This window comes from Microcoleus sp. Pol14D4 (genome assembly GCF_036701245.1).
Taxonomy (GTDB): Bacteria; Cyanobacteriota; Cyanobacteriia; order Cyanobacteriales; family Microcoleaceae; genus Microcoleus.
Genome location: NZ_JAUBQM010000002.1, coordinates 124492 through 239834, shown reverse-complemented (window position 1 = coordinate 239834; position 115343 = coordinate 124492). Strand labels below are relative to the sequence as shown.

The window sequence follows — 115343 nt, the reverse complement described above, 5'->3', positions numbered from 1 at the left end:
ATCACTATTCTCTCGCGGTAAAGCTACCAAAATATCGCTATTAATTCTGATATTACCGCCCTCAGAAATACCTGCATCCGTGGTGATTCTACTGCCGCGCCGCAACTGAATGTCTTGCGCTTGCAGGTTAATATTGGCCCCTGTGCCAGAGACAGTCGTGCCATCAATTATGCTTTTATTATCCAGGGCAACTGAGTTAGCTACAACGTTAATATTGCCAGCCCTACCTGTGCCTGAAGATTGAACGTTAACCACTGCACTGTCCCGAAGAATCAATTGATTAGCATTCAAATTCAACGAGCCTGCATTGCCGCTAGCAGTGGAATTTACAGCATTAAACGCCCTACCAGACGAGGCTTCAATTCCACTCCTCAACCCACTGTTACTCCCAATACCTTGCACTGCTAGGCGATCGGCATTAATTGTAATATCTCCTGCATCTGCTATACCCAAAGAAGCTGCAGAAATAACGCCGCCATTCTGCACAGTTAGTTTAGGTGTTGACAGGCGGATATCTCCACCTCTACCAGAACTTGCAGTTTGAGTAACAAAAGAACTTGCTACATAGCCCGCATTCTCCAAAAATCTTGACTCGCCGCTCACTTCTATAGACTCGGAGGCTTTCACAGTTAAATTTCCTCCCGTCCCCCCACTGGTAGAAAATACGACTTGGCCAAAAATAGCACCAGTCGTTAAACTAATTGTGGCTCCATTGGAAACACTCAGCCGCTTAGTGTCGATCGTAATATCCCCACCTTTTCCATTCGCATCAAAAGTATTCGTGCCGAGCCGAGTTTGCCCTAGACCTACAGGAAGACTACCCGATAATTCCACCGATTCACTCGCTTTAATCGCGATATTCCCCGATGCTCCATCACTAAGGCTGAAGCTGGCAAACGCACCGCCATCCCGCAGTATTAACCGTTGCGCTTCAACAGAGATGTTTCCGCCTTGACCAGTGCTTTCGTTCGTTGTTCCGTTATAGAGCGTTGAACTGACGAGTTCGACCGTGTTGGCGCGGATAGCCAGATTTCCGCCATTCCCAGCACCAAAGGTGGGGGCACCGCCCACTACCCCATTGCTCATCAACAGCCGTCCGGCTTCAATGTTAATATCTCCGGCTGCTCCACTGCCAATAGTGCTAGTGAACAGAACGATTTGCGAAATAAAGGGGTTGCCTGTTCCAGATGTCTGAAAATTTTCTGTAAGCTGCTGATAGCCCTCAATTCCCAACCCGATCATTTCTACTGAGTCAGTAGCGCGGATGTTGATATCGCTTCCTCTTCCCTCTCCCAGTGTGGAGGCGAAAATTTGCGACCCCCCCTCTACTCGTAAGTTTTGGGAATTGATGTCAATGCCTCTACCATTTATATTTCCGAGTGTCAGTCCATAAATTCCTGAACCGTTAAGATTAATATTTCCCCCTCGAATATCGACTTTCCCACCTCCTAATCCGCTGGTATTTATAAATGCACCGTTCATTTCAATATTGCCGAAGTTCTGAATATTTCGATAGTTTAAATTCAGACCTAAAGCTGTTGGTTCAAATTGCACTACACCTGGACTCTTGACACTACCTAGAAGAATTTGTCCGGTATAAGCAGTTAGATTTCCTCCTTGCAGTTGAATGTCACCGCCAATTAATGCTAAAGTTTGACCGGGGTCTACGGCCAAACCTAGTTTTTCAAAAGCAGGAATTTCTATGGGTAGTGGCGGTAAGGCTGATGTAGGAGCCTTTGTTTGGGAAGAGTTGACAATTGTGCCGGGATTGTCTCTAAATCTTAAACCTACAGGAATATTAATCGCTAACAATGGCACTGCATTAGAATTAGCTGCACTAAATTCAAATCCATTATCAAAGAGAATTCCGCTACCGGTTGCACCGACAAATGAGCCGCGCAAATCTAACCGAGCGTTGGGGCCAAAGACAATTCCTTTGGGATTAAGTAAAAATAAGTTGGCATTTCCTTGGACTCCCAAGACACCTAAAATATTAGAAGGATTGCCACCCGTAACGCGGGTGAAGATGTTGGTGATGCCGCTGGGATTGGCAAAATAGGCTCCCCGCCCTTGACGGATGTTAAATTCGCGTAAACTGTGAAAGAGGTTAACGCCGCGAGTTGCCCCGCCTTCTATTCTGTCCGATGGTAAGTTATTAATCGTGTCGCCAACTGTGCGCGAACTTTCTGCACCCAAGCTATTATCGGGGATAATTTGGGCGATCGCAGGGCCAGGAAACAGCAGTAAAAATGCAAAAAATAGGGCGGAAGATTGGCGGGGCATCTTTTAATTCCTGTTAATTTAGTATGAGGGAAATAGCGACGGTTTAGCTAAAACCTGAAGAGTACCTATTGAGGTACGCAAACACCCGTAGGTTTCGGACTGCGAAGAGATGCACCACCACCAGAATTATAGGCTACCAGCGTCACTTGTCCTCGATCGTCCATTACCCAACCTTGAGCGGGAATAATTTCTGTTGGCCGAATTTCTATGGGTGCTTTTTCGCCTTCTACTTGCTGACTTCCGCCTACCGCTGGTTCCACCCAAGGAAACGGCGCTGCTGCGCTGCTGAGGGCATCATTAGGACTCGGTGGCACTCCTCCTTTCCCCGTAACAGTAAACTCGTTTCCTGCCCCTTCTATGCAGGGATTAGCAGCAATTAATTGGCTGGGATCGACTACATTTTGCTCTAATTCTACTAACCCTTGAGCGGGATTTACCCCAGTAGTGCTAAACGTTACTGCTCCTTGTAAAGCTGGGCCAGCCTGTTGAGAAATAGCTGCAATATCGCTAGTGGGAAGTAAAGAAGTTGGATTCACTTGTAAAGCTGAAAATTCAGCATCAGGCAGCCATAAACTACTTCTGGTTTGTTCGCGGGTAACTGCTGTAAAACCAAAGATATTCGGGACATTTACTGTCACCTGGCCGCCCATAGCTGTGCGAGCATTAGCTGTAATATCGCTATTCTCTATTGGTAAACCTACCAAAATATCGCTATTAATTCGGATATTTCCACCATCAGAAATACCAGCATCAGTGGTAATTCTGCTACTGTGTCGCAACTGAATGTCTCGCGCCTTGATATTAATATTTCCACCGCCGCCAGAGTCAGTTGTAGCGTCGATACGAGCTTTGTTATCTAAGGCAATTGAGTCTGCAACCACATTAATATTGCCAGCCCTTCCCCTTGCCAACGCCTGAACATTAAGAGTTGCCCCATCCCGGACAATCAATCGATCGACATTCAGATTTACTGAACCCGCATTCCCCGTAGCGCTGGGATTAGTCACGCCACCCGCCGCCAAGCCAACGGAAGCCTGAATTGTACTATTAAATCCACCAGAACTCACAGTACCGATGAGTTCTACGCGACTCGCATCAATCGTAATATTTCCCGCACTTCCTTCGCCTAAAGACGCAGTAGAAATAAATCCTCCATTCCTCAGAGTTAGTACGGGTGTCGAAATGCGGATATCCCCTCCCTGACTGGATGAGTAGGTATCAGCGCCGAGGAAACTAGCAACCTGAGCGCCGTTCGCCAACACCCCTGAGATGCCTGCTATTTCTACTGACTCAGTAGCCCTGATGTTTAAATTACCACCCGGCCCACCATCTCTAAATATTTGGTTGCCAGAAATCCCGCCACTCGCTAAAGTAATCCAGGCTCCATCAGAAACAACCAAGCGCTTCGTATCAATATTAATGTCCCCCGATCTGGCATTATTATTGAGAGTGTTAGTAGCCAATATCGTTGGTATCAAAGTTCCAGGGAGGGTACGCAACACTTCTACGGATTCAGAAGCTTTAATGTTAATATTCCCCGACCCTCCGTTACTAAAGCTAGCGGTAGAAAGAGCGCCATTATCGCGCACTATTAACCGTTCCGCTTCAATATTGATGTCTTCTCCGTTGCCAATACTATTCTGGGTAACAGTAGTATTCACAAAAGAGCCACTGTCGATCGCCGAACTTGCTATCTCCACAGTTCTAGCGCGAATGTTCGTACTTCCCCCTGTTCCTGCTCCGAGCGTGGCGCTAAACGCTATAGCCCCATTATCCATCAGTAGCCGTCCGGTGTTGATTCTCAGATCTCCTCCTGCTCCGGCGTTAGAAGTACCAGCGAAGATCGCAATTGGCTGGTCAAAGGGGCTAAAGGTTCCAGAGGGCAAAACTTCACTTATAAACCCCTGAAACCTCTCCAATCCGATCCCGATGATTTCCACTGAGTCGGTAGCGCGGATGTTCGCATCACCCCCCGCACCCTCTCCCGAGGTTAGGGTTGATATTTGCGCTCCCTCCCGGAGTCGCAATTGTTGAGCGCTGATATCGATGTTTCTGCCATCAATATTTCCTAATGTTATGGCATAAATTCGCCCTCCACTTAGGGTGACATTTCCGCCTCTAATATCTACTTTGCCGCCACCGATTCCGCTAGTGTTAATTAGGGTTCCGTTTGATAAATGAATGTTGCCAAAGTTTTGAATGCTGTCATAGTTTAAATTCAGACCCAGTGGCGTTGATTCAAAGCTAACCAAACCCGGACTCTTGACGCTACCGAGGAGTATTTGTCCGTTACTGGCGGTGGCAATTCCTCCATTGAATTGGATATCTCCCCCTACTAGCGCTAAAGTTTGACCGGGGTCTACTGCTAAACCAAGTTTGTTAGAAACAGGAATTTCTACGGGCAATGGCGGTAAGGTTGGTGTGGGGCCAATTGCTTGGGAAGTGTTGATAATTGTGCCAGAATTTTCTCTAAATCTTAAACCCACAGGAATATTAATCGCTAACAATGGCACTGTATTAGCATCGGTCACACTAAATTCAAAGCCATTATCAAAGAGAACGCCACTACCAGTTGAACCAATAAATGAACCGCGCAAATCTAACCGCGCATTGGGGCCAAAGACAATCCCTTTTGGGTTAATTAAAAATAAGTTACTGTTTCCTAAAACTCCCAGAGTTCCTAAAATATTAGAAGGGTTGCCGCCCGTAACGCGGGTGAAGATGTTGGTGATGCCGCTGGGATTGGCAAAATAGGCTCCCCGCCCTTGACGGATGTTAAATTCGCGTAAACTGTGAAAGAGGTTAACGCCGCGAGTTGCACCGCCTTCTATTCTGTCCGAGGGTAAATTATTAATCGTGTCGCCAACTGTGCGCGAACTTTCTGCACCCAAGCTGCTGTCTGGAATGATTTGGGCGATCGCAGGGAAAGGACACAGCAGTAAGAATGCAAAAAATAGGGCGGAAGATTGGCGGGGCATCTTTTAATTCCTGTTAATTTAGCATGAGGAAAATAGCGAGGGATTAGCTAAAACCTGAAGAGTACCTATTGAGGTACGCAAACACCCGTTGATTTCGGACTGCGAAGAGATGCACCACCATGTGAATTATACGCTAACAGCGTCACTTGTCCTCGATCGTCCATTACCCAACCTTGAGCGGGAATAATTTCTGTTGGTCGGATTTCTGTGGATACTCTTTGACCTTCTATGCGCTGACTTCCACCTACCGCTGTTTCCACCCAATTAAACTGGCTAGAATTGCTGCTGAGAACATCATTAGGACTCGGTGGCACTCCTCCTTTGCCAGTGGCGGTAAATGCGCTATCGGCCCCTTGCGTGCAGGGATTTGCAGCAATTAATGCAGCCGAATCGACCACATTTTGCGGCAGTTCCACTAAACCTTGAGCAGGATTCACCCCAGAAGCACTAAATGTAACACTACCTTGCAAAGCCGGGCCGCTACTTTGGGAAATCGCGGCGATGTCGCTGGTAGGAATTAAAGATGTCGGACTTACTTGCAACGCTGCAAATTCAGCATCTGTTAATCCCAAACTCGCTCGCACCTGTTCGCGAGTGACTGAAGTAAACCCGAAAACATTGGGGACATTAATATTAACGCGACCACCTTGAGCCGATCGCGCATTAGCAGTAATATCGCTATTTTCCTTGGGTAAAGCCACCAGAATATCGCTTTTAAGGTTGATATTGCCACCCTCAGAAATACTTGCATCAGTTGTAATTCTGCTGCCTCGGCGCAACTGGATATCTCGTGCTTCGAGGTTAATATTTGCTCCGGGGCCGGATGCCGTCCTACCGTCAATGCTGCTTTGGTTGTCAAGAGAAATTGAATCTGCTTTCACGTTAATGTTACCAGCCCGTCCCGATCCCAAAGCTTGCAGATTGAGTGTTCCTTCATTGCGAAGAATCAATTCCCCGACATTGAGATTCAACGAACCTCCGTTAGCCGTAGCATTGGGATCTATAATGTCAGAGGCAATCCCAACGGAAGTCTGAATTTGACTGTTAAATTCACCTTGACCCCCATTCCCAATAACTTCTACACGACCCGCATTTATTGTGATGCTTCCCGCTTCTCCGCTGCCTAAAGATGCAGTGCTAATAACTCCCCCACCCCGGAGAGTCAGTACAGGTGTAGAAATGTTGATACTCCCTCCCCGATTAGCAGTATTGGCATCAGCACAGATGAAACTGGGATTCCGACTGCCGTTCGCCAAAACTCCAGAAAAACCCTCGACTGTTACTGACTCAGTGGCCCTAACTGTCAAATTACCTCCGGGCCCCCCAGTTGTATTCAACGGTTGGTTGCCCACAACTGCTCCGCTAGATAAACTAATTCCGCCTCCTTCAGAGATAATCAACCGCTTCGTGTCGATATTAATGTCCCCGGCTTGCCCATTCACACCGCTCGCAGTTGACCCAATTAAACTTGCTACGGGACTGCCCGTGGGAGTCCGAAGCACTTCTACTGATTCCGAAGCTTTAATGTTGATATTCCCCGCTCCTCCTTCACCGCGGGTGAGGCTGATCAGAGCAGCACCATCGCTCACGGTTAAACGTTCTCCCTCAAAGGTGATATTTCCTCCCCTACCCGTACTTCCCAAAAGTGGGCCACTGTGGATTGCAGAAGCGACCATATCTAAAACCCCGGCACGGATGGTAATATTTCCGGCGTTGCCAGCACCTAACGTGGTGGTAGTCAATGCGCTTCCATTGTCTATCAACAGTTTTCCCGTATCAATCGTGATGTTTCCGGCGGCTCCCATGCTATTAGTGCCAGTTATCAGCAGAAGTTGTGGGTCAAAAGGGTCGAAAGAGCCAGATACCGTATAATTACCACCAAACACTCTATAGTTATCTAATCCAATTCCGAGCGTTTCAACTGAGTCGGTAGCGCGGATGTTGATAGCGCCTCCGGCACCACTTCCTGCTGTCAGCGTGGAGATTTGCGCTCCACCTTGGGCCCGAAACTGTTGAGCGTTAATATCGATACCCCTACCATCGATATTTCCCAAAGTCAGTGCATAAATTCGCCCATTATTGAGGTTGACATTTCCACCTCGAATATCGACTTTGCCACCACCAATTCCACTGGTATCGATCAGTGAGCCGTTGGTTATTTCAATATTACCAAAGTTGGAAATATTGTCACAGTTTAAACTTAATCCAAATGGCGTTGAGTCCAATCCAACCATCCCCGGACTAGCGACGCTACCCAGCAAAATTTGTCCGGTAGATGCAGTGAGTGTTCCCTGATTTAATTCAATATCTCCCCCCACTAGGGCGAGAGTTTGTCCTGGCTGAACTCCTAAGCCAATGTTATTGAAAATCGGCGGGATGCCAGCGGGTAATTCGGGTAAAGTCAAGGCTGGTGCTGCTGAAGTGTTAATGATTTTTCCAGGATTTTCTCGAAAGTTTAAACCAATAGGTATATTGACATTTAACAGCGGGATTGATTGGGGATTGCTGCTGGTGAATTGATAGCCATTATCGAAAACTACGCTATCTGCTGAACTTGCTAAAAATGAACCGCGCAAATCTAACCGCGCATTGGGACCGAAGACAATTCCTTTGGGATTAAGTAAAAATAAGTTGGCATTTCCTTGGACTCCCAACACCCCTAAAATATTAGAAGGGTTGCCCCCAGTAACGCGGGTAAAAATATTCGCAATCCCGTTAGGATTGGCAAAATATGCTCCCCGCCCTTCACGGATGTTAAATTCGCGCAAGCTGTGAAAGAGGTTAACGCCGCGAGTTGCACCGCCAGTGATTCTATCAGAGGGTAAGTTGTTGATAGTATCGGGAACTGTCCGCGAACTTTCTGCACCCAAGCTGCTGTCAGGGATGATTTGGGCGATCGCAGGGAAAGGACACAGCAGTAAAAATGCAAAAAATAGGGCGGAAGATTGGCGGGACATCTTTGAAGTCTGGTTCATTTAATTTTAGGAAAATAGCGAGGGGTTAGCTAAAACCTAAAGAGTATCTATCGAGGTACGCAAACACCCGTAGGTTTCGGACTGCGAAGAGATGCACCACCACCAGAATTATAGGCTACCAGCCTGACTTGTCCTCGATCGTCCATTACCCAACCTTGAGCGGGAATAATTTCTGTTGGCCGAACTTCTATGGATGCTCTTTTGCCTTCGACTTGCTGACTTTCACCTACCGCTGGTTCCACCCAATTAAACTGGCTAGAATTGCTGGTGAGGGCATCATTAGGACTCGGTGGCAATCCCCCCCGACCAGTCACAGTAAACTCGTTCTCGGCTCCTTGGATGCAGGGATTTGCAGCAATTAACGCAGCCGGATTGACCACATTTTGTGGCAGTTCCACTAAACCTTGAACGGGATTGACTCCAACAGAACTAAATGTTACCGCCCCTTGCAAAGCCGGGCCGCCGCTTTGGGAAATCGCGGCGATGTCGCTGCTTGGAAGCAGAGATGTAGGACTTACTTGCAACGCTGCAAATTCGGCGTCACTAAGCCCCAACCTGTTTCTGACTTGTTCGCGACTCGCTGCTGTAAAGCCGAAGACATTGGGGACATTGATATTCACGCGGCCGCCGCCTGCTGTGCGGGCGTTGGCTGTGATGTCGCTGTTTTCTTGCGGGAGGGCGACAAGAATGTCGCTGTTGATGTTGATATTGCCGCCGTCAGAAGTGCCTGCATCGGTGGTAATTCGGCTGTTGCGGCGCAATTGGATATCTCGCGCTTGCAGGTTAATATTTGCTCCTGTACCGGATACAGTCGTGCCGTCAATCATCGCTTTGTTATCAAGAGCGATCGAATTGGCGACAACATTGATATTACCAGCGCGTCCGGTTCCTGTAGCCTGCACAGTCACTGTAGCTCCATCTCTGACAATTAGTCGATCGGCATTCAGATTCAACGAACCGGCATTTGCCGTAGCATTAGGATTAGTACCAAATATCTTGCCCACAGAAGCATCAATTGTACTGACAAACAGACCGTTATTTCCGCTGCCGCTGACCTCAATGCGATCGGCATTAACAGTAATATTCCCCCCATCTCCCACCCCCAAAGAGCTCGTAGAAACTACCGCCCCATCCCGCACGGTTAGGCTTGGCGTATCAATGCGAATCTCCCCGCCCGGACTAGAGCTCAAAGTTCCAGAACTCAGCGCACTAGCACTCTGAATTCCGCTGCTCAAAAGTTGAGAAATACCTGAAATTTCTACTGATTCAGTAGCCGTAACTGTTAAATTTCCAGCAGGCCCCCCATCTCTTGAAAACAAAAACCTGCCCACTAAAACACCCGTTCCTACTGTAAACGCAGAACCCCCAGAGAGAGTCAACCGCTTAGTATGGACGTTAATATTCCCTGCCCTGCCGTTTGAGCCGATACTCAACGTGCTGATTCCGGTTGACACAACTGTTGTCGGGCCGCTGTTAGACAATTCTACTGATTCAGCAGCATTAATGTTGATATTCCCCGATGGGCCACTGCTGTAGCTCGTCGTACCGAGAATAGAACCGTCGCGCATAATTAATCTCGCGACATCAACACTAATGCTTCCTCCCGCACCTGTACTTTCTTTAGCTGTCCCGTTGTTAATTCCAGAACCCACCATCTCAAAAGTATTGGCGCGAATGATTAAATTGCCGCCATTTCCACCCCCAAAAGCGATGCCGCTACCTACTACCCCATTGTTGAAGAGCAGGCGGCCGGTGTCGATCGTAATATTCCCCCCCGAACCAGCACCAGCACTAGCATTAAACAGGACGAACAGCGGGTCAAACGGGTCTGTGGTTCCCGATACCAAATATTTAATTGCAACCTGTTGATAGCCCTCAACTCCCAGCCCGCTCATTTCTACTGAATCAGCAGCGCGGAAGTTGATATTACCTCCTGCACCATCTCCTAGAGTCAAAGTAGAAAATTGCGTGCCATTTTCCACCCGCAACTTTTGAGCGCTGATATCGATACCTCTACCGTCAATATTTCCCAGTGTCAGCGCATAAATTCGCGCACCGCTAAGGGCGACATTTCCACCTTTTAACTCTATGCGGCCGCCACCAATTCCGCTGGTGTTGATAAGCGATCCATCGGATATCTGAATATTACCGAAGTTTTGAATATTGTCATAATTTAAAGTTAAATTTCCCTTTTCCCCCGCTGTCAGTGCAAAATTAACTAAACCGGGACTGGCTGCGCTACCGACTAAAATTTGTCCGCCGCTGGCGGTTAAATTACCGCCTTGGAGTTGGATGTCGCCGCCAATCAGTGCTAAAGTTTGACCGGGCTCTACTGCTAAACCAACTCGATCGCTAATTGGGATGGGCACAGCAGAGGCTGGGAGATTTACCTTTCCTACAGCCGCCGATTGATTGACAATTGCACCGGGATTGTCTCTAAATCTTAAACCAACGGGAATATTAACTGTTAACAGCGGGGATGTTTGCGGGTTGGTGCTGCTGAATTCAAAGCCGTTATTAAACACAATACTGTCAGCGGTTGAACCGATAAACGAACCGCGCAAATCTAACCGCGCATTCGGCCCGAATATAATTCCTTTCGGATTAATTAAAAATAAGTTACTATTGCCTAAAACTCCCAGAGTTCCTAAAATATTAGAAGGGTTGCCGCCCGTAACGCGGGTGAAGATGTTGGCAATTCCGCTGGGATTTTCAAAATAAGCTCCCCGCCCTTCACGGATGTTAAATTCGCGCAAGCTGTGAAAGAGGTTAACGCCGCGAGTTGCGCCGCCAGTGATTCTATCTGAGGGTATGTTATTGATAGTATCGGGAACTGTGCGCGAACTTTCCGGGCCCAGGGAATTATCGGGAATAATTTGGGCGAAGGTTTTCGAGGGAAATAGCAACAGGAAAGCAAACAGTAGGGAGTAACTTACGGGGGGGCATGATGCCCACACCACAGTCCAATCTAGTTTTTTTGGAACAGGCATCTTGCCTGTTTTTGAGAAGGGTGAAAATAGTAAATAGTAATGGAAGGGAGGCATAAAAACACTCTTTCCAGGATAAATTTTCTCGGTGTAATCTCATCTCGTTTCTCTAAATATTTTGAATTTGGCTGCTGAGTACAAGTTGCTCGACTGTGATTTTTAGTTCTGGAAAAGTTTTAGAGATAATGCACTCATTACCTCTAAAACTTTGAACTAAATAACTGCCATTTTCCAAAGAGTAAACGAAAACTGTGGGATTTTTTGGATTTCCTAGATAAGCCCTAGAAGCGATCGCTAAATAGTCCACAATCCAATACTCACAAATGCCGAGGCGTTGATACTCATCTAGTTTATCCACATAGTCGTCTTCCCAGTTAGTTGAGGTAACTTCTACTGCTAATTGGATAGGTTCAGTAAGGGCTCCGTAGCCGCGTACATTGCTGTTCCATACTGATGCCTTAACCACGCCAACATCAGGATTTCTGCCTTGTTCTTGTCCTGAAGCTGTTACAGTTCTGAAAACTATATCTTTGTCAACGATATAGTCAAGCCCCAAGCGCCTGATTTCATCGTTAAAGCCAAATACTAGAAATCGTGCCACATTTTTATGAGCTCTGGTTGCTTCCACTTTGACAATCTCTCCATTTACAAGTTCGTAGATGCCCGATCCGTCGGGGTACTTTTCTAGAAACTCTGCAAATGTTAGTTTAGTTTTTGTCTGAACCATAAGACAAGCCCTCTTTTGTTAACTAAGTTATAGAATTTTAGATTTTATATTTTATATCTAATCCGCACTTCATCGGAATTATTTATCTCTCTTCCCTTCCTCTGTATCCTCTGCGTTCTCTGCGGTTTAATCATTCCGAGCTAACCGCAATTGATATTAGATTGAAGTATAGCCGGGAATTAGCTAAACTATATTTAGTTCTCCTAGCGGGGGAATTTCGCTAGGAGACAGGGGTTTCAACCACAGACAGAATTAGCTAGAAAGCAAAGTAATTAATCCGAAAGTATAAGCCTTTTTCCTGCAAAGTTCGATCGCCCGATCGAGCATTTATCAAAGGAATGCCGTAGTCTAAACGCACATTCAACCGATCGCCCATCTGCCAAACCAGCCCCAAACCCGCACCCAGAAGTTTATCCGAGTCAGGATTCGGCTTTTCCTCCGACTGGTTCCACCCTAGCCCAAAATCGATAAACGGAGCGACTTGCAACAACCCTTGGACTTGCGGAACACGCCAAACCGGGATTCGCACTTCTGCAGACGCGATCGCACCGCTATCAGTTAACAGCAAATCTTGGCGGTATCCGCGCACGCTTTGAACGCCGCCGATCCCGATTTGTTCGAGGGAAAGCAGGGGGCGATCGGCTAATTGAATGTCAGAACGCACTATCAGTAAAGTTTCTGGCGCTAGCAGCCGCACGTACTGGGCTTGTCCGCGCCACGCCAGAAAGCGGCTGTCGGGCCCGCTATCGTTCGCAGTCGCGCCGAACAGATTAGTGCCGAGGGAGAATTGCGATCGCGCCGCGAACACTTGGTTGGAACTCCGCTGCACGTATTCTTGAAAAAAACGCACAGCCGAAACCCGGGTTTCGCCGCGATCGTTTGCTCCCGCCGAAAGCGCAAATCGTTCCCCTGACAGGAATGTATCGCTTTCTTGCCGCGAAAAACTCAGTCCCAAAGCCAAAGTGCGATCGGGCTTTTCGACAATCGGCTGGCGGTAAGTTAATTCGTAAGTCCGGGATTTCCCCTCAATTTCAGCAGCATCAAACGGTTCTTCGATGATATTGGTGCTAGCAGCACTCGCAGCGAACCCAATCGTGCCGTTGCGCGCGTTGACGGGGACTGTGTAGCTGCCGTTGAATTCATTGCTGCCGTCGGTGTTAGCATAAGATACCTCTAATCCGTCGCCCAAACCGAGCAAATTTGCTTGATTGATGCGAACACCGCGCCGAAAACTGCCGACGCTGGGCGATCGGTTGTTGTCTGCGAACACTTCACCGTTAAAGCTGTCTGCTTCTTTTACCCGCACTTCTAAACGGCTGTTTTCCGGGCGGCTTCCGGCTTGAAGTTCGGCGGAAATATTGGCAATTAACGGGTCGAGTTGCAGCAGTTGCAAGGCTTCCAGCAACCGAGATCGGTTGAGGGGCCGTCTGGTGGCGCGCTCAAGGCGCGATCGCACGTAATTTGAATTTAAGCGCCTGTTTCCAGTAATCACAATTTCATCTAATCCGCCTTCTACAATCCGAATTTTCACCACACCTCCGTCTCTCGGAAAGGTTTGGTTGGCGGGAATTACAGCGCCGGAATTGATGTATCCGGCTGCTACATATTTTTGAGTGACGGCTGCTTCGGCTGCGATCAGTTCCGCAAAGGTGATTTCGCGACCCGCAAACTGTTGCGTAACTTCTGCGAGTTCGCGATCGCTAAAGGCTGTGTTGCCCTCAAATTCAAAGCCAGCGACCTTAATTGTACCCAGAATTCCTGGTCTAATTTCGCTTTCAACGGGTGTTGGCTGGGTGGGTTGGAGGGGAGACGGCGCAGGGGGTTGCGGCGGCTCAGGAGCTGGTAATTCGGGTTCTCGCGGCAAAATTGGGTTGGGCAGTTGGGCCAGTTTGGAGGCTCGATCGATACCCAAATCAATTTTTTGTGGGTCAATATTTTCTTCTAGTTTTTGATTAGAGTTAAAAAGCTCGGTTTCTTGAGTTTTTGTGCTGAAGGTGCGATCGCCAGAATTGGCCGCTTCCGACTCTAAGTTGGGGATTTCTGCTGGTGGGGATAAGGGTTGAGTTGTCGCCAAAGCCGATCGTTCTGACTCAGCGGGTAACTGCGTTTCCTCGTAAGAGGCTGGTAAGCCTTCACGAAGGCCGATCTCGGTGTCGTTAGGGGCTAAAGCTCGATCGCCTCCGCTGCTGACTGCTGCCAAATCCTCAACATTTGAGGTCAAAATTTCAACGGTGCTAGCGGATGTTTTCGCTGGTTTTCCCAGCCAAACTAACCCAAAAATTCCAGCGAGTAAAAATATTTTTTGTGAGCGACAAGCCATAGGATCTAATTATTATCTCGCTTAAGCGGGGGAAAATATTTTCAGGAAGTGAGCACCCTCAAGTAAAAATCAATCTTAACAGCAAAAAAGGAAACAGCCGTCGCAGCTAACAGTTTCGGCGACGCTACAAACCAAAAGGTCGATCGACGGCTGTTGATTTCCCAAGACTTACGCATCAACCGGGTTCTTATCCGAAAAAATATCGTGTAAGTCGATCGTAAACGGTAAAAAAAACCAATTTTTTTGCTTGCAAAACCTATGCTTTCATGCTAATACGGCTACCAGAATAGCCCTGCACGCCAGGGTAAACCCGAAACCGGGTTGTGTCCGAAAAGACGCGCTACAACTGAGATATGGCACCCTTCTCAATAATCTTTTTAGGAACAGGCAAGATGTGAGTTACAGCCCGCAGAGCCACTAAAAAACCCGGTTTCTTTGATTTTGGTGCATCATACCAAATCAGACTTGAATACCCCCTTTATTATTGAGTCCGCGTCTACCCACCTCCTGTGCGTAGACGCCGTTTCAACCGCCAAGCCTGATAAAGGGGGTTTGTAACTTTGAATTATGCAGAGCGGCCCGCACCAGCCGCAGCACCCATTTGAGCCCCGTCAGTCAAGCCCACCAACTTAGCGCTCAACTCCCACATCCGCTCGCCTTTTTCATCATCGCGGGCCTGGGGAGAAACCTTTTGCACAAAAGACTTACCATCTTTTTTCTGGCGGTTCCCCCAACTCCAATAAGCCCCAGATTGCTTGTATTCTGGATCGGCAACCACCATCGCCAGCCTTTCGCCCGCCAACTCCTGCGACACGTAACCCCCGGTGATATTCTTCTGAAACAGCGGGAACAGCTTCTGAAACAAAGGATAGTGGTTGCGGAACAGCGGCGTATCCGCAACGCATCCCGGATACAGCGAAGTGAAAGTAATCCCCGTGGATTCGTGAAAGCGGCGGTGCAATTCCCGCATCGTCAGCACGTTGCAAACTTTGCTATCTTTGTAAGCCTTGACCGGTTCAAACTTCTTGCCGTCAACCATCGAAATCGGGTCTTTGAAACCCGCTTCAAAACCCTCAAACTTGCCCAAATCCGGGCGCGGCGGAATCTTCCCGCCCAACTCGTCTGGATTGTGAGTCACGGTTCCCAAAATCACGATTCTTGCATCCGAATAATAGGAAGGCTTCATATTTTCCATCATCAGGTTGCACAGCAGGAAATGACCCAGGTGATTGGTAGTCATCGTCAACTCGTAACCCTCCGGGCTCCGCAGCGGTTCCTTAATCAAAGGCATATAAATGGCGGCGTTGCACACCAAAGCGTCCAGAGGCCTGCCGCTGGCCTTAAATGCCCGAGCAAACCTACGCACGCTCTCCAAATCGCCCAAGTCAATCTCCATGATGGAGAAACTGCCTTCAGGTATACCCAACTCTCGGGCGGCGTCTCCGGCTTTTCGCACGTCCCGACAGGCCATGACCACGTGCCATCCCTTGTCTGCGAGAGCTTTCGCGCCGTACAAACCGACGCCGGAGGAAGCGCCGGTAATGATAACCGTGGATTTGTGATTTTGTGCCATCTTGTTAAAAGCGCTTCCGCTATTGATTATTTTCAGGCACTCAAACGCTGAGCTAGCAGCTTGGATGTTTTGAAGTACCCTATGGTTATTAGGATATGGGGAAACGTTCTCGATCTCAACTGGGAGCCTCTCACTTTTGCAGTCAAGGTGGAAATTGGAGGCAGGAGACAGAAGCCAGAAGGCAGGAGGCAGGAGGCAGAAGAAGTGTTTTTACCAATAGGAGATGCTCGTTCTCAACGGGCGATGAAAATTAAATATTGCTCCAACTCCCAGTCCTATTTTGATAAATTAACCATAATTTTTTTAGGGCGGGTTCACCATTATCTATGAGGCACATACTCGGTATTTATTGATAAACCCGCCCCAACCAACTCAACTAAGAAATAGCTGCTGGTTCCGGATAGGTAGGGAAATCGATATAACCTTCAGGTCCAAAAGAATACCAGACGCCGACTTCGGCAGGCGGATTGAGCGGCCAACCATTAGTAAAACGCTCTACTAAGTCAGGATTGCTGATAAAATCCCGACCAAAAGCAATTAAATCCGCAACTTGGCTGCTCAGGGCCGTTTCAGCCTGTTCTTGAGTATATCCGCAGTTGCCGATGAGCGGCCCTGTAAACACATCGCGAAACTCTCCTATCATCATCGGCGTTCCCAATTCATGAAAGCCAAATGCTAGACCGTCCACCAAGTGAAGGTAAGCTAAATTATAGGCATTTAACTGCCCTGCAAAATACAGAAAATCTTCGCGATAACTAGGAGAACCCATATCATTATAAACGCCGTTGGGAGAAAGTCTAACTCCCACTTTGTTGGCAGTAAATACTGTGATAATCGCCTCTACAATTTCCTTAAGAAAACGGTATCGATTTTCAACTGTGCCACCATAGGAATCTTTTCTGTGATTGGTTTTGGTTTGCAGGAACGTGTCAATGAGATAGCCGTTTGCAGCGTGAATTTCTACACCGTCAAAACCTGCCATTTTTGCCCGTTCGGCTGCCTTGCGATAATCTTCTACAACCAGGGAGATTTCATCGGTTTCTAGAGCGCGGGGGGTTTCGTAGGGTTGTTTGCCCACAGGGGTATGAATGCCTTCTCCGTTTATTTTTATGGCAGAGGCTGCAACTGGCAATTGATTGTTTTCATGAAAACTGCTGTGGGAAGCTCGTCCGCAGTGCCAAAGCTGCATGAAAATCGGCGTTTCGCGGGCATGAACCGCAGTCACAATTTGTTTCCAAGCTTGGCCTTGCTCGTCTGAATAAATACCGGGCGTATTGAGCCAACCATTAGCTTGAGTAGAAACGACTGTGGCTTCTGTAATGATTAAACCAGCGGAGGCTCGCTGAGTGTAATACTCTGCCATCAATGCGTTGGGCATCCGCGTTTCACCGGCTCTGGCTCTCGTTAGGGGTGCCATGACTACCCGATTTTTTAAGGGTAAATCTCCGATTTTGAAGGGACTGAGTAGGAGTGGAGAAGTTGTTTGATTGGTCATAATTTTGGTATTTTTTCAACTGAATAATCTGGGAAATCACATATAGCAACCGCCCGTGTTAGGATGCAAGGCGCAAGACATCCAAGGGTGGCCAAAATGTAAGCAATCAAACTCATCAAGATGTTTGCGAATTTGACTTTTTAGCCAAGACTCTTCTTTGTTCAATTTTGTTAAACTCTGGAGAGTATGGCGGTAAATATAATAGTCTACACCCTGCTGTTTGAATCAATTCCTGAATCCGACCACTTTTATCAAATGTGAGATTATCCATCACCACTACCTGTGCTGTGACAAGTGTGGGAAGTAAACTTGTTGCTAGCCCAAGAGATGAGTAAGGAGATGGATAGCTGCGAGGTTTCAATCCCTGATAGGGTTTTAGGTTGTTTTCGGCGCACTTTTTGGGTTACGACCAACAAACCAAAAAATGGTTTCAATCCCTGATAGGGTTTTAGGTTGTTTCCGGCAATCAACCAAAACCCTGTTGAAAGCCTTACTTAGGTTTCAATCCCTGATAGGGTTTTAGGTTGTTTCCGGCTTTAAATGTTTGAGGGTAATTGGGTAAATAAATTTTGGTTTCAATCCCTGATAGGGTTTTAGGTTGTTTCCGGCCGTATCGGGATTAAAAACCGACGAACAAGTCGAAGTTTCAATCCCTGATAGGGTTTTAGGTTGTTTCCGGCTCATTCAGTTCAACCCTCAAGTCACTCAACAAATTCTGTAGTTTCAATCCCTGATAGGGTTTTAGGTTGTTTCCGGCACACCAGCAGCAGTCAAAACACCTTTTTTAGCTTGTTTCAATCCCTGATAGGGTTTTAGGTTGTTTCCGGCAAAATGAGCATCGGCTAAAGCTTCATCTGGAGTAAGTTTCAATCCCTGATAGGGTTTTAGGTTGTTTCCGGCATTTGTTTCCGCCCAGCTCGGCCGCTAGTCCAAGAAGTTGTAGTTTCAATCCCTGATAGGGTTTTAGGTTGTTTCCGGCGTGATTTCTGGTTGCCTGTAATTGGTGAGCCAGGTAGGTTTCAATCCCTGATAGGGTTTTAGGTTGTTTCCGGCACAGCGTCGCGCCTCAAAACAGCAAGCGAAACCCGTTTCAATCCCTGATAGGGTTTTAGGTTGTTTCCGGCGTAATCCTGGGCAAGGGTGGAGCCCAGAGAAGGCAGGGGTTTCAATCCCTGATAGGGTTTTAGGTTGTTTCCGGCTAGTAGCAGTCTTTATCTTCAAAATGCGATCGCCGAGTTTCAATCCCTGATAGGGTTTTAGGTTGTTTCCGGCGAGTTGGCGCTCTTATCGGGGCGTAAACTAATCATGTTTCAATCCCTGATAGGGTTTTAGGTTGTTTCCGGCAAGTCTTTTGGATTGATTTGCCCGTTCAAAAAGGTTTCAATCCCTGATAGGGTTTTAGGTTGTTTCCGGCTTCGGGATCGGTTGCGCCACAACTCAAACAACACGGAGTTTCAATCCCTGATAGGGTTTTAGGTTGTTTCCGGCTTGATTTGCACTCCGATACTTAAATCTTCAGGTTTCAATCCCTGATAGGGTTTTAGGTTGTTTCCGGCCGATCGGTAAACTCCTTAACACAATACCAACAATGGGTTTCAATCCCTGATAGGGTTTTAGGTTGTTTCCGGCTTTCCTTAAGAGCAACTCTCAACTCATTAAGGGTTTCAATCCCTGATAGGGTTTTAGGTTGTTTCCGGCGCTATCCCCTGGGGCGTTTCTGAGTTCTCTGTATATGTTTCAATCCCTGATAGGGTTTTAGGTTGTTTCCGGCCTGCTTTTAGTCAAGGTGGCAACACAATGAGTTATTGGGTTTCAATCCCTGATAGGGTTTTAGGTTGTTTCCGGCATTTACAAGCTTACGAAGTAGCTCAAAGGAATTGGTTTCAATCCCTGATAGGGTTTTAGGTTGTTTCCGGCCTGCTTTCATAGCCCAATCCATAGAAAACTCTATGTTTCAATCCCTGATAGGGTTTTAGGTTGTTTCCGGCCATAACAACCATTAAATCTATAGGCATTCATCAAAGTTTCAATCCCTGATAGGGTTTTAGGTTGTTTCCGGCGAGTCATTTATTCAAACAATATAACTAAAGATAATGTTTCAATCCCTGATAGGGTTTTAGGTTGTTTCCGGCTTTAAGCAAGAAAAAGTCTAGTATGTGGCACTGGGGAGTTTCAATCCCTGATAGGGTTTTAGGTTGTTTCCGGCCCTTAACCCCCGGAATCATCCTGCATTATTATTCCGTTTCAATCCCTGATAGGGTTTTAGGTTGTTTCCGGCTTTCTATCTCTGGCACACTTTACAAAATCGCCAAATTATTGTTTCAATCCCTGATAGGGTTTTAGGTTGTTTCCGGCCTTTTGCAGTTTTGATGTGCATTTTTAATTTGAAAGTTTCAATCCCTGATAGGGTTTTAGGTTGTTTCCGGCGGGATACCGGGATGCCAATCAAGATATGATCCGGTTTCAATCCCTGATAGGGTTTTAGGTTGTTTCCGGCTAGAGCTGGATACTACTGAGTCTGTTGTTAGTGTTTCAATCCCTGATAGGGTTTTAGGTTGTTTCCGGCTTTTTTATCAAGCTGCAACTATTTGTAGTATCTTTGTTTCAATCCCTGATAGGGTTTTAGGTTGTTTCCGGCTTTTAATTATAGCCTTAGTTTGCTTGATGGAAGTTTCAATCCCTGATAGGGTTTTAGGTTGTTTCCGGCTCACGGCTCATCTTTTCACACTCGTTTCGATGAGTTTCAATCCCTGATAGGGTTTTAGGTTGTTTCCGGCGTTTGGGCGAACGGCATAGCCGGATTATCGCCATGTTTCAATCCCTGATAGGGTTTTAGGTTGTTTCCGGCCCTTAGAGCTTCTTTTTTTAATTGCCAATGCTCCACGTTTCAATCCCTGATAGGGTTTTAGGTTGTTTCCGGCTTTTTATTCATCTAGGGGGGGTTCCACACATTTGTTTCAATCCCTGATAGGGTTTTAGGTTGTTTCCGGCGAAATAGTAGAAGTAAAAGAAATTACCTCCCAAGTTTCAATCCCTGATAGGGTTTTAGGTTGTTTCCGGCCTGAGTTAGGGCTTTAAGTTGCCCAAAGCTTTCGTTTCAATCCCTGATAGGGTTTTAGGTTGTTTCCGGCTATTCAGGTAAAATCTAGTGATAAATGTCTTCAGGTTGTTTCAATCCCTGATAGGGTTTTAGGTTGTTTCCGGCGCCTAAATTGGAATCGCTCGCTAAAAGTAAGCGGTTTCAATCCCTGATAGGGTTTTAGGTTGTTTCCGGCCAGGGGTAGCACTGATTCCCTCTGCTGTGCTGGTTTCAATCCCTGATAGGGTTTTAGGTTGTTTCCGGCTCCGATAGAGAATTGCGTGTAGCCGTAGGGCTTGTTTCAATCCCTGATAGGGTTTTAGGTTGTTTCCGGCTCAAGAGCTTGATACAAGTAATCATGATTGCAGATATTGTTTCAATCCCTGATAGGGTTTTAGGTTGTTTCCGGCGTGACATCGCCAAGTGAGCGCAAGTACAACATCAGGTTTCAATCCCTGATAGGGTTTTAGGTTGTTTCCGGCTGACCGGGAAAATTAGGAAGCTACCGCCCCTTTAAGGTTTCAATCCCTGATAGGGTTTTAGGTTGTTTCCGGCTTATCCGCTGGCAATGATGGAAGCCACGCGATCGTTTCAATCCCTGATAGGGTTTTAGGTTGTTTCCGGCCGTACAATTTACCCAGATATCCCAGAGGCGGGGGTTTCAATCCCTGATAGGGTTTTAGGTTGTTTCCGGCTTTTGCGTTGCTGCCTGCAAACTTTTTTTGTGCGGTTTCAATCCCTGATAGGGTTTTAGGTTGTTTCCGGCCTAAACGTCCACTCCGTAAAAGGTGCAGAGCTTTTTGGTTTCAATCCCTGATAGGGTTTTAGGTTGTTTCCGGCTATGATTGAATTTTAAGCTTCAATCTATGGCATCGGTTTCAATCCCTGATAGGGTTTTAGGTTGTTTCCGGCTCTCATTGATTGCAAAATTACGACCAGCGTTGGCTGCGTTTCAATCCCTGATAGGGTTTTAGGTTGTTTCCGGCTTTAGAGAAGCTTTTGGAGGGCGCGGAACGATCGCGTTTCAATCCCTGATAGGGTTTTAGGTTGTTTCCGGCAAACATTCCTGCCGATGCGCTGCTAATTTTGCCAGAGTTTCAATCCCTGATAGGGTTTTAGGTTGTTTCCGGCAAGGAGGTCAGCTTAATTTCTTAGAAGTTAATGGTTTCAATCCCTGATAGGGTTTTAGGTTGTTTCCGGCAATCGATCGCCGTGCGGTTTGATTCCAATGAGTGATCGGTTTCAATCCCTGATAGGGTTTTAGGTTGTTTCCGGCAGTTGCCAGTATCGGACAAAGTTGTCTCTGAGCGGTTTCAATCCCTGATAGGGTTTTAGGTTGTTTCCGGCCCGAGGCATATTTGTTGATGAGTTCACCAGTCCCGTTTCAATCCCTGATAGGGTTTTAGGTTGTTTCCGGCGAATAATTCGTGGATCATAATTGTAAATAAATATGTTTCAATCCCTGATAGGGTTTTAGGTTGTTTCCGGCTCTGTCGATTTCTCCACATCGGTAGAATTACTCGTTTCAATCCCTGATAGGGTTTTAGGTTGTTTCCGGCCATCTTTCCAAACTTCGCGACCCGCTGCAACATGTTTCAATCCCTGATAGGGTTTTAGGTTGTTTCCGGCGGACAATATTCTCCAAGTCTGCATGGAGATTATCGTTTCAATCCCTGATAGGGTTTTAGGTTGTTTCCGGCTTAATTGATTGATAAATTCTGTGATAGTTTCTAGTTTCAATCCCTGATAGGGTTTTAGGTTGTTTCCGGCTTGACGAGGATTTTCCCAGGCAATTTTAGCCTCAGTTTCAATCCCTGATAGGGTTTTAGGTTGTTTCCGGCCGGAGCCGAGTATCTGGAGGAATTCAAAGAGATGGTTTCAATCCCTGATAGGGTTTTAGGTTGTTTCCGGCGACAGCGGGGCGTTAGCGCGCCTCGTTTTCTCTGTTTCAATCCCTGATAGGGTTTTAGGTTGTTTCCGGCATTCCACGAGCGATCGTATTTTTATCGTCGTCTGTTTCAATCCCTGATAGGGTTTTAGGTTGTTTCCGGCGTAGCACCTTAAAATTCAAAGTTAGCCTATGTAATGGTTTCAATCCCTGATAGGGTTTTAGGTTGTTTCCGGCTGCCGGGGTCTGGGAGGCTTGAAATATAAAATTTTCAAGGTTCAGTTGCGTCTGACTGCAATCAATATACCGTTTCAGCGATCGCCCCGTCAAGGGGGCAAAATTCCAATAGACCTCAAACTCTCTCCCACTAAAGCTTTCAGCATTTGCGTCTGACCCGCATGAGGTACAAACCACCGCAAACCCAGTCCTGGTAAAGCTCTGAGCCATTAAAATTCCCCCCTCCGTTCTACACCTACAGCCAGACGCAAAATCAGACCATAAAGATTGTAGTATCGATCGGTGTCCGGCCGCCAATCCGCTCGATCTTGCCCTGACAGCAAGCACACAAATAGTGAAACAGGATGCTGTCTTCTTCCGACTTAATCACCCTATTCAGACGTTGGCGCATCCGGGCGTACTCGGTATCCGTCACGTCGCAATGAAACACCGAATACTGCTTCCATTCCCCATAAGACTTGAGAATATTGTGAATCTTAGTGCGGCGCTTGTCCTCTGATATATCGTAGCAAACCAAAACAAACATAACTTTATTGCCCTCCCTATTTAAGAACCAAAGGCGGATACTTATCAACTTCACCCATCAAATACTTAGCCATCAACCGCCCTTGAATTTCAAAAGCTTCTTGATAACTACACAACTTTTCCATCACTGGATGCTTGAACTTTGACTGTTTCTTTTGTTCGTAAAGTCGCAAAAAATTGTGCAGCGCTTCTTTTGTCAAAGAAACCGCGCCACTCAACGGTTCTGCCGTAAAATCGCTAGGGGAAACTTTCTGCAAATTGATCGCTGTCAACACTACAGCATCAACTACCAAAGGTCGAAATTCTTCCATCAAATCCAGCGCTAAGGAAGGACGCCCATAGCGCTCAAAATGCAAATATCCCAAATACGGATCGAATCCCACAATATTCACCGCACTTTGAACATCGTGCCGCAGCAGAGAATATCCCAAACTTAACAGAGAGTTAACCGGATCTGTAGGCGGACGGCGGCGGCGAACTTCAAAGCTAAATTCCGGCACGCGAATCAGCCGATTGAAGCAGCCAAAATAAGTCGCACTACCCGCCCCCTCTAATCCTCGCAGAGAATTAATATTGGAAGTTTTATCAATAGAGGCGATGACTTGTTTCAATTGGGCGATGGGCTTTTCCAAATCCTGGGGAGAATATTTGCGTTGACATTCTAACAAAGTATTGCGGTAATTTTTGAGCTTTCCCCGTACAAACCCTCTAACTAAATGCACCGCTTGTTCCGATTCCCCAGCCGCTTGCCACTGAGCTTTTCGCACAAAGATATTTTTCGTCATCTCCGGTTCCAACCTCCCCAAATAACGTCCGTTTACTGTCAAAAAACTTAAAGGAATGTGACGTTCCAAAAGTTCCACAACCACAGCCGGCGAAACTGTAGCCCGTCCCAATGCAACAACGCCGTCAATCTTAATTAATGGCACGTCCAACAGATTTTTTTTGTCAGCTTTAACGGTAAGACGTTCGTCTACTTTGCCAATAAAAGCATCTTCTTGAGTAATGTAAACTGTTCCCATTGTGAAATCTCCTATTTGCAGATTAACTTGCTTCTTGATAGCGGTTGACTTTGGCGGCAGCTTGGGGCAGACATTGGGGAAAAAGACTGCATCCCTTACACCGAGAGGTGTAAACTGGTAAAGGGATATTTCCCGATCGCCAAAGAGCACCGACTTTTTCAATAGTTGCGATGGCTTCCTGTCTCAAACCCTCAGAAATCTCGACTAATTGCCGCTGATGCGATTGCGCGTAATACACATATCCAGTCGCAATAGTTTTCCCCGTCATCTCCTCCAAACAAAGCGCTTGGGCGCAAACTTGCAACTCGTCGTTATCCCATTCCCCCTTCCGTCCCCGCTTGTATTCCACCGGATAAATCTCACCCTCAGCCGACTCAATCAAATCCGATTTACCAATCAGCTTGTAGCGCTCGGATTTCAGCCAAATCGCCCGAACCTGCCAAGTTTCATCGCGGTTAATTTCGCCCATCGTGTGAACGCGATCGTGCAAACTCGTGCCTTCAATGGTATACTGATTATCGGTGAATTCTCCAGCGCAAGACATTCGCCAACAGCGGTGAGCGCAATAGGAGTATTGGTTGAGAGTTGCGATCGAAATGTAATCTAAATCGTTCATGTTTTTGATGGTTTGTAGGAGATTGGTAATTGGAATTAATTAGTGATGCCCCAGTCCGCCAGGGGTTGAAACCCCTGTCTCATAGCTAAAGTCGGTTGAAACCGACTGAAGAAGTAATTTAATCATTGACGGGAGCGTCTAAGCCCCAACATGAACTTACCGGTTGAAACCGACTGAAGAAGTAATTTAATCATTGATGAGATTTTGCTCTTATCGGTAACAGTAAGCGCAAAGGTTGAAAGCGACTGAAGAAGTAATTTAATCATTCATACTTGCAGTCCTCTTTAGAGGACTTTAGCTTTGAGGCAGGGGTTTCAACCCTTGCCGGACTATGGGTTTTACGTTCAGTTATCAAGAACTCTTATTAACAACTATTCTTCGAGTCATTCCCATCCCCATCGGAGTTTTCCTCCCCACCCCGCAGTAAACAGCAAAATCAGCCAAAGCATTAATTTGCTTAATCGCTAAAGGCTCCACATCTCCCAAAATCCGATAACTAACCTCCCCAACCATGCCGACAAAATCACTTTGATAGTTAGTCAATCTTTCACTTTTTATATTGACAAATGTCGAAAAAAGTGCATCGAATGACAGATCGGGAATTGCGATCGGGCTGTACTTATTCCACCGACTGAGGAGACTGTTAAAAACGCAGTCTCTAGTAGGAATCACCGAATCAAATTTTCCCTGTCGAAAGGTAGTAGGAGTCGCAAAACTGAAGGCAATTAAACGATTAGTTTCAGAAGCGCGATCGTACAATTGAGAGTAATCGCAAGCATTAGCCCAAGGCTGATCTACTTGGGGCGTTCCGAGAATCTTAGTAATCATCAAATCGGCGGGCCCGAGATGCCACGGCTTCGAGGGATTGAGGTTCAGCCAAAGCTGAGTTAACTTGCCAAATAAAGTGTCATCAAGCAGAGTAATTCGCCACCAACAAAGGGTGTGTTCTGGAATCGGTTCTGTGTGTTCCCATTGCAGGAAATGATGTTTTTTGAAAGGGCATTTTTTAGTTTGCAAAGGGCTGAGGGTGAACGATTTTTGGGCGGTGGCATCGTGGAGGCGATCGCCGAGTTTTTTGTCAACGGAGCTCACGAGGGTGAGGAAGAGGGCGTGCAGGTGTCTTCCGGTGAGGTATCCGGGGGGAATTGGGGCCAGGGGCAGGATGTTGAGGACTAGGCTGTGCGGCATATTGGGTTAATGGTTAAAAGAGGTTTGAATTAGCCGAGAGGTTTTCCCTGGTTTCTCGTTTTCTCATTTCTCATTTCTCGTTCCCAGGTTCTACCTGGGAACGCATTTATAGAGGCTCTGCCTCCTATTAATCGGCCCGAAAGCGGTATTCCATACACGCCGGAATTTTGAGTTTGTCAAACTCGTAATATCGCCCTAGCATTTTGACATTTTGGATGAGGCTAACTGGGGGCATATTAACCACATCGTAGCTAATCACTTGATGGGAAAACATCACATCTAAAGGGTTTAGCAGATAGGGAAAGATGAAGTCGGTTTCTGAGGGCGATCGCTTCACTTCCTTCTGTTCTACAATTTCGACTGCTGCTTTGCTCATCCACTTTCCCAAACGAATCCACTTTGCCAGTTTGAGAGACTTTTCTGAGATTATGAAAAACTCAAATTTGCTTTCCGGCGCAATTTCTTTTGTTCTGCCAAAACTAGGGATATTTTTCTGAGTTTTCTCCATCTCAACGTGATAGTTGTTGTTGGCATATTTCCAAGTGTTAAGAGTAGAGGAGTGAGAAATAGAACGCCCCGGAGTAACATAAATCCCCTGTTGGTTGAGCGCCGTTAAATGCGGCTCGTATTTAGGAACTTGTTCGGGACAGAAATAGCGATAGGAATGTTCTTCAGAAACGGTGGTGGAATAGATTTCGCTATCCACCAAACCGAGGGCGTAACAAAGCGCGTAATTGTGAATTACCGGCTCAGTTTCGTAAAGTCTCCCTATCTCGCGAGTTGCAAAATAAAGGCTATCGTGCAACTCGATTTGACAGCGGTAAATAAAAGCCACGATCTTTACTCCGTAGGTGCAACTGCTTTTTTACCTTTCTTGCCTTTTTCAGAACTCTTTAAGATATGTTTCTGAGCGTAAGCTGTTGATTCTGTATTGGCATGAGTCAGCATTGCTTGCAGTTTAGTTTCATCACTGGAAATCGATTTAACTTCTGCCAAAAGGCTATTAAAAGCTTCGCCGAGAAAATCGCGGTGCGAGATGCACTCTCCATCCATCAGTTCAGAAATTGCTCGATTCGCATGAGTCAAAACATCATCTTCATTGAGAGGATCTGGGGGATTAATTTGGCCAGCAGCACTCATCAAATCGTAGATTTTTTGCGTCCACCGCAGATTGCTAACAATCTCACCATCAGCAAAAATCACTCCGATCAATTCATTGCGAACTCGACCCGTGCGAGTAGTTTGTGCCCCGTAGTGCCGCGTTCGGAGAATGTTGTTAAAAACGTAGAGAAAACCTGTTTCTGTGGGGTCTTTTAGCGTTACAATGCTGGGAAAAAAGACTTGAGGCAAAATGTGGTCTTGACTGTTAATGCGGCTGGTAACTTCCCCCTGACGGCTCATTGTTCCACTTTCAAACGGTGCATTGAGGGTGAAATTGAGGTGAGAATCGTCGAAGGGAGTGATGGAATAAGCAGTGTCTACAACAACCTTGGATTTCTCAGAGCCCGAATCGCCGATCGCAAAACCGTACAAAATACAATCAGGAGTAGTTTTGCTAAAATCGACGTTGTAGTCGCACTTTTCCCAGTCGCCAATTTTGTAATTTCGCAGCAACTCCCGTCCTGTTAAACGTTCTGGTGTAGACTGTTTCCGCTTAAACATTGCTAAACGGCTGATCTGCGTTTTGTCTTCAATTCCAGCACTTACTCTGGCTTTATTCAATTCGCCGTCTGTCTGAAACAGCGGATAAGATTCGGTGACGCGGATGGTGATAAAATGAGCGTATTTTCCCATCGGTTTTGCGGGAATTTCATCGTGGAAAAATTTAGAATCGAGGGTTTTCAGAAATTTCATGGTTGTTTCTCCAGTACAATTTGATTGCAAAAAAGGGGACTATTTAGGCGGATTCTGTTTCTGTTTCTGCGGGAACTTCATCAGGTTCTTCCTGCTTGCGATCCCTGCGTTCTTTGTCGTCTTCCAAGCGATAAAGGTAATCGCAAGTATCCCGAATCAAGTTGAGTTGAGTGCCTGCTAAACGAGCGCGATCGCCTTTTAAACTCCCATCAAAAATCACCTCCACAAAATATTTAGCAAAATCATAAATTGCTTGGCGTTCTTCCTCAGAATTCAAAGCAGGTTTCCACTTCCCATCAACAAAAGCAAGTGTCGGTTTTCCTTCCGCCGCGCGCCGCCGCACGTTATTCATCAGCTTTGATAAACGTCCCCCCACAATATCTGTTAAAGATTCAGTATTGTTGGCTAAAGCTTTGTCAAATTTCAGAATAACGTCAGCAGCTTCGTCAATAGGTTTCAGGACGGCATTAGCTTTCGCATATTGACTTTTTGCCCGATAAAAGCGGCGGTACAGTTCGGTCAGTTCTCGCATTTGATTCACGGTTTTTCCCTCGGGTTCAAAGTAGTAGTAAAAATTTAGGTACAGGCGGATTTTGGCAATGGGTACAGACTCGATTTTGTCTTGTTTCCGCAGCCATTTATTCAGGTAGTGAAAGACATAAAGGGGACTGGTTTCTAAATCGCGTGCTAAATCTGACAATTTCCCCCAGTCGGGATTGCCATCTTTTTTACGGTTGACTTCTAAGTGAATGCAGTAAGCGGCACTTAGAGCATTTAGCGGTGAAAATTTAGGCGGATTTGATGGCGGAGGCAAAATGCCGTCTAAGCGATATTCATCTTGCTTAATCAGAGAACGAATTGCTTGATGTTCGCCATCAATCACAACGGTTTTTTCAAAATCTGCACCGCTAATAAAGGGCGGTACTGGCGACTCGGATGCAACTGTTTTGACATCGAGAATTAGCGGTAAAGCAAAGGCTAACCAAGCCGGCATTACCCAAGATTCCGTATCTGTGGCATCTTTTCCTGGTGGCAATGCTAGGAAGAAAAATGTCAGCGGTTGATTGTCGGGATAGCTGATCTTGAAAGTGCGATCGTCTTCTGGTTGCAAATTCTCCTGAATCAATAATGAATCAACCTGTTGATAATTGTCAAGGGTAAAATTAGCAATTTGTTTGTCAGTAATTAAATGCTTGCGGATATCAGCATCAAATCGCGTTCTGGCAATCCAACTGTAAGCTTTCTGAAAAAAATTGTTGGTTTCGGGAGTAAAGAAGTAAGCTGGGTAAAGATAGAGATAGCGATATTTGCGCCCTTCAAAGTCTCCTCCTGTGGCATTGGTTTGATTCATCAAAATTTGTCTCAACATAATCTCGATCGACCAAATTGAGCAAATCTGACGCTTGGCAGCTTGCGCGTTAAACAAAATTTGGCGGTTGCTGTAAACTTGGGGAGTAAACAAAGTCGCCGCTTCCATTTGTTCCGTCACAGTGTAAGCCGAACTCGACATCGCACAAACATTTTCGCGTCCTCTCCCTGTGATTTTTGCCGCACTGTACCGCGCCAATTCTAGTAAAAAAGGATCGGTTTCGGGTTTGACAACTGCCCCCGTCGGCAAGGAAACAATGCGGCTGACATAAGTCCGCAAATCGTTCCAGCCGTCGGCAATTTCAAACTTTTCGACGAGGGGTTTGATGAGACTGGTGGCATATTCAACCATATCGGTTAAGACGGCACGCACTTCAGTTTCATCTCGTCCTTTATTTCGTTCAAAATACTGTGCAGCTAAGTAATACCAATCCAGAGGAACGCCCCCTGTTTTTTTGAGAGATTGGATTGCTTTTAAAGCCGGGAGTTGGTCGGCTAAACCTAAATGTTCCGCAAGTTTTTGAGTCAAATCTAATTCCGGCGGGCTTTGCCGTTTAGCTTTGGGCAATTCTTTCTGAGAATCACTCAAGCGTTCCTGCCATTTATTCCAAATGCCCCGACACAGGATATCGCCAAATTCTGCTAGCCTGTCTATTCGATAATCTTCGGGAAATTCAAGATTCAATTCACCGGGCAAATCTCCATCTTTTTGGAAACTTACCAAGCTGTCGCTGCGCTTTTTTGCAGAGGATGCTTTGGTGCTGGTAATGAGTTTGCAAGCTGCTTCGATGCTAACTCCCATGAGTTCGATTATATCAAAAAACAGCCAGTAGAATTCACCAAATTTAAAGCCTTTTCCGTCTCGGCTAAATCCGGTTGTTTTGAGTTTCAGTCTGTCGGCACAAAGGTTCTTAATTTTGGCGATAATTTGGTTAGGAATTTCAGCAGTTTCGATGGCCGGTGCATTGGTTTTAGCTAGGTAAACTGCGCCGTCTGGCAAGTAAAGCAGCGGCGTATAAAACTCTTTGGGATGAGCGTCCATCAGAGCATTGTTGATGATATTTGTCAATACTCCGCGATTGTCTGAAAGCGAGTGATAGCTAAATTTAAGTTGTCCGTTGCTGAGGGAAGTCAAAACTTCAGATAAACCGTTAGCTTCTGCATCGCTGGGATGTTTGATAACTGAGGCAAATAAGTCGGAAAGTCTGACTAAATTGGCTATAGTTCCTCTGATTCTACCATCGAGTTTAGGCTGCAATCCGCGAATTTCCAGACCGCGATCGCTATCATATTTGACTCCGGCATTGTTGCTCATCCACACAATATCATCGATGTGATATTCCCAGTCTTCACCTAATAAACTATCTAATCCAAGTTGTTGAATTTTTAGAGCTACATAGTCGCGTCCAAAATTGGGGGCTTCGTCTTTTTTAGGTGGGTCTTTTCGCCAGTCTCGGTTTTGGAATCTTGCTTGATCATTATTTTTTAGCCATCCTGGATAATCGGGAAACTTATCGAAGTCGTGCAGGATGTACGATGCTACGAACAAAGCTATTTCAGTTTCACCGCAGTTGCGTTTAACTGGATTGGTTTCAGGTGTCTCTGTCTTGAGTGTCTTGAGAATTCGGTAAGTTGGGAATAAGCCGTTCAGCAGATGAGAAGTAAAAGATTGATCTTCTTTGCTGTTTTTGACATTTTTGCCTTCGGCACGCCTGTCTTCGGTAAATTGACCGCCTTTAGCTGTGGCTCCAACTAGCTGCTGCATCAAGTTTGGCAAGACGTTTTCGGCGAAGGATGCTAAAAGGCGATCGCCCTGATTTCCTTCTGCTTCTCGAATTGCTTCTTTAAACAGTCGAACTGTCAAAAGTTCGTATTTTGCAGGAGTTTCACTGTCATCATCATCTGGAGAATGCAGCCATTTATAAAGTAGTTCATCTTCATTCATGATTCTGTTTCCTCTGGTTGAGTGGGTTGATATTCCTGAATCGTACCCTGTCGAATAATCCACAATTTCCCAAAAACTTCGGCTTGCTCTAATCCGAGGATTAACGTTTCTATTGCTTCTCTCCACTCTGTAAAATTGGCACGAGATGTTAGCCGAATTACAACAATCCCCGCATACTCAGATGGATTAAACCGCATCCGATTGCCAAATCCGCGATCGGCAGTAACTAAACATCTTTCCTCTTGATGGCAAACATTAATAAGTTCGACATCGGAGGTTGAAGTCAAACCTTCACTTGCGACTGTTTCTACGTCATGCCCTGCCAAACGTAAAAAGGTGATAACGCGAACATCGACATTTTCATCTAGCTTTAGCTTCACGTTGCTGCTTCCTCCTTTTTTCCTAATGGAATTTCGGCATAATAATCTCGCGTTACTTCGGCACCGTAAGCAATACAAGCGAATACATCGTCTCTTTCTATGCTGGGATATGCTTCTAGGATTTCCTCAACAGTCATTCCTCCAGCTAGGTAGTCAAGGATTAGGGAAACCCAAATCCGATGGCCGCGAATGCAAGGTTTTCCAAAACAGATATTTGGATCGATCGAAATTCGGGACAGTAAATTATCTCTAGTCATTGGTCTTCCTCCAGGTTTCGCGCAATTCATTTAAACAAATCCACTGGTCATTCTTCTTAATCTCGATGTACTCCCAGCCATTAGCTGAACTGCGATTTACTTTTTCTGCCAATGGACTCGCTTTATCAAAATCTTGTCCGTCGTAAAGAATGGTTCCTGTCACGGAGATTTTCAGACCATTGATATAGTCACGACCTAACTTTTTTGCCAAATCCCGCTTTAGTCTGACTCGCACGGGCATTCCTCGCTTGGTGATACCTGCATCAAATAGCTGAGTCAGCTTGACATGGGAGTTGTCTGCTTTCTCGTCAGAAATCTGACTGGCAAGTGCCAAATCGAGAGTTAACTGAGTTGGTAGTGTCTCCGGTTTACTCGACTGCTGGGGAACGGCTGTTCGATCGGGCTGTGACGGATTGATATTTAGGCGTTTGGGGAGCCATTCGAGAAACGAAGTCCTTAGCAGTTCAGGCATCTGAGAGATGTCGCTGTCGTTGAGATGAATATCCATAAGAAGTCTGTTGAGGTTGTTCCCATCGTGCCATCCTCTCCTGTGAAATGTCAAGTAGTTGCTATAGCCTTATGATATGCGTGTCGCTATAGCCTTGTGTTGAGCGCAGTAACAAAATCGTGTATCGTATATGTATGGAGAAAGGTCGCAGTTCAGTGCTGCACTGGTAGAAATACCTAACAAATACCTCTCAGGGATTGAAACGCTATCGCCTTCTGATGTCGGGCAAAACCCTTTCTCCTCAATCTTTTCAGCATATCCACCCTTCATCCTGCTGCGGTTTCCAGTGCCAAATCAGCGTCTCCAGCAACAGCGCCGATCGCCCAAATGCTATGGTGTAATTTGCTTTACCATGAAATCCATCGCTCAAACCATAGGCTTGGAAATGCACGGGCAATCCGCATTTGGCACGTAAAGTAGCCCGATCGCGATCGGAGACAAAACACACCAACCCTCGACTAGATAATTTGTCGCTAATCTCATTAGTTCCTCCTGTGACTTCCAAATTTTTGAGAATTTGGACTTTGCCGGATTTAGCAATTTCGCTGAGGTCATCTCGCGAGCAATAAAACTGCCAATCTTCTCGCAATTCCCGATATCCAGTCAATTTCAAATAACACAAAGCTTTCTCAAAGCGGCTGACTGCTAACCCGGCTTTTTTAGCTCGCTCCATAAAGTCGGCGCTTGTCATCAACTCAAAATGAAAGTTAGTGAGCAAACTGGGGAGATTGTAAGTTTTAAACCTTTCTTTCTCAGGCTCATCGGGATTAGTAGTGTCATAAATCCCGCAATCTAACTGGCTGATACCGCGAAAACTTCGAGCCTCCTCAATAATTTTCTTTTTCTCTTTTTCCATACAGCGGAAAAGCTGCGCTCGCATCTGTTTGATCGTAACTCCCAAAGCTTGCTCAATATCGGCTGCAAAATTATCCGCTGCTTCGGGATATTGGGTTTTCATCTGATAATTTTTTTCTAACTCTAAATGCACGCAAGCTGACTGAATTCCGCCCCACCGTTTGGGATACTGTCGAAACTCGTTGACATAGCCGTAATGCTGGCGGATAGCCTCGGACAAACTAATGCGATCGCGCGTTTCGCCATCTTGCAGCGGGTGATTTTTCGCCTCAAACAGCCTCTCTACAATAAAGTTGGGTAGCAAAGCATAAGCTTGATAAATGTCAAAGCCTGGATGTCTCCCCAACCTACCGAAACGCTGAATAAAATTCCCCGCATCCGCCGCTTCAAATACCAAAAAATTAATCCGAAAATCAACTCCCACATCAATTGTCGATGTTCCCAAAAGTAAATCAGCATCTTCAACCGATTTAGACTTTTCTGTCTCACCAGTCAATCCAGTATTTTCTCGGATTTTCAATCCCAGCGGTTCAAAAATCGCCTTGAATTTGGGGACTAAGGTTTTTACAGCGGCAATCGAGTTCAGGATAATTGCACCTTTACTCTCAGGATTATCTTGAAAAAATTTCAAAATCGTTGTTTCGGCATTTTCGACAATCCAGTTATAACTAGAGCGCAGGTTGGGCTCTAATTTTTGCGGAAAACTCAAGTTAATCGGATAACTAATCTGCCGCCAGTTGTCACCTGCTGAAAACTGATAACCTCCCTGCTTGACTGGATTGATGATGCGATACTTTAATCCAGCTTTAGATAAAAACTCCTCCAACAAATCGTTAGGTGTAGCAGAGAGGAATAAAAACTTTTTGCCTGGAACAGTGTGTTTAATTAACAGGATGGCATTGATGACGCTGGCAATTTGGGGAGATGAGAAAATGTGGAATTCGTCAAAAACAAAGAGTTCGTAGCTGTCGTCAATTTTGGCAAATAGGCGATCGGCATTGTCTCCTTGGCCTTTTTGGTTTCGCCGCAAATAGCGGAAGTCGTGGATGTAGTGGAAGATGTCGGGATTGGTCAGTAAAATCTCTGAGTTGTCGGCGCGATCGCACAATCCTGCTAATTTTGAAGAAAGTTTGTTTGTGGTAATAAAATCTTCCAGGATTGCTGCATTCAAACGATAAATTTGTGGGTCTTTTTCCGGTTGAAACAGTGCTTTATAGCCTCTTACCTGTTTTTCCTGATCGCGCGCCAGTTCGTTTGTCGGGTACATGGCTAAAGTGCTCGTGCGATTTGTCATCGCTGCCAGGTAAGCTGCTAAACTTTTACCGTCCCCTGTCATCGCTGTATTAAAGACAACATCAATGGTTGGGTCTTGCAGTGCTTCGTAGGTTTCGACTTGATGCTGCGAGAGCCCGTCCCAGGCCGGAGGTAAGGTAATGCCTGATGGAAGCGTCTGGGCGGGACGTGAGTACACGGGTTTTAGCCGGATAGTGTAGGCTGTCATGGTTATCTGCCTTTAGCTTGATGTAATCTCTACTTATAATAAACCTACAATGACACAGCTTTCCTAAATGTGCAAGTATATTTTAGAAAATGTCGCGAAAAAAAGAAGCACTCACCCTTTCAGTCCCGCCGGAAACCAAAGAGCAGCTAGAAGCGATCGCCCTTCGCCTCGGTATCAAATGGGGCAAAAGTCCCAGTGTATCGGGGTTATTGGTCGCGATCGCCCAGCACAAGTTAGAAGTTGGTGAACCCTTCACCCTCAACTCCACCGAAGTCGCAGCCTTACAGCAAGCTGCTAAACTCCTTGTTGATTCAGGCCATCTTCGAGACGCAGAAGTCCTGGCAGCATTAATGTTAGATCGGGGCAACCTTGATGCTCCCCTGCGTCAATCAATTCTGCAACTGGTTAGTCAACCCAGCGAGGGATGGCGTCCCCGCGTCGATGAGCTCCGGAAGGCTCAACAGCCATTTCACCTCCTCTACCGCAATAACCAAGGAGAGGACTTAGAGTACACCGTGCGATACGCCGAGGTGTCTTTTGAAGAAAAACGCTTTTACCTCAACATCTGGTGCGAAGAGACTGATGACATCAAAAATCCCGACTTTGCCGAACTCATCCACAACCGCTGTCTGCGCTTCGACAACATCAAAGCGATCGTCCCTATAAGTGGACACTGGCGGTGCGAAGGCTTAGATTATCTAGCAGTGTACTTACACTTTCGGGGCGGACTGATCAAAGCCTATGAACGCAGAGTGGACAAGGATATTCAGGATGAAGTCTTAGGAGAGGGAAAAACCAAGGTGCGACAAGTTGTGCGGCGCGTTTCCAATCCCTTTTGGCTGATTCGGGAGGTATTCCGTTACGGCGAAGATTGCGTCATTGTGTCTCCAGACAGCGTGCGCGATCGATTCCAACAAAAACTGATTGCCCTCTGCCGCCAGTACAACCTCGAAATCCGCGATTAGATCAAAAAAAAGCAGCCTGTAAAGGCTGCTTTGACAAATAAACCGTTGTTGAGTTAGAGGAGAAAACTTTAAATCGAATTCAAATTACCGCTGTTTCCACTCCTGCCTGAGTTTCCACTATTTTCATCTACCGCTGACTCACCTTGCCTTCAGAACAAAACTTCAAATCCCGATTAGAATGCTGCTGAAAGTTCGTTGACTACTTGGACTCGGCCTCGGAGCACCGCCCGCAGCAAGCGGTTGACACAGCCTCTGTCTTCGTCATTCAGAGAGTCGTCGAAGGTGGCGGCCATCAAACCGTAGCGATCCGCCAGAGTCAAAACGCCTGTATCGGTTACAGAAGCGAGGATTTCAGAGATAGCGCCGGGAAGGAGTTGTACGGGGTGCATGGCAGTGCGGTTGAATTCGATATATTTATCATCTTCTGGTTTCCTCAAAAGATCGGTGATATTAATGAGGCCGCGAATGTGATTCTATAGGGTGAAAGCAAGTGATCCGAGTAGAGTAAAGTTGTGACTTGGGTCACAGGGGCACAGGTTGCCACAGGCAATTCCATCCCGCGCCGATTTTTGGGTAGGACGTGGGGCTGACGGCATTTCGCTAAAATGATCGTTAATGCCCCAACCAGTTTAATTTTTACCCCAGTACCGAAAATGCTTGATTTTCTCAATCCCATCTTGGGCCGCAAGCCCGATCGCATCAAAGCCAATGTGGAAATCTATACTTGGCAAACCTGTCCCTACTGCATCCGCGCCAAAACTTTGCTGTGGTGGAAAGGCGTAAATTTCACGGAATACAAAATTGATGGCGACGAAGCGGCTAGAAAAGCAATGGCCGATCGCGCTAACGGACGCCGCAGCGTACCCCAAATTTTCATTAATAACCAACACGTAGGCGGCTGCGATGACATTCACAAACTCGATGCCGATGGAGAGTTAGATTCGCTGCTAGCTCAACCAGCAGTTTAAATTAGTGTAGGTTGGGTTTCCTTCCACCTGCTCAACCTACAAATTTACAAATCTTTGGCAAATTTACCTAGATTGTCTTGCCGCCATTTAGCATCCGATCGCCTGTCAGTTTGCAATTCTAAGACGCGAATCCCGCTATTTGGCAGCAAATTTAATTTTTCTTTGAACTGTTCCCAATCTTCAATTACCTCGTGTTCCACGCCATAAGTTGCACACAACTGAGCAAAATTTATCTGCTGCGGAGTGGCAAAAAACTCTTCAAATGGCGGGTCAAATTTGGCAACGGGCAACATTTCAAAAATTCCGCCGCCGTTGTTATTAATTAATATGATTGTCAGATGACCTATAAATTTATTTTTAATTAAAAAACCGTTTGTATCGTGCAAAAGTGTTAAATCGCCTGTTAACAAAATACTGCTTTGATTGCGGTGAGCAACTCCAAAAGCTGTTGATAATGTGCCGTCTATACCGTTAGCGCCTCGATTGAAAAATGGTTTTATTTCTAAGATGTTCGGCTTCCAGAAAAACTCTACATCTCGGACGGGCATACTGTTGGCAATAAATATCGGTGTTGCTGGCGGCAAAATTTGGGAAAGCAGCCAGGAAACTTTGGGCTCGATTATGTTGTTAATTGTTGCTATTTTTTGGTCGATTGTTTGTCTGACTTGGATTTCGGTGTTGCGCCAAAGTTGGAGGTATTCGTTTGAGGGAGAGGTTAGAACCCCCCCTAACCCCCCCTTGCTAAGGGGGGGGACTTGAGTTGATTCCTCCTTGCTAAGGGGGGGGACTTGAGTTGACTCGCCCTTGTTTAGGGGGGGGACTTGAGTTAATATAGTTGCGAGATTAGTTGCGAGATTTTCTACGGAGGTTCGCAGGTGAATTGTTTTGCCGTGTAGCGGATCGAAGTTGTGGTGGCTGGGGTCGATTATGTAGCGTTTGGGTTGGGTTTTGTCTAGCCAGTTTCGCAGTTCTTTGCTTGTGGGTAAGTCTCCGATTTGAATGGCGATTTCTGGGGTTAATTTATCTGCTATTTCGCGGTTTCGCAGGATTAAATCGTAGGTGGAAATTAGATGGGGGTTTAGTTGGGCGTAGTTTCTGAGTGGGGATAGTCCTTCTGCTAAAACTGGCCAGTTTAATGATTTGGAAATTTGGCCGATCGCACTACAGTATTTTTCGGCAAATTGAGGCTGTGCCACGCCTGCAATAATTATCCCTCGACCGCACTTTTGCCATTGTTGCATTGTACTTTCTTCTCCCCCCCTTAACAAGGGGGGGCTGGGGGGGGTAGAGCTTTCTCCTGCGAAAATGGGTTCTAATCCTGCAAAGAAATCTTCGGGATTGAATTGTGTTTCTAAAGCTTCTACAGCTATGTCTGGAACGGGTACAAGCGGGTCGCGAAAGGGGATGTTGAGGTGAACGGGGCCGGGAGTTGGAAATTGCGATCGCTCCCAAGCATACACGATCGTCTGCCGCAGATAGTCTAGCATTCCTCTGGACGCAGAAGGCATCGCTAATTCGGCTTGCCAGTTCGGATAATTGCCGTATATTTTAACTTGGTCGATCGCTTGTCCGGCGTGACATTCCCGCAGTTCTGGAGGTCGATCGGCGGTGAATATTAGCAGGGGAATTCGACTTTCTCTCGCTTCTATTATAGCAGGATAAAAGTTAGCTGCTGCAGTTCCCGATGTACAAATTAGTGCTGTTGGCAAATATGATTTTTTTGCGGTTCCTAATGCAAAAAAGCTGGCTGAACGTTCGTCTAGTATGGGAATAGTTTCTATTTTTTTGTTTTGAGCAAAGGCTATTGTTAGCGGTGCCGATCGCGAACCGGGACAAATCACGGCGGTAGTTAATCCCAACCGCTGCAAAGTTTCTGCTAATACGGAAGCCCAGACGGTATTTGTGTTGCGAAAATCTATTGGCATTGCTAAACCTGAGTAGCTCAACTCTGTATTGTGCTAGGATATTATACTCAAATAATTGTCAGGATACATTTTTATGATTCTTGAGGCGGTTGTGCTGAATGTCAAATCTAGGTGTGAGAGGGATTTTGAGATAGCTTTTAGAGAAGCCTCCAGTCTGATAGCGTCTATAGATCGATATTTATCTCACGAACTTCATCGCTGCACAGAAGTTCAAGGAAAATATCTATTATTGGTGAGATGGGAAAATTTAGAAGCTCATACCATTAGATTTAAGAATTCCGCTGAATATCAAGAGTGGAAAAGAATGCTTCACCATTTTTACGATCCTTTTCCCATAGTAGAACATTTTGAGGAGGTGAAAATTAAACATTAACACAGACTCAATGAATTAGCCAGACAAGTCTACATTCGGCAAAGTAGCTGAATTAGACTAAAGCATTTAAAAGTGGTTGTAATTTGAGCTGAATTTCTGCTAGTTCTTTTTCTGGTTCCGAACCGGCAACAATACCAGCACCAGCATAAAGTATAGCCCGATCGCCATCGATTAAAGCCGATCGAATTCCCACGGCAAATTCGCCGTTGCCGGTGCGATCGATCCAGCCGAGGGGTGCTGCGTACAAAGAGCGATCGCAGCTTTCGCAGCGGCGAATTTGTTCGAGGGCAACATCTCTCGGCACGCCCGCTACCGCTGGGGTTGGATGCAGTTGAGCTAAAATCTTTAATAAATGAATATCAGGGGGAATTTGAGCTGTTATAGGTGTCCACAAGTGCTGAATGTTTGATAGTTGCAGCAGTCTGGGCACTGGGGAAAATTTGGGGGTTATGCCGAGTTTAGATAGGCGATCGACAATAAAGTCAATCACAACTTGATGTTCGCGAATATCCTTCTCACTCTCTAGCAATCCTTGGGCTAATTTCGCATCTCCCGCCTCCGTTTTTCCTCTCGGTGCTGAACCTGCTAAAGCATCTGTTAATAACTGATTGTTGTGAATGCTAATTAAGCGTTCTGGACTAGCACCGATAAAATTTTGTCCTTTGCCGTTACTGGTTGAAAATACATAGCAATCTGGATAGCTGAGGCGCAAGTTGTTTAATGAATCTATTAAACTGAAAGGGGTTTGAGAAATCACATTGATTGCTTGGGATAAAACTATTTTACTAAAATATTTAGATGCGATCAATTCTAAAGCCGACTTGACTGATGTTTTAAATTGACTGGCATCATTGACGGGGATTTGTTTCAAAGATATCGAACTGTCGATCGCAGTTGTTAGTTTATGGTATTTGCGAGATTCAATTTTATCAAAGGTTTGCCAAATATTCTCAGCAATGTTTTTAACGTTTCGATCTTTTTCTATGATGGCATTGGCAACGAGAATGCAGCTATCTTTCTGTCTGGCAATCTGCCATTTGGGTAAAAATATGGTGGCGGGCGGAAAGTAAGAATTAGCAGCAATGTTCTCATCAAAAAAAGCAAAGCTACAAAAAAAGTGAGGTCCGCTAAATGGCAAGCGTTCCGCACCAATGGTAATTGTATTGGCAACTGTTGAACGAATAAAGTTTTGAGCTGCCACAAAGCGATCGGTTCCTGCTACGGTGAGATGGATTGCCGAATCAAGGGCGGCAATTGCAAAACTTTTGCCGGCAATGGGGTCTCTTTTTTCAAAGTAAAAGTGCCGCTGACAAGGTTCGGAAATCTCTTGCAGTACAGCTAGCGGATCGAGGGGATAAATTTCCTGAGAAATACTAACTATTTTTGTGCGATCTTTTTCGGTTAAAGACTGCTGGCAATTTAACAGAAACTGATGCAGTTGATTGCGGTCTTGCAAGAGATTAGCGCGGTGCGGTATTACTGTCATGAAAGCGAGAATAGCAGATTTGTCAGATAGAGTGTGGGTTTGTCCGGCTAAAACCCCTATTTCGATCTAAGCACGGGAGGGCGATCGCAAAACACGACCTTTTGAGTTTCCCTCCCTGTTTGGGCTCTGTTGGGGAAAAAAACCGACCGTCGGGCGATCGAGCGAAACATTTAGACACAAAACTTTAAGATCGATCGGCTAAATTTCGCAAAAGTCGATCGACCCCTGCAGAGGTTTACAGACGGGCTACTTGCGCTGTTTGAGTACCGCCACAGCCTCTGTGTGGATGCCCCCCGCACACTCAACCCGATCGAGAGTAGACTTTGTTCACCAATAAAATTGTAAAATTACTACGCTGCTATCAATTGAATCAAGTTTGTGTAATGACAACAAAGTTAATTGAACGTCCAAATAGTAAATTGTGGCTGGCGGCAATCAAGCCGCCCATGTACAGCGTTGCTGTGATTCCTATTTCAGTAGGAACTGCAATTGCTTTTGCCGAAACTCAAACGATCAATTCGTCAATTTTTTCGACATTTTTAATTTCAGCCATTTTGATTATAGCATGGCTGAATCTCAGCAATGATGTATTTGACTCAGAAACAGGCATCGATAAAAACAAAGCGCATTCTCTAGTTAACTTAACCGGAAATAAAACTTTAATTTTCGGGCTAGCCAATCTGTTTTTAGCAGTTGGAGTGTCTGGAATCTGCGCCATAAGCTGGTGGCAAAAAGACCCAACAGTAATTTTGCTAGTAGTTTTATGCTGTGCTCTCGGCTACACTTATCAAGGGCCTCCGTTTCGTCTTGGCTATCAAGGTTTGGGAGAAATTATTTGCTTTTTCACCTTCGGGCCGCTAGCCTTCGCCGCTGCTTATTACAGTCAAACTCAAACTTGGTCTGCCACTAATTTTGCAGCGTCGGCAATCGTGGGAATTACTACGAGTATCATCTTATTTTGTTCTCACTTTCACCAAGTTGAGGACGATTTGGCGGCGGGTAAAAAATCCCCAATTGTTCGACTCGGTACGAAAAAAGGTGCTCAGTTGTTGCAGTGGTTGTGCGGCAGCGTTTATGGTTTGACTGTGCTATTTGTGGCTTTGGGAATGTTCCCAATTTGGACGTTGTTAATTTTTGGGAGTTTGCCATTTGCGATCGACCTTTGCCGCCATGTCACAGACTATCACGACCAACCGGTAAAGGTCAGCAACTCTAAGTTTATCGCAGTTACGCTGCATTTTTCGAGCGGATTGCTGCTGGCGTTGGGGTTTGTTTTGTAGATCGGGCGATCGAGAATCCGGGTAAATTGGAGGTATGGTTTGCTAAGTTGAGGGAGTTGGTGGAGTTGGCAGAGTTGGGCGACTTCTCAAAATCTTCTTTAATTCAGCAATCCGTACCTCATATTGAATCGTATAATTGTATATGGACAAATTTAATAATTATAACTTTCACTATTTTTTAACTGGCAACAAGAATCAGCCGACACTTTTATTTTTGCATGGATTCACGGGCAGCAGTCAAGACTTTAGCAGGATGATTCCCTTACTTTCTAACAGTTATTGCTGCTTAGCAGTTGACCTTCCCGGCCACGGAAAAACCCAAGTCAACGGCGACGAAAGTTGCTACACTATGTCAAATACTGCCCAAGCATTAATCGAGTTATTAGATGATTTACAAATAGACAAATGTTTGTTGTTGGGCTATTCAATGGGCGGGCGATTGGCACTTTACATGACATTACATTTTCCCGAAAGATTCGAGAAAGTAGTGTTAGAGTCAGCTTCTCCGGGATTGAAGACACAAAAAGAGCGATCGCACCGCCTAGAAGCCGATTTACAGCTAGCACAAAAGCTGGAAAATAGCAACATTAAAGATTTTTTATTCAACTGGTACGATCGCCCTTTATTCAACTCTTTAAAAAATTCTCCTAATTTCGACAAACTCATAGAAACCCGCTTAGCAAACAATCCCTTAGAGTTAGCCAAATCACTCCGCAATATGGGAACCGGCAACCAGCCCTCTCTCTGGGAAAAACTCGCACAAAATAACATCCCTCTCCTCTTGCTAGCAGGAGAATACGATGATAAATTTATAACTATAAATACCGAAATTGCCAAATTGTGTCCGGCCGCTATTCGGGAAATTGTACCAAAAGCTGGCCACAATATCCATTTTGAAAATATCGATAACTTTGTCACAGTTGTGAGAGAATTTTATGATTAACTAAAAAACTCATGCTTCATCAATTCGAGTTTCGCACTTATCAGCGAAAATTTAAGCGCCCACTGCAAACAAGTCACGGCATCTGGGATATTCGATCGGGAATTATTCTTCGACTTGTTGGCGAGAATGGTCGAATAGGTTGGGGAGAAATTGCCCCTTTGAGTTGGTTTGGTTCTGAAACTTTTGACCAAGCTTTAGATTTTTGTCAGCAGTTGCCAGGTAATATTTCATCAGAGATGATTTTTGCTATTTCTGCTGAATTGCCGGCTTGTCAATTTGGCTTTGAGTCAGCACTATCAAACGAGCAAAATTCACCCCCCCCAGCCCCCCCTTGCCAAGGGGGGGAGAAAAGCGAACATTTAACTCACCTTTCCCAAAAGGGAGAGAAGATGCAAAAAAATAGGTTCAGCGGTTTATTGCCAGCAGGTGAAACAGCTTTGCAGGCTTTGCAAGTGCTTTGGTTAGAGGGATATCGCACGTTTAAATGGAAAATTGGTGTTGCTGCAATTGAGGAAGAATTAAATATTTTTCAGCAGCTAATCCAAGCAATGCACAATTTGTGCGATCGCGAAAAACCATTTTTGCGCTTAGATGCTAACGGGGGACTCAGTTACTCGCAGGCTAAAACATGGCTGGAAGCTTGCGACAAGGTAAAAGCAACTCCCGATTTTTCTGCAGAGATTGAATTTTTGGAACAGCCGTTGCCCGTAACACAGTTTCAGGAAATGGTAGAATTGAATGCTATTTATGCAACTCCGATCGCCCTTGATGAATCTGCCGCCAACCTCGATCGCATCCAAGAGTGCTACAGCCAAGGCTGGCGGGGAATTTTCGTCATTAAACCTGCGATTGCTGGTTCCCCATCCCAACTGCGAAAATTTTGTCAAACTCACAATATAGACGCTGTTTTCTCATCAGTATTTGAAACCGAAATCGGCAGACAAGCAGCATTAAATTTAGCAACACAATTGTCTTTAAATAAGAGATCGCTCGGCTTCGGCACAGATTGCTGGTTTGATGACAACCATTCGGTTTTAGATTTTAGATTTTAGATTTTAGATTTTAGATTACTCCCACGACTAAATCAAGCGGGTTAGGTAATTGTTTTGAATCGATAAACTTGGTGAAAGCATCTATGGCAACAAATCTAACAGTAAATATTCTGGATATCGCGGCTAGCTTGCCCGATAATTGGCTGATCGGTTGTGACAGTCGCGAATTTGCCCCAATTGTCGATCGGCTATTTCAAGAAATCACCCAAAATCCCGCACAAAAAACACCCCCAAAAATTTGCCTTGCAGAACCAGAACCCGTGCAATTTCTGGCGAGTTTCACCGCCGCACGCGCCGCCAAATGCTCGATTTTTCTCTGCAATCCCAACTGGGTAAAACAAGAATGGCAACAAGTCTTTGATTTAGTCCAACCAGACATATTTTTAGGACAATACCCGCTTCCAAAAAATCCCCCTATCCCAATCCGCGAAGGCGGACTTCATTTGTCTAACACTGAATTCCATTCGCCGACAAAAAGCGGTTTTGATACAATCATGATTCCCACCGGCGGTTCTTCAGGAAAAATCCGTTTTGCCATCCACACTTGGGAAACACTAACCGCATCAGTACAAGGTTTTCAACAATATTTTCATGTTGACAAAATCAACTCGTTCTGCGTTTTGCCATTATACCACGTCAGCGGTTTAATGCAATTCATGCGTTCCTTTACTACCGGAGGAAAACTGGCCATTCAGCCATTTAAAGAATTAGAAAATGGTAAAAAAAGCAATATCCAACCCGAAGAATTTTTCATTTCTTTAGTTCCCACTCAACTGCAACGGCTGCTGCAAAATCCAGATACAGCTAATTGGCTTGGACGCTTTCGTGCCGTACTTTTGGGCGGTGCTCCCGCTTGGCCGGAACTTTTAGAAAGCGCTAGGAACTATCAAATTAAATTAGCGCCAAGTTATGGCATGACCGAAACTGCCTCGCAAATTGCTACACTAAAACCCGAAGATTTTCTCGCTGGCAATAACAGTTCCGGTAAAATTTTACCTCACGCTAAAATAACTATTCGCAGTGCAAAAGGCGAGATTTTGTGTTATAATAAAATCGGCAATATTGCGGTAAATGCTAAATCTTTGGCGTTGGGTTATTATCCTGAACAATTTGGCGATCGGGAATATTTACAATTAGATGATTTGGGTTTTTTTGATAAAAATAACTACTTAAATATCGTCGGACGCAGCAGCGACAAAATTATCACAGGCGGAGAAAATGTATTTCCGGCGGAAGTTGAAGCCGTTGTGCGATCGACTAATTTAGTTGCGGATATTGCTGTAATTGGCTTGCCAGACAAAGATTGGGGTCAAGTCGTTACGGCTATCTACGTTCCCGCTAATTCCGAAGTTAGTGTCAAAAATCTGCAAGCGGCAATAGAAGATAAGTTGAGCAAGTTTAAGCGGCCGAAATATTGGGTAGTTGTCGAACAATTGCCGCGCAATTCTCAAGGCAAAGTCAATCGAGAACAATTGCAAGAAATTGCGATCAAATATCAATAATTATTAGGCGCAATCAATGCAGAAGGCAGAATTTATCCTGCTTATTTCCGCCTCCTGACAACAGTCAACAGTCAACAGTCAATTGACTAATTACGACAAACCTAATAGCCTTCTCGTCCTCTCTGCTTCTTGTCTTTGAAAATCCACAAACTTCAACATTCGGTAAACTACCTCTATTTGGGGCAACTTAATACCTGCTTGCTGCGCCACCCGTATCGGATTACCAAAAATCGCCTCCACTTCCAGGGGCCGCGATTCATCATAATCGATTTTCATGCTCGTGCGGTAAGGCTTCATTTTCTCAGTGTAGTCGAGCATATGTGGGATAAAGTCATCGGGAATAATGCGATCGCAACTTTTGGCTCCCGCTACCACTTCCCCCATCATTTCCTTGACTAAAATCAGAGTATCAGGATTAGCCATCAGTTCGTCAGTCCTGGCATCCAACACTACAGACAGCCCGTTGTAAGGAATATTCCAAACTAGCTTTTTCCACCTTGATAAGAGCAAATCTTCGCTCATTTTAATAGGAATATTAGCCCGTTTAAAGTCCGCAGCAATTTTGTGCAATCTATCAGTAATACCGATTGCTTTGTAGTCCTGGGCATATTCTCCGAGTGTGATAGTGCCGTAATCTAGGTGGCAGATATGACCGGGCCCAACTTTATAAGAACAGAGAAAACACAGCCCGCCAAGCACTCGGTCTGCACCGACAATTTTAGCTACTTCCGGTTCGGCATTCAATCCGTTTTGCAATACTAAAACCGCGCCGTTATCCTTTAATAAAGGAGGCAATATTTTTGGCAACAAGTGATTTTGAGTGGTTTTCAGCGCTACAATTACTACGTCGCACTGAGGCATTTTGTGCGCGTCGTGGTAGGCGCGGACGTGGGGTAGGGTGAAGTCGCCTTCGGGAGAATCGACAATCAAACCGTGTTTTTTGACCCGATCGTAATCGCTGCGTAGCAAAAAATTGACTTCTAAACCTGCTTGTTGCAGTCTAGCACCGTAGAATCCGCCTAAAGCTCCCGTGCCCACAATGGCATAATTGCGATTTGACATAATATCAAAAAGTCAGGAATAATATCAACTAAACAGAAATTTGACTGTCATACCCTGCTATTATTTAAAGATAGAACTAATCGGAAATCTGAATCTCAAATTTCCTCATCCACTGCATTAAGTCTTCAGATAGCTGTTTTCGAGTTCGGCTAACTACATTTATGCAGACGTGCTTAGTAAGAGCTTTGGCTGCGCTTCTTCCTGCAACCTCGCCAGAAAATACTTGATAGACAATTTCAAATTCATCGCCAGCAACTTGTTTGGGGGTCAATTGAATCGTCAGCCGATCGCCCGCAAACATTGGGCGATAAAAATCTACACTAGCATGAATTATGGGAAAGGCAACCTCGGAATTGCTGAAAAATGCTTTGAGATTGATTCCCGATGCTGCTAGAGATGCCTCGTAAGCTTCGTGGCACATCGCCAAAACGTTAGCAAAGTAAACGACTCCAGCAGCATCGGTATCTTGAAAGCGAACAGTGCGGGTGTAAGTGAAAGGCATTTGAGGTAGTAACGGGCGATCGCAAATTCGATCGCAATTTTACCAACCATCATATCGGTAAACCCGCACTTTGGGAGAAGTTATCACCTAAGTAAGTAGGCGCTAATTTTTTATATTGTAAAATTCGCCCTCCTCACTCCTTCCCCTTCTTTCTTAACCTTTGTTCTTAATCAACATCACGTCTATAATCTTCAGGGCAATATCTTCGGAAAGCCCCAAGGCACTGTAAAGATCGTTCAAAAGTTGTTCTTCTTCTTCTGAAACCTCGCCATCGGCTAAAGCGATATCAGTTGTGACAGCAAAAACAGTTTCTTTAAGTTCGTCGGGAAGCGTTGCCAAAGCTGCATTAAACAGTACCTCAACTCCTTGCCGTTGCAGAATCATCAGCAGGCGATCGAGCATTTTTCTCATCACGTCATCGGGATAACTGCGGAACAGTTGCATCCGAGATAGCGTCATGCTAATCGCTTTACTTTCGCTGTCATTGATGTAACCGTCGGCTGCTACAGCAATTAGCGCGATCGCCGCAAATGCTTCGGCAGGCCCTAACGTTACGTCCGTTTCTTGGCGAGTCTGCGATACTTTATCAAATAAACCCATGATATTTTCCTCATTATTTAGTGGTCGATTTAGGGAGTCAGGATGGGTTCTGGCTCTGGAGGTTTCTTTGGGGATTTTGATAATTATATCAAATTTTGTTAGTTAGTTGTTATCAATAAAATTATGAAAAAATTAAGAATTTTTATTTCGCCCTTGTGTGCTGTAAGGGCGGGTTAATTCCTATCCTGAATTGCCTTCCCATATATCGGCTAAAACCCGCCCTAGAGCGCAGACTATCTATTTGTCAAAAAGGGCTAAATCTGCTTTCAGGAAATCAACAAACTGCCGCGCAGTCCTCCCCGATCGCCCGTTGCGACGAGTTGCCCATTCTTTAGCACGGTGCTCCAAATCCTCAGCAGCGAGTTTGATGCCAGCAAGTTCTGCCAGATGTCGGACAATTGTTAAATAAGTGTTTTGATCTGCCGGTTCAAAAGTTAAAGTTAAGCCAAATCGATCGCTAAAGGAAAGTTTTTCCTGCACCGTATCCCAAGCGTGAACTTCGTCTCCATCGCGGGGGCGAGGCCTGTCGTCAAAAAACTCTCGAATTAAATGCCTGCGGTTAGATGTTGCGTAAACTACCACATTTTGAGAGCGAGCAGTGACATTTCCTTCCAAAACAACTTTCAGAGCTTTAAAAGCATCATCATCTTCTTCAAAGGAAAGGTCGTCTACAAAAATAATAAACTTTTGAGGAACTCCCCGCAACTGCTCGACAATTAGCGGTAAATCTTGCAAATCTGATTTAGATACTTCAATCAAGCGCAGATTGCGAGATCCAAATTCATTTAACAGCGACTTCACCAAAGAAGACTTGCCCGAACCGCGGCTCCCGTACAGCAAAACGTGCAAAGCCGGATAACCTGCCAACAAAAACTCCGTATTTTTCACCAGAGCATCCCGCTGCCAATCGCAGCAAACCAACTCTTTTAAAGTTATGCGATCGGGATGCGAAATACTCGCAAACTGCCCTCTCCGCCACGCAAAAGCGCGATATTCAGCAAACAAACCCGTGCCAAACTGTCGGTAATAAACTGCCAAAGATTCCGCCGCGCTCGACCATTTTTCTAGTTTCCCGTGCAGCGGCAAATCTCCCGGTTCTGCTACAGTTTCTGAATGCCAAATCGGAGGCACTGCGTCAAGTTGACCCGCTACCCGCACCCACTTGCTCAACTGTTCGCTGCTGCATTCGTAAATATTTTGCAGCACTTGTAAATCATGTCTGGCGGCCTCCACCAACGCGGGGGGCAAACTTGCAAAATCTGTTTGCTGTGCTCGCCGTGAAAAGGGGTTTTCGTCTTTGAGAATTTCGGAAATCAGAGAATCTTTCCAGCTCAGATTTTTAGCAGCCTGAACTTTGAACCAGTTCCCGTAAGCTACCTGACATTCCAAACCGCTGACTTCGCTGTGGTGGAGGGCTTGCAGCAAATCCAGAAAAGCTTGACCTGCGGGGCTTTTGAGAACTGACTGATACAGCAGCAGGGAGGCTGCTTGGCGCTGGAGGTAACGGATTTGGGCGATCGCAGCAGAAGTTAGGGCTGACATAATGGCAATTGTATAACAGTTACATATCCTGACTGGCTTTAATAAATTTTCTAACAATTCGTGACACTAATTGCAGGCCGCGCTGTATAAATTTAGATGCAAAGAGTCAATGCAGGAGGATTAAAAATGAATTTAGGTACAGCAGCGGCGATCGGCTACGGCATTTTAACACTGGTTGGCGGCATCATGGGTTATATCAAGGCCAAAAGCCAAGCCTCGCTCATTTCGGGCTTGATTAGCGGTTCGCTGCTAATTTTTGCCGGCACCGCCCAGCTTATGGGACAAAGTTGGGGTTTAACATTAGCAGCAGCCATCTCCGCTGTTTTAGTAATAGTCTTTATTGTGCGCCTGGTTAAAACTCAAAAATTCATGCCGGCAGGAATGCTAATTTTAGCTAGCTTAGCGTCTTTGGGCGCGATCGTTTACGAACTCAGCGGTCAATATCAATAATCAGTTGACTGTTGATTGTTGACTGTTGACTATTAACTGTTTTTAGTGGTCAGTGGTTATTTGTTAATTGTTAGTTGTTCGTTTTAATAACCAATAACCAATAACTACTAACCAATAACCAGTGACCAATAACTAATGACTTATGACCAATAACTAATGACTTATGACTGCATCAATATACTGCTGGACTTCCCTGAGTTGCTGCCGCTGGCATTCGATCCAATCTTTTTCCGCCGCTCGCTGTTGGGCTGTCTCTTGCTGATAACGCGCCTGCTTCTCTAAAAGATTATTGTAGAACTTCATCGCTTTTTCTACTGTTTCAATAGCCAGTTTTATACGCTCTTCAAAAATCTCTAAAATCAACTTATCCATGATCGATCCAAGCACTTTACAAGACTCTTCAAAATCTACCAAACTGATTTCCATCTTGCTTTTATGAACCAAAGTATCTACAGTATCTTTCAGTATTTCTCTAAAACTCTTCATATAAGAATCCGGCAAGTATTTCAGTGGCTCCGTAAACTTCGATAGAATCTCTCCCCCTATTGATTGGAGACGCTCTCTAAATTTCAACTGACTGTTTAGGTCGAAGCATTCAATACAAACTTCAATTTTTTCTATATCAATAGATTGTAATTCTTTAAAAATTAAACTTAGTTCATGTTCCATAATTAAACTCACTCGCTCGATCTGGGCATCAACCTCATTCCGCAACTCTTTGTGCAAATTATCTTTTTCAAAAAAACCAATAGTATCTCTTTGAAATACTTGAGGGCTTTTATCCCACAAAAACCACTGATTTTTTAACTTGGTCGCCTTGTCGCTCCAAGATTTGCGAACTTTAGCAACAGCATCATATTTGCCTTGTTTTCCTAAACTGCGAATTCTCACATCGCATCCGCTTAGTTCGCCCATTTGCTCCCACACATCAACAGCAGATGCTCCAGCAATTCTCGGCTTACTATTCCAGACATCCTCAGCCTGAGATACATCTTTGAAACATACCTGAAGTAAGCTCTTGAGTCTGAGGGCAGATTGCTTAATTTCCTCAATACAAGGTTCCACATCTAAGCTGAGTTGGGTAGCTGACTGTTTAATCTCCACGGATTGATATTCGTTTGCCAACAATCGATCGCTAAATTGGGTAATAGCCTGGAATACCTTGAGATACTCATTCATTTCCTTTCATCCCTCGTTTCCCTAAACAGCATACAATACAGAACATCTGCCTTTTTGAATGCACGCTGAGTCACAACATGGATTATCTATTCACCCCTGCAACTCAGGCTCGACTCAATAGTGGCAACCTCGTACAGCCTGCTGTCAAAACAGGAAAATTGCTCCCTGCTGCTAGAGATCCGGTGACAGGGGAGTTTGTGGAGATCGCAACAATCTTTTATCAATCAACAAGTGGAACTCTATCCGATCGCGGAGTTATAGGATTGCTCGCACAGTTAGCCGGAGGTGGCCCCATACAGCCGCTGGTAGCTCCCGTGTACGTGACATTGGCGCCGTTGCAGGTGGCTCACACTCACCAGGGGTTTCAAAAAATATACAGAATGCTTAACTGTCTGAAAATTAATTTGGCAGTTATGCAAGCGACTGCTGCTGTCATTGGTATTGGCACTGTATCGAACACAGTTTTGTCCGCAGTAAACCTCAACCAAGTATTAAAAATCCGAGAAGAGGCAAAGCACCAGAAGCTAAAAATTAAAGACGGGTTTATCGATCTCAGACACATCCTCAAAGATAGGGGAGTAGAGGTAATCCAGCAGATTTTTAAGGTTGCTCACGACTCTAGTTTTGAAATGCACCGCCAGAAACTGGTTAACGGTTACGATATTTTTTCTAAAGCTATTAAACGCTGTCAGTCAGCCCTAACAGTGCCAGATATTAAACTTCGGAATTACGAAATTAATAGCGGGCGGGATATGCTGTTTGAGGCTTTAAAAATTTATGATAATCCTAGTTTGTTGGAGGGGTTGTGTTCTGCCGGACAGCTCAGGCAAATGGAATGTGTTTGGGCGATCGAGCAGGCGATCGGCGTTACGTTTCACTTGCAGCGCGCCTACGATATGGTGAGCGATCGCCTGCTGGAACTCCAATCAAAAATTCGTCAAAATCTTCTAACTGTTGTTAAAGGATGTCAATCCGAACCACAACTAGATTTTTTATTTCCTGAAGTTACTAGGATTCTCGGTCATGATTTAAGTGTAATAGAATTTTGGCAAAATGAGGTTGATTGGATGCAAACTTTGTCTCCAAAAGAGCAGCATCAGTTAGCTAGTTTAGATAAACTCACCGGCGATAGTTTAAAAAGCAGCGTGTACACTAAATTCGCGGTATTAGCTGCGGAAGCTTCCCTTTATGAAACTTTAAAGCAAAAGTCTCACTTTCTCTCCTTGCGCGACCAGCTAACCTTCGCTTTGTCGCCGGAAATCCGCCGGGGATACCAAGTTTATATCAGCCAACAGGCGATCGCTACTGGCTATCCAGCTTTAGCTGCCTCAAATTGGCAAGAAATATCCGATTTAACTGTGGCTAACCTCTACTACTTTTTTCAAATTCGAGAGGAATCAACTGAAAATTATCCAACTGACGACCAATTAGAAACGCCTTATTGGCACTTTCCCCAAACCTTAAAAAACGAGCTTAATCTTAGCAATTAAATTACCAGTGACTAATGGATACTGTTGACTGTTGACTGACTTATTCAGTCCTGGACACAAGTTTTCAATTGTTACACTATCTGTATTAGTAAAGCGCGCACTTCGCACCCTACAAGTATAGTCTGTGCGTCAAGGAATATTTTTCCTTCTTCCTTCTGATTACCTCAGCCACAACTTAATAGTATTGTCTTTAGAACCGCTAGCAATAGTTTTGCCATCAGGACTAAAAGTCACCACATAAACCTCATCGGAATGTCCAGTCAAAGTATTCAGCAACTCTCCGGTAGCAAAATCCCAAATTTTAATAGTTTTATCCTTGCTCCCGCTCGCAATAAACTTCCCGTCCGGGCTGATAGCAACCGAGACAATATCGTCAGAATGTCCCTTGATAGAGCGAATTAAATCTCCTGTTTCGATATTCCATATCTTTATAGTTTCATCGTAGGAACCGCTAACAATTGTCTTGCCGTCCGGGCTAACCGCAACCGACCTCACCGCGTCGCCGTGTCCCTCAATAGTTTTGAGCAACGCCCCTGTTGCGACATCCACAACTGTAATTTTTTTATCCTTAGAAGCGCTAACCAAACTTTTTCCATCGGGAGTGAAAGCAACAGAATAAACAAAATCTGTATGGTCGGGAAAATTCTGAATCAAACTGCCAGTTGCTGCATCCGAAATCTTCGTGGTTTTGTCTCCGCTGCCGCTAGCTACAAGCTGTCCGTCGGGGCTCAGAGCGACAGACCAAACAGAAGCAGTGTGGTCGAGACTGCGAATCACTTGCCCTGTTTTTAAATCCCACAGCATGACTCGCCAAAAACCTGTTCCAGTCGCGAGTCTCGTACCGTTTGAATCGAAAGCAACCGACCAAATGGTGGAGGAATCTCCTGGAAAAGTGCGGAGCGATTTGCCTGTAGCTAAATCCCAAATTTGGATGGTTTTGTCTTTAGAACCGCTGGCTAACATTAAGCCGTCTGGACTGAAAGCAACAGATCCAACTGCATCTGAATGCTGAGCGAAATTTTTGACTTTGGCGTTCTTCCACCGCAGACCTGCTTGGCACTGTTCCTGTAAGTTTTTAGCAGACGCATAGCTAGTGGAAGTGCTGGCAATAGTTGGTATTTGGCTGATACACTCTTCATAATTGCTGGCTTTATAAAGACTTTCAATTTGATTGAGCTGTTGGGATTCTTGCTGGACTCGCTGCTGCCATTCTTGCCACTTGAGATATCCGTAAATTCCGCCGATCGCAGCTAAGATGGCTGCAATTGTTGCCCCGGCGAGATAAGGATTGAATTTGCGAGTTTCTTTGGGGACAAGCACTGCTGCGCTGCCGATCGAGAAATCGGTTTTTCCGTTCAGATTTACCTGCGAGGATACTGCCGGACTTGCCTGCAATTCGAGTTGAGGGGCGCTGCTGGCTGGTGGCCCACTGGGGTTGCGGTGTCCCTCCAAAACTGTGGAGATCGCCTTGTACAATTTAGCGAATAAAGATTTAGGAACGACTAATTCTTCGATTTTCGCGGCATCTTCGTCGGTAAGCCCTAAAACTTGCTGCAAGCGTTTTAATTCGTCGCGAGTTTCCTGAGAAAAGGGATATTCTTGCTGCATTGCTTCTTGCAGTGATTGTTCGTAGCGTTCGCCTTTTTGCCTGTATTTGCGGTAAGGGTTCAATACCTCATCTTCAATCGCCTCTGCTTCTTCTGGCAGTAATTCCAAACTGACGCGCAGTTCATCTAATATTCTACGACCGACGACTGTAATATCACCCCGGCTGCTGCTGCGCCGATCGACTTCTTCGCGATATATTGTCAGCTTGGGAATCCGTGCCCGCGAGCGATCGCCAATTTTCCTCAAATCTGCTAAAGCTTCCGCCGCCGACTGGTACCTCTCCCGAAAATCGTAGCGCACCATATTGTCCAAAACATCAGCCAGCGCTTGGGAACAGGTGGCTAAATGCCGCCAAACAATTTCGCCTTTATTAGAATTTTTCAAATCCCGCAGTTTCGGCAAATCGTAAGCCGGCAAACCCGTCATTGCTTGGATGCCAATCATTCCCAAAGCGTAGATATCGCTGTTGAGTTGCGGGTTGTATTGAAATTGTTCGATCGGCATATATTCCAGAGTGCCAATCCGCACAGTTACCGGCGCTTGTCTTTGAGCGATGTGAATTTCTTTCACCGAGCCAAAGTCGATTAAAACTAACTTGTTATCTGAATAGCGGCGGATTAAATTTGCCGGTTTAATATCTCGGTGAATTACTCCCTGTCCGTGTACAAACACTAAAATTTCTAACAGTTCCTTCAGCAAAGCAATCATCTTTTCTTCGCTTAGAGGTTTGCCCGGTACAATCTCAGTTGATAGCGAGTGACCGGCAACAAAAGATTCTACTAAGAAAAATTCTTCATTTTCTTCAAAATAAGCGAATAGCTGAGGAATTTGGTCGTGTTGACCGAGCTTTTCTAGAACTTCTGCTTCTTTTTGAAAAAGACGGCGCGTAGTATTAATTAATTTTGGTTCGGTGGTACCGGGACGCAGGTGCTTGACAAAGCACTGCGGTTCTCCCGGACGGCGAATATCTTTGGCAAGATATGTTTGTCCAAATTCTCCTGTTTCTATGACTTCAATGATTTGATAGCGTCCATCTAAAAGTTGGCTCACCATGATAATAACGCAGCCTTTTTTTGGTTGATTTTCGCAAGAAACAGTTGCACTGTTGAGTCAGTTGTATAGCCTTTTTCCGGTAAATTAGGTGTTCCTAGGCATTGACCAAACAGGGCATTGGGCATTGGCAAAACAGGGCATTGGGCGGGAATAGTTGTTTCTTTCGTTCTTCTTTCTTTCCTTCTTCCGACTTCCATCGGACTTCTGCCCTCTGACTTCTTTCCTTCTGACTTCTTTCCTTCTGACTTCTGACTTCTGACTTCTAACTGAGATATTGCACGATTCTCAATTACTTGTTTAGGAACAGGCAAGATGCCTGTTCCACAATAAAACTTATTCTTTGTGGAACGGGCATCTTGCCCGTTCTTGACAATTGTGCAACATCTCAGTTCTGACATACTTTATCTTTTCAACATCTGCAAAGCTTGATATCCCAAAAAGAAAAAACCCAAAGCGCCGAGTACCGCTATCGTGTTCGCAAACACATCGACTGTAAAAAATTCGCCCATTGCAATCTCCTCTGACAACTGATATCTATCCTCGGCTTTTCGGCCGCTGTCTGGGTGAGGGGTCTTACCCCTCGGTGCGGGCGAGCCGAAAGATGCTCACAAATTATAGCAAAAGAGGCGGTCAAAATAACTTTTCGGGCGATCGACTAGCTTTTTGTTTTAATATTTTTTAATATTTAGAGAGACAAATCGTCTACCGAAAATTTCAGGTCTGTTCGCTTTGATATTGTTAACCCTGCTAATTTTTTCTCTCATTGTAAGTAGAGCTTACACTAAGAATTTGCGCCGATCGGTCAAATATGCGCCTCGAACCGACAGAAGTTCCGCCAGGCCCTCACCGGAACCGGCCGCGCAGTTCCCTAAAGTTTCGGTAATCGTACCAGCATACAACGAGGCAGAGAATATCCGGGATTGCGCGATCGCCGTGAGGGAGAGTACACCGCTGTCTGTGGACAACTTAGAAGTTTTAATTGTAGACGATCGCTCGACAGACGACACCAAGGCGATCGGGCAAACCCTGCAACAGCATCTCAACGACCCCGGCTTAAAATATTAGCAGGTCAGCCGCGACCGAGCAACCAATATTGAGCGGGTCAAAACTAGGCCTGCGCCCAAGCTATTCACATAGCAACCGGAGACTTCTTATTATTTATCGATGCCGACGTGCGACTCAAACCAGGGGCGATCGAAACCGCTATTGCAATAGCATAAACTGAGAAAATAGACTTATTCACCTGTATGCCAGCGCTGGGAAAGTGAGTGTTTTGCCGAGTAGTTAGTGCAGCCGATAATCTTCAATCACCTAGCAGTTTGCTACAACTTCACCGCCGTCAACGATCCGACAACAGACAGTGCTTTTGCGGGCGGGCAGTTCATGTTATTTAGGCGATCGGCTTACGAAAAATTTTGCGGTCACAAAGCAGTTGCCGGCGAAATTGTGGAAGATGTGGAATTAGCTAGGCGCATCAAAAGTGCGGGTTTAAAGCTCGGACTTTATTCCGGGTCAAATTTGGCATCCGTGCGGATGTATCGCTCTTGGAGCGCATTGTGGGAAGGCTGGACAAAGAATCTGTATCTCGGCGCTAACCGCAGTTGGGGGTTGATGGTTTACATGGCTGCAATTATGTTCTTTATTTATCCTATGCCGTGGAGAGGATTTTTCATTATTCTGAAACAAATAATTTCCGTCTTCCCTCTTTCTTCTTCTGTCTTCTCTCTTCCTTCTTCCTTCTTCCTTCTTAGTAAAAATCGTAATTTGGCACCATTACAATTTGCGCCGCTTGGGTGCCGAGATTTCTGAATGTCCGACGAGATACTGGTAGTTGGGAGGTTTCGGAGGTGCGTTAGTGGCGGCAATGGCGATCGGTTCTGCGATTAAAACTGAAACCGGTTGGGGATGGACTTGGCGCGGTAGAACTTTGCAAATTAAGAGTTAATTAAGACTTGCATAGGGGCAGGCAAGATGCCCACCCCACAAAAAATTAACTCCTTGTGGAACAGGCATATTGCCTGTTCTTAAAAAGCATCTAAAATGTGATTTATAGAAGACATAAGGCAGAGCTAATCATAACATCCGTTACATCCGTTACAGAATCCGTTGCCGAACTTCCGCGTATACAAAAGCAGGTACGCGCTTGTAAGCAGGAGTACCCGATCGCTTTTCAATCTCCGGGTGAAAAATCACATTCACTTCAGGATAAAACATCAAAGCAGCACCCTCACGAACCGCCCCATAAATCACCTCGACATTTTCCATTTTCCCCACATTGCCCTGCACCGTAACCCGCTGATGTTCTCGAAAACCCGTGCTTTCTGCATCCGCACGATTCATCAAAATGCAGTTGCGGTGCGGCATTCCCCGGTACTTGTCATCAATTTTGTAAACCACAGTATTGTGCTGAGAATAGCTGCGTCCCGTCATCAATGCCACAACAATACCCTGTGTTGATTCCGATCCTCCAAACTCTTTCGCTTCGGGTAACTTCAGCTTAGGTAAAGGCGCGACAAACATCTTCGCTTTCCCAGACTCTGTAGGAAATTTAGGTTCTGTAAAAATGCGACCGCCGATCGTGAATTCCTCTTTTGTTTCATCAATTGTTGCCATCTTTTCATAACCAGGAATGGTTTTAGCAATTAATTGCCGAACGTATTTTGTATCTTGAAGTCTGCGCCAATCAACAGGGAAATCACCGTGAATTCTGCTTGCTAATTCTGTCAAAAAATGTACTTCAGGAATCAAATCAGAATTTGTGAGATGAGTTTCACCCTCATCATTTAAACGCACAAAATTATTTCCTGATTCCACCGTTGTTTTATGGGGATTTTCAAATCGATTCAGTACAGGAATCACAATTGTATTGTATTTTGCCAATCCGCTAAAATGTCCTAAGTTCGGTTTAGTTGCAAGGTAAATAATAGTTTCAACATTGGCTAAAGCGCGTTTTGCCTGATTTGAATCTGGATTTGCCCCGTACAAGTTGCCGCCCAGACAGATCAGCGTATCGACTTTGCCTGCATCTGCTGCTTCAATGAGCGATCGAGTTTCGTAACCCTTAACAGAACTGAGGGGACGATCTAACAGTTTTTCTAAAGCTTGTTGAATTTCTTTTTTTAGCTTCACAGTGACGCCCATAGATCCGAATCCTTGGACGTTTGAGTGTCCTCTGACTGGCATTAATCCCGCCCCTTCTTTGCCGACATTTCCTGTCATTAAGGCAGTGTTGGCAATGCTAAAAACATTATCTACGCCGTTATCGTGTTGGGTAATTCCCATCGCCCAACCGAATACAACCCGCTTTGAAGTGCCGATGATTTTGGCTGCTGCCTCAATTTCTGCTTGGGAAACTCCGCAGGTTTTAGTAATAGATTCCCAATCGGTTTCGCGGGCGTGCTGGACTACTGCTTCCCAGCCTTCTGTATAGGCTTGCAAGTATTTTTCATCCAGCAACCCTTGTTCGATTATAGACTTTTGAATGCCGACAAATAGCGCCGTATCGCTGCCCGGAATTGGTTGCAAGTATAAGGAGGAAATATCGGAACCGGGGATGAGCGACTTGACGGGAAATGCCGGAGAACCAAACTTGACTAATCCGATTTCCATCACCGGATTGATTACAATGATTTTACCGCCTTTGTCGCGAATTTTAATTAATTCGTTCATGAAGCGGGGATGGTTGTAGGCAGAATTCGCACCCGCGAGCACGACGCAATCTGCTTGCTTTAAGTTTTCTAGACTCACTATCGAGGTGCGAGTGGCAAACATTTCGCTTAAGCCAGTTGTCGAGGGAGCGTGGCAGAGATCGGAACAATCTGCTAAGTTATTGGAACCCATCGCTCTCATCATCAATTGCAGCAGAAAAGCCGCTTCGTTGGAAGAGCGGCCGGAACTGTAAGATGCTACTCGTTCCGGGGTTTTGCGAAAAGCAGCTTCGGCAATTTGATAAACTTCTTCCCAAGAAATGCGATCGTAATGAGATGAACCAGCCCGCAAAATCATCGGAAAACTCAGCCTTCCCAACCTATCGGCTTCCATTGAAGTTAATTGCTGAAGTTCTGCAATACTCTTCTTTTCAAAAAATTGAGTTGAGATAGCGGGCTTGATTTCAGCGGAGATTGCTTCGACGCTTTTCATGCAGCGCTGAAGTTTTTCGCCCTCTTCATTTGTAAAACCTCCTTTCTGCCCGCCAGTGCCCCAAGAACAGGACAAACAAGCACTTTTGTGCAGCAAAGTTTTCCAAAGTTTCGGCCCTTCTGGGGACAATGTATGTTCTGCCCAATATTCTATTACGGGCAAACCGCCACCTATCTCTGGTGTTTCCTCGTTTGTCTCGTTGAATGGCGGGATTGGTTGGACATTTTGGGAGTTGACATCCATGCGGTTTACCTTTTGTTGGAATTGCGGATTAATGCGGCGGGCGAACCGCCAAAGGAGTTAAGTTTATTACGGAAATTTTAGCGCAAAGTTAAAGCCAAAAACACCAGTCAACAGATAGATACTTTAATCTAAATTAAACTCTAGGTTAGCCGTCATGAATAGAATTCCTTCTTCATCGGCAGAGAGAGAAATGAATTCCTCACTACAAACAAGGTTTACTTCCTCTTATTTAACGCCTGCTTCCCAAACCCAAGACACAGCAGTCGATCGCCCTCAGCAACATTCGGGTCATTCTGCAAATAATCTCCCAACCACTCGCAACTGCGAGCAATGATATTATTTAGTTCCAAATTCTCCACATGCAACAGAATTACAGTCCTATCCCTACTAGCAAAAGCCAGAGTTTTGCTGTCCGAACTAAAAGTAACGCTCAACACCCGATCGCTCGATTCTAACGTCTTAGATAGCAGCGCCTTCTTGCCGTCAAAATCCCAAAGTTTAACAGTATTTCCCCCACTCGCCGCCGCAATCAACTTGCCGTCGGGACTGAAACTCACGCTTTCTACAGTATCGCTGTGGTCGAGTTTTTCAGTTAAATTTGCTACCTTTCCATCAAACCCCCACAAGTAAACTTTTTTGTCAGCGCAAGCAGCAGCAATAGTCTTACCGTCGGGACTGAAACTAACATTTTTAACGCTGTCCCGGTGGTCGAGAGTTTTCATAATTTTGGCAGACGAACCGTTAAATTGCCACAGGTAAACTCTCTTTTCTCCGGTAATTTCAAAAGCCTTTTTCTTCCCGCTTGCCTTGTCCTCAGCAGCGGTAGCAGTAGCAATAGTTTTGCCGTCGGGACTGAAGCTAACGCTAATTACTGGATTGGTGTGATCGAGTTTTGCAAACAAAGTTGCTTTAGAACCGTTCCAGCGCCAGAGGTACAATTTGCGATCGGCACTTGCAGCGGCAATTATCTTTCCGTCTGGACTAAAAATCACGCTTTTAACAATGCCGCTGTGGCTGAGAGTATCTAACAGTTTGCCGTTTAAACTCCAGACTTTCACTGTTTTGTCATCGCTCGCCGAAGCAACAGTTTTATCATCAGGCGAAATGCTCACCCAGGTAACAGAATCCTTGTGACCTTCTAAAATTTTGAATAAACTGCCGTCATCCCGCCAAAGTCTCACGGTTTTGTCCCCGCTAGCAGAAGCAATTGTTTTGCTATCAGCGCTAAAACTGACTTTGTAAACCCAGTCTCCGTGTCCCGATAAAATCTTATTCAGCGGAGTGCTGTCCGGTTTCCAAATTTTCACTATTTTGTCTTTACTTGCGGAAGCAATAGTGCCGTCCCCGCTGAAACTTACGCCCCTTACGTCGTCTTGATGTCCTCGAAAAGTATTGAGCAAAGTGCCGCTGCGACTCCAAACTTTCACCGTATCGTCTGCACTGCCGGTGACGATTTTTTCGCCATCGCGACTGAAACTCGCGCTGACAACTTCATCGTTGTGTCCTTTGAGAGTTCTGATTTCCTCACCATTTCGGTTCCAAATTTTGGCTGTGGTGTCGGCACTTGCCGAGACGAGTTCTCGACTGTTAGGACTGAACTTAACGCTGTAAACAATTCCAGAATGATTGGTTAATGTTTTGGGATTAATTTTAAATTTCTGGGTTTTACTTTCTCGGTTCCAAAGTTTGACAGTTTTGTCAACACTTGCTGAGGCAATTGTTTGGCCGTCGGGACTGAAACTGACGCCGAGCACCCAGTCTTTGTGTCCGGTTAAGGTTTGCAGCAATTTTTTATTCGCCAGGTTCCAGATTTTGACGGTGTTGTCGTGACTGGCGGAAGCTAGGGTTTTGCCGTCGGGGCTGAAACTGACGCTGGTGACGATATCGCGGTGGCCGGATAAAATGCCGATGGCACTTTTGTCGTTATCAACTTGCCAAATTCTAATTGTGCGATCGGCACAACCAGTAGCGATCGTTTTCCCATCGGGACTAAAACTAACACTCGTGACGCTATCCGGGTGATTGAAAGTTTTTAATAACTTACCTTCTTTGGTCCACAATTTAACAGTTTTGTCAGCACTTGCCGAAGCAACTGAATTGCCGTCGGGACTGACACTCACATCCAAAACAAACTTGCTGTGCTGCTCGAAACGGTTGCGTTCTTGCACCCCGGAAACTGCTTGTCTGAGTCTTTCAGCAATTTGAGTTTTTGTCTCCACAGGCAGCGCTGTACTTTTCAGAGAATCACGGCCGATTTTGATACTATTTCCCAACACTCCTAATTGGTTTTTTTCATTAGAAAGCACTAAAGCTTCCGACGCCGAATTTAGGGCGTCAGTCCGACTTTTTTCTGCTTCTTGCCGCGCGCTTTCTGCTAGTTTCGCTTGCTCGAATGCCATCGCCGAAACACCTCCGAGTACAAGCACTCCTAGAACCGCCGCCCGCAATTGCCATCTCCGAGTTTGGTAAAGTTGAGCTTCCGCTTGGTACTGTTTGTCTCTAGCTTCCGACAGCAAAGCATCTTGCTCTCTGTCTTTGCGAATTTGTTCAATTTCATCTCGGTTAATTTGATTTTGCTTTCGCAGTTCCTCAAATTCTGCCTTTTGATCTAATTCTTGCTGCTGGCGAATGAAGCTAACTAAATAATCGTGAACGAGCTGATAAAGCTCAGCAGGCAGTTCCGTCCATCGAAAAACTAAACCAGAGCTTACTAACAGCTCTAAGACTAAATCTAATTTGTCGGCTTCGGCAAAAGTCGCCAAATTGGAGGCTAATTCAGCGCGGGTTTTTAGGGGACGTATCTCCTCTTCATCTGTTAGAAAATACAAAACTCGGCGGGCCGCTACTTCATTTTCAGGGCCGCAATCTTTGATGACTTCTTCGAGAAACCTTTCTACTAATTTTTGTTGCGGATTGTTGCCGAGTTCCTGATATTGACTTAAAGTTCTAATGTCCTCTTGTTGCAGTTGAGCGCCGACAAGTTGTAGTTCGATCGGGCGGACTTCTCCCAATTCTCCAGCTAGATCTTTGACTAATTCTTCGATCAGATCCGGTTCTAAGTAAAACTGCGCTCGTTCAGTTAAAGTGCGAATTACCGATCGCGCATCGACCAGCGAAAAATTTCCCAAATAAAACAGAATATTTTTGCTGAGAATGTCCTCCAAAATATCATTGTTAACGAATCCTGTCTGGTTTTTGGGTCGGGAAAATTCCAGCAAATAGTGCAGGTAATCTTCCCGCAAACACAGGACGACTTTTAAATATTTTATTTTCAAGCATTCCCGCAAAAAATCAAAAAATATTTGTCTTTCCGCTGGCTCTTTCCACACGAAAAAAAATTCTTCAAATTGGTCAAATATCAGAACAGTCACTAAATGTTCGGAATTTATTTGCAGCTCGTTGAGAATATTTTCGTATTCGATCGCCTGTTGTTGTATGATTAATTCTACTGGCTGTGACTGCTCCGTTCGATCCTCATTATTCCCAGTCGAGCCACCCTGAAACCCCGAAATAAGATTTCCCTTGACTTCGCCTGCTTCTACGGTCAAATCTACCGGAGAAATTTCTGGTACTGCTTCGGAAATTTCCGGATCGAATATTTCAGCTTTCCCAGCAGATAACTGTCTGGTCAATTCCCGCGGCCAGTTGTTATAAACTTGCAGCACTACGGGCAAAACAGTCCGCATTTCTATTTTTTTTTGTTTGAGAGCTGGTACTAATCCTCCCGTGACTATTGAACTTTTGCCAACTCCAGACTGACCGTAAATTACTGTCAGTTTGTCGGGGGTATTGTTCATCCTATATATCAAGCGGTTGAGGTCTTGTTCTCTGCCGGAAGCTGTAATTTCGTCAGCAATAGTAGCAGCGCCGGCAAGAGTTTCGGCGACGGAATTAACCGCTTCTCTGTGCGGCTGCAATTTTCCGGCTCCAATAAAAGCTCGGAACCGATACGTGTGTTCCACCGCTCGATAATCTTGCTTAATTTGAAATGCTTTGAGATATTCTCCCCGCTGAAAATAGAGCGATCGCAGCATTTCTAAAACCCGCAAATACAGTTGCGGGTTGTAGCAAGGTTCGGTTTCTAAGCGAGCAAGCTCTAAATGTGCGATCGCCTCCTGCACCTCACCCAAATGACTCTGAGCCTCTGCTAAAATTAACAGATATAAGCCTAGATGCTGCGACTTTACAGGGGTTCCCTGTCCCGTAGCTTCTAAATTTGAGTTGAGAACGTCTAGAGCGATTAAAGCCCATTCTTTCGCCCCTTTCCAGTTTTTTTGCTCTAAGGCTACTCTAGCCAAAAAGCCGTAATCTTGAGCCAAATTAACTGCTGAATTTTTCATATTTTCATGTAACCTCCGAGCTTTGATAGCTAAATTCCAGAGTGCATCCCAATCTTCTAAATATTGCAATACTTCGCCAAGTTGATTGATGAATATACCAACGGCATCCGGTCGTCCCGCCCGTTCTAAAACATCTATACATTCCTGAAAATAATTTTTCGCCTCCGTCCAGTAAGGACGGTTGCCGCTGCGGTGTTGTTCTGCTTGGAAGCGGTAACAAAGACCGATGTGGAATAGCAGAATTCCCTCTAACAACGGTGCTGGGTGAACGGTAAATAACAAATCGCTAAATTGTGTTTTCGACCCAATAAACGCTACTTGATGCTTCCAAAAACTGAGACTTTTTTGATACAATTCAATAGCCGCAGGGATGCGGTGACAAGCATATTCGTGCCTACCGCGAATAAATTGCAAACTCGCTTCAATAGCTGGTTCTAACCTGATGTTGCAAGTTTGCAAGTCTTGGCTAGCCGACTCTAGTTCACTCAAAGAATTGGCTCCGAGAATGGCAGAATTAGTTAAACGCCAATTGCCACTTTCCAAAATGTTGGAAAAAATGCGATCGGCACTTTTGCCCATGAAATCCACCAAGTCGTCGGGGCCGATCGCAAATTCAACACTTGTCGTCCAAGTTTCGATATCTGTTACTAACCGAATCAGTTTTTTTAATATTTTATCTGTCACCCAAAGCACCACAGGAAAGGGAAAATTATTGCGAAATTCTTCCCTCACGTAGTTGGTAGAAGTCAGTACCCGATCGATCGCGCTTACAGATTCCAATCCAAATACCATTAAAGCTGATGGCTGGCTGCCTGAAAGTTCGGTTTCTATCGTGGTGTAAAGAGTTTTAACAGATGCGGGAAGGACAATTTCTCGAATCTCGATACCAGACTCCTCGCGCAATTGCCTTACAATTTCCTCTCTCATCGCACTGTAATTGCACCGCACCAAAATCAGCGAAAATTGCCCCTGAGACATTCTCAGAGTCCGGGTGAGAGTTTGCAGCGAACTTGTGTTTTGCTGTGCTGCTGTGTCTTGCTGGCAGTGCGAATTAAGCATAATTAATATTGGAAAGATTTTCTCAGGATAGGTGCTGTCAACTGTCGAAAAAATGGAGTTCGGTAACGGATTTCTTAACGGATGTAACGGATGGCAGTTCGGCAACGGATTTTTTAACGGATGTAACGGATGGAACGAATCGACGACCGGGGAAGTGCAATTAAGAACTTCCTCACCGTTTTAGCGGCTGCTCCAAGTTTACTTTTACCCGTTTTTACGTTGGCAAATCACTGCGAAGAACCCTAGGATTAATTTTATTTCTGCTATTGTGGGTGATTTCCAATCACTGGCAACTATCAATTAGTTAAGTTTATTTCGGCCTGCATACTTATTATGTTAGCCGATCGCCATTAAAGCATACCCAAAAAAATACATACTCTGTTATTCGCCTATTCCCAGCAAAATCAACCGGATTTTACTGAAATCTTGATAATTGCTCCAATTCTACCCAGCAAAAGAGTCTTTGTTTGCGGGGCTCCCAGCCATCGCCCAAATCGCCCAAATCCAATTCAGTTATTCGCATATCGCTGAAATCCGGCATTCCTTGCTTGACTGACCCCTTGCCGCACTGAGATAAACTACCGGGGGCGGCTCATCAATTACAGCTTGAAGATTTTTTGTCATAAATTTACTAATCTCCATATCTAAAGTAGCTGCAAAATCAGGTTCATCCCAATCCTCGCTTTCTTCAATGCTGATGGTTGTTGGTTGCCCCATATCAAAATCTAGTTCATCGCCAAAATCCGAAACTTTCTTAATTGGATCTATTTTCTGACCGGTATCGGCGGCCAAAGCTTGAGTTGTATTGGCTATTAGTACGATCGGCAGTGCTACTATGGCACTTATTGTTTGTCGCGCCGTGATTTTCCTCATGGTATCCTCCTGGTATAAACTAAACTTTGGTGCTGCTATACATTCAACATCCGCCGCTACTTTAGAGCGCTGTGAGTCGATTTTAGATTTTAGATTTTAGATTTACTTCATAGATGAATCTGAGAGCTTGAACTAGGGTCTAAAATTGTGGGCTACTTACCTCTGTGGCAGTTCACAAGTATCCGTTTTTGAGCAGAGTCATTAATTAATAGTGGCTTGTTTTTCCACAGGATCTAACCTTATCTGTGACTTTTCGCGGCAAGTTTGCTTAACTGAGCAGATCCGGTCAACTGTTTGCGTTTCTATTTACTACGTGAAAACTCTTAAACAGTCAGGTTTTCCCGTTAAGTAATTCTCCAGCCTTTGCGAGTGTTCATCTCAGACTCAAAGCAAAGTGGGTGAGAAGTTCGATCGCACACCAGTTTTCGCACTCCCGCGCTGCCACCAGCAAGCTGATGTGCCTTACCACAGTCGCCGGATATCTGTCAATACTTATATCTTAACATTTCTACGTTTTTGGATGATTTTCGTTACCAGGCTCTTCCTGGTAACGCCACTCGACGAGGCAGAGCCTCCAGCCAAGTCGAAAGGGGTCCTATTTCGTCAAGCCGTGTTCGAGAGCGAAGCGAACCAACTCAGTACGGCTGTTAGTACCCGTCTTGCTGAACAAACGGCTGACGTACTTTTCCACATTACGCACGCTAGTTTCCAAGCGGCGGGCAATTTCCTTATTCATCAAACCTTGAGCAACCAAATCCAAGACACTTTGTTCTCGCGGAGTCAAATCAATTTTAATCGGCGAAGGGCTTTGGGCGATCGAACTCCGCCCGCTCAGCAAAGACTCAATTCTCGCCATTTGGCTTGTCAAAGCAGCAATATCTGGACTTTCAGGATTTTCGCTTGTCTCCTTAGCAGCCGCACGGCGGGCTAGCAAATTGGTTACTATTGCTACTAATTCGTCGGGATCGAAGGGCTTAGAAAGATAAGCATCGCAGCCTGCTTGATAGCCTTGAATACGATCGCTCGTCATCCCCTTAGCCGTCAAAAACACCACAGGCAAAGCCTTATAGCGAGGATCTTCCCGCACTTGCTTGAGAAATTGATAACCGTCCACCTGGGGCATCATAATATCTGAAATCACCAAATCGGGATTGTACTGCTGCAAGAGTTCCCACCCATCGCGAGCATTACTGGCCACCTCAACCGCAAAATCGCTATCTTCCAAATAAGCTTGTACTGCTTCCCGCAAGCCCGGTTCATCATCTACCAATAATAATCGTGCTGACATAGTTGTTACCTTTACGCTTTACCACTATTTTTTAATTTAGCCGCATTTAAGTCTTATTGTCACTCCATCCCTCGAAGGAAGTTAAAAACTTGTTGTCCAACTCAAGAGCTTTGAGTTAGGTTTTGATCTAAGGATTAAAAAGTGTTTAAATCTTTAATTCAAAACTCGAAACTCAAAACTCAAAATTATTGTTGAACCCTTCCACTTAAACTTTTGAACGATCTGTCAAAATTTCATAACCAGTTTCCGTCACCAACACAGTATGCTCAAACTGAGCAGACATAGCATTGTCAACCGTTACAGCAGTCCACTTGTCAGAAAGCGTCCGAGTGTACTTAGAACCCGCATTCAGAATTGGTTCGATCGCCAATGTCATGCCGGCTCGCAATTTCACGTTCGGCATTTCCCGCGTGCGAAAATTGAAAACCGACGGTTCCTCGTGCAAATTTCGCCCGACACCGTGGCCGGTAAACTCCTCAACGACGCTAAAACCGTTGCTTTTGACATGATCTTCGATCGCGCCAGCCAGATCGAGCAAATAAGCTCCAGCCTTCACTTGTTCGATGCCTTTGTAGAGAGCTTCTTCTGCGACTCGGATTAATTTTGCCGATTCGGGAGTCACTTCCACAACTGCGATCGTAATGCAAGAATCGCCGTGAAAACCTTGATAATATGCCCCAGTATCTACCTTAAGAACATCTCCTGCCCGAATTACTTTTTTGGCGCTGGGGATGCCGTGAACAACTTCGTTATTAATGCTAGAGCAAATCGATCCCGTGAAACCGTGATAGCCTTTAAAGCTGGGAGTTGCACCCATTTCGCGGATGCGTCTTTCGGCATAAGCATCCAAATCAGCAGTAGTCATTCCCGGTTTTACCATTAGGGAAATTTCTTTGAGTACCGTTGCAACGATTTTCCCTGCCTGTCGCATAATTTCGATTTCGCGTTCCGACTTAATTTCAATGCCTCGACGCTGTTTTTTGACTTGTGGTGCTTGAGTTGGACCAGAAAGCAGACTGCTAAAAATATTCATGTATTGATTGGCGGGTAATTTTGTACTTTGACGGCAGGTTGAAGCAAAAAACGGCAAATAATCCAGTTTTTTGTGGAAAAACGAGTGTCTTGTTCCGAACTGTCGATCGCTTGTCCTTTAAGCTAGCTTAATATTTTTCTCACTAATCGGCACGGGATTGGGGGGTCAACAAAGCGGTTTTAACCGCCGAGTCTGTCGGTTCAGGATTTCCGAGCATTCCTGTCAGGTTAGCAATTGTGGCAATTAACTTAGTTATGTCAACGGGTTTAGATAAGTGCACCTGGAAACCCGCTTCCAGCGCTTGCTGGCGTTCTTGCTCTCTCGCGTAGGCCGTCAGGGCGATCGCAGGCATCTTTCCACCCCTGAGCAATTCCATTTCTCTCACGCGCGCGATCAACTCGTAGCCGTCTGCTTCGGGCATTCCAATGTCGCTCAGCAGCAGATCCGGCCAATAATTCTCCAGTGCAGCTAGAGCCCCAGCTACCGATGCCGCCGATCGCACCATAGCTCCTTCGTCCTCGAGTAAAGCAATCAAAAACTCCCGCGTGTCATCGTCATCATCCACCACCAGCAACTGCAAATTAGCCAGAGTGGGAATAGCCTCTGTCCCGTCATTGAGTTCCGACCAAGCATCCCCTGCACCTCCGGTCTTGCTTTGTGCAAGAGGTAAAGCCACCGTAAATTTCGCACCCTCGCCCGGATTATTCTCTGCATGCACCTTACCGCCGTGCTGTTCCACCAAGTGGCGGACGATCGCCAATCCCAGTCCCAAACCCCCGTAAGACCTAGTTGTGCTGCTATCAGCTTGGCGGAAACGATCGAAAACATAAGGCAAAAAATCAGGAGCGATACCAATGCCGCTATCAATTATCTCAATTTGAGCCTCATCGCCAACTGACTCTAACCGCACCTCTACTTTACCCTCTTGGGGACTAAACTTAATCGCATTTGACAGCAAATTCCACACAATTTGCTGCAAGCGATCGAAATCGCCGATCACTTCACCTACATTGGGACTGCACGTTAATTCTATGACTATTGATTTTTCCTCAGTCAGCGGCTGCAAAGAATCTATTGCCAGCTTGATCGCAGATTCCAACCGAATTGGATGCATATTTAAATTTAGTTTCCCCCGCAGAATCCGCGAAACATCTAAAATATCTTCAATGAGTTGCGCTTGAGATTTAGCATTGCGCTCAATTGTTTCTAGGGCTTTCTCAATAGTGTCTTGGTCAAATGTTTTGGTACGAAGCAGCCTAGACCAGCCGAGAATTGCATTTAAAGGAGTGCGGAGTTCGTGAGAGAGAATAGCTAGAAATTCATCCTTCATCTGATTAGCTCTCTCAGCTTCTTGCCGCGCCACTTGTTCCCGGAGTAGTCTGCCGCGTTCTTCCTCTGCTTGCTTGCGGTCGGTGACATCTCTAACCGTCCCCACGTGACCGATCAGTTTTCCCAAATCTGAAAACATTGGTGACGACTGCACGTGAACCCAACGCACAGTTTCGCTACCAGCTAATCGAAACTCGTTAGAATATTCCTGACTTTCTTTAATCCAAGCTAACCAATCTGCTACTACCCGATCGCGATCTTCTGGATGAACTTCCCGCTGCCAAACCTCGGCCAAACTTTCCTCCAAAGTTAACCCGCAAATCGCTTGACAACGCGGGTTGATGTAAGTACAGCGGCCTTCAACGTCAGCCAAGTAAATTCCTAGTGGCGAACAAGCACACAAAGTGCGAAACCGCTCTTCACTTTTACTTAGTTCACTATTAACAGCAGCTAACTGTGTTGCTTGCTGCTTTACCTCGACTGTTTTTTGGAACAATTCCACAAATACCTGCACCTTCGAGGTCAATATTTCCGGTTCTAAGGGTTTGAACAGGTAATCCACCGCACCCAGAGAATAACCTTTAAACACGTGGGTGTCATTACTGCTGAATGCTGTGATAAAAATAATCGGAGTCGCTCGCGATCGATCTCTAGAGCGAATCAAGGTTGCTGTCTCAAATCCATCCATTCCCGGCATCTGCACATCAAGCAAAATTACTGCAAAATCTTCATTAAGCAGGCATCTCAGAGCCTCCGCCCCCGAACTAGCTTGTACTAGATGATAAGAGGGGCTGTTGAGGATAGCTTCGAGAGCTACCAAATTTTCTGGGCGATCGTCAACTAAAAGGACATTTACTCGATGGGGGGACTGCAGATTCATAATTTTTTTAATCTTTCATTCTTAGCAAATTGACTAAACAGGGAGCGATTTTGGAGAGGGGTAAAATCCAGTCTACTTCAACATTTGCGATCGCCGACGCTGGCATGGTCGGGCAGAGAGCTGAAGCCGGTTCCTCCACGAATGTCAATCCTCCCTCAGCTTTAATTTTTGCCAGCCCTTTACTGCCATCCGAATTAGCTCCCGTTAAAATTATGCCAATAACTTTCTCCCCAAAGGCATCCGCAGCAGACTCAAACAGCACATCGATTGAGGGCCGCGCGTAGCAGACAGGAGCCTCAGTTGATAGTGCAAATTTAGGAGTTCCGCGATTGCGGATTGGGGAGTGTGAATTGTGGATTGACTCCACTGCCACGCTCCCCCATTCTGTAAAGTCGTTTTCATACAGGATCAACTCCTCGTCAGAGGGCGATTCTATTAGCAAGTGATAGTCAGCAGGAGCCAAGTAAACTCGTCCAGGTACGATCTCCTCTTTGTCTTGGGCCTCTGTGACTTGGAGAGAGCTTTGCTTTTGTAAAAAATAAGTAAGCCTATTCTGAGAACTCTTATGGCGGTGTTGGACAATAACTACAGGCAAAGGAAAGCTTTGTGGCAAATCTGCCAGCAGAACAGTCAGAGCCTCTAGCCCTCCCAAAGACGTACCCACAACCACTATTTCAAAATTTTTTTTATTTAATTCTCCGGTAGAGTTTATCACTATTTTCAATGGGTTCATAGTATTTTTCATAAGGTGTAAAAGTCAGAGACTCCTGATGTCCTAGTCCTAAAACCCCAAACATTCCCAGGCTCTCATAAAAAAGCTTGTGTACCCGCTCTTGGAGGTGTGAATTGAAATAAATCATCACATTACGGCATAAAATAACATTAAATTCATTAAAAGAATTATCCGTTGCTAGGTTGTGGTGAGCAAAGACAATATTATCTTTAAGTGAAGAGCGAAAAATCGCATTTTCATAGGCAGCAGTGTAATACTCAGAAAACGCTTTCTTGCCCCCCGCTTGGTGGTATAGTTGCGTATATTCTTGCATTTGTTTCAGCGGGAATATCCCTGTTTTGGCTGTTTTCAAAACTAATTCATTCATATCCGTAGCGTAAATCCGACAACGGTCATACAGTCCTTCTTCTTGCAGCAAGATTGCCATAGAATAGACTTCTTCTCCCGTTGAGCATCCAGCGTGCCAAATCCGAATAAAAGGATAAGTACGCAACAGCGGCACCACTTTATTTCTGAAACTAATGTAAAAACTGGGATCGCGAAACATCGCCGTTACATTGACAGAAATGTCTAGCAGTAAACGATCTAAGTAAGCAGGATTGTGAAGTACCTTTTCCTGAAGCGCAGAGACAGTGGTGAGCCGTTCCGAGCGAATAGTGTTCCAAATACGGCGCTTGAGAGAGGCAAAAGCATAATTGCGAAAATCAAATCCGTAATAGCGAAACATTCCCTCTAGTAGGAGTTGAATTTCGATTGTTTCAAGTTCATGGCTTTCGGGCATTTTTAATGACTAATTGGTTATTGGGCATTTTTGACTATTGACTGTTGACTGCTCGCTAATGACAACTGACAATTGCCAACAGTCAACAGTCAACATCCAACTGACTTCATTATCTATAAAGCCAGACACGCAGCAGCGAGAGCAACTGTTCCGTATCAACAGGTTTGGTAATGTAGTCAGACGCACCAGCTTCGATACATTTTTCCCGATCGCCCTTCATAGCTTTCGCAGTCAGAGCAATCATTGGCAACGAAGCAAATTGAGGCATATTACGAATTGCTTGCATAGTTTCGTAACCGTCCATCTCTGGCATCATCACGTCCATCAACACAATATTTATCTCAGGCGTATTTTGCAATTTAGCAATGCCCTCTCTGCCATTTTCAGCATACACAACTTCCATTTTATGGCGCTCCAGCATACTTGTGAGGGCGAAAATATTCCGCATATCGTCGTCAACAATCAAGACTGTTTTGCCCGCCAGCGTCGAATCTGTCTGATACAATTGCTCTAGCATTTGGCGCTTTGGTTCGGGCAGATTTGCTTGCACTCGGTGCAAAAACAAAGCTGTTTCATCTAACAGGCGCTCCGGCGATCGCACATCTTTAACAATGATTGTTTCCGCCATGCGCTTGAGTTGAGTTTCTTCGGATCTTGTCAACTCTTTGCCCGTATAAATAATAAGCGGCAGACTTTTCAAATTAGCCTCTTGCTTGATCTGCTCTATCAGTTCAAAACCAGTCATATCTGGTAGTCCCAAATCGAGTACAACGCAGTCAAAATGCCCCGATTTCAAAATTTCTAGCGCCTCTGCACCACTCCCCACAGCCGTGGTAGAAACATCGTGATTGCCGATTAAATCCACAATACCTAGACGCTGTGTTTCGTCGTCTTCCACAACTAGCAAATTCTTCACTGGTCGCTCCACAAACCCCTTAATATCAGTCAAAGCTTTGCTCAATGCTTCGCGACTGACAGGCTTTTGTAAGTAGGCGATCGCCCCTAACTGCAAACTGCGCTGCCGCCCTTCTTCAACTGATACAATGTGAACCGGAATGTGGCGCGTACTTGGGTCGTGCTTCAAGCGATCGAGCACTGTCCAGCCATCCATCACAGGCAAATTTAGATCCAGCATAATCGCAGTTGGCTTGAACTCTCGCGCCATCGCCAAACCGATATCGCTCCGCAAAGCCACCAAACCTTTAAAACCCTGTTCCTGCGCCATATCCAACAGAATCCGAGCGAAGTTTACATCATCTTCAACAATCAACAGCACGCGATCGTCACTCTCAATATTTTCTCGATCGTCAGAGATTAAAGGTGAGGGGTAAGGCGCGATCGGCAAGTGGAAATTCGGCAAAGGAAGTGCGGCAGGATTAGCAGCGGGTAATTGAGGCGTTTGCTTGCCCGTTCCCGAACCCGTTTCATTCATTATTCGGGATTCTTGGTAAGTTTGTGGCAGATAAAGGGTGAACTTACTACCCTCACCAGGGCGACTTGTCAATTTAATTTCTCCACCTAACAAATTAGCGATTTCTCTACTAATTGACAAACCCAAACCCGTGCCCCCGTATTTGCGGCTAGTGCTACCATCTGCTTGTTGGAAAGCCTCAAAAATAACCCTGTGTTTTTCAGCAGAAATCCCTATCCCGGTATCGCTAACTGAGAAAGCCAAAACAGTAGGGGAACTCCTTAAACTTTCTATCTCTAAACTCCACCCTTCCCGCACTACTTCGACACGCAATTTCACCTCACCTCGCTCTGTAAACTTAAACGCATTAGAGAGGAGATTCTTCAAAACTTGTTGCAGCCGTTTAGCATCAGTATAAAGACCTTTTGGCAACCCAGCCTCAAGATCTATTTTAAAACTCAACTTCTTATCCTGGGCGATTTGGCGGAAAGTCCGATCCAAATGATCTCGCAAGTCCGTAAACAACACTTGCTCAATTTCCACCGACATCGTGCCCGATTCAATCTTAGCGAGATCCAAGATGTCATTAATCAGCCCCAGCAAATCATTTCCCGCCGAGTAAATTGTGCGCGTGTATTCAACTTGCTTCAGAGTCAAATTGCCTTCAGTATTGTCAGAAAGCAATCGAGCCAGAATCAACAGCGAATTTAGCGGAGTTCGCAACTCGTGAGACATATTTGCCAGAAACTCCGACTTATACTTAGAAGTTAGAGCCAACTGTTCTGCTCTTTCTTCCAACAACCCCCTCGCCTGTTCGATATCTCGGTTTTTCCGCTCCACTTCCTTATTTTGCAGCGCTAGCAATTCCGCTTGTTCTTCTAGTTCTTCATTCGTTTGTTGCAACTCTTCCTGCTGACTCTTTAACAGTTCCTCGGATGCGCGGAGTGACTGCGCTTGTTGTTCGAGACGCTTGTTAGTTTCCGTTAGTTCTTTTTGCTGAGTTTGTAACTCTTCTGCCAAAGACTGTGACTGTTTCAGCAACTCTTCCGTCCGCATACTCGCCGCAATTGTATTTAAAACAATGGCGATACTTTCTGTAAGTTGGTCGAGGAATGTCAAGTGTATTTCGCTGAATCGGCGGAACGAAGCTAACTCGATTACTGCTGTCACTTGTCCCTCAAATAATACGGGTAAAACCACCACATTCAGCGGCGTAGATTCTCCCAGTCCCGAACCAATTTTAACGTAGTTTTCCGGCACTTCTGTCAACAGTATCCGTTCTTTTTCCAGGGCGCACTGTCCTACCAAACCTTCGCCTAAATGGAATCTATTTCCTAACTGTTTGCGTTCGCGGTATGCGTAGGTACTTAACAGTTTGAGGAACGGATCGTGTTCGACAGATTCCATCATAAAGAAGACGCCATGTTGAGCAGACACCAGCGGCGTCAATTCAGAGAGAATTAGTTTAGAAACAGTTTCTAAATCCCGCTGACCTTGTAGCATTCGAGTAAACTTAGCAAGGTTTGTTTTCAGCCAATCTTGCTCAGTATTTTTCTGTGTAGTCTCCCGGAGATTGGCGATCATCTGGTTAATGTTGTCCTTAACGATCGCAACTTCTCCTTCCGTGGCGACGGAAATTGACCTCGTTAAATCGCCTCTGGTAACAGCAATTGCCACTTCGGCGATCGCCCGCAACTGAGTTGTCAAATTCGCCGCCAATTCATTCACATTATCCGTCAAATCTCGCCAGGTTCCCGCCGCGCCCGGAACCTTCGCCTGGCCGCCCAATTTCCCTTCAATTCCCACTTCCCGCGCCACGGTAGTAACTTGATCGGCAAACGTCGCCAGCGTATCAATCATCTCGTTAATTGTATCTGCCAGAGTCGCAATTTCTCCCTTAGCTTCCAGCATTAATTTGCGCTTCAAATCGCCATTCGCCACCGCCGTCACAACCTTAGCAATACCCCGCACTTGCGCTGTCAAATTCCCCGCCATCGAGTTTACATTGTCGGTTAAATCTTTCCAAGTTCCCGCAACTCCTTTCACCTCAGCTTGACCGCCCAATTTACCCTCAGTTCCCACCTCCCGCGCCACCCGCGTTACCTCAGAAGCGAAGGAATTAAGCTGATCCACCATCACGTTAATAGTGTCTTTTAACTCCAGAATTTCGCCTTTAACATCGACGGTGATTTTCTTAGACAAATCGCCATTTGCCACCGCTTTCGTCACTTCCGCAATATTCCGCACCTGCGCTGTCAAATTCCCCGCCATCAAGTTAACATTATCGGTTAAATCTTTCCACGTTCCCCCTACACCCCGCACGTAAGCTTGCACACCTAATTTACCTTCCGTTCCCACTTCCCTAGCAACTCTGGTTACTTCAGATGCGAAGGAACTCAACTGATCCACCATGATGTTAATCGTGTTTTTCAGTTCGAGAATTTCGCCTTTTACATCTACTGTAATTTTTTTGGATAAATCGCCATTTGCCACCGCCGTTGTCACTTCGGCAATGTTACGCACTTGGGCTGTTAAATTCCCCGCCATCGAGTTAACTGAATCCGTTAAATCTTTCCAAGTTCCCGCAACTCCTTTAACTTCAGCTTGCACGCCTAATTTCCCTTCCGTTCCCACTTCCCTCGCAACCCTAGTTACTTCCGAAGCGAAGGAATTTAACTGATCCACCATCGTGTTGACGGTGTTTTTTAACTCCAGAATTTCACCCTTAACATCTACAGTAATTTTCTTCGACAAGTCGCCATTTGCCACAGCAGTAGTAACAGCCGCAATATTCCGTACTTGTTCGGTTAAACTACCCGCCATAAAATTAACTGAATCCGTTAAATCCTTCCAAGTTCCTGCTACGCCTCGGACATCCGCTTGACCGCCGAGTTTACCTTCGGAACCCACTTCCCTAGCAACCCTGGTTACTTCAGATGCAAAGGAATTAAGCTGATCCACCATCACGTTAATGGTATTTTTCAGTTCTAAAATTTCGCCTTTAACCTGTACCGTAATTTTTTTAGATAAGTCACCGTTAGCAACAGCAGTCGTCACCTCTGCAATGTTGCGGACTTGTGCTGTTAAATTCCCGGCCATTGAGTTAACTGAATCCGTTAAATCTTTCCAGGTTCCTGCTACTTCTTGCACTTCAGCTTGTACGCCTAATTTCCCTTCCGTTCCCACTTCCCTAGCAACCCTGGTTACTTCAGATGCGAAGGAATTTAACTGGTCTACCATCGTGTTGACGGTATTTTTGAGTTCGAGAATTTCCCCTTTAACATCTACGGTAATTTTCTTAGATAAATCGCCCTTGGCCACAGCGGTTGTCACTTCAGCGATGTTCCGCACTTGTGCTGTCAAACTGCCTGCCATGAAGTTAACGCTATCCGTTAAATCCTTCCAAGTTCCGGCAACTCCTTTAACTTCTGCTTGACCGCCGAGTTTGCCTTCGGAACCCACTTCTCTCGCCACCCGCGTTACTTCAGAAGCGAAGGAATTTAACTGATCCACCATGATGTTAATCGTGTTTTTTAACTCCAGAATTTCACCTTTAACATCTACTGTAATTTTTTTAGATAAGTCACCATTTGCCACAGCCGTCGTCACGTCGGCAATGTTCCGTACTTGTGCGGTAAGATTGCCAGCCATTGAATTAACTGAATCCGTTAAATCTTTCCAGGTTCCTGCAACTCCCCGCACTTCAGCTTGCACCCCTAATTTGCCTTCGGTTCCTACTTCTCTCGCCACCCGCGTTACTTCAGATGCGAAGGAACTCAACTGATCCACCATGATGTTAATCGTGTTTTTCAGTTCGAGAATTTCACCTTTTACATCTACTGTAATTTTTTTGGATAAATCGCCATTTGCCACCGCCGTTGTCACTTCGGCAATGTTACGCACTTGTGCTGTTAAATTCCCTGCCATCGAGTTAACTGAATCCGTTAAATCTTTCCAGGTTCCGGCAACTCCTTTAACTTCAGCTTGCACGCCTAATTTCCCTTCGGTTCCTACTTCCCTAGCCACCCGCGTTACTTCCGACGCAAAGGAACTCAACTGGTCTACCATTGTGTTAACAATTTGCGCTGTTTGGAGGAATTCTCCTTTGAGGGGTCTGTCTTCTATTTCTAAGGCGATAGTTTGCGATAAATCTCCTTTTGCTACGGCCCGAATTACTCTGGCGGTTTCAGAGGTTGGTTGCACTAAATCTGTAATTAGGGTATTGACAGAGTTTACGCTAGCTGCCCATGACCCCTCGGCGCTGCCGATGGTGGCCCGCTGGGCTATTTTGCCTTCTTTACCGACAACTGTGCCGATCCGCTCGAGTTCGGCCGCCATTCTCTCATTGAGATCGATAATGTCGTTAAGTTCGTCAGCAATTTTCCCCGCTAGACCCGTCTGGTCTATGGGCATCCGAACTGAAAAGTCCCCTTTTTTGACTGCTACTAAGGTTCTAAGTAACTGTTTGGCATAGGCATTATTGGAATTGGGGCTTGTTATCTGTGCAGTTGACATGACCGTTACCTTTGACGAGTTTGGAGGGGAAGGGGGGAATATTTTTGAGATTATTGATATTATCCGACTAAAGCAGTGTCTGATTGCTTCTGTCGAAAGATGGATGACAAATAGCTGATAAACAGCTATTTTGTTATTGGTTATTTTATACTGGTTCGCAAGCTCTTCTTGGTAACCAGTTAATTGTCGGGTGTCAGGAACAAGCCCGAAAGCCTGTTCCACCCTGTTCTACAAAGAGTGAATTTTATTGTAGGGCGGGCAGGATGCCAGCGCTACAGATTACCAACTGCGATTATTTCCAATTTTGCCACGAACTATTGAAAATAGAAGTACCCGGAAAGGCGATCGGATTGGCATTTTGTTGCAATCGCAACTGCAACACTTCTAAGTTTGGCTCGCGGGACGGCAATTCGTCCACTAATTCATAAGGTAGAATCCCCTTTTCCAAGGAAAAAGCAGCCGTAACTCCCGCCGCGGCACCTGCAGACCATTCAAAAGAATGCACTCGATAAGCAGCGGCCGCTGTGTGGCTAACAGCAATACTTTTACCCGCCACTAACATATTGTCAATTTTCTGAGGAATCATTGCCCGCAGCGGAATTTGGAAGGGATAAGCTTGCCCTTGAGCTTTGCGAGTGCCTTCCCGTTCGGTATTTCCCGGTGCTTCCGGCGGGCTGTTGGTCATGCAGGGGTGAAAGTCGATCGCATAATGACCGATACCCACAGAATCAGGATAAATCGTAGCGCGCGATCGCGATTTTGTATCCTCAACAGATTGACTTCCCACAGCCAAAGCAGGCGCATTCAAACCACCCACAGCCAACCACAAATTGCGATACTCTTCCTCGGACAAATTTTGGCGGTAAAAATCAGCCGTAAAGTCAGTGCGAGACATATCAACTTCCCACACCGTAAAACCTTGAGGCTGATTGAAACTCGGCCGCCCAATAATGCGCCTGCCCTCCCGCATATAAGGATATTTAGAAAGTCCGTGTACTGTCCCCATCGGCGAATCCAACCCGCTCAAAAAACGATTGTTTGGATTAGGCTTTTTCACTCCATCTCCTAGCTGCGAGTCAGTAGTTCCTGTTACCAGCCAGTAGAAAAATCCTTTGGCATTTTCTTCACCCTTTCGCAAAGTTTCGGTTCGCAAACCGCCCATCCATCCCCCCGGTTGCAGTTGACCGGACTCTTCCAACTGCTCGCGAGAATAAATTAAATTATCCTGGGCAGAACCGGGGCGATAGTCATTGCCCCAAGTCCAGTTTTGCATTGAAATATCCCCCGGATAAATCGGAAATTGCTTCGGGTCAGAAGGTCGCTTTTGATCCGGTCTCATGCTCCTGATTTGGCGGTAGGTGAAAACTAAGGGAAAGCTCGCCAATCTCTGCAATTCGTAGCTGTAGTAAGGAGCGTATTGTTGATAAAAAGACGGCACTTGATGCTGCTGCGGTTCCTTCGTTGCCTGCATCGCAAAGGTGTAGGTAAAACCTTGAGTGCAGTAAGCATCGCCACTTGGGCTGGGGGAGGAAGGTTCAAGAGGGGAACGCGGGTCAATTCCGAGGCGGTAGGGAACATCGGCAAGTCCGATCAATTCGCCTGTTTCAGTGGCATCTACAACGTACCAATCAGCACCTTTAGGTTGAGAATTTGACTGGTTAGGTGGTTTAGGAATAAACCGAATAATAGTTTTGTTAAATCGCGCCGAATTTTCGTAGCGATAGGCATCTTCGATAGTTTGAGAAAGAGTTTCGGTGTTGAGTGGTGGCGTGTTGGCGGCGGGTTTGTGTTGAATGGCGATCGCACTTTTAATTTGTTGGCCCCCAACCGCATTCCCCGGCACAGCAGGAGTAATTGCTAGTTCTTTAATAACCGTATTGGGAAACCATTTCAGCGTGCCTTTGCCTTTTCTAGCTGCATCCTGCAAGATGTTAAATAGAATTTTGTGACCGTCGTAGGGCATGAAACACGAATAGCTAACCCAACAGCCTCCGGGATTTAGCCGGCCGTAATGTTCCTCGATCCGTTCCCGCAATTCGAGGTAGCCGCGGGGGTAAAATAAGAGCGATCGCTGAGTCTCTCTTTCATCGAGTGCGGAAGTTCCCTGGGAGGAAATTTGACCGCCTACCCAGTCAGTAATTTCAGTAAGGCAAACTGTGCGCCCCGCCAGTAAACCTTCGTAAGCGGTAGCAGCGCCTGCGAGCCCGCCGCCTGCTACTAGAATGTCGCAAGTTTCTGCATTGTCTGGATTGCGCGGAGGTGCGGCAAATACTGGCGAAATGCTCCCAATCGCGGAAATGATGCCGAGGGTGAGGCTAAGGATCGATCGACTTTTGAGCAAAAATAGATAGTGTCTAAGTTTCATCAGAGATTGTGGAATTAATTTTGACATAGCGCGAAAAACACTCATGCCATCTAAATGTTTATTTTGCAGTATACTGGTATTTCGCGGTGTTGTCAGGGAAAACTTTTTTAGATAAGAGGCATTAATACCAGCAACAACTATTGAACAGTCGGCTCTACCTTATGCTCAAAATCGTCAAAATTTTTAGATCATTGATTCCTTTTGAGAGTTTAACAATTACCACCAGTTTAACTTTTTCGGAAGTTTTACGCAGGTTGGACGAAGTTGTTACTCCTCCCAAAGTTTTTAGAATAATTATACCCTTTGGCCCGCCACTTCCCAAACCTTATGAAGGAACAATTTCTGGCAAAACATTCAAAATTAATCGCATCATCATCGGTCGAAATTTATTGTTCCCAATTATAGAAGGAGATATACACACTCAACAGTTCGGTTGTTCCATCAAAATTAGGATGACTTTACATAAAATAGTCATAGGACTTCTGATTCTTTGGCTGTGGACAACTGGCAGTATAGGAATGTTTTCTTTATTTGCTTGGTTAGTCGAACCCTCTGTGGGAGCAATATTTTTACCAATTTTAGGAATGTTTATTTTTGGTTGGCTTTTGTGCTTGATTCCATTTAAGATAGAGGCAAAAGCAGCTATAAAATTCTTGTCTATTCTCTTAACATAAAGTAATTGATTACGACCATATTTGAGCTGTATTATTAAAAACAATCGGGCTTCATTTGCAGTAAAAAAAAACTAAACTTTCCGGGATTACCCATGCGTCAAAATCAACTCAAACAAAAAATTAAACAAGGCAAAACAGTCCTCGGTTTATTTATGAACTGCGCTTATCCCGCATTCATGGAAATATGCGGTCACGCTGGATTCGATTTCGCCGTTATCGATATGGAACACGGCCCTCTGAACCCGCTTGCTGCTGAAGATTTGTGTCGCGCCGCCGACTGCACTGGAATTGCACCGATTATTCGCGTCCGCAAAAACGACGGGCCGCAAATTCAACGAGCTCTCGATATCGGCAGTGCAGGCGTTCAAGTACCTCAAATTGAAAGTAAAATTGATGCCGAAACCGCTGTCAAAAGCGCTAAATACAGTCCTCTAGGCACGCGAGGCCTTTCCTTCGCTACGCGGGCTGGACTTTACACCGCCGCAGGTACAAATATCACCGACAAACTCAACGAAGAATCCTTGGTTGTGATTCATGTCGAAGGCAAAGCTGGCATCGACAACCTGGCAGAAATTGTTACTGTCCCAGAGGTGGACGTGATTTTTCTAGGGCCTTACGATCTGTCACAGTCGATCGGCATTCCCGGCCAAGTCCGCGACCCCCGAGTCATCGACATGATGCAGGAGGCAGTGCAAACCATCCGCAAAGCAGGCAAAGCCGCCGGTACTTTTGCTGACAACCCCGAAATCGCCCAGCAGTGGATTGATGCTGGCGTTCAGTACGTCACACTTGGCGTCGATGTTGCCGTTTTCCTGCGGGCCTGTCAGTCGCTGGTGAAAGCAGTCCATCGATTTTAGATTTTAGATTTTAGATTTTAGATTGGGGATTTTGGATTAAAAGAAGAACCAGCCCCCGGATTCATCTTGCAAGCTTTACGATATCTTTGCAATTTTTGTAGTGTCTTTTACGACACATACAAAAATCCTGCGCTACAGTAGAAGCATACACCTCTTCCAGGCAAAATTAGGGAGGGGAGCAAGGCTTCAGGGAGTAAAATCTATGAAAACCGTATTAGAATCCATTCATTTGGATTATGCCTTCATGTTTACTTTCAAAAAAGTAAACTCGATTAAGCTAGAAGGTTTCAAGGAATTTTTTGACGATATGCCTGTAGATCCGTATGTGAAAGGTAAGTATCGTTCTAGAAGATTATCGCGGTTTGCGGTCAACGGAAATGAGTTAGTTAAGTTACCTCACGGCTATTTGTATCAAAGCAAAACATACAATCCGCTAGTGGGTGATATCAGGCGGGAGTTTGCCGAATTGGACGATCGGCTAATCGCCCTCGATAATTTCAAACAGATGATTTTTGCTTTTTTCGATTCCTGCAAAATTCACCCGGAAGCTGAAATCGGCATCCATCAAATCAGGACGACTTGTTCGCCGCACAATTTTGGCAACCCCGCACCGGAAGGCATTCACCAAGACGGTACTGATTTTATCGGCATCTTCTCGGTTGACAGAACTAATATTGTCGGCGGGGAAACGCATTTGTACTTGGCTAAAAAAGAGAAGCCTGTTTTTAATAAAATTCTGCATCCGGGAGAATTGCTGTTAGTTAACGACCACGAGTTTTTCCACTTTACTACGCCGATTAAACCGGAATCTGAAGGAGTGGGAACCAGGGATGTCTTTGTGCTGACTTCTCCGAGTTTGCTTACCGATTGAGGATACAGTCTTGGGCGCATAACCTAATGATGTAGGGTGCGTACTCCGCACCTTACTTCGATTACCGATTACTGCATCCAACAGATCGCCTTTTGGTTGCGCCCCCACCCATCTCGATCGTGGTTAATGCTTGGGAAAATCGATTCCTGAAATTGATATTCCTTCCATCTTCTGCACATATCGTCCTTGAGCCGCTACACACTCGGCCATTTTTTTAGCTTGTATGGGTTGACTCCTTGGATCGGGCGAGGTGCCTCTATACTCCCATGTACCGCGAATGTCACCAGAGAATCCTTTTCCATTGTTTTTTAATACTAGCTCTGTGCCAGTTGCATCAATATAGTATTTCCCATTTTCAACAGACACGCTGCTAATTGTGATAGATTCGACTCCTTTGTAGGGATTTGCAGGGCCATCGACGATCTTGATGCAGATTCTATTGTTTTGATGTGCAATCTCTCTACGGGAGTTATTGAACATTGTTCCTTGAGCGTAGTAAGATCCTGTGGGTAGAATTGTAGATCCTTGTTGATTACTTTGAGCAGATGACAATGATGAGATTGACAGAAGGATAGAACTAACAATTAGTGTTTCTATCGCCAAAAATTTCATTTGCAACAAAACTCCATTAAAATTGTTTTTTCAGATTCTACACGATCGCAGATGCTCTATAAACTTCTCTAGAGTTCTTGCAAAAGTCAAATTCACGCCCCGCAAGTCCCCCCTTAATAAGGGGGGAAACAAGAATAATTTTGCCTCTTTCCCTGATTAAAGAGGAGGGTTGGGGTGGGGTGCTTTGTATTTTGGCAAGAGTTCTAATCATGACTCAAGTCCTGACTACAAACCTTTCGTTAGTAGTCAGGACTTTATTCGTCTTTCTGGCGTTTAGTCAATCATGACTAAAGTCCTGACTACAAACCTGCATATTTTCCTAAAAAACCAGGTTTATGCGTATAGCAACTCACAGATAACTCCTATCGAAACTTCCGTTCTGACTCTTGAATGGGAACATCATTAATGCTAGCTTCACGTCTTCGCATTAACCCATTTTCGGCAAATTCCCACTGTTCATTACCATAGGCGCGATACCAGTAGCCAGAATCATCGTGCCACTCATACTCAAAGCGAACAGAAATCCGATTGTCTGTAAAACTCCACAGTTCTTTCTTTAAACGGTAATCTAATTCCTTTGCCCATTTTCGTCTTAAAACAGCCTTGATTTCTTCCCGTCCGCTGAAGAATTCGGCACGGTTTCGCCACTGAGAATCTTCCGTATAAGCTAAGGCTACTCGTTCTGGATCGCGGGTATTCCAGGCATCTTCAGCAGCTTGAACTTTGGCTTTAGCCGTTTCCAACGTAAAAGGCGGTAGAGGTGGTTTAGTTTCCATCAGCTTTGTTTTTTGTGATTGTAAAAGATCAGGTGCGGGATGCTCGCGCTACAGAGAGAGTTTGGAAAATTTGATATCAATCCTCAGCATCGGGATCGATTCCCATTGCTCGCAGTCGATCGGCTAAATGGGCGAGTTTTCGCTCTGCTTGTTCGGCTCTTTCCCGTTCTTGTTCGGCTCTTTCCCGTTCTTGTTCGACCAGGGCCCGCTCAATTTCAACTTGTTCGGAGCCAGTTAACAGCAAATTTCCCTGGGAATCCCACCACCGCAGCCAAAGCAGTTCTTGATTTTGATAGCTTCCCTGCCACAGTCCCCATTCTACATCTAGTACAGGAATGGGATAGTGACCGCGTTCGTTTGGCTCCATCCTTCGATACCCAAAATCTATTAGGTGATAGACCTCTAAATTGCCAGTTCTCATTTCATAAATGCCGTAGTAAGGAATGCGGATAATTCTCTCGTACACCCAAAACTTACCGGGTTTAGTTGTTGTACCGTCGGCCGCCACAGAAAGCGGAGTACGTGAAGCGAAGCTATCCCGAAGGGAATCGCGCTCTTCCTCTCCATTACCGCTAGCAAATTCTAAAGCAATGAACGGAGCCATGTGTTCCCGCCAAAGTACATAAAAACGGCGAAAACCGTCAAGTGTTGCCGGTACATTCAGCACGTAAAACCAATCCGGTGCTTCTGCACCTCGTTCTGGCGGGTCAGTTTCTCGCCAGTAAATTCCGCAATCTTGCCCGATCGCATATTGTCCGTCTGGATGCAGTCGCTCTACAACCGGCCCGATCGAATCTGTCAGAATTATGCTCTGAGGATGCTCCTGAAAATTTTTCACAAATGTACCGTCTTCGTCTGGCAATTGCGTGTGGTCGGGGAATGCAGGAGGCAGACCTGTAGCAGTTATTATCTCATTCATAGTCTTTTCCGTGCAGCTATTGTTGATTGTACTGCGAAATTTTAGAGCAATCTGATTTGAAATTTTAGCTAATATTAACTAAACCCAGCTAACCACAGCGGAAGCATCAACAGCAACCCGACAGAAGTGATGGCGATGCTGCTAGCTAACAAATCGCGATCGAGCTCGTAGACTTCTGCTAAAATCAGCACGGAAAGAGCTGTGGGCGTTCCCGACATCAACACCAACACGAACCTCGGATCGCCGCTCAATCCGAAATAACTAGCACCCAATCCGATCAGCACCGGCACAATTACCACTTTTAACAGCGACGGGATTAAAGCCAGTTCAAAACTTTCCCATTTCTTAATAGACCTCAGCCGGATGCCAACCAGCAGCAAAGCACTGGCAATTACCACCCAAACAGCAGTCTGCAATCCCGATTCCACTGTTTCGGGCAGGGGGATGTTTCTAGTATAAAAACCAATTAAAAATGCCCACAGAGCAGGAACTGTCAGCACGTCCCGGATCTGAGTCCACCAGTGATTTTTTTGCTCGGAGTTCCCGAAATAGCTAGCAATAAATACACCGAAACAATAAGTTCCAATCACATTGTTAGTGACGCTGTACAAGACAGCCCAGTTGTTGTTAGCGGTGCTGATTATAGACGGGGTGATTGCTAATCCAACAAACCCCGTATTCCCTAACATCGCAGCTAGGAGAAAACTGCCTTGGCTCGATCGCTTCAAGGAATTTATATTTAACAGAAATAAATTTAATAAAGAATTTTTGCCCTGAAAATAGGGCTTTTTGATGTGGGCCGCACTCAGCCTGCGTAATAACACCCAAGTCAGCCAAGCACAACTCGTACTCAGAAATAACACGAATATGGCGATCGCCGGCGTGAATCCCACAGCACCCGAAAAATCGCTTTGACGGGCTAAAACTAGAATTTGCAGCGGTATCCCAATCCAGAAAAGAAAGTGGCTCAGCAGCTTGGGAAAATCAACTGGGATGTACCGAAACAGCAGCAGTCCCAAGCCAGTCCAGATCACCAGAGGGGTATAAGCGTGAAATAAGGTTTCAATCATAAAAATTTAACTTGACAATTTGAAATGCCTTTATCTATTAATAATAATGGTAAAATCCATTTGAAAAATGCGAATAGTCGTTAGCGAAACCCTCGAAGAGGATCGCACTTGCACGCTTTTTCGTCCTAGGGTGTTGGTAGCACTCCAGGCCCAAAAATTTTTGCCCACATTCCCGCATCTTGCAGGACACTATTTTCAGACTCGCAGTCCCAAAAGATTGCAGCTTTTTACCTTCACATTTACCAAACCTCTTGTAATTTGAAAAATGTGCGATCGAGCTATCTTGCCTTTTCCAAACAGATGTCCCACGTTTTCCTGCCGTTTCGAGCGAAGGGAAACAGGGGGAGACTAAAGCTGCTGATGACTTGCACTCATTAATTCAATTTCAAAGCATTAACAGGCACCTCATCCCAAGAACTAACAGTCCGCAAAGTAGCAACCCAGCCCTGCTGTTTTTGCTCTGCCGTCAAATTCTTCTCAAAAGATTCGTGGCAATCCTTCGCTTGGCTTTCATCGCAACAAGCAATGCAAGAATAAAGAATGCCCGACGGATCGATTTGCTCGTTTACCCAAATAATCACGATCTACTCTCTCAATCAAAATCTACTGTTACTTAAATTTTCCTATATTTTTGCCACTTAAGTAGGTCGGTATTAATTAACCGGAGTGCGGCCTTTTAGCTTAACAGGCAAGATGCCTGTTCCACACACAGGCAAGATGCCTGTTCCACAACAGATGAATTTTTTGTGGGGTGGGCTTCTAGCCGGCCCTGAATTACGCCAGATGCCTGTTCCACACACAGGCAAGATGCCTGTTCCACAACAGATGAATTTTTTGTGGGCCGGGCTTCTAGCCGATCCTGAATTACTTCGATGCCAAAGTTGCCAAAGACTCGCCGGCAACCCGGCAAATCCGCCAGTCGGGCATCACATCAGCACCGATACCCTTGTAAAATCCGATCGCCAATTCATTCCAATCCAAAACACTCCATTCCAAACGCCCGCAGCCCCTTTCAACCGTCAACTGCGCTAAATAAACTATCAAAGACTTGCCAATTCCCCGCCCTCGAAACTCAGGGATCACAAACAAATCTTCCAAATAAATTCCCGGCTGAGTCAAAAAAGTAGAATAATTGTAAAAAAACAGCGCCCAGCCCACAACTCGATTTTCGCACTCGGCTAAAATCGCTTCAGCAAAAGGTCGATCGCCAAACAAATGATTCTCCAAATCAACCGCATTGCCAGTCACGGCATGAGATAATTTTTCGTACTCAGCTAAAGCTTTAATCAAATCAAACAGCACCGGCACGTCGGCGCGGGTAGCGGGGCGCAAAATTACCTCAGAAGACATAAATAAGTAAGTAGTACGCGACAATCAAGAATTAAAAATACCACATCAAGACATTTTTAATTTGTAATTTTCAATTAAGTTTTTCCACCTTGAACCAGCATATTTACGGTGGCCTCGGAGTGCCACCCCACAATAATTTTAAAATTTTTCAAAATGCCAACTCAATGTTTTTTAGTTTATTTCAACCAGCCCTTCAATCGTTCCGTCACTTGAGGGCGGCGCAGCTTTCGCATTGCCTTATTTTGAATTTGACGGACTCGTTCGCGGGACAAATTGAACAAACTGCTGACCTCTTCTAAAGTGTAAGGTTCACCGGTCAGCAAACCGTAACGCATAGCAACAATCTCTTTTTCCCGCTCCGTCAAAATACTGTCCAACACCTCCAAAATATCTTGGCGCATCATCATCTCATTCATCTGAGCTTCGGGAGATTGCGTCGCGTTATCTTCGAGAACATCCAAAAGTTCCGAACTTTCTTCTGAGCCGATGCGGTGGTTGAGAGACAAAGATTGCCGGCGTACTTGCTGGAGGTAGCGAAGCTGTTCGCAAGTAACTTGCATTTCTCTAGCAAGTTCAGTTTCAGTTGGATTGCGTTGAAGAGAACGCCTCAAATCTCGATAAACTTTTTTGAGTTTATTTAACTGTTCGACAATGTGAACAGGCAAGCGAATCGTCCGCCCTTGATTGGCAATTGTCCGGGTAATTCCTTGGCGAATCCACCAATAGGCATAAGTAGAAAACTTGTAACCCTTCTCCGGATCGAACTTTTCAGCGGCGCGATTCAAACCCAAAGCTCCTTCTTGAATTAAATCGAGAAAAGGCACGCCCCGATTAAGATAGCGTTTGGCAATCGAAACCACCAAGCGCAAATTCGAGCTGATCATTTTCCGTTTCGCCGACTGACACTGGTGGCGAAGCTGTTGCAGTTGAGTTTCGCTTATCCCCAAAGCCGCTGCGAGTTCAGCTTTTGTCGGCACTCTGTCCAATTCGTGCTGCAAACGCTGTTCTAGTTCATCTAGGGCTACCAATTCTTGAACGCGGCGCGCCAACTCCACCTCTTCGGTGGCAGTCAGTAGAGGATAGCGAGCCATTTCCTTGAACAAAGCTCCCACTGGATCGTCGGCAGACCAGTTGTTGTATGCTGACGACCGAGTTACCGTCGGACGATCGATCTCGGTGTCTTCATCTTGTGCGATCGCGAATGAGGCGTCGGGTGCCACCGCAAAACTGCCTAGGTCAGATTCTGCCATATCGTGCTTGGTGTCGGTGGAATGATTTGAAAAGTATCCCTTAACTTTAACCAATTTAACCGGAAATTTCCGAAATCCATCTAGAAGCTCGTGACATAAATTAGATGGCCCCAATTTTATACCTTTCTATTGAGTTCGAGCCAGTAAAGGAGCTGCCTGCAATAATTGCTGAGTATAAGGGTGCTGCGGATTAGTAAAAATATCCCTAGTCTTACCGATTTCAACAATTTTTCCCGCATTCATTACCGCAATACGATCGCAAAAAAATCTCGCCACCCACAAATCGTGCGTAATGAACAGATAAGTCAAATTAAATTCCTTCTTCAACTCCAACATCAGTTCTAATACTTGAGTCTGCACGCTGGCATCCAGCATACTCACGGGTTCGTCGCAAATTATCAGTTGCGGGCGAGTAATTAAAGCGCGCGCGATCGAAACTCGCTGCTGTTGTCCTCCTGACAATTCCCCCGGATAGCGGCGAAAGAAATCCTCCCCCGGAGTTAAACCCACCCGCTCTAACATTTGGATTACTTGTTTTTTAGCTTCGCTACCATTAGCTAATTTGTGAATAAATAAAGGGTCAGCAATACTTTGCCCGACAGTCATCATCGGATTGAGGCAAGCGTGGGGGTCTTGAAAGATCATTTGCATTTCGCGGCGGTGCTTCCTCACAGCATCGCGGTTCAGGGCAGTTATATCTATTCCTTGAAATTCAACTTTGCCGCCAGTCGCAGTAATTAGCTGCAAAATCGTGCGTGACAAGGTACTTTTGCCGCAGCCGGACTCCCCCACCAGCCCTAGGATTTCTCCCCGTTGTAGCTCTAAACTAACGCCGTCTACGGCTTTAATTACCTGGCGATTCCTGGAAAACAACTGATCTAATAAATTGCTTTCTAAACTGTAGTGTTGCTGCAAATCCGTTACGGTCAAAAGAGGCGAATTTGTTGAGTTTGCAGTAACGGCTTCAGTCCTGATTTCCTCGAATGCTAACCCTTTGTCGGAATCGGCTTGAATGTGCAAAGCTGCTTTGAGGAGCGATCGAGTATATTCGTGCTGCGGCTTTTCAAACACGTTTTGCACCGGCCCTGTTTCTACGACTTTACCGCCGTACATCACCGCAATGCGATCGCAATACTCAGCCACCATCGCCAAATCGTGAGAAATCAACAAAATAGCCGTTCCCCGTTCCTCACAAAGTCTGGTTAATTCCTGCAAAATCTGAGCAGCTACAGTTACGTCCAAACTTGTAGTCGGTTCGTCCGCCACAATTAATTTGGGATCGAGCAAAAGAGCCAAAGCAATTGCTACTCTTTGCCGCATTCCGCCGCTAAATTCGTGGGGAAATTGCGACCAGCGAGACGCGGGAATTTTCACAGCTTCCAGAGTTTCGATCGCCCGTTTCTTAGCTTGCTTGCGATCCAAATTCGGTCTGTGAGCTTGCAAAGTCTCGATGCAATGTTCTCCTACAGTCATCAAAGGATCGAGACGAGTCATCGGATCTTGAAAAATCAATGCTACAGCTTCGCCCCGAAACCGTCTCAGCCGCGAAGCATTCATATCAAACACTGACTCTCCAGCAAAACTAACTCGCCCCTCAATCAGCGTTGAATCCGGCAGCAACCGCATCGCCGCCCTTCCCAAAGTTGACTTACCGCACCCAGACTCCCCAACTAATCCGAGCTTTTCCCCCGGTTTCAGCGTCAGGGAAACCCCGTCAACGGCCCAACCGGATTGGCCCCGCCGCTGAGGATAAGCTACTCGCAGATTGTCAACGGAAAATAGAGAAGAGTCATTAGTCATTAGTCATTAGTCCTTAGTTATTAGTTATTAGTTATTAGTTATTGGTTATTTGTTATTTGTTATTTGTTATATAATCCTCGGTTGTCAGTTGTCACTTATTAATCATTGTGAGTAGTCATTGTTAGTTATTAGTCACTATTTATTGGCAAGAGACTGAAAGTCTGTTAGTCAATGAAAGAATAATTAGCTGCAAACCGAGTTTTCTTGGTGCATAAGCCGCTCCCCCGATTAATAACTAATAACTAATAACTAATGACTAATAACTAATGACTAATGACTAATGACTAAATTTCCCTTCGCTTCAACTCAGCTCTCCGCAGTATGTAAGTAGCGGCACAATCTGCGTGAGGATGGTCTGCTAAAACTTCCGCGAGTTCCAACACATATCCGGCGATATCCGGCCCCAGCTTTTCAGTCAGCACTTGACGTTCCCGAGAGGCGAGTTCTTGCACGCGGGCCTTAGCTTGCCAATTCGGAGAAAACATCTTGTCAATCTCGGTGTGGAATCCCAGACTTTCGAGAATGTCCCACTCGCCGTTATCGCACCAAATGCCCCCGCACAACATACAGCGCTCTATGTAAAAGGGCACTCTGCTGAAAGGAACTTTCGCCCGCGACAGATAGTGACCGTCTTCGGGACACAGCGCTGCTTTGCTGTCGTAGACAGACGGGGTGAATTCTATGCCGAGAGTCCCTGTCGCATCAGGCTTCTCGGATTTGTTGTACCACTGGCTCTGCTCTTTTTGCCAAGCTTCGTATTCTCTGCCTGGAATCCAGATACCGTAACAGTTGGGACACCACTGCACCGACATACGGCCGGCTAAGGTACCGCCTTCTAAATTGGGATGTTTACATTTTGGACATTCCACCGCTTTATTTCTCCTTGCCTTATTAATTCCCTGTTAATTCAATTATTAATTCTGTATCTGGGCGGGCCCTGAAGAACCAGAATTTTTTTGCAGCAGCGCGCCACAGTAGCCAATTAGCGTGTTAAGCCGCGCGATCGCCGCAGTTTGCCTCGCCTTTGCTGTCGCTGGCTGGCGCGACGCTTGCAAAAACGTGACATCTGTCCCCAATAACCGCAGTTGCTTGTGAATTTCCGTCAAATAGGACTGCTCTGGGGGTGTTTCTGAGGCGTCTAACTCATCGCTTTCGGCTCTCATAATTTGGTTTCCGAAAAATTGTTGCACTTTTGTGTATTCGATCGCCAGCGCGGCCCGATCCAGATTATCCTGTGCAGCAGTTCTTTGTAGTTGTTCTAGTGCTTGCTGTAATTTTTGGTAGCACTGGCGGCGGTCTTCGGACAATATCATGATTTTGTAAAGAAATTTGTATTTATAATCAAAGTAGATACTTACTTAAGTTTGCTCATCTGGAGGGAAGCCGTGCGTTTTTGGAGCAATTCCCTGTTTTGTGAGAACTTTTTTCGATTTTCTGCCCTAACTCTACCCTTCTGGCTGCTGCTTTCTGTTGAGCGTTGCCGGTAAATGCCGAGCCCCCGCTACCTCAACTGCTACCGCCAAAATATGCTTATTTTACCGGATCGACAGACTGCGGCGGCAGTGGTGTCACTATATTTTCCTACCTGCGAGGGGGGGCGACTCGGAAGTAGATAGGTATAGTTAACAGAAAAATCGACTATTTTTTTGAATTGCAAATTGTGGCATTCAATTAGTTTAGTATAGCTAAACACATAATTTCCGCAATTCAACCGGAAACCGGCTTTTAACCATTTGTATTTCTAAGTTTTAAAGGTGTACCCCATGAACGCGAACACTCTGACTCCCTCTCCTTCGATCGATCCTGCTGTAGTTCCCGATTGGCTGCAAGAATGCCTGAATAGTCGATCGCAGCCTGATGGGGGCCCTAACCCGAATTGTTCGGCTGACGACAGCTTAATTTGTCGGGCCTTTGAATTTGCCCGCGACTTGCACGAAGGACAATACCGCAAATCGGGAGAACCTTACATTTGCCATCCGGTAGCTGTCGCTGGAATACTCAGGTATATGGGCGGCAACAACGTCATGATTGCCGCCGGCTTCCTCCACGACATTGTTGAAGATACAGATATTACTCTCGAAGAAATAGAACAGCGGTTCGGCGCGGAAGTGCGACAGTTGGTTGAAGGTGTCACCAAGCTTTCTAAGTTTAATTTTTCCAGCAAAACAGAGCGCCTTGCGGAAAATTTCCGCCGAATGTTCCTAGCAATGGCTAAAGATATTCGCGTCATTGTGGTCAAACTCGCAGATCGGCTGCACAACATGAGAACTTTGGAGCATTTGTCCGAAGAAAAGCAGCGCAGTATTGCCTTAGAAACCCGAGATATTTTTGCTCCCCTGGCGAACCGTTTGGGTATCGGCCGCTTTAAGTGGGAATTGGAAGATTTAGCGTTTAAATACCTGGAACCCGAAGCTTACCGCGAAATTCAGGAATTGGTGGCCGAGAAGCGGGCCGATCGAGAAACTCAACTCGCAGAAGTCACAGATTGTTTGCGAGAAAGGCTTGACAATTTAGGCATTAAATGCTATGAAGTTAGCGGCCGTCCTAAACATTTGTACGGGATTTACTCGAAGATGCAGCGCCGCCAAAAAGGGTTTAAGCAAGTGTACGATATTGCGGCGGTGCGGATCATAGTAGAAACCAATGATGACTGTTATCGGGCTTTGGCGATCGTCCACGATTCTTTCCGCCCGATTCCCGGCCGCTTTAAAGATTATATCGGTTTACCAAAAGCCAACCGCTACCAATCTTTGCACACCGGAGTAATCGGAACCAGCGGCCGCCCCATCGAAGTGCAAATCCGCACCGTAGCAATGCACCACATTGCAGAATACGGCATTGCTGCCCACTGGAAATACAAAGAAACTGGCGGTTCTAACACAACAGTTACCGGCGACGACGAGAAATTTACTTGGCTGCGACAACTCCTCGAATGGCAAAGCGACCTCAAAGACGATCGCGAATATTTACAAAGTATTAAGGACAACTTATTCGACGAAGATATTTACGTTTTTACTCCTAACGGAGACGTGATTGCTCTCAATAGCGGATCGACTCCCGTAGATTTTGCTTACCGCATTCACACAGAAATTGGCAATCACTGCACCGGTGCGAGAGTCAACGGGCGAATGGTAACACTAGATAAGGTTTTAAAGAACGGCGATATTGTAGAAATCTTGACCCAAAAAAATGGTCATCCGAGTTCCGACTGGTTGAATTTTGTCAAGACAAACGGAGCTAAAAACCGAATTCGCCAGTGGTTGAAGCGATCGCACCGAGATGAAAATCTCGCTCGCGGCCGGGAATTGCTGGAAAAAGAATTAGGTAAAAATGGCTTGGAATCTTTGCTAAAATCTGAGCCCATGCAATCGGTGGCTCAGCGCTGCAACTACCACAGCGTCGAAGATTTAATCGCCGGTTTGGGCTACGGCGAAGTCACCCTAAATCTCGTAGTAAATCGACTGCGAGATTTAGTAAAAGTGCAGCAAAAAATTGAAGCTGCTCCCGCAGGAGGGCAGGAAGTGCCCCAGCTAATACCTGCATCGACGACACCGAAACCATTACCGAGTTCGTCTCCGAGCAAATCGCCGATCGCAGGTGTAGAGGGATTGCTCTACCATTTATCCGGCTGTTGCTGTCCGATTCCTGGGGAAGCAATTATTGGAGTTGTGACTCGCACTCGCGGAATTTCGATTCACCGGCAAGGATGTTCAAATGTTGAGAGCGTACCTGGGGATCGGTTGGTTCCTGTGAGTTGGAATTCCAGCAACCGCAATGAATCTCGACCCAACACTTATCCGGTTAACATTCAAATTGAAGCCCTCGATCGAGTGGGAGTTCTCAATGATGTTTTATCGCATTTGAAGGACAACCAAGTAAACGTCCGCAGCGCTCAAGTCAAAACATATCCAGGATTGCCCGCATTAATTGACTTGTGCATGGATATCCAGGATAAACAACAGTTCGAGCGCACTTGTATGCAAATTAAAAAGATGAGCGATATTTTGAATTTGCGCCGGCTCAGTGAAGGGACTTAAGAGGAAAGCCTAAGTGTATTGTAGGGTGCGCGCCGCGCACCTTATCCCACGTTCCTAATTGTTGAATCTAAAATCTTAATTTGCAGCTTGGCAAATTAACTTGACGTGGGAATATACTAACATTGAAACCCTTTATTTTGGCGGACTTACTGGCTTTGACTCGCCCAGCTTTTGCTGCAAAAAGTCCTGGGCTACTTCTCCAGCTTCTTGCTGTTTCTTATCAACTTGATAATTGAGCCGTCGCATATCCTCCTCGGAGATTTTGCCGCCCAGTTCTGCGAGGACTGGACGCAATTCCGGGTATTTTTCCAAAATTTGCGATCGCACAACCGGAACTGCTTCGTAGGGCGGGAAATAGTTCTTGTCATCCTTGAGAACTACTAAACCTAAACTTTGAATCAAACCGTCCGTCGTATTACCAGCAATCACATCTACTTCTTTTTGTTGCAGCGCTTGATAAAGCAATCCTAACAGCAACTCCTTCGGTTCTTCTCGAAACTTAATCCCGTAAGTTTTAGCTAATCCGGGAAATCCATCTTCTCTCTCCTTAAATTCTGGGCCGAAACCAGCCCGGAGGTTAGGTGAAGCTTTCCCAAGTTGCGAAAGAGTTTGTAAATTGAGTTTTTTGGCATCGTCTCCCCGGACAATAATCGCAAAACTGTTATTAAATCCCAGCGGTTCCGTCCACTCAGCTTTAAACTGTTTGGGATATTCTTGCTTGAGGTAATCGAGGACTTTTTTGGGGTCAGAAATCGGTTTCTGTTTGAGCAGGTTGGCGTAAGCAGTACCTGTGTATTCGACGTACAAATCGATTTTACCTGCTGTTAGGGATTGATGGCAAAGCGAACCTCCGAGATTCAGTTCTCGTTCTACTTTGATATCTGTTTTAGCTTCGATATGGCGTGCTAAAATTTCTGCGAGGATGACTTGTTCGGTAAAATCTTTCGAGCAGATGACAACTTGCTTTTGGGGTTTAGAGGTACATCCTGCTACTGCAAGCAAGCAAAGCAGCCAGCAGGAATAGAAAAAAAAATCGTTCTTAGAGATTTTCATGACTTAACTCACATTAAAAATCTACACTTAATACCTTATACGTTATAACATAAAGCCCAGATCGCAGACTTCTTCAATAAGTCTGCACTTTAACACCGATCGCAATTTACCCAAGTTCCGTTTTCCTGTTGTAACATTTATTGATAGACATGGAGCAATAAATATGGTAATCAGAGTCAGCGATATTATCCACCAGCAGCGACAATTTTTTGCGACTGGGAAAACTAAGGATGTGGATTTTCGGATCGAACAACTCAAGAATCTCAAAAGTGCGATCGCTTCCTATCAATCACGGATTGTGGATGCTGTCAAGGCTGATTTGAACAGGCCGGAGTACGAGGCTTATTTTGAAATTGCTGCGATAGCAGAAGTTAATTATGCCATCAAAAATGTCAAATCGTGGGCCAAGCCGAAAAAAGTGCCTACTTCGATCGATCAATTCCCAGCATCGGCCCGCATTTACCCAGAACCTTTGGGGGTAGTTTTAATCATCGGGCCTTGGAATTACCCATTTCAGCTAATGATATCACCTTTGGTCGGGGCGATCGCCGCCGGCAACTGCGCCATCCTCAAACCTTCTGAAATCGCCTCGCACACGTCGGAAGTTGTCGCCGATATGATTACCAAAACCTTCGATCCCGCCTACGTAGCAGCCGTCGAAGGAGGAGTCGAAATCAGCCAACAATTATTAGCGGAAAAATTCGACCACATCTTCTTTACAGGCGGCACAAAAATCGGTAAAATAGTCATGGAAGCTGCTGCTAAACACCTGACACCTGTCACATTAGAATTGGGTGGCAAAAGTCCTTGCATTGTAGACTCAGATATTCAAGTTGAATACACTGCTAAACGCATTGCCTGGGGCAAATTCATCAATGCCGGTCAAACTTGTGTCGCTCCAGATTACCTGTTAGTTGATAAAAAAGTTAAACCAGATTTGATTGAGGCAATTAAAACAGCAATTCACGGATTTTACGGCGACGACCCGCAAAAAAGTCCCGACTATTCCCGAATAATAAATCAGCAGCAATTGGAACGTTTGAGTGCGTTTATTAAAGATGGAGAAATTGTCGTCGGCGGGAAAGTTACGCCGGAAGATAGATATATTGCACCGACGGTTATAGATAATATTTCCTGGGATTCGCCGGTGATGCAGGATGAGATTTTCGGACCGATTTTGCCAGTTTTGGAGTATGAAAATTTTGGGGAGGCGATCGCCAAAATCAACGCCCGTCCTAAACCATTAGCTTTGTATTTGTTCTCGAAGGATAAAGAAAAACAAGAGCGAGTTTTGCGGGAAACTTCTTCTGGGGGAGTTTCCATAAATGATACTGTCATGCAATTCGGGGTGACAGCTTTGCCGTTTGGAGGAGTTGGTGAAAGCGGGATAGGGAGTTATCACGGCAAAGCGAGTTTTAATACTTTTTCTCATTACAAAAGCGTGCTGCAAAAGTCATTTTGGCTTGACTTGAAATGGCGTTATGCTCCTTATAAGGGTAAGTTGGATTTGATTAAAAAGGCGATCGGTTGAGCGATCGCACTTGCAGGGGCGGGTTCACCAACATTTACAATATCAGCAAGATAGCCAAATCAACCCGCCCCTTCCTGATATTATCGGTCAAGCGATTGCACCGAGAACGATTATTTCCATAAAATTTAAATGATTGCTCATCTGTTTTTTGAACGATTTCCATCACAATCTCTACGTCACTCCTAAAAAACCGTTGCCGTCCAAAATAATCCACATTAGAAATGTTTATAATATCTTTTAGCATCCGATCGCTAACAAGCAATTTATGGAACCTTTAGCAAAAGAACGCTGTGCCGCCTGCCGCCCAAACTCTCCCCGCCTCACAGCTTACGAAATTGTCCAGCTAAAACCTCAAATTCCCGACTGGAATTTAATCGAAAAAAATGGCATTCCCCAAATAGAACGCACCTACGAATTCCCGGATTTCAAAAGTGCGATCGCCTTTACAAACAGCGTCGGCGAAGCAGCAGAAACCGAAGGACATCACCCCGCACTGTTAACCGAGTGGGGAAAAGTTACCGTTACTTGGTGGACTCACGCGATTTCTGGACTGCACCGCAATGACTTTATTATGGCCGCGAAAACCGATGCGATCGCCAATCAATTCTCAAAATAAAATCAGACTTATAGCTCGATCGTAGTCTAAGAACTCACAGCTCCGGGTACCAGCGGAGAAAGCCGTTGATTCCCATTCAACAACTCCAGATTCAGTCGGTAGCCGACATTCCGTACAGTTTGAATCAGGCTCGGCTGTCGCGGGTCGATTTCGATTTTTTTACGCAGAGAGAGTACGTGAGTGTCGATCGTCCGGGGGTTATCAATCGCATCTGGCCACGCCCTCCGCAGCAAATCCGAGCGCGACAGCGGCACTCCTCCAGCTTGAGCGAGCACGTACAGCAGGCTAAATTCCTGCGGAGTCAGCTCAATATGTTCCTCGTACAACCTGACTCGGCGCTGCACCAAATCAATTTTCAGCAGCCCGCACTCCAGCGTCGCCGGCGGTATCATCGTGCGGTTGCGGCGCATCAGAGCTTCCACCCTCGCCATAAATTCTTGCATCCCAAAGGGTTTAGTCAGGTAATCGTCTGCCCCCGCCTTCAAACCTTCAACAATATCCGATTCCGAATTCCGCGCCGACAGCATCAAAATCAGCGACTGCTGCTGCTGTTGCAGCCAGTTGCAAAATTCCAAACCGTCCCCATCCGGCAATTGGGCATCCAGAATGACTAGGGTTGGCTGGCGGCTGAAAAATATTTCCCTAGCGTGACTGATATCCGCTGACTGGTGCACCCAGTGACCGACTTGCTGTAGATGCCAGCCCAAGAGCGATCGCAGGTGCGGATTCCCTTCAACAATTGAAATACTTGCAGATTCCACAGAGGCGAGCTTCCCATATCACTAATTGCTACAAGGTTAACAGAGCTTTTGTCAAGCTTTTGTAACCATCGCTACTCAAGCATGAGCTGCATTTAAAGCAGCGGACATACCTAGGGTAGAAATTTTAAAGATTGGGTTAATTTGGCAGGGTCAGCCTGCAGAAAGGTTAAATCATTCTGGCGATGAGCTTACAATGAAAATAAGACAGTGTAAAGCCGATCGACCCCATGCCCCAACCGCCTGCTAAAAGCGATCCCCCCGACCCAGCCCCCACTCTCAGGAGGTTGACAAATCGCGCAAGTGAAACTAGAATTCCTCCAACCGTTCGCTCGGTAGCCGGAACACTCAGCCACTTTGACCGTCAAATTCAGCCACATCCCGACTCCATTAAACGCACAGCGAATAATCTAGGTGCGCGCAAAAAGTCGAGCAACTGCATTGCAACGAGTGAAATTTTTTATGGAGGGTAGCCTGTTGAGCAGGGTAAAAACTTTTATTTAGAAATAGCCTCAAGCTGAGCCACTCAGCATCAATCGAGGCCATTCCTAAATCCCGCCGTCATTATACAAACCACAAAGGATTTCAAGCTCATACCATGCTACAAGACACCCAAACAATCCGGCACTACCAAAAACTCACCGACGCCCTCGTCGAAATGTGGAATAGAGGTTATCGCTTCGATGACCTGCGGCTTTACTTAGACGGCTATTTAGCAGCCCTGCGGCATTCCAACGGTCTGGAACCCTATCTGATTCACAGACTAGAGGAAGAAGCAGCGCGTTACATACACGACCCCTCCAATTTTGCAATGCCACAGACACAGACACAGGCTGAATCAGACTACTATTAAATAGCAAATTCGGTTTGATAAACCCTTGATGATTTGGGAATTGGGAATTGGGAATTGGGAATTGGGAATTGGGAATTGGGAATTGGGAATTTTAACTGGTTCCCTGGCTCGGCCTGGGAACCGATGTCCAGAGGCTCTGCCTCGCTTTCGGAGCCTAAAAATTCGAGGTCTAGCCGACCGCAGTGCGTTCCCCGGCTCTGCCTGGACATAAGTAATTAAGTAAATTAACTTAATTCAACGTAAAACCCTATTGCTGTTATTTCCCCGACTTCTTTAAGAAGTCGGGGATATGTTTTTTCTGTCTAATTTAAGAAGCCAAAGCCACTTCTACAACTTCTTGCAATTCGCCCTTTTGATACATCTCGATCATAATATCCGAGCCACCAATAAACTCGCCGTTGATATAAACTTGGGGAATTGTCGGCCAATTGGAATACTCTTTAACGCCTTGACGAATTTCCTGGTCTGCCAAAACATCAACAGTTTCGTAAGGTACTCCCAAAGTATTGAGAATTTGCACCACAGTATTAGAGAAACCACACTGGGGCATTAACTTATTGCCCTTCATAAACACCATGATTTTGTTTTGCTTAACCAACTCGTCAATTCTTTCATGTGCTGTTGTACTCATGGTAGCTCCTAATATTGTTTGAAAATTTTTAAACGTTGACTGAGGCAGAAACCGGGTTTTTTACGAAAATCTCTCGTTACAGCCATAGATTCCGGTTGAAAAACCCGGTTTCTTTGCTTTTTGTGCGTAAGTGTAGTAGTTGTCTCTCAACCCACTATTGACAAAAGCACAAATTTGTGATACCCACTAGGAAGTCAACCATTAAGCAACTTGATTTTTAGCTTCCCATTCTGCGGGAGTTAAGGTTTCCAAGCCCAAAGCGTGGATGGCTTCACTAGCCATTGCCTGTTTGAGAGCGCCGTAGACCAGTTGGTGCTGCTGTACTCGGCTTTTTCCTTCAAAGGCTGCAGAGACGACTCTCGCCTGGTAGTGGTCACCGCCGCCGGTCAAATCCTCAACTTGTATTTTAGCGTCGGGCAACCCTGCCTTAATCATTTCTGCTACTTGAGATGGTGTAACCATTGGTTTCTGTGATAAACGGCTGTAATTTAGATTTTAGTGGAACTATTTTTTCGATGAGCTCGGTTGACTGCTGGCAGGCCGGGGAAAGGGCGAATCCACAAAACCCAATTCCAGTAACTGCTGGTAAGCTTTCTTGCCCAAGTCGCGAGTTGGCTGCTGCGATCGAATAATCTGAATTAACAGGGGCACAGCCAGTTCCGGTTTATTTTGTGCCCGGTGTACCAACGCCAGCCGGTAGGTAGCTTCGTCGCGCATTTGGGCTGTTTCTACAGCTTTGGTGCGGTGGCTTTCGGCCAAGCGGATGTCAATTCCGGCAAAACTGCTACCCAGTTGTTGATAGAAGTTGGACAGTTGATTAAAAATTTGGCGGGATTCTTGGAGTTTTTGAGTAGCTAGTGCGTAATTTTGATTGGAAATAGCACTGCTGGCTTCTGTCATCAAACGCTGGCCTCCTTGGACGCTCAGCAGGCTGCTGTCTTGCGTCAGAGGGCGAAGATTGTTGGGGTCTGTGGGGTCGTCGGCGGGTTCGACTTGCGGTTGGTTCTCTGGCCCAGAAGGTTGTTGTGCTTGGACTTGGAGCGGTTGCAACAGGGTAAAAGCTGCGATCGCCCCGATCGTAATCCGGGCAGTGGAGCGAAGCCAGCAAACAGTTCCAGAGTATACCATGAAATTACATTGCGCCTGTGCGCTTTAAAAAAATATTTAGCTTGAGCCGATCTTACCATTGGCGATCGCAACCGGCTAAGTGTAAACCAAATTTGTTGAAATGTCAAAGGGTGCGATCGGGCAAAAGGCTCTTTAGGAAAAATTAAAGTAGAGACTTGACAGAACGTTCTCAGTATGAGAACATAGAGGTGTCGTTTAAAAAACGGTACTGGAATGAGACTAAAGTCCACAAGAAATCTTCTGAGTGCGATCGAAGCCTACGGTGATGTCCCAAGTGCGATCGCAGCCTGGTGCAAGGTCATGGAAGACAACGATTGGAAATCGCTAGAAGAGATCCGACAGGGGTATTCTAAATCGGTCGATCAAGTCTATGGATATACTATTTTTAATATTAAAGGTAAACATTATAGATTAATTGTACAAATTAACTATAGCACCGGATATGTACTTTTTAAGAAGTTTTTAACCCATGCCGAATATAGCAAAATTAACTGGAATGATGAAGATGAAGTTAAGCAAAAAATAGGTTGATATTCCCCTAAATACATCGGGAAATCCTTAGCGATTCCCTGATGTGTTCAATAACAAATCAAAAACATTAACTCCAATGGTTAAAAGCATGACACCGAGAAACAAACACCCACCTCGGAGAAACTTCAGGACAATATTCTTCCTGCTTTCTTCTTCCTTTTGTTGTCATAAAGAATTGAATGAACTATGAACATCACAATTGAAAAAATAGCTTACGGTCAACTGCTGGCGAAATCGCAGCCTAAGCCCATCCTGAACGAAGAAGATTACGATCTTGCCCTCGCAGAATTAGGATCTCTGATTTCCCAAGAAGAATTAACACTAGAAGAAGAAACTTTACTGAGTCTCTGGGGGCTGTTGATCGAAGAATACGAATCAAAATATTACCCAATTCCAGAAGCGACTCCCCAGGATGTTCTATTGCATCTCATGGAAGTTCGCGAACTCAAACAAGCCGATTTAGTGGGGGTGATTGGTTCCAAAGGAGTAGTCTCTGAGGTGGTTAATGGGAAACGGGCGATTAGCAAGGCGCAAGCTAAGGCGCTGGGAGAATTTTTTAATGTTAATCCTAGCGTGTTTATTTGAGCGTGTTTATCTGAAAAACTTGCTGATCTCGAAAAAGACTCGGCGGTTGAAACCGCTAGCAACGCGATCGCACAAACTAAGTCCGACGCAGACTGATGGAAAAGCTACCGCTGTTAGTTACAGCTTCAAACCCCGCATGGTAGAAACATCCCTAATAGTTTATAAATATGTTTGGTTAAACTGCATCAAAATCAAACAGGAACATTTCTGATGGTACAACCAAGCAAACCAACCTCCGAGACTCTCCAAAATTATCAAGGTATCGGAGTTCCCGAAGAAAGTCTGGCAGTGATTTTGCAGCGTGGCGGCGACGAATTGCTGCTGTCAAAAGCGGACGATCGCTTTACAGTCCGCCCCTCATCAACAGCATCAGCCTCAAACGATTGGGCTGCAACAACTGCGGCAAAACTTAACCGCCGCATCGGCCAAAGCAATCTCGATGAATATCTCGTTGCGCCCTCTAACCTAGAAGCAGCAATGCAAGCAGCCCGCGCCAGCGATGCCGTAGCTTTTGCCAGCCACGTCTATTGCCCCGCGAACAATCCGAGTACATTCTTTTATTTAACCGACCAAATTACGATTCAATTTGCCGAACAAGTAGACGAACAATCGCGAAAGGCGATCGCCAATGCAGCAGCTTTAAAAATAGTCCGGCCAGTTGAAGGAATTCCCAACACGTTCGTCTGCGAAGTCACAAAACAAGCAACAGAAAACCCGGTCAAAATTGCCAACCGCCTGACAAGATATCCAGAAGTTCTGGTAGCGGAACCCAACATTTTAGTAGAGACGCAGCAGCATTACACGCCCCGCGATCCGCTTTATCCCAAACAGTGGTATCTCAACAACAAAGGCGGCAACCAACTTGTCGGCGGTGCTCAAATTTATGCAGAACCAGCTTGGGACATGACTCGCGGAGTTCGAGCGATCGTAATTGCCATTGCCGACGATTCAGTTGACATCACCCACCCAGATTTTCAAGGCCAAGGCAAAATCGTCTCACCCATCGATTTCAAAGACGGCGACACTTCCCCGATGCCAGTCGCAGACTCAGACAACCACGGCACAAGTTGTGCAGGCGTCGCTGTTGCTGAAGAAAACGGCAAAGGCATTGTCGGCGTCGCCCCCGGATGCGCCCTGATGCCCATCCGTACCACGGGTTTTCTCGATGACGATTCTGTCGAAAAAATGTTTAATTGGGCGATCGAAAAAGGGGCCGCCGTCATTTCTTGCAGTTGGGGGCCTTCAGCAGTTTACTATCCCCTTTCCCTGCGCCAGAGTGCGGTCATCACCAAAGCAGCAACCCAAGGGCGGGGCGGCAGAGGCTGCGTTATTCTGTTCGCGGCGGGGAATGCCAACCGCCCAGTCAACGGTACTGTTAACGAAAAAGGCTGGCCCAACAACATCCTGGGCGGTCAAACTAGATGGCTGGCAGGATTTGCCGTTCACCCAGACGTAATTGCCGTCAGCGCTTCCACTTCCCTCAACAAAAAAGCAGCCTACAGCAATTGGGGCAGCAGCATCTCGGTTTGCGCCCCCAGCAACAACGCACCGCCGGGAACTTGGTTGCCAGAAACCGGATTTATCGGCACGCCGCCGGAGGTGACGCAGTATTTGCCCGGTTTGGGGGTGTTTACTGCCGATCGAGTCGGAGTTGCCGGCTACGATTCGGGGGACTACACGAATACCTTTGGTGGCACTTCCAGCGCCACTCCTGTAGTCGCTGGGGTTGCAGGGTTGATACTTTCGGCTAACCCCCGTTTGACGGCGCGGGAAGTGCGGGGAATTCTCGAACAAACTGCTGAAAAAATTGTCGATCCCGATCCCGATCCCCAGTTGGGCAATCGCATGGGAAATTACGATCCTAACAACGGCCGCAGCGATTGGTTTGGTTACGGGAAAGTGAATGCTTTTAAAGCTGTGCAAGCTGCGGTGAGAAAGGGCGGCGGCAATCCGAATATCGGGGGTGCGGTGTTCAGCGATATTTCTGGACATTGGGCACAGAAGTTTATTGAAGCTTTGGCTGCGGCGAATATAATTAGCGGTTTTCCTGACGGTTCTTTTAGGCCTGATGACAGTTTAAACCGCGCTCAATATGCGGCGCTGTTGGTGAGTGCGTTTAGTCCGATTCCGAGGGTGCCGGCTACAAATTTTATTGATGTTTCTGCTACTTTTTGGGCGAGAAGTGCGATCGAACGGGCAAATCGGGGGGGTTTTTTGGCGGGGTTTCCGGGGTTGAAGTTCGGCCCGAATCAGAATTTAACTAAGGCTGACGCGATCGTGTCTTTGGTTAACGGTTTGGAACTTAAGGGCGGCAATCCTGATTCTTTGAAAGTTTATATCGATCGTTCTCAAATTCCTAATTATGCTTTGAGTGCGATCGCCACAGCAACTGCTTTGAAGATTGTGGTTAATTATCCTTCCCGCGATTGGCTTTCGCCGCAGCGGGATATCACCCGCGGTGAGATTTCGGTTTTGATTTACCAGACTTTGGTGGCGGTTAATCGGGCAAAGGCGATCGATTCTCCTTACATTGTGTAGCTAAGAACAGTAAAACTGGTTCGAGCGTTCGGACTTCAGTCCTCATAAAATCCGAGGACTGAAGCCGCTATAATTCGCGGCGAGTCAAAGCACTTTGTGCGTAAGTCCTGACGAAGCGATCGCTCTTGCGATGATAGCTTTACATATCGAGTTACTTTCCCGGAAATCCAGGGTTTCAGACTGCGAATTAAAAACTTTCCGGACTATTGCAATAAGATGAGTTACAGCGGCGGAATATGAGCCAAAACTGCGCGTAGTGAATCAGAGATATTCGGTAAGCCGATTGTCAAGGTGAATGAATTTTTGTAAAGGTTTGCGCCAATCGCGAACATTACTGTGGAACAGACCTATATAATAACCAAATTACCCGTCAAGCTAAGACTTTTGATCGAAATCATTAATTAATAGAGTCTTTTCACTCATTTTCAAAATAGCCAAAAGTTTTGCGTTCGGATCTTCAAGGTGCCTCTTTTGACTGAACCTACCTTGTAAAAAGGAAAAACTCAAATGCCAAAAAGATCGTTGGAACTCTTCGGCGATGGTCGCGTATACGAAATCAAAGACGACCTAGCTATTAAAGTCACGGAAACTAATGGGCAAGTAAAAGCATTAATTGATGCTTTAAGCTTCAGTGTGGCTAAAACATATCATATTCATCCTCCAGACGAACAGCCTCCTGATGTTGTAGAAGCAAGAGGTTCAAAGCATATCAATCAAGAAGGTTTCAAGCTTCTCACTACCTTTGAAGGATGTGAACTCACTGCTTATGATGATGGCGGTGGAGTTTGGACAATTGGTTACGGACACACGGGCGATGATGTTTATCCAGAACTGACTATTAGCCAAACGCAAGCAGAAGAATTGCTGAGGGAAGATTTAGAAAAGTTTGAATCCTACGTTGAGGATGCCGTTGAAGTTGAGATCGATGACAACCAGTTTTCTGCACTGGTTTGCTTCTGTTTCAACGTGGGCCCAGGAACAGAAGGTTTTGGAGGTTCAACTCTTCTGAAGCTATTGAACAACGGGGATTATCAAGGAGCAGCCAATCAGTTTCCTGTGTGGAATAAAGTCAATGGTGAACCCTGGCCAGGGCTGACACGCAGGCGCTTGGCCGAGCAAGCTCTGTTTTTAGGAATGCCTGAAGTTCGGGTTCTCACACTTACCGAGCCAATAATGCAAGGTGAGGATGTGCGTCAAGTGCAAGAAGCCCTGATCGCGGCAGGAATAAATGTTTCAGCAGATGGCGTTTTTGGTAAAGATGCCGATCGCGCTGTGCGACAGTTTCAACAGCAAAAAGGGCTAACGGCGGATGGTGTTGTCGGTGTCCACACACGCAAAAAATTGGGACTATAAAATCGATTGTGTAACCAATTAGACTGACACAATCAAGTAATTTTCACAAGCTCTGTGGAGGGAAGGTGCGGTGTGCATCGCCTACGGATAGAGTTTATGAATCTAGGACTGACCAAATTCAAATTGATTGGATAAAACCATGAGTAACTCAAGCGACATCCTATTTAATCAACCTGTAATTATCGAAGCCTGTGAAGAATTTGTCCAACGGGATATGTTGGAAGTTAGAGGCAGTTTCCCGGGATTGCTCCAAGATGCCCCCATGTCTTCGACTGCGGTGGTCAATGGCTTATCTCAACAGTTGATTTATCAACTACAACTGATGATGCCAGATGCCTTTGTCAGTTTTGATGACCTTAATGTAGACTTGCTGGAGGCAGCTTTTCCCTACGTACAAACCCCGGCAAAAGAGGCACTTCAGAGAGCCATTCAAGATCGAGGTCAAACGATGCAGGTGAACTCTGCTTACCGCACGATCGCCCAGCAAATGTTATTGTATAACGATCGCTTCAACAACTCTAATCCTGTAGCGCCACCAGGCACCAGCAATCACCAAACAGGGCTAGCGATCGACATTGAAGATGCCAGAGGCTGGGAATCTTATTTGATGGAATATGGCTGGCATCCATTACCGGGCGATCCGCCTCACTTCGACTACATAGGCGACGGGACGATCGATCTTCGCAGTAACTCAATACTCGCATTTCAGCAGCTTTGGAATCAGAACAACCCGGATGCAAAGATTAGCGAGGATGGCGGCTTTGGCCCCCAAACCGAGGATGCACTCAATCGCTCGCCTGCTCAAGGGTTTGCTAAAGCGCCGTGGGATGACAAGCCCAGAACGTTGCGCTTGGCGATGCCCAGAATGGAAGGCTCAGATGTAATCAAGCTTCAGGAAGGCTTGAAAAAGGCTGGCGTTGTAGTTGGGGTTGATGGTGAATTTGGGCCGGCAACAGATACAGCCGTCAAGGAATTTCAGCAGAAAAAAGGTTTGAAACCCGACGGAATTGTGGCTCTCAAAACCCGCGAACAAATGGCTTGAGGTGTTAGCGCGATCGAGTTGACCAAACCTGCAACAGAACTTCCTCCGCCTTCGGTGGAAGTTCCGTTTATAGCTCAGCTTGCGGGTTTGGGCAGGGTTTGCTTCCAAGTGTCACAAATTCCAGTAGCGGTATAATTGGCAATCTTTTTGACAATTAAAGTAGCCAAGAGAGTAGCAATAGCAGGAGCAAGTCCCAGTCCAGAAATTAGAACAGGAGCTAACATCCCAGCAGCTTTAGTGTAATTCTGGCCGATGGCTTCATCCAGGATTTTCTGAGTCTGCGGATCGTTTCCCAGGGGTTTGCACATCAGATCGTAAACTAAGGGATTTACGCGATCGAACAGCCGCTGGCCAGCTTCTAGGAGCTTGGGATCGATCGATGCTCTAGCCGCCACATTCACATCAATAGAATCCAGCGAAGCTGAGTCTATTCCTCTGGTTCCAAGTCCAGCCGCATCATCCCCTATGGCTTGAGCGCGATCGCCAATTTGTGCTGCTAGCTGATCCTCATCAAGTTCCCACAAACTTTCTACAAGAACTTCAATTTCTGCCATGATTACTTGTCTCCCGACTATGGTTAACTAGAATATTGCTGATTATCCTTTGCTTGCGAAGCTGATGAGTAAAAACCCGTCAATATAGCTTAACGAATGCCTAGCTACACATCGGCAATCTTAACCATTCTTTAAAAAAGTGCGATCGTCCCATCAAACTGCTGCTAAGTATGTAACATTTAAATCGTCAGAAAGTTACTATCGAACCGGAAATAAAGCAAACACAGTTAAATTTGTTGAATAACTCAAGCAAATCAATCCCACTGGTTATGATAGCTTTACATTTTCTCACACTGTAAAGTTACTTAACGCGCAGCAAAGATTTTATTGCCAGTGGGTATACTAAGACTGAACCGTATAGAAATACAAAGATTTTTATCAGTTTAAGTAAAAGAATTCTCCTTAAGCAAACAGAAGTAAAAGCTCCCGAAAACCCGATCAATTCCCGAGTTCATGACTAACAACAACACAGTCAAAACAATTTTAATTCTGGCAGCCAATCCTACCAATACCGTTCCCCTGCGATTGGAGCAAGAAGTACGGGAAATTGAGGAAGGATTGCGGCGGGCAAATAAGCGAGATCAGTATAAATTAGAACAAAAATGGGCCGTGCGTTCCCGTGACTTTTACCGAGCTATTTTAGATTATCAACCCAACATAGTCCACTTTTGCGGACATGGTGCTGGAGCAGATGGAATTGTCCTAGAAGACGATACCGGAAAAATGGCGCTGGTGCAGACAAACGCCCTCGCCAGTATGTTTAAATTGTTTGCCAAAAAAGGTGTAGGTTGTGTAATTCTCAATGCTTGTTATTCCGAAGTACAGGCCGAGGCAATTAGCCAATACGTTAATTATGTCATTGGCATGAATCGAGCCGTGGGAGATCGAGCAGCCCTTGCCTTTGCTGTAGGGTTTTATGATGCGATCGCTGCTGGATATACGCTCGAAGAATCCTACGAGTTAGGTTGTTCGCAGATGATGAGTTTCCGAGAGCAGGAAACACCTGTTTTCAAGAAAAAGAATTTAATTGATTCTCCGATTGCTCAGGGTGTAATTGCTGTTGAAGATGTGATTCCGCCCAATCCTTACCAAGGATTATCTGCCTTTGGGCAAGAAGATGCCGACTTCTTTTTCGGACAGGAAAAATTTGTCAGTAATTTAGTAGAAGTAACGCACAAACAACCTTTGGTAGCAGTGGTTGGGCCAAGCGGCAGCGGTAAATCTTCTGTGGTATATGCGGGATTAATTCCCCAATTGCGAAAAGAGGGAAACTGGTTAATTGAATCTTTCCGTCCGGGCAAAGAACCGTTTGTGCAGTTAGCTTTTGCCTTAGTGCGACAATTAGAACCCGAAGCAGGTGAAACTCAACAACTGCGGGAAACAATGGGGCTAGCCGGTGATTTGCGAAACGGTAGAATCACTTTGCAGCAACTCGTTTCTCGCATTTTAGATCGCAACCCAGGTAAACGGTTGTTGTTAGTTGCAGACCAATTTGAGGAACTGTACACTTTTTCTCAGCTAAAAAAAGAACAGGAACATTTCGCTGATGGTTTACTAACGGCTATTGCACAAGAAAATATTACATTAGTTTTGGCTTTACGGGCTGACTTTTACGGTTATGCGCTTTCTTATCGTCCGTTGCGGGATGCGTTGCAGGAGTATACACCGCAGTTACTCAGTTCTATGAAATGGGAGGAATTACAGGCAGCAATTGAATTACCTGCCCAAAAGCTGGAAGTAGAATTTGAGGCACAATTAACCCAACGCATTCTTGATGATGTCGAGGAAGAACCGGGAAATTTGCCATTATTAGAATTTGCCGTAACTCGGTTATGGGAAAAGCAAATAAACCGAGAATTAACTCACCAAGCTTATGAGAAAATTGGCGGGGTAAAAAAAGCAATTGCCAATCATGCCGAACAGGTTTATCAAAAACTGAGTGAAACCGAGAAAAAACAGACACAGCGAATATTTGTGCAATTAGTGCGTCCGGGGGAAGGAACGGAGGATACCAGGCGCGTTGCTAGCCGTGCAGAAGTAGGGGAAGATAACTGGAATTTGGTCAGTTATTTAGCTGGATATCAAGCGCGTTTGGTAGTGACGGGACGGCAAGAACAGGAAGATACCGTAGAATTGGTGCATGAAACCCTAATTCGGCAATGGGGAAATCTCCGCGAGTGGATAAATGCTAACCGTCAGTTTCGGACTTGGCAAGAACGGCTGAAGGTGGCGTTACGCGAGTGGAAAAATAACAACCATGACTCTGGGGCAATGTTGCGGGGTGTGCCGTTGACTGTGGCGGAAGATTGGTTGCGTCAACGTGCCGATGAAATGACGCAGGAGGAGCGAGATTTTATTCAGTTTAGTGTTAAAGAACGGGATAGAGAAAGACAAAAGGAGCAACGCAGGCGGCGGCTGACAATTATTGGGCTAAGTGGCTTTTCGGCGATCGCTTTGGGTTTAGCAGGACTAGCTGGTGTTGGTTGGTGGCGTGCTGCTATCAATCAAATTAATTCTCTGGCTCAATATTCCGACGGGCTGTTAAATTTCGATGGCTCAAAAGCGCTCAAAACCAGTTTAAAAGCCGTTGTACAAATGCGACGTACACCTTGGGTAGACACTGATACCCGCACCTATGTAGAGCTGTCATTATTAAACACAGTTGCCAATGTAGCAGCACCAAATACTTTGGGCAGCCATACAGGCAAGGTTAATGCTGTCAGTTTCAGCCCCAATGGTAAGCTGCTGGCTACTGCCAGTGATGACAGGACAGTGAGACTTTGGGATGCCTCCACCGGCAAGCAAATTCAAATCCTCACTGGACATACAGACGTGGTTAATGCGGTCAGTTTCAGCCCCAATAGCAAGCTGCTGGCTACTGTCAGTAATGACAAGACAGTGAGACTTTGGGATACTTCCACCGGCAAGCAACTTAAAACCCTCAGCAGACATACAAGCGAGGTTTATCTTGTCAGTTTCAGCCCCAATGGCAAGCTGCTGGCTACTGGCGGTGATGGCGGCACCGTGAAACTGTGGGATACCTCCACCGGCAAGCAAATTCAAACCCTCAGCGATAAAGACGGAGTTAACGATTTCAGTTTCAGCCCCAATTGCAAGCTGCTGGCTACTGCCAGTTATGGCAACACTGTGAAACTATGGGATACCTCTACTGGCAAGCAAATTAAAACTCTCAGCGGTCATACAGACTGGGTTTGGACTGTCAGTTTTAGCCCCGATGGCAAGCTGCTGGCTACTGGCAGTAATGACAAGACAGTGAGACTTTGGGATACCTCCACCGGCAAACAAATTAAAACTCTCAGCGGGCATACAGACTCGGTTAGGCGGGTTAGTTTCAGCCCCGATGGCAAGCTGCTGGCTACTGCCAGTGATGACAAGACAGTGAAATTGTGGGATACCTCCACCGACAAAGAAATTAAAACTCTCAGCGGGCATACAGGCGCGGTTATAGATTTCGGTTTTAGCCCCGATGGCAAGTTGCTAGCCACTGGCAGTAATGACAAGACAGTGAAACTGTGGGATACCTCCACCGGCAAACAAATCAAAACCCTCAGCGGGCATACAGACTCGGTTATGGGTGTCAGTTTTAGCCCCGATGGCAAGTTGCTGGCGACTCGCAGCGATGACAAGACAGTGAAATTGTGGGATATCACCGGCAAGCAAATTAAAACCCTCAGCGGGCATAAAGACAGAGTTTGGGATGTCAGTTTTAGCCCCAATAGCAAGTTGCTGGTCACTGGCAGCGATGACAACACCGTGAAACTGTGGGATACCTCCACCAACAAAGAAATTAAAACCCTCAGCGGACATAAAAACAAAGTTAATGCGGTCAGTTTCAGCCCCGATGACAAGCTGCTGGCTACTGCCAGTGATGACAAGACAGTGAAACTGTGGGATACCTCCACCGGCAAACAAATTAAAACCCTCAGCGGCCTTACAGGCAAGGTTTTGGGGGTCAGTTTCAGCCCCGATGGCAAGCTGCTGGTCACTGGCAGTGATAACGAGACTGTGAAACTGTGGGATACCTCCACCGGTAAGGAAATTAAAACTCTCAGCGGACATACAGACTTGTTTAGGGGTGTCAGTTTTAGCCCCGATGGCAAGCTGCTGGCAACTCGCAGTAGTGACAAGACAGTGAAACTGTGGGATACCTCCACTGGTAAAGAAACTAAAACTCTCAGCGGACATACAGACTCGGTTAGGCGTGTCAGTTTCAGCCCCAATGGCAAGCTGCTGGCCACTGGCAGTCTTGACGGGACAGTGAAACTGTGGGATACCTCCACTGGCAAAGAAATTAAAACTCTCAGCGGGCTTACAGACTTAGTTAGCGGTGTCAGTTTTAGCCCCGATGGCAAGTTGCTGGCGACTCGCAGCGATGACAAGACAGTGAAATTGTGGGATACCTCCACTGGTAAGGAAATTAAAACCCTCAGCGGTCATACAGGCATAGTTTTTGCGGTCAGTTTCAGCCCTGATGGCAAGCTGCTGGCTACTGGCAGTTTTGACAAGACAGTGAAACTGTGGGATACCTCCACTGGCAAAGAAATTAAAACTCTCAGCGGGCTTACAGCCACGGTTTGGCGGGTCAGTTTCAGCCCCGATGGCAAGCTGCTGGTCACTGGCAGTCTGGACAGTAAAGTGAAACTGTGGCAGTTAGATTTTAATTATTCACTCAAGGAAGGATGCAATTTCATAGACAATTACCTCATACCTAATCCTTATGACGCAGATGCCCTGGAAATAAAACAAGATTTATGTAAAAAGCTTTGATAATTTTAGATGGAGAACTGCATAAAAACCCCGATTCACTCCTAGATAAAAATAAAACCTTTCCCAAACCCCTTACCCACCAACAACCATGACTAACCAAACCCCCAATTTCCACGCCCTCCTCATCGGTATCAATTTCTACTTCCCCCACCGTTTACCAGAAGGTAACTACTACAAAAACTTGCGGGGATGCGTGCGGGATATTAACAACGTCGAAACTTATTTAAAAGACACCTTCAACCTCACACCAGACCAAATTATCAAACTCACCGCGACTGCTTCCGACAATCCCAACCAACCCCAAGAACCGCCAGAACTCTTACCCACCTATGAAAATATCGTCGCCAAATTCAAAGAACTAACCGCCAAAGCCCAACCTCAAGACCGAGTATATATTCACTACTCCGGTCACGGCGGACGGGCGAAAACAATTTTTGAAGATGTCAAGGGTTCTATGGGTTTAGATGAAGCCTTAGTTCCCACCGATATCGGTCAACCTAATTCCCGCTATTTACGCGACTTAGAATTTGCTAAACTTCTCGAAGAAATGGTGGAAAAAGAGTTAGTTGTAACTCTGGTACTTGATAGCTGTCATTCCGGTGGCGCAACCAGAGAAATGGAAACAGAAGAATTGAGTGTACGCGGTGGCGGTTTTATTGACAAAACTTCCCGACCAACTGATAGTTTAGTTGCACCACTGCAAGAATTAGCACAAAATTGGGAAAGTTTAACCGAACATAGCCGCAATATTACCGTTGTCAGTGGTTTATTACCAGAACCAAAAGGTTATACTTTAATAGCAGCTTGTCGCGATAATGAATTGGCTTTTGAAGGAGTTTTTGAAGGAACGGAACGCAACGGCGCTTTAAGTTATTTTTTACTAAAAGCTTTGCGACAATTTGGCACTGATTTTACTGTAGAAGACCTATTTAATCGCATTTATAATCTAGTTCACAATAAGTTTGCCCGACAAACACCTATGTTGATTGGTGAGACAAATCGCAATTTCTTTAGCGTTCAATCCGTCTCCTTTACCTCTGGCGTATCCCCTATGCGTAACGTACCTGTTCCCCGCGCTATCCGCACCGTACCAGTGATGCAAGTAGATGTTCCCCAAAACCAAGTGCAATTGCAAATCGGTGAAGCTAGCAGTATTAAAGAAGGAGCAGAATTTGATATTTTTAAATTCAGAACGAAGGATTTTGAAGATGACAACCACCGCATTGCCACAGTTAAAGTAGTAGAATTGGGAGCATCTGACTGTTGGGCAGAACCAATAGAACTACACAACGAATTTAGAACCAGAGAACTCTATCCTAAATTAAAAGAAGGAATAATTGAAATAGGTTCACCTGCTGTTTATTTAACTCCAGGGTTAAAACAAATTCGCAAAGTTCGGGTTATTTTGCCTGACCCGCTACCGCAATCTTCGCGTGTAAATGTACAATTAATTCCAGACATCCTCAAGCAAACAAAAGTGCCAGGTCATCTCTGGATAGAATTCTGTTCAGAGGAAGAAAAAGATGAGAATGTCGATTATTTTGTTTCTCTAAATTCAGCAGGCGAATATTTGATTTTAGATGCTCAAAAGCAACCGATCAAAAATCTGCTGTTTCCCATTAATATCGATGAACCTGAAGCCACCAAAAAGTTAATTAATCGCTTAATCCATGTTGGCAGATATGAAACTATTTTGGATTTGGATAATGAAGATGCTTTTGCTACTTTAAATGGCAAACTTAAAGTTGAAGTGGTTAAATCAGTCAAACGGCAACCTGTAGTTTTGAATGCTGATGGTAAAGTACCTGTATTGGAAGAAAAGGAAAAAGGCGTTGATTTAATAATCCGTAATGAATCTAATCGAACTTTAAATATTGTTGCCTTAAACTTTGATGCTGATTTTAGCATTTCCCAATTCTATCCCGACGGTGCTAGTTATGAGGTGGTAGAACCAGGACAAAACATAAGAAGAGAACTCAAACTCTCATTGCCACAAAATTATGAGGAAGCAGGAAATGTAATTAAAGTATTTGCAACAGTAAATGGAACCAATTTTCAATTCTTGGAATTGCCAGCGTTAGACCAATCTCGCAAAGGGTTTGGTAATCAAGAACCTACCAATGCGTTGGAACAATTATTGGCGGCGGTTGTGGATGAAGATAACCCTCAGCGAAAGATTACAGTTGTCACTAATGCGAGTGAAGAATGGACGACGGAAAAAGTGGAAGTGGTGGTGAAAAAAATTTAGTGCGCCCATCTTGCTGGCTGGCTGTTTTTGCCTAAGTCCTATTTCAATATGCTTGGGTTAAGACAGTCCGATCGGCTTTCAGGATGTGAAAAATAGATACTGGAATTGCTCTCATGTCGAGCAATGACAGGCTTTCGCTAAGCCAAACGTATTGCGTTATAGACCCGCATTGCTATGCCCCGTGAGGGTTGCGATACTCTCGACGCAGTTTCGGCTCAGTTATCTAACCACTGGAGCGATCGATGTTAAACTGTATTAAAGTTGAAAAGAGGTCAATGATGTTCTGACGAGTCCTGATAGACATACCGTTGATGAGTGCATAAGATAGCAGAAGTAGAACCTATCTAAATTATTGAAGGCATTTACTCAGGAAAAATCCGATTGAGGATAAATTTCCTGCATAACAGAATAGACATTTCAAAAGTTGTATTAACACTTTACCCGAAAAGAAGGTACCAGAAATGACAGAAGAATCGACCCAGGAAAATACCGACAAGAACTCAAATTGTCAACCGAATAAAAATTTTCATGAAGCTGGTGAAAACCCGGCTTCTGAATCTGGTACTGTCCCCCCGAAAGTTCACGACACACCGACACCGACACCGACACCGACACCGACACCGACACCGACACCGACACCGACACCGACACCGACACCGACACCGAAATGGAAACCATCACCTAATGAGGCATCTGGGCCCGGGAGTGATATTTTTCCCGGGCCTTTTCCTACTCCTCATTCTCCTCATCCGTCTCCTACTCCTACTCGTCCGTAACCGGAAAAAATTAATTACATAAATATTCTTGACTAGGCGAGATTTTCAGGTATATTTTATGTAATTAATTCTGTCCAAATACTTACTCTTAATAATCATTAATCTTTTATTTATTTGTGGTGGAGCTAATCAGAACACATCTGTTTATCCTTTTGTCTCACTGTCGGGTTGGTTCTGAGATAATCGCTGATCCAGTTGCACCCTAATGCCATCAGCCGATCGACATCCCAAGTCCACAGTTTGATGGTCTTGTCCTCGCTAGCAGAAGCCAATGTTAAGCCATCGGGACTAAATGCGAGGCTGAGGACCAGACTGCTATGCCCGGTGAGGGTTTTGAGCTCTTTTCCGGCTTGCAGATTCCACAGTTTGATTGTCTTGTCATAGCTACCAGAAGCCAATGTTAAGCCGTCGGGACTTATGGCGACGCTATTGACCGAACTGCTATGCCCAGTGAGGGTTTTGATTTCTGTTTGGGTTTGCAGGTTCCACAGTTTGATGGTGTTGTCATCGCTAGCAGAAGCCAATGTTAAGCCATCGGGACTTATGGCGACGCTATTGACCGAACTGCTATGCCCAGTGAGGGTTTTGATTTCTGTTTGGGTTTGCAGGTT

The 115343-nt window shown here is 45.5% G+C and carries 84 protein-coding genes, 1 pseudogene and 1 CRISPR repeat array (1 of these 86 running past the window's edge); of the genes and pseudogenes, 28 read left to right on the top strand and 57 right to left on the bottom strand.

From position 1 onward, the window contains the following. The 20 genes from QUA33_RS02180 to cas3 all read right to left on the bottom strand — a co-directional run. A protein-coding gene (locus tag QUA33_RS02180) for an S-layer family protein (RefSeq protein ID WP_333146105.1) crosses the window boundary here: on the bottom strand, nt 1–2283 show its 5' portion. 609 nt of this gene lie to the left of the window's left edge; 2283 of the gene's 2892 nt are visible here — the first part of the coding sequence; the start codon lies at nt 2281–2283; its stop codon lies off the left edge, out of view. Between the two features lie 65 nt (nt 2284–2348). Then, nucleotides 2349–5261 carry an S-layer family protein gene (locus tag QUA33_RS02175; protein WP_333146103.1) on the bottom strand — a complete coding sequence of 971 codons (2913 nt, stop codon included), beginning with the start codon at nt 5259–5261 and terminating at the stop codon, nt 2349–2351. Nucleotides 5262–5326: 65 nt separating this feature from the next. Further along, nucleotides 5327–8218 (bottom strand): two-partner secretion domain-containing protein, encoded by a 2892-nt coding sequence (locus tag QUA33_RS02170; protein ID WP_333146139.1) that lies wholly within the window; start codon nt 8216–8218, stop codon nt 5327–5329. Between the two features lie 65 nt (nt 8219–8283). Continuing rightward, nucleotides 8284–11226 carry an S-layer family protein gene (locus tag QUA33_RS02165; RefSeq protein WP_333146101.1) on the bottom strand — a complete coding sequence of 981 codons (2943 nt, stop codon included), beginning with the start codon at nt 11224–11226 and terminating at the stop codon, nt 8284–8286. A gap of 106 nt (nt 11227–11332) precedes the next feature. Beyond that, the gene (locus QUA33_RS02160; RefSeq protein WP_333146099.1) at nt 11333–11950 is read right to left on the bottom strand and encodes a Uma2 family endonuclease; all 618 of its coding nucleotides are present in this window, start codon (nt 11948–11950) and stop codon (nt 11333–11335) included. 256 nt (nt 11951–12206) lie between these two features. Beyond that, complete coding sequence (locus tag QUA33_RS02155; RefSeq protein WP_333146097.1) at nt 12207–14270, bottom strand: ShlB/FhaC/HecB family hemolysin secretion/activation protein; 2064 nt, start codon at nt 14268–14270, stop codon at nt 12207–12209. A 565-nt stretch (nt 14271–14835) separates the two neighbouring features. Next, a complete protein-coding gene (locus tag QUA33_RS02150; protein WP_333099251.1) occupies nt 14836–15843 on the bottom strand; it encodes a protochlorophyllide reductase in 1008 nt (335 codons plus the stop codon). A gap of 376 nt (nt 15844–16219) precedes the next feature. Then, on the bottom strand, nt 16220–17338 hold the full coding sequence (locus QUA33_RS02145) for an alkene reductase (RefSeq protein ID WP_333099250.1): 1119 nt from the start codon (nt 17336–17338) through the stop codon (nt 16220–16222). Nucleotides 17339–17453: 115 nt separating this feature from the next. Further along, nucleotides 17454–17612: a transposase gene (locus QUA33_RS28175; protein ID WP_445243209.1), complete on the bottom strand. Its 159-nt coding sequence runs from the start codon at nt 17610–17612 to the stop codon at nt 17454–17456. 80 nt (nt 17613–17692) lie between these two features. Then, a CRISPR array of direct repeats spans nt 17693–22542; the repeat unit is 37 nt; unit sequence GTTTCAATCCCTGATAGGGTTTTAGGTTGTTTCCGGC. Between the two features lie 253 nt (nt 22543–22795). Beyond that, on the bottom strand, nt 22796–23068 hold the full coding sequence (cas2, locus tag QUA33_RS02135; protein WP_333100192.1) for a CRISPR-associated endonuclease Cas2: 273 nt from the start codon (nt 23066–23068) through the stop codon (nt 22796–22798). A 16-nt stretch (nt 23069–23084) separates the two neighbouring features. Then, nucleotides 23085–24089: a type I-D CRISPR-associated endonuclease Cas1d gene (cas1d, locus tag QUA33_RS02130; RefSeq protein ID WP_333100193.1), complete on the bottom strand. Its 1005-nt coding sequence runs from the start codon at nt 24087–24089 to the stop codon at nt 23085–23087. Nucleotides 24090–24111: 22 nt separating this feature from the next. Beyond that, nucleotides 24112–24705 (bottom strand): CRISPR-associated protein Cas4, encoded by a 594-nt coding sequence (cas4, locus tag QUA33_RS02125; protein WP_333100194.1) that lies wholly within the window; start codon nt 24703–24705, stop codon nt 24112–24114. A 351-nt stretch (nt 24706–25056) separates the two neighbouring features. Then, complete coding sequence (gene cas6 / locus QUA33_RS02120) at nt 25057–25893, bottom strand: CRISPR-associated endoribonuclease Cas6 (RefSeq protein ID WP_333100195.1); 837 nt, start codon at nt 25891–25893, stop codon at nt 25057–25059. Between the two features lie 127 nt (nt 25894–26020). After that, on the bottom strand, nt 26021–26728 hold the full coding sequence (cas5d, locus tag QUA33_RS02115) for a type I-D CRISPR-associated protein Cas5/Csc1 (RefSeq protein WP_333100196.1): 708 nt from the start codon (nt 26726–26728) through the stop codon (nt 26021–26023). Between the two features lie 5 nt (nt 26729–26733). Beyond that, nucleotides 26734–27747, bottom strand: a complete 1014-nt coding sequence (gene cas7d, locus QUA33_RS02110; protein ID WP_333146095.1) for a type I-D CRISPR-associated protein Cas7/Csc2 — start codon at nt 27745–27747, stop codon at nt 26734–26736. A 43-nt stretch (nt 27748–27790) separates the two neighbouring features. Next, nucleotides 27791–31060: a type I-D CRISPR-associated protein Cas10d/Csc3 gene (gene cas10d, locus QUA33_RS02105; protein WP_333146093.1), complete on the bottom strand. Its 3270-nt coding sequence runs from the start codon at nt 31058–31060 to the stop codon at nt 27791–27793. Beyond that, the gene (locus QUA33_RS02100) at nt 31057–31440 is read right to left on the bottom strand and encodes a DUF5615 family PIN-like protein (RefSeq protein ID WP_333146091.1); all 384 of its coding nucleotides are present in this window, start codon (nt 31438–31440) and stop codon (nt 31057–31059) included. The genes cas10d and QUA33_RS02100 overlap by 4 nt, the downstream gene beginning before the upstream one ends. Next, the gene (locus tag QUA33_RS02095) at nt 31437–31697 is read right to left on the bottom strand and encodes a DUF433 domain-containing protein (protein WP_333146089.1); all 261 of its coding nucleotides are present in this window, start codon (nt 31695–31697) and stop codon (nt 31437–31439) included. Before QUA33_RS02095 ends, QUA33_RS02100 begins: the two co-directional genes overlap by 4 nt. Further along, nucleotides 31690–32205: a hypothetical protein gene (locus tag QUA33_RS02090; RefSeq protein WP_333146087.1), complete on the bottom strand. Its 516-nt coding sequence runs from the start codon at nt 32203–32205 to the stop codon at nt 31690–31692. Before QUA33_RS02090 ends, QUA33_RS02095 begins: the two co-directional genes overlap by 8 nt. Nucleotides 32206–32455: 250 nt before the next feature. After that, the gene (gene cas3, locus QUA33_RS02085; RefSeq protein WP_333146085.1) at nt 32456–34561 is read right to left on the bottom strand and encodes a type I-D CRISPR-associated helicase Cas3'; all 2106 of its coding nucleotides are present in this window, start codon (nt 34559–34561) and stop codon (nt 32456–32458) included. Nucleotides 34562–34650: 89 nt separating this feature from the next. Between cas3 and QUA33_RS02080 the strand changes: the two genes are divergently transcribed. Beyond that, nucleotides 34651–35526 (top strand): WYL domain-containing protein, encoded by an 876-nt coding sequence (locus QUA33_RS02080; protein ID WP_333146083.1) that lies wholly within the window; start codon nt 34651–34653, stop codon nt 35524–35526. A gap of 173 nt (nt 35527–35699) precedes the next feature. Here the strand turns inward: QUA33_RS02080 and QUA33_RS02075 are convergent, their stop codons facing one another. Beyond that, nucleotides 35700–35915 (bottom strand): hypothetical protein, encoded by a 216-nt coding sequence (locus QUA33_RS02075; protein WP_172188518.1) that lies wholly within the window; start codon nt 35913–35915, stop codon nt 35700–35702. Between the two features lie 264 nt (nt 35916–36179). Here QUA33_RS02075 and grxC point away from each other — a divergent pair, with 264 nt between their 5' ends. Next, nucleotides 36180–36494 (top strand): glutaredoxin 3, encoded by a 315-nt coding sequence (gene grxC / locus QUA33_RS02070; protein ID WP_333100208.1) that lies wholly within the window; start codon nt 36180–36182, stop codon nt 36492–36494. Nucleotides 36495–36538: 44 nt separating this feature from the next. Here grxC and menD read toward each other — a convergent pair whose 3' ends face one another. Beyond that, on the bottom strand, nt 36539–38419 hold the full coding sequence (gene menD, locus QUA33_RS02065; RefSeq protein ID WP_333100209.1) for a 2-succinyl-5-enolpyruvyl-6-hydroxy-3-cyclohexene-1-carboxylic-acid synthase: 1881 nt from the start codon (nt 38417–38419) through the stop codon (nt 36539–36541). Between the two features lie 73 nt (nt 38420–38492). Here menD and QUA33_RS02060 point away from each other — a divergent pair, with 73 nt between their 5' ends. Next, nucleotides 38493–38792: an antibiotic biosynthesis monooxygenase gene (locus QUA33_RS02060; RefSeq protein WP_333146081.1), complete on the top strand. Its 300-nt coding sequence runs from the start codon at nt 38493–38495 to the stop codon at nt 38790–38792. 52 nt (nt 38793–38844) lie between these two features. On the opposite strand, the gene QUA33_RS02055 is transcribed toward QUA33_RS02060, so the two are convergent. Further along, nucleotides 38845–40278, bottom strand: a complete 1434-nt coding sequence (locus QUA33_RS02055) for an isochorismate synthase (RefSeq protein WP_333146079.1) — start codon at nt 40276–40278, stop codon at nt 38845–38847. Nucleotides 40279–40661: 383 nt separating this feature from the next. Between QUA33_RS02055 and menA the strand changes: the two genes are divergently transcribed. The 4 genes from menA to QUA33_RS02035 all read left to right on the top strand — a co-directional run bounded on the left by menA (nt 40662) and on the right by QUA33_RS02035 (nt 45055). Then, nucleotides 40662–41558, top strand: a complete 897-nt coding sequence (menA, locus tag QUA33_RS02050; protein WP_333146077.1) for a 2-carboxy-1,4-naphthoquinone phytyltransferase — start codon at nt 40662–40664, stop codon at nt 41556–41558. A gap of 142 nt (nt 41559–41700) precedes the next feature. Next, a complete protein-coding gene (menH, locus tag QUA33_RS02045; RefSeq protein WP_333146075.1) occupies nt 41701–42501 on the top strand; it encodes a 2-succinyl-6-hydroxy-2,4-cyclohexadiene-1-carboxylate synthase in 801 nt (266 codons plus the stop codon). 11 nt (nt 42502–42512) lie between these two features. Continuing rightward, complete coding sequence (locus tag QUA33_RS02040; protein ID WP_333146073.1) at nt 42513–43553, top strand: o-succinylbenzoate synthase; 1041 nt, start codon at nt 42513–42515, stop codon at nt 43551–43553. 83 nt (nt 43554–43636) lie between these two features. Continuing rightward, nucleotides 43637–45055, top strand: a complete 1419-nt coding sequence (locus QUA33_RS02035; RefSeq protein WP_333146071.1) for a 2-succinylbenzoate--CoA ligase — start codon at nt 43637–43639, stop codon at nt 45053–45055. Nucleotides 45056–45145: 90 nt separating this feature from the next. Here the strand turns inward: QUA33_RS02035 and QUA33_RS02030 are convergent, their stop codons facing one another. From QUA33_RS02030 to QUA33_RS02015, 4 genes are all read right to left on the bottom strand, one after another. Continuing rightward, nucleotides 45146–46117, bottom strand: coding sequence for a putative 2-dehydropantoate 2-reductase (locus QUA33_RS02030; protein WP_333146070.1), 972 nt, complete (start codon nt 46115–46117; stop codon nt 45146–45148). Between the two features lie 76 nt (nt 46118–46193). Further along, nucleotides 46194–46619: a thioesterase family protein gene (locus tag QUA33_RS02025; RefSeq protein ID WP_333146068.1), complete on the bottom strand. Its 426-nt coding sequence runs from the start codon at nt 46617–46619 to the stop codon at nt 46194–46196. A gap of 153 nt (nt 46620–46772) precedes the next feature. Further along, nucleotides 46773–47219 carry a tellurite resistance TerB family protein gene (locus tag QUA33_RS02020; RefSeq protein ID WP_190739853.1) on the bottom strand — a complete coding sequence of 149 codons (447 nt, stop codon included), beginning with the start codon at nt 47217–47219 and terminating at the stop codon, nt 46773–46775. A gap of 237 nt (nt 47220–47456) precedes the next feature. After that, on the bottom strand, nt 47457–48761 hold the full coding sequence (locus QUA33_RS02015; protein WP_333146066.1) for an ATP-binding protein: 1305 nt from the start codon (nt 48759–48761) through the stop codon (nt 47457–47459). 126 nt (nt 48762–48887) lie between these two features. On the opposite strand from QUA33_RS02015, the gene QUA33_RS02010 reads away from it, so the two are divergent. Next, nucleotides 48888–49211 (top strand): TMEM14 family protein, encoded by a 324-nt coding sequence (locus QUA33_RS02010; RefSeq protein ID WP_333068784.1) that lies wholly within the window; start codon nt 48888–48890, stop codon nt 49209–49211. A gap of 153 nt (nt 49212–49364) precedes the next feature. On the opposite strand, the gene QUA33_RS02005 is transcribed toward QUA33_RS02010, so the two are convergent. Further along, entirely contained in the window at nt 49365–50276 is a 912-nt protein-coding gene (locus tag QUA33_RS02005; RefSeq protein WP_333146065.1) for a hypothetical protein, read from the bottom strand. Nucleotides 50277–50467: 191 nt separating this feature from the next. Between QUA33_RS02005 and QUA33_RS02000 the strand changes: the two genes are divergently transcribed. Then, a complete protein-coding gene (locus QUA33_RS02000; RefSeq protein ID WP_333146063.1) occupies nt 50468–51880 on the top strand; it encodes a hypothetical protein in 1413 nt (470 codons plus the stop codon). Between the two features lie 159 nt (nt 51881–52039). On the opposite strand, the gene QUA33_RS01995 is transcribed toward QUA33_RS02000, so the two are convergent. Beyond that, nucleotides 52040–54541, bottom strand: a complete 2502-nt coding sequence (locus QUA33_RS01995; protein ID WP_333100225.1) for a protein kinase domain-containing protein — start codon at nt 54539–54541, stop codon at nt 52040–52042. Then, entirely contained in the window at nt 54535–54939 is a 405-nt protein-coding gene (locus tag QUA33_RS01990) for a hypothetical protein (protein WP_333146061.1), read from the bottom strand. The genes QUA33_RS01995 and QUA33_RS01990 overlap by 7 nt, the downstream gene beginning before the upstream one ends. Before the next feature lie 331 nt (nt 54940–55270). Here QUA33_RS01990 and QUA33_RS01985 point away from each other — a divergent pair, with 331 nt between their 5' ends. The 3 genes from QUA33_RS01985 (at nt 55271) to QUA33_RS01980 (ending at nt 56350) form a co-directional block, all read left to right on the top strand. After that, the gene (locus QUA33_RS01985) at nt 55271–55606 is read left to right on the top strand and encodes a glycosyltransferase family 2 protein (protein WP_333100228.1); all 336 of its coding nucleotides are present in this window, start codon (nt 55271–55273) and stop codon (nt 55604–55606) included. Nucleotides 55607–55668: 62 nt separating this feature from the next. Next, nucleotides 55669–55761 (top strand): hypothetical protein, encoded by a 93-nt coding sequence (locus tag QUA33_RS28170; RefSeq protein WP_445243212.1) that lies wholly within the window; start codon nt 55669–55671, stop codon nt 55759–55761. 67 nt (nt 55762–55828) lie between these two features. Beyond that, nucleotides 55829–56350, top strand: a complete 522-nt coding sequence (locus QUA33_RS01980; RefSeq protein WP_333146059.1) for a glycosyltransferase — start codon at nt 55829–55831, stop codon at nt 56348–56350. A gap of 285 nt (nt 56351–56635) precedes the next feature. Here QUA33_RS01980 and QUA33_RS01975 read toward each other — a convergent pair whose 3' ends face one another. The 10 genes from QUA33_RS01975 to QUA33_RS01930 all read right to left on the bottom strand — a co-directional run bounded on the left by QUA33_RS01975 (nt 56636) and on the right by QUA33_RS01930 (nt 79531). Further along, nucleotides 56636–58924, bottom strand: coding sequence for an FdhF/YdeP family oxidoreductase (locus tag QUA33_RS01975; protein ID WP_333146057.1), 2289 nt, complete (start codon nt 58922–58924; stop codon nt 56636–56638). Nucleotides 58925–59139: 215 nt separating this feature from the next. Continuing rightward, on the bottom strand, nt 59140–64323 hold the full coding sequence (locus tag QUA33_RS01970; RefSeq protein WP_333146055.1) for an nSTAND1 domain-containing NTPase: 5184 nt from the start codon (nt 64321–64323) through the stop codon (nt 59140–59142). A 513-nt stretch (nt 64324–64836) separates the two neighbouring features. Beyond that, nucleotides 64837–65196, bottom strand: coding sequence for a hypothetical protein (locus QUA33_RS01965; protein ID WP_333146053.1), 360 nt, complete (start codon nt 65194–65196; stop codon nt 64837–64839). Between the two features lie 595 nt (nt 65197–65791). Continuing rightward, nucleotides 65792–66484 carry a response regulator transcription factor gene (locus QUA33_RS01960; RefSeq protein WP_333068795.1) on the bottom strand — a complete coding sequence of 231 codons (693 nt, stop codon included), beginning with the start codon at nt 66482–66484 and terminating at the stop codon, nt 65792–65794. Nucleotides 66485–66689: 205 nt separating this feature from the next. Beyond that, complete coding sequence (map, locus tag QUA33_RS01955; RefSeq protein ID WP_333075521.1) at nt 66690–67517, bottom strand: type I methionyl aminopeptidase; 828 nt, start codon at nt 67515–67517, stop codon at nt 66690–66692. A gap of 142 nt (nt 67518–67659) precedes the next feature. Continuing rightward, on the bottom strand, nt 67660–69726 hold the full coding sequence (locus tag QUA33_RS01950; protein ID WP_333146052.1) for a response regulator: 2067 nt from the start codon (nt 69724–69726) through the stop codon (nt 67660–67662). 7 nt (nt 69727–69733) lie between these two features. Next, nucleotides 69734–70441: a chemotaxis protein CheB gene (locus QUA33_RS01945; protein WP_333146050.1), complete on the bottom strand. Its 708-nt coding sequence runs from the start codon at nt 70439–70441 to the stop codon at nt 69734–69736. Continuing rightward, the gene (locus tag QUA33_RS01940; RefSeq protein WP_333146048.1) at nt 70413–71240 is read right to left on the bottom strand and encodes a protein-glutamate O-methyltransferase CheR; all 828 of its coding nucleotides are present in this window, start codon (nt 71238–71240) and stop codon (nt 70413–70415) included. Before QUA33_RS01940 ends, QUA33_RS01945 begins: the two co-directional genes overlap by 29 nt. A gap of 109 nt (nt 71241–71349) precedes the next feature. After that, nucleotides 71350–77166 (bottom strand): HAMP domain-containing protein, encoded by a 5817-nt coding sequence (locus QUA33_RS01935; RefSeq protein WP_333146046.1) that lies wholly within the window; start codon nt 77164–77166, stop codon nt 71350–71352. Nucleotides 77167–77458: 292 nt separating this feature from the next. Beyond that, on the bottom strand, nt 77459–79531 hold the full coding sequence (locus QUA33_RS01930; RefSeq protein ID WP_333146044.1) for an FAD-dependent oxidoreductase: 2073 nt from the start codon (nt 79529–79531) through the stop codon (nt 77459–77461). A 254-nt stretch (nt 79532–79785) separates the two neighbouring features. Between QUA33_RS01930 and QUA33_RS01925 the strand changes: the two genes are divergently transcribed. The 3 genes from QUA33_RS01925 to QUA33_RS01915 all read left to right on the top strand — a co-directional run bounded on the left by QUA33_RS01925 (nt 79786) and on the right by QUA33_RS01915 (nt 81933). Next, nucleotides 79786–80205, top strand: a complete 420-nt coding sequence (locus tag QUA33_RS01925) for a hypothetical protein (RefSeq protein WP_333146042.1) — start codon at nt 79786–79788, stop codon at nt 80203–80205. Nucleotides 80206–80297: 92 nt separating this feature from the next. After that, on the top strand, nt 80298–81062 hold the full coding sequence (locus QUA33_RS01920; protein WP_333146040.1) for an aldolase/citrate lyase family protein: 765 nt from the start codon (nt 80298–80300) through the stop codon (nt 81060–81062). Between the two features lie 202 nt (nt 81063–81264). Further along, nucleotides 81265–81933, top strand: a complete 669-nt coding sequence (locus QUA33_RS01915; protein ID WP_333146038.1) for a 2OG-Fe dioxygenase family protein — start codon at nt 81265–81267, stop codon at nt 81931–81933. 123 nt (nt 81934–82056) lie between these two features. On the opposite strand, the gene QUA33_RS01910 is transcribed toward QUA33_RS01915, so the two are convergent. The 10 genes from QUA33_RS01910 to patD form a co-directional block, all read right to left on the bottom strand. Next, nucleotides 82057–82545 (bottom strand): hypothetical protein, encoded by a 489-nt coding sequence (locus QUA33_RS01910; protein WP_333146036.1) that lies wholly within the window; start codon nt 82543–82545, stop codon nt 82057–82059. Between the two features lie 362 nt (nt 82546–82907). Further along, a complete protein-coding gene (locus QUA33_RS01905) occupies nt 82908–83321 on the bottom strand; it encodes a nuclear transport factor 2 family protein (protein ID WP_333146034.1) in 414 nt (137 codons plus the stop codon). Nucleotides 83322–83397: 76 nt separating this feature from the next. Continuing rightward, nucleotides 83398–84240, bottom strand: coding sequence for a Uma2 family endonuclease (locus tag QUA33_RS01900; RefSeq protein ID WP_333146032.1), 843 nt, complete (start codon nt 84238–84240; stop codon nt 83398–83400). A gap of 74 nt (nt 84241–84314) precedes the next feature. Beyond that, on the bottom strand, nt 84315–85310 hold the full coding sequence (locus tag QUA33_RS01895; RefSeq protein WP_333146030.1) for an AEC family transporter: 996 nt from the start codon (nt 85308–85310) through the stop codon (nt 84315–84317). A 374-nt stretch (nt 85311–85684) separates the two neighbouring features. Further along, complete coding sequence (locus tag QUA33_RS01890; RefSeq protein ID WP_333075545.1) at nt 85685–85891, bottom strand: glycogen debranching protein; 207 nt, start codon at nt 85889–85891, stop codon at nt 85685–85687. A 283-nt stretch (nt 85892–86174) separates the two neighbouring features. After that, entirely contained in the window at nt 86175–86660 is a 486-nt protein-coding gene (locus QUA33_RS01885) for a GNAT family N-acetyltransferase (protein ID WP_333068810.1), read from the bottom strand. Nucleotides 86661–86836: 176 nt separating this feature from the next. Continuing rightward, nucleotides 86837–87910: an RNA polymerase sigma factor, RpoD/SigA family gene (locus QUA33_RS01880; RefSeq protein ID WP_333146029.1), complete on the bottom strand. Its 1074-nt coding sequence runs from the start codon at nt 87908–87910 to the stop codon at nt 86837–86839. A 126-nt stretch (nt 87911–88036) separates the two neighbouring features. After that, nucleotides 88037–89710 carry an ABC transporter ATP-binding protein gene (locus tag QUA33_RS01875; protein ID WP_333146027.1) on the bottom strand — a complete coding sequence of 558 codons (1674 nt, stop codon included), beginning with the start codon at nt 89708–89710 and terminating at the stop codon, nt 88037–88039. Nucleotides 89711–89994: 284 nt separating this feature from the next. Continuing rightward, entirely contained in the window at nt 89995–90579 is a 585-nt protein-coding gene (locus tag QUA33_RS01870; protein WP_333097139.1) for a zf-TFIIB domain-containing protein, read from the bottom strand. 45 nt (nt 90580–90624) lie between these two features. Continuing rightward, nucleotides 90625–91023, bottom strand: coding sequence for a heterocyst frequency control protein PatD (gene patD / locus QUA33_RS01865; RefSeq protein WP_333068814.1), 399 nt, complete (start codon nt 91021–91023; stop codon nt 90625–90627). A gap of 450 nt (nt 91024–91473) precedes the next feature. Between patD and QUA33_RS01860 the strand changes: the two genes are divergently transcribed. Beyond that, nucleotides 91474–93747 carry a bifunctional (p)ppGpp synthetase/guanosine-3',5'-bis(diphosphate) 3'-pyrophosphohydrolase gene (locus QUA33_RS01860; RefSeq protein WP_333146025.1) on the top strand — a complete coding sequence of 758 codons (2274 nt, stop codon included), beginning with the start codon at nt 91474–91476 and terminating at the stop codon, nt 93745–93747. A 132-nt stretch (nt 93748–93879) separates the two neighbouring features. On the opposite strand, the gene QUA33_RS01855 is transcribed toward QUA33_RS01860, so the two are convergent. After that, a complete protein-coding gene (locus QUA33_RS01855) occupies nt 93880–94800 on the bottom strand; it encodes a glycine betaine ABC transporter substrate-binding protein (protein WP_333146023.1) in 921 nt (306 codons plus the stop codon). A gap of 163 nt (nt 94801–94963) precedes the next feature. Between QUA33_RS01855 and QUA33_RS01850 the strand changes: the two genes are divergently transcribed. Together QUA33_RS01850 and QUA33_RS01845 are read left to right on the top strand one after the other, a co-directional pair. Then, entirely contained in the window at nt 94964–96331 is a 1368-nt protein-coding gene (locus tag QUA33_RS01850) for an aldehyde dehydrogenase (protein ID WP_333146021.1), read from the top strand. 265 nt (nt 96332–96596) lie between these two features. Beyond that, nucleotides 96597–96947 carry a 4a-hydroxytetrahydrobiopterin dehydratase gene (locus QUA33_RS01845; protein WP_333146019.1) on the top strand — a complete coding sequence of 117 codons (351 nt, stop codon included), beginning with the start codon at nt 96597–96599 and terminating at the stop codon, nt 96945–96947. A gap of 26 nt (nt 96948–96973) precedes the next feature. On the opposite strand, the gene QUA33_RS01840 is transcribed toward QUA33_RS01845, so the two are convergent. Further along, complete coding sequence (locus tag QUA33_RS01840) at nt 96974–97708, bottom strand: response regulator transcription factor (protein ID WP_333146017.1); 735 nt, start codon at nt 97706–97708, stop codon at nt 96974–96976. A 595-nt stretch (nt 97709–98303) separates the two neighbouring features. On the opposite strand from QUA33_RS01840, the gene QUA33_RS01835 reads away from it, so the two are divergent. Continuing rightward, nucleotides 98304–98558: a DUF6761 family protein gene (locus QUA33_RS01835; protein ID WP_333146016.1), complete on the top strand. Its 255-nt coding sequence runs from the start codon at nt 98304–98306 to the stop codon at nt 98556–98558. A gap of 307 nt (nt 98559–98865) precedes the next feature. Here the strand turns inward: QUA33_RS01835 and grxD are convergent, their stop codons facing one another. The 3 genes from grxD to QUA33_RS01820 form a co-directional block, all read right to left on the bottom strand. Further along, complete coding sequence (gene grxD / locus QUA33_RS01830; RefSeq protein ID WP_333146014.1) at nt 98866–99189, bottom strand: Grx4 family monothiol glutaredoxin; 324 nt, start codon at nt 99187–99189, stop codon at nt 98866–98868. A gap of 201 nt (nt 99190–99390) precedes the next feature. Then, a complete protein-coding gene (locus QUA33_RS01825; protein WP_333146012.1) occupies nt 99391–99651 on the bottom strand; it encodes a BolA family transcriptional regulator in 261 nt (86 codons plus the stop codon). A 42-nt stretch (nt 99652–99693) separates the two neighbouring features. Further along, the gene (locus QUA33_RS01820) at nt 99694–100317 is read right to left on the bottom strand and encodes a hypothetical protein (protein WP_333146010.1); all 624 of its coding nucleotides are present in this window, start codon (nt 100315–100317) and stop codon (nt 99694–99696) included. Between the two features lie 213 nt (nt 100318–100530). Here QUA33_RS01820 and QUA33_RS01815 point away from each other — a divergent pair, with 213 nt between their 5' ends. From QUA33_RS01815 to QUA33_RS01790, 6 genes are all read left to right on the top strand, one after another. Beyond that, nucleotides 100531–100848: a type II toxin-antitoxin system HigB family toxin gene (locus tag QUA33_RS01815; protein WP_333146008.1), complete on the top strand. Its 318-nt coding sequence runs from the start codon at nt 100531–100533 to the stop codon at nt 100846–100848. Between the two features lie 186 nt (nt 100849–101034). Then, nucleotides 101035–101433: a transcriptional regulator gene (locus tag QUA33_RS01810; protein WP_333146006.1), complete on the top strand. Its 399-nt coding sequence runs from the start codon at nt 101035–101037 to the stop codon at nt 101431–101433. Continuing rightward, complete coding sequence (locus QUA33_RS01805) at nt 101408–101644, top strand: hypothetical protein (protein WP_333097125.1); 237 nt, start codon at nt 101408–101410, stop codon at nt 101642–101644. The genes QUA33_RS01810 and QUA33_RS01805 overlap by 26 nt, the downstream gene beginning before the upstream one ends. Then, complete coding sequence (locus QUA33_RS01800) at nt 101644–103971, top strand: S8 family serine peptidase (RefSeq protein WP_333146004.1); 2328 nt, start codon at nt 101644–101646, stop codon at nt 103969–103971. The genes QUA33_RS01805 and QUA33_RS01800 overlap by 1 nt, the downstream gene beginning before the upstream one ends. Before the next feature lie 507 nt (nt 103972–104478). Continuing rightward, on the top strand, nt 104479–105324 hold the full coding sequence (locus tag QUA33_RS01795; RefSeq protein WP_333146002.1) for a glycoside hydrolase family protein: 846 nt from the start codon (nt 104479–104481) through the stop codon (nt 105322–105324). A gap of 139 nt (nt 105325–105463) precedes the next feature. Beyond that, nucleotides 105464–106366: a peptidoglycan-binding protein gene (locus QUA33_RS01790; RefSeq protein WP_333146000.1), complete on the top strand. Its 903-nt coding sequence runs from the start codon at nt 105464–105466 to the stop codon at nt 106364–106366. Nucleotides 106367–106440: 74 nt separating this feature from the next. On the opposite strand, the gene QUA33_RS01785 is transcribed toward QUA33_RS01790, so the two are convergent. Then, nucleotides 106441–106920, bottom strand: a complete 480-nt coding sequence (locus tag QUA33_RS01785; protein WP_333145999.1) for a hypothetical protein — start codon at nt 106918–106920, stop codon at nt 106441–106443. Between the two features lie 453 nt (nt 106921–107373). On the opposite strand from QUA33_RS01785, the gene QUA33_RS01780 reads away from it, so the two are divergent. The 3 genes from QUA33_RS01780 (at nt 107374) to QUA33_RS01770 (ending at nt 114732) form a co-directional block, all read left to right on the top strand. Further along, on the top strand, nt 107374–111708 hold the full coding sequence (locus QUA33_RS01780) for an nSTAND1 domain-containing NTPase (RefSeq protein WP_333145997.1): 4335 nt from the start codon (nt 107374–107376) through the stop codon (nt 111706–111708). Between the two features lie 88 nt (nt 111709–111796). Next, nucleotides 111797–113956 carry a caspase family protein gene (locus QUA33_RS01775; protein WP_333145995.1) on the top strand — a complete coding sequence of 720 codons (2160 nt, stop codon included), beginning with the start codon at nt 111797–111799 and terminating at the stop codon, nt 113954–113956. Between the two features lie 461 nt (nt 113957–114417). Further along, complete coding sequence (locus QUA33_RS01770) at nt 114418–114732, top strand: hypothetical protein (protein WP_333145993.1); 315 nt, start codon at nt 114418–114420, stop codon at nt 114730–114732. Between the two features lie 125 nt (nt 114733–114857). Here QUA33_RS01770 and QUA33_RS01765 read toward each other — a convergent pair. Continuing rightward, a pseudogene (locus tag QUA33_RS01765) lies at nt 114858–115343 on the bottom strand (WD40 repeat domain-containing protein); the annotation flags it as partial.

Excerpts from the sequence above, each read along its gene's own strand:
- QUA33_RS02010 (WP_333068784.1), top strand. The coding sequence starts at position 48,888 with ATGAATTTAGGTACAGCAGCGGCGATCGGCTACGGCATTTTAACACTG.
- QUA33_RS01875 (WP_333146027.1), bottom strand. The coding sequence starts at position 89,710 with ATGACTAATGACTCTTCTCTATTTTCCGTTGACAATCTGCGAGTAGCT.
- QUA33_RS01970 (WP_333146055.1), bottom strand. The coding sequence starts at position 64,323 with ATGCTTAATTCGCACTGCCAGCAAGACACAGCAGCACAGCAAAACACA.
- QUA33_RS01935 (WP_333146046.1), bottom strand. The coding sequence starts at position 77,166 with ATGTCAACTGCACAGATAACAAGCCCCAATTCCAATAATGCCTATGCC.
- QUA33_RS02075 (WP_172188518.1), bottom strand. The coding sequence starts at position 35,915 with ATGCACCCCGTACAACTCCTTCCCGGCGCTATCTCTGAAATCCTCGCT.
- QUA33_RS01905 (WP_333146034.1), bottom strand. The coding sequence starts at position 83,321 with ATGGAAACTAAACCACCTCTACCGCCTTTTACGTTGGAAACGGCTAAA.
- grxD (WP_333146014.1), bottom strand. The coding sequence starts at position 99,189 with ATGAGTACAACAGCACATGAAAGAATTGACGAGTTGGTTAAGCAAAAC.
- cas4 (WP_333100194.1), bottom strand. The coding sequence starts at position 24,705 with ATGAACGATTTAGATTACATTTCGATCGCAACTCTCAACCAATACTCC.
- QUA33_RS02000 (WP_333146063.1), top strand. The coding sequence starts at position 50,468 with ATGGATTATCTATTCACCCCTGCAACTCAGGCTCGACTCAATAGTGGC.
- QUA33_RS01960 (WP_333068795.1), bottom strand. The coding sequence starts at position 66,484 with ATGTCAGCACGATTATTATTGGTAGATGATGAACCGGGCTTGCGGGAA.
- QUA33_RS01805 (WP_333097125.1), top strand. The coding sequence starts at position 101,408 with ATGTTAATCCTAGCGTGTTTATTTGAGCGTGTTTATCTGAAAAACTTG.
- QUA33_RS01795 (WP_333146002.1), top strand. The coding sequence starts at position 104,479 with ATGCCAAAAAGATCGTTGGAACTCTTCGGCGATGGTCGCGTATACGAA.
- menA (WP_333146077.1), top strand. The coding sequence starts at position 40,662 with ATGACAACAAAGTTAATTGAACGTCCAAATAGTAAATTGTGGCTGGCG.
- QUA33_RS02090 (WP_333146087.1), bottom strand. The coding sequence starts at position 32,205 with ATGGATATTCATCTCAACGACAGCGACATCTCTCAGATGCCTGAACTG.
- QUA33_RS02165 (WP_333146101.1), bottom strand. The coding sequence starts at position 11,226 with ATGCCTGTTCCAAAAAAACTAGATTGGACTGTGGTGTGGGCATCATGC.
- QUA33_RS01915 (WP_333146038.1), top strand. The coding sequence starts at position 81,265 with ATGAAAACCGTATTAGAATCCATTCATTTGGATTATGCCTTCATGTTT.
- QUA33_RS01930 (WP_333146044.1), bottom strand. The coding sequence starts at position 79,531 with ATGAAACTTAGACACTATCTATTTTTGCTCAAAAGTCGATCGATCCTT.
- cas1d (WP_333100193.1), bottom strand. The coding sequence starts at position 24,089 with ATGGGAACAGTTTACATTACTCAAGAAGATGCTTTTATTGGCAAAGTA.
- QUA33_RS01810 (WP_333146006.1), top strand. The coding sequence starts at position 101,035 with ATGAACATCACAATTGAAAAAATAGCTTACGGTCAACTGCTGGCGAAA.
- QUA33_RS01825 (WP_333146012.1), bottom strand. The coding sequence starts at position 99,651 with ATGGTTACACCATCTCAAGTAGCAGAAATGATTAAGGCAGGGTTGCCC.
- QUA33_RS01995 (WP_333100225.1), bottom strand. The coding sequence starts at position 54,541 with ATGGTGAGCCAACTTTTAGATGGACGCTATCAAATCATTGAAGTCATA.
- QUA33_RS01790 (WP_333146000.1), top strand. The coding sequence starts at position 105,464 with ATGAGTAACTCAAGCGACATCCTATTTAATCAACCTGTAATTATCGAA.
- QUA33_RS01895 (WP_333146030.1), bottom strand. The coding sequence starts at position 85,310 with ATGATTGAAACCTTATTTCACGCTTATACCCCTCTGGTGATCTGGACT.
- cas3 (WP_333146085.1), bottom strand. The coding sequence starts at position 34,561 with ATGACAGCCTACACTATCCGGCTAAAACCCGTGTACTCACGTCCCGCC.
- QUA33_RS01965 (WP_333146053.1), bottom strand. The coding sequence starts at position 65,196 with ATGAGGAAAATCACGGCGCGACAAACAATAAGTGCCATAGTAGCACTG.
- menD (WP_333100209.1), bottom strand. The coding sequence starts at position 38,419 with ATGCCAATAGATTTTCGCAACACAAATACCGTCTGGGCTTCCGTATTA.
- QUA33_RS01880 (WP_333146029.1), bottom strand. The coding sequence starts at position 87,910 with ATGGCAGAATCTGACCTAGGCAGTTTTGCGGTGGCACCCGACGCCTCA.
- QUA33_RS01770 (WP_333145993.1), top strand. The coding sequence starts at position 114,418 with ATGACAGAAGAATCGACCCAGGAAAATACCGACAAGAACTCAAATTGT.
- QUA33_RS01950 (WP_333146052.1), bottom strand. The coding sequence starts at position 69,726 with ATGAATCTGCAGTCCCCCCATCGAGTAAATGTCCTTTTAGTTGACGAT.
- QUA33_RS01835 (WP_333146016.1), top strand. The coding sequence starts at position 98,304 with ATGCTACAAGACACCCAAACAATCCGGCACTACCAAAAACTCACCGAC.
- QUA33_RS02175 (WP_333146103.1), bottom strand. The coding sequence starts at position 5,261 with ATGCCCCGCCAATCTTCCGCCCTATTTTTTGCATTCTTACTGCTGTGT.
- cas7d (WP_333146095.1), bottom strand. The coding sequence starts at position 27,747 with ATGAAATTTCTGAAAACCCTCGATTCTAAATTTTTCCACGATGAAATT.
- QUA33_RS01940 (WP_333146048.1), bottom strand. The coding sequence starts at position 71,240 with ATGCCCGAAAGCCATGAACTTGAAACAATCGAAATTCAACTCCTACTA.
- QUA33_RS01820 (WP_333146010.1), bottom strand. The coding sequence starts at position 100,317 with ATGGTATACTCTGGAACTGTTTGCTGGCTTCGCTCCACTGCCCGGATT.
- QUA33_RS01850 (WP_333146021.1), top strand. The coding sequence starts at position 94,964 with ATGGTAATCAGAGTCAGCGATATTATCCACCAGCAGCGACAATTTTTT.
- QUA33_RS02080 (WP_333146083.1), top strand. The coding sequence starts at position 34,651 with ATGTCGCGAAAAAAAGAAGCACTCACCCTTTCAGTCCCGCCGGAAACC.
- QUA33_RS02170 (WP_333146139.1), bottom strand. The coding sequence starts at position 8,218 with ATGTCCCGCCAATCTTCCGCCCTATTTTTTGCATTTTTACTGCTGTGT.
- QUA33_RS01900 (WP_333146032.1), bottom strand. The coding sequence starts at position 84,240 with ATGAATGAGATAATAACTGCTACAGGTCTGCCTCCTGCATTCCCCGAC.
- patD (WP_333068814.1), bottom strand. The coding sequence starts at position 91,023 with ATGATATTGTCCGAAGACCGCCGCCAGTGCTACCAAAAATTACAGCAA.
- QUA33_RS02095 (WP_333146089.1), bottom strand. The coding sequence starts at position 31,697 with ATGACTAGAGATAATTTACTGTCCCGAATTTCGATCGATCCAAATATC.
- QUA33_RS02035 (WP_333146071.1), top strand. The coding sequence starts at position 43,637 with ATGGCAACAAATCTAACAGTAAATATTCTGGATATCGCGGCTAGCTTG.
- QUA33_RS02030 (WP_333146070.1), bottom strand. The coding sequence starts at position 46,117 with ATGTCAAATCGCAATTATGCCATTGTGGGCACGGGAGCTTTAGGCGGA.
- QUA33_RS02155 (WP_333146097.1), bottom strand. The coding sequence starts at position 14,270 with ATGGCTTGTCGCTCACAAAAAATATTTTTACTCGCTGGAATTTTTGGG.
- QUA33_RS01860 (WP_333146025.1), top strand. The coding sequence starts at position 91,474 with ATGAACGCGAACACTCTGACTCCCTCTCCTTCGATCGATCCTGCTGTA.
- cas6 (WP_333100195.1), bottom strand. The coding sequence starts at position 25,893 with ATGCCGCACAGCCTAGTCCTCAACATCCTGCCCCTGGCCCCAATTCCC.
- QUA33_RS02040 (WP_333146073.1), top strand. The coding sequence starts at position 42,513 with ATGCTTCATCAATTCGAGTTTCGCACTTATCAGCGAAAATTTAAGCGC.
- QUA33_RS02020 (WP_190739853.1), bottom strand. The coding sequence starts at position 47,219 with ATGGGTTTATTTGATAAAGTATCGCAGACTCGCCAAGAAACGGACGTA.
- QUA33_RS01975 (WP_333146057.1), bottom strand. The coding sequence starts at position 58,924 with ATGGATGTCAACTCCCAAAATGTCCAACCAATCCCGCCATTCAACGAG.
- QUA33_RS01855 (WP_333146023.1), bottom strand. The coding sequence starts at position 94,800 with ATGAAAATCTCTAAGAACGATTTTTTTTTCTATTCCTGCTGGCTGCTT.
- cas2 (WP_333100192.1), bottom strand. The coding sequence starts at position 23,068 with ATGTTTGTTTTGGTTTGCTACGATATATCAGAGGACAAGCGCCGCACT.
- QUA33_RS02060 (WP_333146081.1), top strand. The coding sequence starts at position 38,493 with ATGATTCTTGAGGCGGTTGTGCTGAATGTCAAATCTAGGTGTGAGAGG.
- QUA33_RS01780 (WP_333145997.1), top strand. The coding sequence starts at position 107,374 with ATGACTAACAACAACACAGTCAAAACAATTTTAATTCTGGCAGCCAAT.
- QUA33_RS02150 (WP_333099251.1), bottom strand. The coding sequence starts at position 15,843 with ATGGCACAAAATCACAAATCCACGGTTATCATTACCGGCGCTTCCTCC.
- cas10d (WP_333146093.1), bottom strand. The coding sequence starts at position 31,060 with ATGAATGAAGATGAACTACTTTATAAATGGCTGCATTCTCCAGATGAT.
- QUA33_RS01990 (WP_333146061.1), bottom strand. The coding sequence starts at position 54,939 with ATGTCAGAACTGAGATGTTGCACAATTGTCAAGAACGGGCAAGATGCC.
- QUA33_RS01845 (WP_333146019.1), top strand. The coding sequence starts at position 96,597 with ATGGAACCTTTAGCAAAAGAACGCTGTGCCGCCTGCCGCCCAAACTCT.
- QUA33_RS01800 (WP_333146004.1), top strand. The coding sequence starts at position 101,644 with ATGGTACAACCAAGCAAACCAACCTCCGAGACTCTCCAAAATTATCAA.
- QUA33_RS02015 (WP_333146066.1), bottom strand. The coding sequence starts at position 48,761 with ATGTCAGCCCTAACTTCTGCTGCGATCGCCCAAATCCGTTACCTCCAG.
- QUA33_RS02145 (WP_333099250.1), bottom strand. The coding sequence starts at position 17,338 with ATGACCAATCAAACAACTTCTCCACTCCTACTCAGTCCCTTCAAAATC.
- map (WP_333075521.1), bottom strand. The coding sequence starts at position 67,517 with ATGAATATTTTTAGCAGTCTGCTTTCTGGTCCAACTCAAGCACCACAA.
- QUA33_RS02160 (WP_333146099.1), bottom strand. The coding sequence starts at position 11,950 with ATGGTTCAGACAAAAACTAAACTAACATTTGCAGAGTTTCTAGAAAAG.
- QUA33_RS02025 (WP_333146068.1), bottom strand. The coding sequence starts at position 46,619 with ATGCCTTTCACTTACACCCGCACTGTTCGCTTTCAAGATACCGATGCT.
- QUA33_RS01910 (WP_333146036.1), bottom strand. The coding sequence starts at position 82,545 with ATGAAATTTTTGGCGATAGAAACACTAATTGTTAGTTCTATCCTTCTG.
- menH (WP_333146075.1), top strand. The coding sequence starts at position 41,701 with ATGGACAAATTTAATAATTATAACTTTCACTATTTTTTAACTGGCAAC.
- QUA33_RS01775 (WP_333145995.1), top strand. The coding sequence starts at position 111,797 with ATGACTAACCAAACCCCCAATTTCCACGCCCTCCTCATCGGTATCAAT.
- QUA33_RS01815 (WP_333146008.1), top strand. The coding sequence starts at position 100,531 with ATGAGACTAAAGTCCACAAGAAATCTTCTGAGTGCGATCGAAGCCTAC.
- QUA33_RS02055 (WP_333146079.1), bottom strand. The coding sequence starts at position 40,278 with ATGACAGTAATACCGCACCGCGCTAATCTCTTGCAAGACCGCAATCAA.
- QUA33_RS01920 (WP_333146040.1), top strand. The coding sequence starts at position 80,298 with ATGCGTCAAAATCAACTCAAACAAAAAATTAAACAAGGCAAAACAGTC.
- QUA33_RS01885 (WP_333068810.1), bottom strand. The coding sequence starts at position 86,660 with ATGTCTTCTGAGGTAATTTTGCGCCCCGCTACCCGCGCCGACGTGCCG.
- QUA33_RS01785 (WP_333145999.1), bottom strand. The coding sequence starts at position 106,920 with ATGGCAGAAATTGAAGTTCTTGTAGAAAGTTTGTGGGAACTTGATGAG.
- grxC (WP_333100208.1), top strand. The coding sequence starts at position 36,180 with ATGCTTGATTTTCTCAATCCCATCTTGGGCCGCAAGCCCGATCGCATC.